This window comes from Pseudomonas marincola (genome assembly GCF_900116605.1).
Lineage (GTDB): Bacteria > Pseudomonadota > Gammaproteobacteria > Pseudomonadales > Pseudomonadaceae > Aquipseudomonas > Aquipseudomonas marincola.
This window is the reverse complement of sequence record NZ_FPBC01000017.1, coordinates 1-99,969: the sequence shown is the minus strand read 5'-3', so window position 1 is coordinate 99,969 and position 99,969 is coordinate 1. Positions and strand designations below refer to the sequence as shown.

Here is a 99,969-nt window from a genome sequence, read left to right as displayed (position 1 = left end):
AGACCTCAAGGGCTGCTGTTTCATTCGGATCAGGGGTCGCAATATGGAAGTCGTCACTTCCGTCAGCGCCTGTGGCGGTACCGCATCAGCCAGAGCATGAGTCGTCGGGGCAATTGCTACGATAACTCGCCGATGGAGCGTGTATTTCGAAGCTTGAAAACCGAGTGGATACCTTCAATGGGTTATATGTCGGTTCAGCAGGCGCAACGGGACATCAGCCATTATTTGATGCATCGCTACAACTGGATACGGCCTCATTCATTCAATGGCGGGCTAGCGCCCGCTCAGGCCGAGCAGAAACTTAACGTCGTGTCCGGGATTAGTTGACCACTACATTGCATTGATCGGGGTAGAGCGAAGCAAGGGCCGTCAGATAGTCCTTGCGACAGCAAGTCATCATACATTGGCTTGGAAGATCGCTGAGCATCTGTCTCTGTTCGATGTGGTGCTGGCCTCTGACGCTGAACGCAATCTATCGGCTGATCGCAAGCGTGATCTGTTAGTCGAGCACTATGGCGAGCACGGCTTTGATTACGTGGGTAATTCACATGACGATCTCCAGGTCTGGGCAGTTGCTCGGCAGGCTTATGTGGTCAATCCGGAATCAGGCGTTGAGCGACTGGCAAGGAAGCAAGGGAATGTTGAGCAGGTAATCCATTCCAATCCATCTGGACTCAAGGACTGGTTGAAGGCACTACGATTGCATCAGTGGATGAAGAATACACTTATCTTCGTGCCATTGTTGGCTGGACATCAAATCACCAATCCCCTGCTCTTCTGGCATGGAGTCCTAGCCTTCTTGTTATTCGGACTGTGTGCTTCCAGCGTTTATTTGTTGAATGATTTGCTGGATCTTGCGGATGATCGCCATCATCACTTCAAGCGGAACCGTCCATTTGCGGCGGGGCGACTGTCAATCAAGTCAGGGTTGGTTGCGGCTCCGATATTACTGATTGCAGCATTTGTAGGGGCAGCTGTATTTCTGTCGTGGGCATTTATGTTGGTGCTGCTTGCCTACTACATTTTGACTCTGGCCTATTCACTGTCGCTGAAGCGCATGATGGCGGTAGATGTGATTGCTCTGGCTATGCTCTACACGTCACGCATCATTGCTGGTACCGCGGCATTTAGTATGGCATTGACCTTCTGGATACTGGCTTTCTCGATGTTCATGTTTCTCAGCTTGGCGCTGGTCAAGCGTTATGCGGAGCTTCGAGATGCGAGGGAGAAGGGGCGCACCGAGAAAGCCCGTGGCCGTGGTTATTACCCCAATGATCTGGAAATGATTTCGTCGCTAGGTGCATCTTCCGGCTACCTTTCAGTGATGGTTTTGGCCCTTTATATTCATGATCAGACTACAAGTGAGCTCTATGCTAATCCGCAAGTGATTTGGCTGGCTTGTCCTCTACTGCTGCTGTGGATTACGCGAATATGGATGATGACTCACCGAGGGCAGATGCATGAAGACCCGGTGGTGTTTGCCATTCGTGACCGATTTAGCTTGGTAGTCGGTGTTATGTTCTGTCTAGTATTCTGGGTCGCGGCATGACTTCAACTCTGCATTCATGGGGGGGGTATCCCGATTTTCCGCAAACTAGTCACATTTGCAGATGGCGCGGCGAAGCCCCCGCTTTGATGGGGCGTGTGTTTGCGTCTTATAACAGCACCCTGCCGTATGGGAGTGGGCGTAGTTATGGAGATAGCTGCTTAGCCGAGAGTAATCAGGTGCTGCACATGCGCGCCATGGATCGCTTTATAGAGGTTGATTGGCAGCAAGGCATTGTGCGCGCTGAGGCAGGTGTTACCTTAGGCGAAATTCTTTCGGTGAGCATTCCGCAGGGTTGGTTTCTTTCTGTCACGCCAGGCACTCAGTTTGTAACCTTGGGGGGCGCCATTGCAAACGATGTGCATGGCAAGAATCATCACTTACGCGGAACCTTTGGTAATCACTTAAGACGCTTTGGTTTGCTCCGCCACGGTCAAAGGCTGCTAACTTGTTCCTTGACCGAAAACACTGAGCTTTATGCCGCGAGCATTGGTGGGTTGGGCCTGACAGGGGTAATTCTTTGGGCTGAAATACAGTTGATGCCTATTCGCTCCGGTCAGATCGACAGCACCGTAGTGCGATTCAGCAATCTTGCGGAGTTCTTTGATCTGTCTGCCGAACTTGATCACCAGCATGAGTACAGCGTTGCCTGGATTGATTGTCTGGCCAAAGGTGCCGACATTGGTCGCGGCGTTTTTATTGTGGGCGACCATGCCCAATATGGTTCCCTGGATAAAGAGGTACGTCCGAAGCTGCAAGTGCCCCTGACCCCGCCAGTTTCCTTGATCAACAACTTTTCTCTGCGTTTTTTCAATGAAGCGTATTGGCGGGTTCACCCTACCAAGCGGACGTTCAAACGTACTAGTTTCGAGCCGTTCTTCTACCCACTCGATCGAATCCTGAACTGGAACCGTATCTATGGGCGCAAGGGCTTTCAACAGTATCAATGTGTGTTACCTGACGCTTCAGCTACGGCGGCCACGAGTGACCTACTGGCAGTAATTGCCGGCTCAGGGCAGGGCTCATTCCTTGCGGTACTCAAGCGCTGTGGCAATATCTCGTCTCCGGGTCTGCTGTCCTTTCCGCTCCCAGGTATCTCGCTGGCCCTAGACTTCCCACAGAAGGCTAATCTGGAACCGCTATTTTCCCGTCTGGATGCTATCGTGCGTTTAGCCGGTGGCCGTCTGTATCCAGCGAAAGATGCGCATATGAGTGGTGCTGATTTTCGTCAGGCTTATCCAGCCTGGGAGCAACTTGAAGCGTTGCGCGATCCCTCCTTGATGTCCCGCTTTTGGAAACGAGTCACTGAATGAAGAAAATTCTGATTATTGGCGCAACCTCAGCTATTGCAACTGCTTGCGCACGACTATGGGCAAGCCAGGGGGCCGAATTCTTTCTGGTGGCCCGAAACGACGAGAGGCTTCAGCAAATAGCTACCGACTTGAAAGCACGAGGCGCCAAAGCTGTAACTCTGCACAACATGGATGTCACTGATTACGATGCCCACCCAGACATGCTGGAAAAGTGCTTGGCTTCCTTGCGGCAAATCGATATCGCCCTGATTGCTCATGGCACACTACCTGATCAACAGACTTGTGAACAGGATGTTGCGGTTGCGCTCCGGGAGTTTGCCAACAACGGTACTTCAGTGATTGCACTTTTGAGTCGATTGGCAAATCAGTTCGAATTTCAACGTTGGGGCACCCTAGCAGTTATCTCTTCGGTAGCGGGTGACCGTGGTCGCCCCTCCAACTATCTGTACGGCACCGCCAAGGCCGCAGTATCGACCTTTTGCGAAGGTCTGCGTGCTCGCTTGTTCAAAGTCGGTGTGCATGTGATCACTATCAAACCGGGCTTTGTCGATACGCCCATGACCAAAGGCCTTATTTTTCCAGCGATGTTGGTAGCTCAGCCAGATCAGGTAGCGAGGCGCATCGTCAAAGGTATTAAGCGAAGTGCGAATATTATATACGCACCAGGCTTCTGGTGGGGGGTGATGTTTATTATAAAAAGTATTCCAGAGTTTGTTTTTAAAAAAATAAATATTTAAATCCTTGATATGAACAGATGGTTTTTTAATAAATATGAAATATTGCGTAATGGGTTTTATATGTTAGGGAGATTTTTTTTTAGCCGTTTGTTTCGAAATCAAATAATACTGATTGCGCTAGTAATTGTTGTTTTACTGAACTTGTACTACCTGAATACATACCCTGTCAATATTGCAGCTTATGATTATCCAAATTATGCAGGCATGATTTATTCAGGTTCATCCAATCTCATACATGCCAGTGGGTACGCATGGATTATGCGCACCTTTTTGGATGTTTTGAATATATCGAATCAGGTAGATAGATTTAGTACTTCGTGGCTTGAAAATATACAGCTCATAAACTTTTCACTTCATCTGATTTTAATTGCTATCTGCTCATTAATATGTAATAAAGTCTTTGGTAGGCTTTCAGCCGCACTAATGTGCCTGGCTTGGGGGGGGAGTCTCTTTTTTATGGGGGGGGTTAACGCCGTATCTCCTGACTGGCTACAAGGCGATTTGCTAGCTAGCGCACTGCTAACAGCACTCTGGGCATTTAACGTAAAAAATCATGCGAAAATAATTCTTTATGTTATTTCTGCGCTTATTCTTACGCTGGCTTACCTTGTAAAATTTAATTCCTTGGTAGTGGCGCCGATTATTGCGCTGCTCGTCTTGTTTGATAGTAAAGATTTTATCTGGAAAGTTACTACGGCTTTAGTCTCTTTCGCGGCTAGCGCAGCATTGATATTTTTATTCATTGAAAATTTTCACTATCCTTCAACTAATACAAGGCAATTGAGTTACGATCACGCTTGGGTTTTGATCGACTCTCTACCCAGTAACTACATCAATCAAGAACCGAGTAAGCTAGGGATCAATAGTTTGAGGTGGCGAGCTCTTGGTGCAATTTTACCGCCTGACTATTTTCGAGCTGCTGCATATCAGGATGTTGATTGGGGGGCGCCAGAAGAAATCAGAGAGCCATATCTTGCGCAGTTTAACTACTTGATGAATGCCTCCCGGCTAGACTTGATTAGTTTTGCAAAAACATACCCTTTGCCTGATGCATATAATGTTGATGTTTCGGCGATTCCTGGTTATTACTACATTGGGCTGCCTCAGATTGACTCCTTAGGGATCGCAGTTTACAAAGAGTCAATAGTCTCAAGCCCATCCGCCTATATAGAGAAGTTTTACAAAGGCATTTTACATTTTTTCTCAGGGCAACCAACTCAGCTGACTCCGCTTAAGTCAAATGGTCTAGGCCTAGTGATGGGCAGCAAAATTGCAGAAGATGGTAGTGTAAAACTAAGTGTGCCCATGGGGCGGATGCCTCAGCATATGATTTACTGGAATCCTGCTGAGAAAGTGAATGTGCACGGTATTACATTTTTTGAATTGATGTATACGCTAACTCCTCCAGCATGGTTCTATGCCATTCTGGCATTTGTATCATGTGTTGTAATTGTTAATACCCAGACGATCAGAAAATCTTTTCAGGCTTGCCTTTTACTATTGTCAACAATATTGCTGATGAGTTCGTCTCTTATGTTGCTCGGTATACGATTCAAGGAAATTCTCGCGCTATTGCCTGTTACTAGTATTTTCCTTGGTTTCGGAGTTTCCAGTCTCATTCTCTACTTTAAAGAGCGATACACAAAAGCGAGCATGCTTAATTTAAATGGAGAGAGCATATGAAGATAATTCTTCCAGGTGGTGCTGGCTTGGTCGGACAGAACTTAGTGGCAAGGCTAAAAATTAAGGGTTTCACTAATATTGTTGTTTTGGATAAGCACATAAAAAATATATCTGTGCTAAAAAAAAATCATCCAGATATTGTTGTTGAATATGCAGATTTGGCCCAGTTAGGCGAGTGGAAGAGACATTTTTGTGGGGCGGATGTAGTTGTTATGTTGCAGGCACAAATTGGTGGAAATGATTATCAAAGTTTTGTGCGAAATAATATAGAGTCCACGCATTTTATTCTCGATCTTATTAAGAAAAATAATATTAAATCTGTTGTTCATGTTAGTTCATCAGTGGTTGTTTCGGCTGCGGATGACTTTTATACAAAAACTAAAATAGCTCAAGAAAGAATGGTTTTAGAAAGTGGGGTTTCTTGCCCGATCCTGCGGCCAACACTGATGTTTGGTTGGTTTGACCGTAAACACCTTGGATGGCTATCGCGGTTTATGAAAAAGGTTCCAGTTTTTCCTATTCCTGGTCATGGGCGCTATATGAGGCAACCTTTGTATGTCGGAGACTTTTGCAATATTATCATCAGTTGCGTCGAAAACCGTGTTGAGAGTGGAGTCTACAATATATCTGGACATGAGAAGATTGACTACATTGACATAATCCGTGAAATAAAAAAGGTCACGCGTACTCGGACTGTCATTGCGTGCATTCCATATAAGTTATTTTATGCATTGATATGGGTCTGGGGGGTTTTTGATAAAAATCCGCCGTTTACTACTCAACAGCTTGCTGCGCTCAGTACTAAGGATGAATTTGAAGTAATTGACTGGCCTGGCATTTTTGACGTGCCTTACACGCCATTCTCAGTAGCTGTTGACGAAACCTTTAATGATCCGCGTTATAGTAAAGTTGTTTTGGAGTTTTAAAATGGGTCAGCGAGTGGCGGTATTAGGTGCTGGTCCAATGGGGCTTGCAGTGGCGTATCAGTTAACACAGGACGGCCATTATCCGGTTGTTTTTGAGGCAGATGACCGTGTAGGCGGTATGACTGCAAGTTTTGATTTCAATGGTCTTGAAATAGAACGCTATTATCACTTCCACTGTATTTCTGACCATGCTTTTTTACAAGCTTTGGGGGAGTTGGGCATTGCTGACAAAATGCGCTGGGTTGAAACCAAGATGGGCTATTGGTATCAGGGGCGATTACAGCCATGGGGTAACCCTGTCGCACTCATGAAGTTTCGTGGTTTAAGTCTGATGGCTAAATTTCGTTATGGACTGCATGCGCTTTTGTGCACAAAACGTAATGACTGGTTACCTCTTGACAGTCTTGATGCAGTCAGTTGGATAAAGCGCTGGGTAGGTAAAGAGGCATATGAAATCTTGTGGCGCCGTTTGTTCGACTATAAATTCTACGATTACTCAGACAATTTGTCGGCAGCTTGGATATGGAGTCGCATTCGTCGAATTGGGCGGTCGCGCTTCAGCTTGAGTCGCGAAAAGCTTGGGTATTTAGAGGGCGGCTCTGAAACTCTATTGCAGGCGTTAAAAGATGCCATTGAAATAGCCGGCGGTGAAATTCGATTGAAGTCTCCCGCCGAGAAGTTAATTATCGAGGGTGGTAAGGTTGTGGGCATTCAGGTTGCGGGGCAGCTTGAGATCTTTGATAGGGTTGTAAGCACTATTCCGTTGCCCTACGTCCCGCAACTTATGCCAGATTTGCCCCAAGACATTTTGTCTCAATTTGCGGCTAAAAAGAATATTGCAGTTGTTTGCGTCATCGCAAAATTGAAGAGGCCGGTAACCGAGAATTTCTGGCTGAATACCAATGATCCTGAAATGGATATCCCTGGCCTGGTGGAGTACAGCAACCTACGTCCATTAGATAAGCATGTAGTGTACGTACCTTTTTATCTGCCTAGCGAGCACCCGATGTTCGCCGAGCCAGATGAGGTTTTTTTGTCAAAAGTGCGCACGTACCTTAAAAAAATTAATCCTCGGTTGTGTGATGAGGACTTTATTGATGTAAGAGCCAGTCGTTACCGCTATGCCCAACCGATCTGTGAACCTCGTTATTTAGATACTTTGCCACCTGTTTCACTACCGGTGAAGGGATTATGGGTAGCGGATACTTCGTACTATTACCCTGAGGACCGGGGAATATCAGAAAGTATTGGTTTTGGCCGCCAGTTGGCGAAGATTGTAGTTATTTGATTGGGAAAATTATGGATACGCGTTCAACGGATTTGCAGCAAGAGTATCAAAAGCGTTTTGAAGGCACGGACCTGTATCGAGATGCAGTATGGAGAATACTATGCGTCGATTTTTTTTCTGAGTACATTAGCCACAATAGCGTGCTTCTTGATTTGGGTGCTGGATGGGGAGAGTTTTCTCGGAACGTTCAAGCAGGAAATAAGTACGCGATGGATTTGAATCCGGATTGCGGAGATCGCGTTACCGGTCACTCAACCTTCCTGCACCAAGATTGTTCAACAACTTGGCCAATCGAAGATGCCGTCTTGGATATCATCTTCACTAGCAATTTTCTCGAGCACCTACCTAGCAAGGATTTGGTTGAGAAAACGCTTCATGAAGCGTTCCGATGTTTGAAGCCGGGTGGCAAGATCATTTGTATGGGGCCAAATATTAAATTCGTACATGGAGCATACTGGGACTACTGGGATCACTTTATTCCATTTACCGAGGATTCAATGGCTGAGGTGCTGTCTCTAAAAGGCTTCAATGTGGTGGAAAAAGTTGATCGCTTTCTTCCTTATACTATGTCAGGGGCAGGGGGCACCCGGGCGCCACTGATTGCGGTAAAACTCTATCTTAAACTGCCCTTTGCGTGGCGGTTTTTCGGAAAGCAATTTTTAGTAATCGCAGAGAAGTCGTAGATGGTCATAAAACAGTTTTCTCTTTTCCTTATAAGTGGAGGGACTGCTGCAGGATTAAATTGGGGATCTCGCTTTCTTTTCTCGGAGTTTTTTTCGTTCGAAGTGGCGGTCGTTTTGGCATTTCTCGTTGGGTTGACCTCTGGATTTGCTCTGATGCGATTTTTTGTTTTTAATGGAGCAGGGAAACCAGTCGGCCCGCAACTTGGGAAATACGTGCTTGTTAATTTTATTGCTCTTTTGCAGACTCTAGCGATTAGTGTTTTGTTGGCTCAGTGGTTGCTCCCCGCTTTGGGTGTCGTTGAGCATGCTGAGGCTTTGGGGCACTTCGTTGGTGTGTTAATGCCTGTGGTCGTGAGTTATTACGGACATAAGCTTTTGACATTTCGGTAAGCATCCATCAAACGTCTGAACTTGGCGCGCCATTTTAGAGTGAGGTCACGTTAAAAATGTGCTCACAAAAAAGCCCAGGGCTGAATCGCGGAGTCCGTTTGCTTAAGGAGAGTGATGATGTGGCTGTCTAAAATAGAAGGGGACGACGTCTTCCGCCTTCAGTAACAATTGGCTTTTGAATCCTTAGTAAATAAAACGGTTTTTAAGGTAAGTTGCTGGCATTGGCGGATGGGTAATCCCCCCTGAAAAAAGTATTCGTCAGAAGTAGAATTTTCTCCTAACCAGATCAAGGAAATTTTGCGTGAAGACATCACGGTTTTCAGACAGTCAAATCATCGCCATCCTCAAGCAGGCTGAAGCTGGCAGCCCTGTTCCTGAGCTGTGTCGTGAGCACGGCATCAGCTCAGCAACCTTCTATGAAGTGGCGTGCTAAATTCGGCGGTATGGATGCGTCATTAATGGCCCGCCTGCGCGAGCTGGAAGATGAAAACCAGCGCCTCAAGAAGATGTATGCCGAAGAACGCCTGAAAGCAGAAATCATCCAGGTAGCGATGGCAAAAAAGGGGTGAAGCCATCTCGGCGACGAGAGATGGCCCAACAAGCAGTTCGCTCTGGGCGAGCCAGCATCCAGCAGGCGTGCTTGGCTTTCAGCGTCAGCGTGACGTGTTATCGCTACGTGCCTCGACTATCCACTGAAAACGCGAAGATCGCCGACCATCTGATCAGGCTTACGCACAACCAGCGCAATTGGGGATTTGGTCTGTGTTTTTTGTAACTGCGCAACGTGAACGGCTACCGATGGAATCACAAACGGGTCTACCGCATCTATCGGGAGCTGGAGCTGAACCTGCGAATCAAGTCGCGTAAACGCATCATACGAGAGAAGCCCGAGCCACTGGCGGTGCCAGAGGCCATTAATCACTGCTGGTCGATGGACTTCATGCACGATCAGTTAGCCGATGGACGCAGCTTTCGGCTGTTCAATCTGATCGACGATTTCAATCGCGAGGCCTTGGCCATGGATATCGACCTGTCTCTGCCTGCAGAGCGCGTGGTACGTGCACTGAATCAAGTGATCGAGTGGCGTGGCAAGCCACAAGCTATTCGCAGTGACAACGGGCCGGAGTACATCAGCAGTAAGCTCGTACTGTGGGCTGAAAAACATGGCATCCGCTTAGAGCATATCCAGCCCGGAAATCCACAGCAGAACGCCTATGTCGAGCGCTACAACCGGACAGTACGGTATGACGGGTTGGGGCATTACCTGTTCGAATCCATTAGCGAAGTTCAAGAGCATGCAACTCGGTGGGTCAGGACATACAATCACGAAAGGCCAAATATGGCCCTGGGAGGCATCCCCCCAAACAGAAATTGGCCCTCACGGCCTGACTTCTATTTCTGGCGAGTACTAAAAATGGAGGGATTACCATTAACTCCATCCGTCTATGCCGAGCAACTGGCCTCAAAAACCGTTACATTTACTCAGGGTTCTAAAGCCAGCTGCTACTGAAGACGGGAGACGTCGCGTGCCGCGCACGGTTTCTGACAATAATGTCAAGTTACCCGCTGGTGACCTTGTCCGCGTGTAATCTCAACTGTTAGGGTTCTTAGCCATATCACTCCCCGATACTTATCCGGAATCCCCGTGAAGCCCGCATCACGCCCCTTACTCCTTGCCGTGCTAATTCTTGCTGCAGTCAACCTGCGCCCTGGTATCACCTCGTTTGCACCTTTGATCGAGCGGATCGCCAATGAGCTTTCGCTGAGTCGTAGCGTCATGAGCTTGAGTACGGCGCTGCCGGTCTTGTGCATGGGCTTGTTGGCGCCATTTGCTCCGCGCCTTGCGCTTCGGTTTGGTCTGGAGCGTACGATTACAGTCTGTTTGGGGCTGATTACCCTGGCGCTGGCTTTGCGCCTTGCGGGTGATTCGAGTGTGCTGCTGATCAGCACGGCTGCCTTGCTGGGGGCGGGGATTGCGGTAGCCGGGCCGCTGCTTTCGGGCTTTATCAAGCGTCATTTCGTCAGTGGAGTGGGTCAGGTTCTCGCGTGGTATTCCTTGAGCATGGCCATTGGCGGTGCGGCAGGGGCGGTGCTGACATTTCCTCTGATGGAGTTGTTTGGGCTCGGCTGGGTGGGGGCTTTAGCGATTTGGGCGGTGCCTGCATTGCTGGGCGTTCTGTTGTGGTTTTTGATTCCAAACATGCCAGAAGTTGCACCGCAAAAAAGCGCCGATGTTGAGTCCGTCGGCCTGCCTTGGAACAAACCCCGGGCCTGGCTGATCAGTGGTTTTTTCGCGATTCAGGCGGGATTGTTTTACACGTTGGCAACGTGGGCGGTTGCCCGTTATCACGAAGCTGGTTTGTCGATGAACCACAGTAATGCGCTGTTCGGCATGATCATGCTGATGGGGTTGCCCAGCGCATTTATCATGCCGTGGCTTGCCCAGCGTTTCGATCAGCGGATACAGCTTTTGATTTTGTGCGGGGTGGTGACGAGCATCAGTCTGGGCATGATCAGCATTATGCCAACGCTTGTACCTGAGGTCTGGGCTGTCGCGCTGGGGCTTTCGTTGAGTGGCTCATTTGCGCTTTCGCTGGTGTTGCCGCTTTACGAGGTCAAGACGCCGTTGGCCGTCAGCCGCTGGACGGCGATGATGCTATTTATGGGCTACAGCGTGGGTTCGGTTACGCCGGTCTTGAGTGGTGTGGCGCGGGATCTTTCCGGCAGTTATCAGCTACCGTTCGTGGTATTAACCAGCCTTGCGGTAGTGATGACAGTTCTTGCAGGGTTAATGATGAGGGGCCGTCAGTCAGCGCCTTAGTTGCTGGCTGGATGAGCTTGGCGCGCGTGGTTTCACTCAAGATCCTCCAGCCATTCTTTCGGCACATCGTGTTTGAGTGCTAACTGGCACTGCTGGCTTTCCGGGTCGAAAACGATAACCGCCTGACCTTTGTCTAGTGCATGACGTACGCGCTGCACGCGTGTTTCCAGCGGGGTTTCATCACCATTGTCGGTGCCGTCACGGGTGACGAAGTCTTCGATGAGGCGGGTGAGGGTGTCGGCGTCAAGCATGTTGGCGGGGATTAGCACGGTGTGTTCTCCAGTGAACTGCCGCGATGCTAATGCGCAGAGGTCGCGCAGTCGAGTTTGTTGTTGGCTAAATCTGACGTGGCAGGCAGCCCGATAACAGGCTGCCGCCTCGCCAGACTATTTGCGTTTTTTCTTAGCGGGCGTCGCCAGCACGCTGTCTACCGATGGTACGCGAGTGTCGCTGGCCATCTGGGTTTGATGCTCGAGTTGATGGCTGAAGCGCTCCAACGTGCCTTCTGCGGGCTGGGCGTCGCTGGCGAATACCGGCGGGCTCAGCAGGTAAGCGCCCAGTAAGCGGCTGAGCGCGGCGAGGCTGTCGATATGCGTGCGTTCATAGCCGTGGGTGGCGTCACAGCCGAACGCCAGCAGCGCGGTGCGAATGTCGTGGCCGGCGGTTACCGCGGATTGCGCATCGCTGTGGTAATAGCGAAACAAATCGCGGCGCACCGGGATTTCGTTTTCTCCTGCCAGGCGCAATAACTGTCGCGACAGGTGATAGTCGTACGGGCCGCCGGAGTCCTGCATGGCCACGCTCACGGTGTGCTCGCTAGACTGCTGGCCTGGCGCTACGGGGGCGATGTCGATACCGACAAACTCACTCACATCCCAGGGCAATGCGGCGGCAGCGCCTGAGCCGACTTCTTCGGTGATGGTGAACAATGGATGGCAGTCGATCGGTGGTTCTATACCGCTGTCCACCACGGCTTTCAGGGCTGCCAGTAGAGCCGCGACGCCTGCTTTGTCATCCAGATGGCGGGCGCTGATGTGCCCGCTTTCGGTGAATTCTGGCAGCGGATCGAAGGCGACAAAATCACCTACCGATACTCCCAAACACTCGCTGTCGGCACGGGTTGTGGTCATCGCGTCGAGGCGTAGTTCGACATGATCCCAGGTCACGGGCATCTGGTCGATTGCGGTATTGAAGGCGTGGCCAGAGGCAAGCAAAGGCAACACGCTGCCGCGCAATACGCCGTTGTCGGTGAACACGCTGACGCGGCTGCCTTCGGCAAAGCGGCTCGACCAATGGCCAATCGGGGCCAGACCCAGGCGGCCATTGTCCTGAATGATGCGGACACTGGCGCCGATGGTGTCGAGGTGGGCTGAGACGGCTCGATCCGGGCTTTGCAGTTTGCCCTTGAGCGTGGCGCGGATGGTGCCGCGGCGGGTCATTTCAAATGGGATGCCAAGCTCATTCAACTGTTCGGCGACGTAACGCACGATGGTGTCGGTGAAGCCTGTCGGGCTGGGAATGGCGAGCATCTCAAGCAGGACTTTTTGCAGGTATTCGAGATCTGGCTGCGGTAGTTGGCTCATAACTCTCCTTGATTCGCTAAGCCGCACTGCGCGCGTTCAGCGCAGCGGCAATGCGGCGGATGGCTGACTAACTCACGACCTGGCTCAGGGGAAAGAGCAGGTCGACAAAGCGTTCAGCTGTCGGTTGCGGTTCGTGATTGGCCAGGCCGGCGCGTTCATTGGCTTCAATGAATACGTATTCCGGTTGGTCGGCAGCAGGCACTAACAGGTCCAGCCCGACCACGGGAATATCCAGCGCGCGGGCGGCGCGTCTTGCAGCGTCTGCGAGCACCGGATGCAGGGTGTCAGTAACATCCTCCAGGCTGCCGCCGGTGTGCAGGTTGGCTGTTTTGCGCACGGCCAAACGCTGGCCGGTCGGCAGCACGCTGTCGTAGTCAAATCCCGCTGATTGCAGCGTGCGCAGGGTTTCTGCATCTTTGGGGATGCGGCTTTCTCCGGCCGTTGCGGCTTGGCGACGGCGGCTTTGTGCATCGATCAAGTCACCGATGCTGTGCAGCCCGTCGCCAATCACCTCGGCAGGGCGGCGAATAGCGGCCGCGACGACTTCAAAGCCGATGACCACGATGCGCAGATCCAGCCCTTCGTGGAAGCTTTCGAGTATCACCCGCTCATCAAAGGGTTTGGCCCGTTCGATGGCGTCGTGCACTTCACCTGGCGTGCGCAGATCCACTGCAACGCCTTGGCCTTGCTCGCCGTCTACCGGCTTGACCACGACGCGACCGTGCTTTTTCAGGAAGGTCGCGTTGTCCTCGGCGCTGGCGGCGAGTCGCTGATCAGGCAGGCATAACCCAGCGCGAGAAAGTGCGCGATGGGTCAGGCGTTTGTCCTGACACAAGGTCATGCTGACGGCGCTGGTCAGGTCGGTCAGTGACTCGCGACAGCGAATCCTCCGGCCGCCATGATTGAGGGTGAACAGGCCAGCCTCGGCATCATCAACCTGCACTTCAATGCCCCGGCGCAATGCTTCATCGACAATAATCCGCGCATACGGATTCATCTCGCTGTGCGGGCCAGGGCCAAGGAACAGGGTCTGATTGATGCCGTTTTTACGCTTGATGCTGAAGGTTTGCAGCTCGCGAAACCCCAGTTTGGCGTACAGACGCTTGGCTTGTTTGTTGTCGTGCAGAACTGATAGGTCCAGATGGCTGAGGCCACGGCTTTGATAGTGTTCAATCAGATGGCGAACCAGCACTTCGCCAACGCCCGGCCGGCTGCATTGTGGGTCTACTGCCAGGCACCACAAGCTGCTGCCGTTTTCGGGGTCGCGGTAAGCTCGCTGGTGATTGAGCCCCATCACGCTGCCGATGATATTGCCGCTGTCTTCATCTTCTGCCAGCCAGTACGTCGGGCCACCTTGCTCATGCGGCGTGAGTTTCTCTGGAACAATCGGCTGCATGCCACGCGCCTGATACAGGCAATTAATCGCCTGCCAGTCGGCGTCATTCTGGGCGCGGCGAATGCGATAACCGCGAAAGCCGCGACGGGCAGGGCGGTAGTCGCTGAACCACAAACGCAGCGTGTCGGAAGGATCGAGAAACAACTGCTGGGGCGCATAGGCGAGCACCTGATGCGGCGCTGAAACATACAGCGCAATATCGCGCTCGCCAGGCTCTTCGCTGATCAGTTCGGTTACAAGCTTCTCTGTATCGGCAAACGTATGGCCGATGAGTAACCGACCCCAGCCGCAATGCACGGCAACCGGCGTGCTGGGTTTGGCATCGCGGTCTTCAGCGAGGCGCGCTTGCAGGCGTTCGTAAGAGGGTGTTTGGCCGCGCAAGAGGCGTTGATTGATGGCAGTAGGTCGCATTGGAGAGTGATCCTTTGCTGTCTGCGACGCCCGGATGGTTTCCGGGTCATTAATATTCGCGTTGTCGACCGGTATTTACTCCGGCTACGCCTGATAAACCAACGCGGAGTGCACATGCACTCCGCTTTTTTTCGTTACAGCCCCTGTTCGTTAAGCCAGAGGTTGAGTGCCGCCATTTGCCATAATTTGGAGCCGCGCAGCGGTGTCAGCTGGCCATGCGGGTCCGACAACAGTTTGTCGATCATCGCCGGGTTGAACAGGCCACGATCCTGGCTCGGATCAACCAGCAAGTCGCGTACCCAGCCCAGTGTTGCGCCTTCAAGGTGCTTCAAACCCGGTACGGGGAAGTAACCCTTCTTGCGGTCAATCACAGCATCCGGAATGACTTTTCGAGCGGCTTCTTTCAAGACGTATTTGCCGCCTTCCGGTAACTTGAATCGACCCGGAATACGTGCCGAGAGTTCCGCAACGCGATAATCGAGGAACGGTGTGCGCGCCTCCAGGCCCCAGGCCATGGTCATGTTGTCGACACGCTTAACCGGGTCATCGACCAGCATTACGGTGCTGTCCAGGCGCAATGCCTTGTCTACCGCCGCACTGGCGCCGGGCTTTGCGAAGTGTTCCCGAACGAACTCACCTGCGTGGTCATCGGTCAGCCAGGCGGGCTGTACGCAGGCTGCATATTCATCATGCTCGCGGTCGAAGAAGGCCTTGCGATAGGCAGCGAATGCATCGTCTGCACCATCCACTTCCGGGTACCAGTGATAGCCTGCAAACAACTCATCGGCACCCTGGCCGCTTTGCACCACTTTGCAGTGTTTGGCGACTTCGCGTGAGAGCAAGTAGAACGCGATGCAGTCATGGCTGACCATCGGCTCGCTCATGGCGCCAAATGCGGCAGGCAACTGGTCAAGAATCTCGCTCTCACCAATGCGCAATTGGTGGTGTTGGGTGTTGAAGCGCTCTGCGATCAGGTCTGAGTACTGGAACTCGTCACCACGTTCGCCACCGGCGTCCTGAAAACCGATCGAGAAGGTCGACAGATTCTCGACGCCCGCTTCACGCAGCAAGCCAACCAGCATGCTCGAATCAACGCCGCCAGAAAGCAGTACACCGACGTCAACGGCGGCGCGTTGGCGAATCGAAACGGCTTCGCGCATGCTGGTGAGCACTTGATCACGCCAGTCTTCGAACTCGAATGCCTGCTCATCGGCTTTAGGGCCGAACTCAAGATGCCACCAGGTCTGTTGCTCGCAGTTGCCCTGTGCGTCAAAGCGCATCCAACTGGCAGGTGCGAGTTTTTCGACACCGGCAAGAATCGTCCGCGGAGCCGGCACGACGGCGTGGAAATTGAGATAATGATTCAGTGCAATCGGGTCGAGTGCTTTGCTGATGTCGCCGCCTTTTACCAAGGCTGGCAGGCTTGACGCGAAGCGCAGGCGCTGGCCGGTACGCGACAGATACAGGGGTTTGACCCCGAGGCGGTCGCGGGCGATGAAGAGCTGCTGGGTATCGCGCTCCCAAACGGCAAAGGCAAACATGCCGTTGAGCTTGGGCAGCAAATCTTTACCCCAAGCGTGATAGCCCTTGAGCAGGACTTCGGTGTCGCCACCCGAGAAGAAGCGATAGCCCAATGCTTTGAGCTCTTCGCGCAATTCAGGGTAGTTGTAGATGGCGCCATTGAAGACCATCGACAAACCCAGATCGCTGTCGATCATGGGTTGGCCGGAAGCTTCCGCCAGATCCATAATTTTCAGGCGTCGGTGGCCGAGGGCTATTGGCCCCTGGCTGTGAAAACCATGGGCATCCGGGCCGCGAGGGGCCAGATGATGGGTGATTCGCTCGACTGCAGCCAGGTCGGCCGGTCGTTGATCAAAACGTAATTCTCCAGCTATTCCGCACATATTTCCTTACCGGTGTTGCCGTTGGGGAGGTGTTCGGATGCACCGAACCTTTTACACGAAAACAAAATAATGCTTTCATGTCAAAGCTTTAATGTCTTATGAAAGGCGAATATGTCTAAAAAAATAGTTTCTACTGAAATGGATTTGTCATCTGTTTTGGCCTTCGAAATGCCGATTTTCAAGGCCTTGCGCCGTTTGCAGCAGGCGGGAGAGGTGCATGCCAAGAGGCTCAGTCGCTTTGGCGGGCTGACGCCGATGCAGTTGATGATATTGCAAGTGTTGGCGGGTGAGGCCCGATTAACGGCAAGTGATTTGAGCGGTCGCGTGAGTCTCACTGCCGCGACGCTGTCGGGCATGATCGACCGGCTTGAAGAGCGCAACCTGTTGCATCGCCAACGTGATGATCAGGACCGTCGGCGCCAATGGCTGTTGATCAGTGATGCCGGGCGGGAATTGCTCAAGCAGGCGCCTTCACTGTTGCCGCCCGAGTTCAATAAACACTTTGCTGAGCTGGCAGAGTGGGAGCGCTATCAGCTGACCGCGACATTGCTGCGCGCGGCAGAGTTGTGTGCCGAAGTCGAGTGAGTCTGAGTGTTTGCTGCAAGTTTGACTCGTCGTTGAGGCAACATTCGTCAGTCTGGGTGTGGCCAATTTTGCTGGCGATTTCGTGCGCAATAGGCGTCGTTAGCGGCTAGCTGGTTCAGCTGCCTGCAAAGAGTTTTTGAGCTGCAAGCGTCAGGCTGACGACGACCAGCATCAGTGCAAATATTCTTTGCAGCAAACGCCCGCCAATGCGTTGGGCCAGAAAGTTGCCGGCCATTACCCCGACAGCGCCGCCCGCAGTTAGCCCTGCGAGTAGCTGTGGCGATGGGCTGGCGTGGCTCAGGTAAAGTAAAAATCCTCCGCCTGATACCAGTGAAATCACCGCCATCGATGTGGCCATGGCCGACAGCAGCGACAGCGGGGTAAACCACAACAGTGCAGGCACTACCAGAAAGCCGCCGCCGACGCCCATCAGTCCCGACAACAGGCCGACGCCAATGCCAATCAGCACCAGTGGCCCGCTGCGTAATGGGCCTTCGCTCGCACGTGGCAAACTGCTGCTGCGCCACATCCGCCACGCGGCCCAAAGCACGAGCAAGCAGAAGGCCACGACCAGGGCTTTTTCTGGTATAAATTGGCCCAGCCATTGGCCCATTGCGTTGCCCGGCAAACCGCTGAGCGTCAGCAGTAGCGCCGGTTTCCATGCAACCATGCCTTGCCGGGCGCGGGGTATGGCGCCGACCAGTGCGGTTAACGCGACAGCGCCCAAGCTCACGCCAATCGCGTCGCGCAGTGGCAAGTGCAGGCTGAGCAGCAAGGGCAGGGCGACTAGCGAGCCGCCTGCGCCCGTAAGCCCCAGCAGCAAGCCGAGAATGCTGCCAACTGCGAGCGACTCGGCCAGCATGTCCATCATTTATTCCACGGCATGCGGGCGAGCAGTAGCGCCATGGCGCAGGTGTTGCTGATGCCGGCGAAGGTCAGGCCGGCTCCCACAAAGGCGCTGAGGCCAAACCAGGCAGGTGACAGAGTTGCGCCCAGTATCACCCCGAGCAGAACCAGCGAACCTGCGGTGATCTGCACCTGGCGTTGAATACTGATGACTGCGGATTCGGCCTTGTTCGTCGCTACGCCGCAAGCTACGCAGGCGTTGGTGCCGCCGTCGATAACCCGAACGCCGGGCAATAATTGCTTTAGCTGTTCAGCAGCCTTGCGTGCGCGCATGCCGCTTTGACAGAGCAGGTACAGCTCATCGCCGCGCTGCAGGCCATCGGCCTTGAGTTGTGCTGCCAACTGCTCGGGTTGCAACTGATCGAGCGGAACATTGCGTGCACCGGCCACGTGTTCGGCACGAAATTCAGCTGGGCTGCGCACATCGAGCAAAAAATGGGTTTGGCCCTGACGCTGCTTGTCGGCGAATGCGCCAGCATCGATTGTCTGGATGTCTGTGGTCATTTGCTTACCCCCACACTGAGATCGGCTTTCAGGTGTATTTGGTGAAAATGGCGCGCACTCGGGCGAGAGTGGCCTGGGCGTCGCCATTTTCGTTGAGCATGGTTTCCTCAAGCAGGCAGGCCAGCATCTCCTGATAGGCTTTATCCAGCGCCTTGCGGGCGGCCGAGAACTGTTGAGCAATCGACTCGCATTCTTCGCCACGGCGAATCATGGCCTGAATGCCGCGAATCTGCCCCTCAACGCGGGCCAGGCGCTTGAGCATGGCGTCCTGTTGGTTAGGTGTTGGTGTCGTCATCGGTTTTCTCTTATACCCCTGGGAGTATATATACAGGGGGGAGTATTGTTGCGTAGGCGCAGTTTTGCAACCGCCACCGATCAAAGGTGTAGGGCGCGTAGGCGCATTTCAGCTAGAGATTGCGAACCAATTTGCGCAGTGCGAAGCGGTTGGGATGGCAGCCCTCTGCTACATCACGTGGCACTGGCAATGGCTCATCATTGAGCCATGCGGCAATCATCTCGCCGCTCAATGGCGCGGTAATCAAACCGCGTGAGCCGTGGCCGCTATTGATATACAAACCCGGGAGCCAGGGGCATTTAATCTCCGGTACCTGACGCGCATCCTTGCTCAGAATCGCATAGGCATCAGCGAAGGCGGGCAGGTCGGCCAGAGGCCCGACGATGGGCAGATAGTCCGGGCTGGTGCAACGAAATGCAGCGCGGCCTTGCAGTGACTCAGCCGGGTATTCGCGTGCGTTGAGTCGTTGGCTTAGGTCGCTGGAGATTGCTTCCAATAACTCGATGTTGCCTGCATGATCGCGCGCGTTAGCCGTTAAATCGTTACTGTTAAAGTCAAAGCTGGCGCCGAGTGTGTGTTCGCCATCGCGGGCTGGAGCCACATAACCTTCGGCACAAATGACGGTATTGAGTTCAGCGCTTTGCACAGTTTCGGGCAGGCGGGTGATTTGCCCGCGAATGCGTTTCAGCGGCAATTCGGCGCTGTACTCATACTGTTTGATATCGGCGGCGCCTGCCAGCACGACAACCTCGGCGCTGGCAAGTAATTGCTCGCCATTGCGGGCTTGCCAAAGTCCGTCTTCTCGCGTGAGTTGCAGGGCGTCCTGATGCAGTTGCAGGGTGATATTGGCATGTGCACCCAGGCTTTGGCACAAGGCCGGAGGATGAACCCAGCCGGCTTGGGGGTAGTACAGACCGCCACTTTCAAGCTTGACCCCGGCAATGGTTTCGGCCTGGCTCTGGCTGATGTTCTGCACCAGGGCTTGCGGGAATGCCTGAGCGATCTTTGCCTGACGCTGCGCCTCCTTGTCGTCAAACGCCAGTTGCAGGACGCCGCAGTTGTCCCAGTCGAGCCCCTTGTTCAGCCGCTCAAGTTGACGGCGGGTGTAGCCGAAACCACTGACAATCAGCCGTGAAAGTGCCGTGCCGTGCGCGGACAGCTTCAGGTACAACACGCCTTGCGGGTTGCCCGACGCCTCCGCAGCAATGCTTGAATGACGCTCCAGTAAGGTCACCTTCCAGCCGCGCTGGGCCAGGCTTGCAGCCGTTGCGCAGCCCGCCAGCCCAGCACCTATAACCAGTGCGTTGCGCTCTTTAACCGGGTTAACCGGGCGCGCAAACCAGGGTTTTTGCACGGCTACCGACTCGCCGGCAAATTCACCTTTGATGAACTCCCATTTCTTGCCAATGCCCGGTACGCGTTTCACCGTAAAGCCCGCTTCTTTAAGCGCGCGGCGTACCACCCCGGCGCTGCTGAATGTGCCAAAACTGGTGCCTGTTACTGAAAGCCTGGCAACTTGCTCGAACAGTTCAGGCGACCACAGTCGCGGGTTTTTCCCAGGTGCAAAGCCATCGAGAAACCAAGCATTCACGCGTGCATCGAGTTGGCTGAACATCTCGACGCCATCACCGACCAGCAGGTCCAGCACAACGCGCCCACCGGCTAGTTTTATGCGTTGAAAGCCTGGATGAATGGCCACGTACTGGCCGAGCAGCGGCTCTGAGAACTCAACCAGTTCTGGCCAGAGTGCCAATGCGCGTTTTAAGTCATCGGGGCTCAGCGGGTATTTCTCCACGCTTATAAAGTGCAGGCGTGCAGAGGCGGGCGCTTGTCGATTAAACAGTTGCCAGGCGCATAAAAAATTCATGCCGGTGCCAAAACCGGTCTCGGCAATCACAAACGTATCGTTGGCTTGCAGCGCCGCAAAGCGTTCGGGCAGGTGGTTGTTTTCGAGAAACACCACGCGGGTTTCCTCGAGGCCGTCATCGCGTGAAAAGTAAATGTCGCCATAGGCACTGGAGAAGGGCAGGCCTTGTTCATCCCATTCGAGCTGAGCGTATTCGATGACTGGTGTTTGCGACATGACGGCTACCTGGCAAATGCAGCGCGCATTTTAACTGATAAAGCCCCGTATCCATGCAATCGCTGAGGCTCGAGCTAAGCGTTTTTCTTGAAAACCCATGCTTATAGCTCAGACAGAACCCCTGATCATCCGCTAGGCTGATGTATGCAAATCAGGGAGTAGCGTATGTTCGAGTCCGCCGAGATTGGCCGCACCATTGATAAAGAAACTTATGATCTGGCAGTTCCAGCGCTGCGTGAAGCATTGCTGGAGGCGCAATACGAATTGAGTCAGCAGGGCCGGTTTGCGGTGCTGATTCTTATCAACGGGATTGAGGGCGCCGGTAAGGGCGAAACCGTCAAACTGTTGAACGAGTGGATGGACCCCCGGTTAATCGAAGTCAGCACCTTTGATGCACCTACCGATGAAGAACTGGCCCGTCCACCGGCCTGGCGCTTTTGGCGCCAGCTCCCACCGAAAGGGCGCATGGGGATTTTCTTTGGCAATTGGTACAGCCAGATCCTTCAGGGGCGCGTGCATGGCCGGTTCAAAGACGCCGTGATGGATCAATCGATAGACACGGCCGAGAGCCTTGAGCGCATGCTCTCGGATGAAGGCACGCTGATCTTCAAATTCTGGTTTCATCTGTCGAAAAAGCAGATGGAAAACCGCCTGAAGTCGCTCAAGGACGACCCGCTGCACAGTTGGCGGATCAGCCCGCTGGACTGGCAACAGTCGAAAACCTACGACAAGTTTGTACGCTACGGAGAGCGCGTGCTGCGCCGCTCCAGCCGAGATTACGCACCTTGGTATGTGGTTGAAGGCTTTGATGAAAACTACCGCAGTCTGACCGTTGGCAAAGTATTGCTCGACGGCTTGCAGGCCGCCCTGAAAGCCCAGGCTGTTCAGCGACCGCATCCGCATTCGGCGCCGCTGACTTCAAGCATCGACAACCGCACGTTGCTCGACAGCCTGGACATGAGCCAGGCGCTTGAGAAGTCGGATTACAAAGAGCAGCTGGTGATCGAGCAGGCGCGGTTATCCGGATTGATGCGCGACAAACGCATGCGCCGGCATTCGCTGGTCACAGTTTTTGAAGGTAACGATGCGGCTGGCAAGGGCGGTGCAATTCGCCGCGTTGCCGCCGCGCTGGACCCGCGCCAATACCGGATTGTGCCAATCGCAGCGCCCACCGAGGAGGCGCTGGCGCAGCCCTACTTGTGGCGTTTCTGGCGGCATATCCCCGCGCGCGGCAAATTCACGGTTTTCGACCGTTCCTGGTATGGCCGTGTATTGGTTGAGCGGGTTGAAGGTTTTTGCAGCCCGAGCGACTGGTTGCGAGCGTATGGCGAGATTAATGATTTTGAAGAGCAGCTGACAGACTCAGGCGTGGTGCTGGTGAAGTTCTGGCTGGCCATCGACAAGCAAACGCAGCTTGAGCGTTTTCAGGCGCGCGAAAAGATCCCGTTCAAACGTTACAAGATTACCGAAGATGACTGGCGCAACCGCGAAAAGTGGGAGGTTTACCGCGATGCAGTGGGCGACATGGTCGACCGCACCAGTACCCGGATTGCCCCGTGGACACTGGTCGAGGCCAACAATAAGTACTTCGCCCGGATCAAAGTACTGCGCACCATCAATGAGGCTTTGGAAGCCGCATTTGCTAAAGACTAGTGCTGTAGCGCGCGGCAGGATGTTCGCGCATACAAGCGATGAATGATCGTCGCGAATCGATATTGAGCGGAATTATCCTAAGTTCATGCCCAACATCATCAACTCCGAGGTGTGTCATGCGTGAAGTAGTGATTGTAGATAGCGTACGAACCGGTCTGGCCAAGTCTTTTCGCGGCCAGTTCAATCTGACCCGTCCAGACGACATGGCAGCGCATTGCGTGAACGCGCTGCTCGAACGTAACAACCTGGACCCTGCTCTGGTTGAAGACTGCGTAGTCGGTGCCGGTTCTAACGAAGGCGCTCAGGGCATGAACATCGGCCGCAACGTGGCCGTGTTGTCTGGCCTCGGTATTCAGGTGCCGGGCATGACGCTCAACCGCTATTGCTCGTCCGGTTTGCAAGCCATCGCCATTGCGGCCAACCAGATCGCCTCGGGTTGCAGTGATGTGATTGTGGCCGGTGGTGTCGAGTCGATCACCATGACCATGAAGAGCATCAATACCGATCACCTCTTCAATCCGATTATCCAGGAAAAAATCCCCGGTATTTACTACCCGATGGGCCGCACTGCCGAGATCGTTGCGCGCCGTTATGGCGTTACGCGTGAGGCGCAGGATGCCTATGCGTTGCAAAGCCAGCAGCGTACTGCAGCAGCCCAGAAAGAGGGTTTGTTTGAAGACGAAATTGTGCCGATGAGCGTCAAGTATCAGGTCGAAGACAAAGCCACAGGCGAGAAGTCGATTCTCGATGGCATTGTTGACCGTGACGATTGCAACCGTCCGAGTACCACCCTGCAGGATTTGGCCGGCTTGAAGCCTGTGTTTGCCGAGGATGGCTCGGTAACCGCCGGTAATGCGTCGCAACTTTCCGATGGTGCTTCCATGACGCTGGTCATGAGCATGGACAAAGCGCTTGAGCTGGGCCTGACCCCGCGGGCGATTTTCCGTGGCTTTACCGTGTCGGGCTGTGAGCCGGATGAGATGGGCATCGGTCCGGTTTTCTCGGTGCCCAAGCTGCTGAAAGCCAAAGGCCTGAGCGTGGCGGATATTGATCTGTGGGAACTCAACGAGGCGTTCGCGTCGCAGTGCCTGTATTGCCGGGATCGCCTGGAAATCGACAACGACAAGTACAACGTCAACGGCGGCTCAATCTCCATCGGTCACCCGTTCGGCATGACTGGCTCGCGTCAGGTCGGCCATCTGGTGCGCGAGTTGCAGCGCCGCAAACTGCGTTATGGCATCGTCACCATGTGTGTGGGCGGCGGTATGGGCGCAACGGGGCTGTTTGAATCGTTGAGCTGATCGAATAACCGCTGGGGTCTGGCAAAGACGCTTTGAGATTTGCCGGGCCTGCGCGGTTAGTGGCTGTTTTTCATTGAGCGATGTTTAGGCAATTGCCGCGCAATGAACATCCGGTTGATGTACGAATCAATCTCTCGCAAGGCATCTACCCGTGTGAAAAACGGGCCTTCCAGCGTGCCTTCCCGCGTTGCAAAAAAATACTGACCGTTTACCGAGCTGATGCGCTCACTGCGATAATGGGTGCCGTGAAGTGGATCGCAATTGCGCTTGCAGAACATAGCAGTTACTCAAAAGTTTTATTTTGATGAGTTTGATTCTAATCAGCGATTGTTGTTTTGCTAAGGCTGCTGACCAGCGGTCGAATCTGCAGGCCCCAGTGGGTAAGGGCTGTGGCTATTCAAGTAGGTTTGCGGCGCGTTGCACCCGTACAGTTTTGCCGGTTATCGCGCTAGCACTGTAGCTGTGCTGGTTACTATGCGCGTCGCTAAAATAGCCCTGCGCGAGACGATACTGCTCAACTTCAGATGCAGTGGGTCTTCGCGAATTTGAGGCTGTCATGCATATCTCTTCTGGTCGCTGGGCATACGGCATGTTCCTGGCGATGGTTACCGCTGTGCTCTGGGGCATTTTGCCGATCAAACTCAAGCAAGTACTGGCCACTCTCGATCCAGTCACTGTTACCTGGTATCGCCTGTTCGTTTCAGGCTCGATTCTGCTGGCGTTTCTGGCCGCCACCCGGCGACTGCCGCGTTTCAATATTCTCGGGAAGAAAGGCATCGGTTTACTCTGCCTGGCCATCCTCGGGCTTACCGGCAATTATGTGCTGTACCTGATGGGATTAAACCTGCTGAGCCCCGGCACGACGCAGCTGGTTATTCAAGTCGCGCCCATTCTGTTGCTGATCAGCAGCATCTTCATCTTTCGTGAGAAATTCAGCGTCGGGCAGGGCGTGGGGCTGGCTATTTTATTGCTCGGCTTTGGCTTGTTCTTCAATCAGCGCCTCGACGAGTTGTTGAGCTCGTTGACCGCCTATACCACCGGCGTGATAACGGTCATGCTGGCCGCACTGGTCTGGACCTTTTACGGGTTGGCGCAAAAGCAACTGCTCAGCTCATGGAATTCGCTGCAGATCATGATGGTGATCTATCTCGCGTGCGCCCTGTTGCTAACGCCGTGGGCCAAGCCGTTAGATGTGCAGCTGTTAACCCCGGTGCAAGGCTGGCTGTTACTGGCTTGCTGCCTGAACACGCTGGTTGCCTATGGCGCTTTTGCCGAGGCGTTGGCGCATTGGCAAGCCTCGCGGGTAAGTGCTGCGCTGGCGATTACGCCGTTGGTGACCTTTGCGTCCGTGGCGCTGGCGGCTGTTTGGTGGCCCGCCTATGTGCAACCTGAACAGGTTAACGGGCTGGCGTACTGTGGTGCGGTTCTGGTGGTGCTGGGGTCTGCACTGACAGCGCTGGCGCCCTCGATAATGGCCAATCTGCGCACTCGCCGAGCTCGCGTGGCGGTCGTTAAGGCCGTTTGAATTAGTAGCCGCGCAGCCTGTTCAGCGCTGCGCAGCTATTGCAGATTGACTGCTGTAATCACCGCGCCCCATTCTGGTTAGCCGGCGCTTGCCTAGTGAGTATGCCCGTTACCGAGCATGCTTTCAGGGCGAACCCATTCTGAAAACTCCTCCTCGGTGACATACCCCAACTGCAACGCTGCTTCACGCAACGTGGTGCCTTGCTGATAAGCCTGTTTGGCGATTTCGGCGGCCTTGTCGTAGCCAATATGTGGATTGAGCGCCGTCACCAGCATCAGGCCGCGCTCCAGATGTTCCGACATCTTTGCCGCGTCGGGCTCCAGTCCGGCAATGCAGTGGGCCTGGAAGTTGCTGCAGCCGTCCGCCAGCAGCCGGATTGACTGCAGCAGACTGTTGATGATCACCGGCTTGAATACATTCAGCTGCAAGTGACCCTGGCTCGCGGCAAAGCTGATGGTTGTATCGTTACCCATCACCTGGCAGGCCAGCATCGACAGCGCCTCGCACTGAGTTGGATTCACCTTGCCCGGCATAATCGAGCTGCCCGGCTCATTGGCGGGCAAGCGAACTTCGGCAAATCCTGCGCGCGGGCCAGAGCCCAGCAAGCGCAAGTCATTGGCGATTTTCATCAGCGTTGCAGCCAGGGTTTTCAGCGCGCCAGACATAATCGTCAGCGGCTCATGCCCAGCCAGTGCGGCAAATTTATTCGGCGCGCTGATCAGCGGCATGCCGGTGAGCGCTGCCAGCTCCCCGGCAATCGCTTCGGCGAAACCTGCTGGTGCATTCAGGCCTGTACCAACAGCAGTTCCGCCTTGAGCCAGCTCGCAAACAGCGGGCAGGGCACTGCGAATGGCGCGTTCGGCATAGTCCAGTTGCGCGACAAATGCCGACAGCTCCTGACCGAAAGTGATCGGCGTGGCATCCATCATATGGGTGCGCCCCGTCTTGATAACGTTGCCGTGGCGCGCGGCTTGCTCGGCCAGCCCGCCAGACAGTTCGGCAATTGCCGGCAGTAATTGGTTGTAGACCGCGCTGGCCGTTGCAATGTGCATGGCGGTCGGGAAGCAATCATTCGAGCTTTGCGAACGGTTGACGTGATCATTCGGGTGCACCGGGCTTTTGCCACCGCGTGCACCGGTCGCCAACTCGTTGGCGCGCCCGGCAATCACCTCGTTAACATTCATGTTGGTCTGCGTGCCGCTGCCGGTCTGCCAGACCACCAATGGGAACTGCTCATCCAGCTGGCCGCCGATAACCTCGTCTGCCGCTTGCTCGATCAAGCGGGCGACATTTTGTGGCAGGCTGCCGTTACGATTATTTACCCGCGCCGCTGCCTTCTTGATGGTCGCCAGCGCATGCACCACCGCGATGGGCATGCGCTCCTGTCCGATCGCAAAGTTGATCAGCGAGCGCTGAGTCTGCGCGCCCCAATAAGCATCTTCCGGGACGTCGATGGCACCAATGCTGTCGGTTTCCTTGCGGCTCATGTGATTCTCCTGATAGGGGTATTTGCAGTTTAGGTCGTGATAACGGCTCGCAGGTTCCGTTGGGTAGATAATTACGCCGTGACGCTGGGCTTACAGTACGGGGCTAACGTTCTGGTGTGTTGCATATCAGGGCGCTGGCGATGGTTGCCGAATGAGTGATGTAAGTCGCGTGAATCAACGCTATGCAAGCCTGCGCGACGAGCGCCTGCTGTAAAATGGTGGGCATTACTTTTGGTGTGGCGAGGCTGATAATGCGCGAGCAGATAGGCGGGCTGTTGGCGTAGGACGCAGTTAAGCCGCTTGAGGTCTGTGTGGCTAAGGCACAAAATACCGTCCGCGCTGTCCTACGGATTCATCTTGCTAATTCTGGAGTATTTAATGCCACGTTTATCTGCTGTTTTTGCAGTTGCCTTGCTGGCTGTGGGGAGCGCGAACGCGTTCGCGGATGCCGCCAGTCACGCGGCCGATGCCGAGCGCTTTTTACTGTTGGCGCGAGCAGACAAGCTGGCGGCTCCTGTTCACGCTCAAGTGCAGCAAATGTTCGCTCAGCGCTTTGCCGAGAGCGGCTCGCCAAAGGGTAAGGAAGCAACTCTTGAGCGTTATCAGGCCAAGGCCAACGCGGCGATCGACAGCGCCGTGGGCTGGGACAAAATCAAGCCCGATATGATCAAACTCTACACCAGCAATTTCAGTGAGCCGGAATTGAAAGAGCTGATCAAGTTCTATCAGTCGCCGCTGGGCAAGAAGTTCATGCAGAAAATGCCCGAACTCACAGCTCGCTCGGCGCAACTGACCCAAGCCAAATTGCAGGTGGCGGTTCCCCAGGTGAACAAAATGCTGCAGGACATGACCGACGAAATCGCCCCTAAAAAACCTTGATTGGAGTCCCTGATGTCGAAGCTTGAACAGATTGAGGTCGCGCTGGCTGCACTCGAACCGCAACACCTGAGCGTGCAGGATGAGAGCCACATGCACAGCCGTGGGCTGGAAACGCATTACAAGGCGGTGATCGTCAGCGAGCAGTTTGCCGGGTTGAATGCGGTTAAGCGTCACCAGAAGGTGTATGCCTGTATGGGCGATCTGATGGGCCAGGTGCATGCATTGGCGCTGCACACGTATACCGCGCAAGAGTGGCAGGCGCAGGGCATCGCCCCCGCGTCGCCAACTTGTCTGGGCGGCAGCAAGCACGACGCGCACTGATCCACACAAGCTCGATTGCAGGGGCAGGGAATGATCCATGTTGACGCATGGGTCAAATCAGCTCTACACCAATTGCTGCAAATTCCGTAAAATCGACAAACGCCAGCAGCGATGCTGGCGTTTTTTATTACCCAGTCCGCCCTTTACGTGGGCGACTACTGCAGGAATATTCTGATGACCGACAAGATTGTCGTTGCCGCGCTATACAAATTCGTCTCGCTACCTGACTTCCACGACCTGCGTGAGCCTTTGCTCAACGCCATGCTCGAGTACGGCATCAAAGGCACATTGCTGCTGGCCGAAGAGGGTATTAACGGCACTGTTTCGGGCAGCCGTGCGGGCATCGATAATCTGCTTGAGTGGTTCCGTCAGGATGCGCGCCTGATTGATATCGACCACAAAGAATCCTATTGCGACGAGCAGCCGTTCTATCGCACCAAGGTCAAACTGAAAAAAGAAATCGTGACCCTTGGGGTTGAGGGTGTAGACCCGAACAAACGTGTCGGCACCTATGTCGAGCCGCAGGACTGGAACGCGCTGATCGCAGACCCGGAAGTTCTGTTGATCGATACGCGCAATGACTACGAAGTGTCGATTGGCACATTCGATGGTGCGATCGACCCGAAGACCAAAACCTTCCGCGAATTCCCCGACTACATCAAAGCCAACTTTGATCCGGCCAAGCACAAGAAAGTCGCCATGTTCTGCACCGGCGGCATTCGCTGCGAAAAGGCCTCGAGCTACATGCTCAATCAAGGCTTCGATGAAGTGTTTCACCTCAAGGGCGGCATTCTCAAATACCTCGAAGAAGTGCCGCAGGAGCAGAGCCGCTGGAAGGGCGACTGCTTCGTGTTCGATAACCGGGTCACCGTGCGCCACGACCTTAGCGAAGGTGAGTATGATCAGTGCCACGCTTGCCGCACGCCGATTTCGACAGAAGACCGCGAGTCCGAGTTTTACACGCCCGGCGTGAGTTGCCCGCATTGCTGGGACTCATTGCCAGAGAAAACCCGTGCCGGTGCCCGTGAGCGCCAGCGTCAGATCGAACTGGCTCAGGCGCGCAATATGCCGCATCCGCTGGGATACAACGCACGCCTCGCGAAAAAGGATTAAGCCATGCAAACCCGCCTGCTGTACGTGATGGACCCGATGTGCTCCTGGTGCTGGGGATTTGCTCCGGTAGCAGAAGCGCTGTCTCAGCAGGCGCAGGCAGCAGGCGTCGACTTGCACTTGATCGCAGGGGGGCTGCGCACGGGCAACAATGCCATCCTCGATCCTTCAACCCGACGCTACATTCTTGAACACTGGCAGGCGGTCGCAAACGCTACCGGCCAGCCATTCAAGTTCGAGGGTGCGCTGCCAGAAGGCTTTGTCTACGACACCGAAACCGTGTGCCGTGCGCTGGTGACTGCGCGCTCGCTTTCGCCGCAGGGCGCCTGGCGCTTGGTTAAGTCAATCCAGCAGGCGTTTTATGTTGAAGGCCGCGATGTAACTCAGGTTCAGGTTCTGCTTGAACTTGCCGAAGCCGCCGGGCTGTCGCGCAGTGCATTCGCCGATGCCTACGACAGTGCGGCGCAGCGTGCGGCCACCACGGAAGATTTCAGCTGGGCGCTGGACTTGGGCATAGCCGGATTCCCGACCCTGCTGGCCCAGCGCGATGGCCAGTTGGCGTTGCTGACCAACGGTTATCAGCCGCTGGAAACCCTTGCGCCACTGCTGGCGCGCTGGCTGGAGCGTTCCGTCAATGCCTGACCGCCTCAGTTGGGCGGAAATTCGGCGTCTGGCCCTGCATCACAAGAAGGCCTTGATACTGGCCAATCTGGTGGCCATATTCGCCACGCTGTGCAGTGTGCCCATTCCGTTGCTGTTGCCCCTGCTGGTCGATGAGGTCCTGCTCAAGGATGGCGACAGCGCGCTCAAGGTGATGAATCACTTCCTGCCCGACAGCTTGCACACGGCTGTCGGCTATATCGGCTTGATGCTGGTAGTTACCTTGATGTTGCGCGGCGGCGCATTGATTTTCAACGTGATCCAGGCGCGCCTGTTCGCGCGCTTATCGAAAGACATCGTCTACCGTATCCGCGTGCGCCTGATCGAGCGCCTTAAGCGTATTTCCCTGAGTGAATACGAAAGCCTTGGCGGCGGTACGGTTACCACGCATCTGGTCACCGACCTCGATACGCTGGACAAATTTGTAGGCGAGACGCTTAGCCGCTTCCTCGTCGCCATGCTCACGCTCGCCGGTACTTCGGCGATTTTGCTGTGGATGCACTGGCAGTTGGCGTTGTTGATTTTGCTGTTCAATCCGCTGGTGATCTACGCCACGGTGTTGCTGGGTAAGCGGGTCAAACACCTGAAGCGGCTCGAAAACGACAGCACTTCGCGTTTCTCCCAAGCCTTGACCGAAACCCTTGAAGCGATTCAGGAGATACGCGCGGGTAACCGTCAGGGTTATTTCTGGGGCCGTCTGAGCGGTCGTGCCCGCGAGGTTCGTGACTTTGCCGTGGCTTCACAGTGGCGTACCGATGCGTCGAATCGCGCCAGTGGCTTGCTGTTTCAGTTCGGTATTGACGTGTTCCGCGCCGCCGCGATGCTCACGGTGCTGTTCTCTGACCTGTCGATTGGCCAGATGCTCGCCGTATTCAGTTACCTGTGGTTCATGATTGGCCCGGTGGAGCAGTTGCTGAGTTTGCAATACGCGTTTTATGCCGCCAGCGGCGCGCTCTCTCGGATCAATGAATTGCTCGCCCGCGCCGATGAGCCGCAATACCCGGGCGGCGTTGATCCGTTCAAGGGCCGCGATACCGTGGGCATCGAGATCAATGACCTGAAGTTCTCGTACAACGATGAGCCGGTGCTCAATAACCTCAATCTGAGTATTGCACCAGGCGAAAAAGTCGCCATCGTCGGTGCCAGTGGTGGCGGCAAAAGCACGCTGGTGCAATTGCTGCTTGGCTTGTATACCCCGCAAGCGGGCACTATCCGCTTTGGCGGCAGCAGTCAGCAGGAAATCGGTCTGGCGACTGTTCGCGATAACGTGGCGGTGGTGCTGCAACATCCCGCCCTGTTCAACGACACCATTCGCGCCAATCTGTGCATGGGCCGTGAGCGCAGCGATGAAGCCTGCTGGCGAGCGCTGGAAATCGCTCAGTTGTCCCACACCATTCGCCAGCTGCCGGCCGGGCTTGAGAGTGTGGTTGGGCGTTCGGGTGTGCGTTTGTCCGGTGGCCAGCGCCAGCGCCTTGCTGTTGCGCGCATGGTCTTGGCCGAACCTAAAGTAGTGGTACTCGACGAGGCAACATCAGCCTTGGATGCGGCGACCGAATACGCCCTGCATCAGGCACTCGCGCAGTTTCTGCAAGGCCGTACCACGCTGATCATTGCGCATCGCCTGTCGGCCGTGAAACAGGCAGACCGCGTGCTGGTATTTGATGGCGGCACCATCGCCGAGGACGGCGGCCATCAGCAACTGATCGCCGAAGGTGGTCTCTACGCTCAGCTTTATGGCCATCTTCAGCATTAATCGGCTGGCTTCTGGCTAATCTCAGCGCGATTGCGTCAAAAAGCCCTACGCTTCGTCTGGTATTTTGCTGTTCACGCCCACGCAACGCGCTATCGTCGTTTAGGCTATGGACGCAAATTTTTTCGCGAGCGGGGTTGCTCCTGCCAGCTAAGGTTGGCGCACGGCCGAGTCCGCATGAAAGCTAAGGATGCCTGACATGAATCGTAAGAAAGTGGAATTTCCCGGCAGCAATGGACAAATGCTCGCCGGCTTGCTCGAACTCCCGGAAAACCACCGCCGTATCGAGTATTACGCGCTGTTCGCCCACTGCTTTACGTGTGGCAAGGATATCGCCGCCGCGACTCGAATCAGCCGTGAGCTGGCCGATAACGGCATTGCGGTCCTGCGCTTCGATTTCACCGGCCTTGGTAACAGTGACGGCGATTTCGCCAACAGCAACTTCACCTCCAATATTGAAGACCTGGTTGCGGCCGCCAACCTGCTGGCGACCGAGTATCAGGCGCCACAACTGATTATCGGCCATAGCCTGGGCGGTGCAGCAGTGCTTGCCGCAGTTGCGCAAATCGAGTCGATCAAGGCCGTTGCGACCATTGCCGCACCTTCGACTGCGCACCACGTGCAGCACCTGTTTGAAACCTCCAAAGAGAAAATCGCCGCCGAAGGGGAGGCGACGGTGAAAATCGGCCTGCGTGAGTTCTCGATCAAGCAGCAACTGATTGAAGACCTTGATCAGTACGTCGATCTGCAGCACATCGCCAAGTTGCGCCGGCCATTGATCGTTTTTCATTCGCCGGTCGACAGCATTGTTCCGGTCGCCGAGGCGGGCGCTATTTTCGGCGCCGCCAAGCACCCCAAGAGTTACGTCTCGCTGGATAAGGCCGATCACCTGTTGAGCAACAAGGCGGACGCTGTCTACGTGGCCAAAACCCTGGCAGCGTGGGCGGCGCGTTATATCGAGGTGCCAACCGAGGAGCATGCAGGCAATCATCTGGATGACGGCCATGTGCTCGTTACCGAACTCGACAAGAAGTTTCTGCGCGGTCTGTACAGCCGCACGCATGCGCTGGTGGCCGATGAGCCGAAGGATTTTGGCGGCTCCGACTTGGGGCCGACACCCTACAACCTGTTGTTGATGGGATTAGGCGCCTGTACCTCGATGACTATTCGCATGTACGCCGCACGCAAGAAGATCCCGCTGGAGGATGTCGATGTGCGTCTGGTGCATGACCGCGTGCATGCCGACGATTGCGATCAGTGCGAAGGGCGTGAGGGCAAGATCGAACGCATCAGCCGGTTCATCCGCTTCGAGGGCGCAGAACTGACCGAGGAGGACAAGCAGAACATGCTCAGAATCGCAGATTTGTGCCCGGTTCATAAAACCCTGGAAAGTGATCCGGTTATTACCACGCAGTTGGAAATACTGACCGGTAATGAATGAATTTTAATGACTGACGCATAAACTAAAACGGCCACTCGAAAGTGGCCGTTTTAGTTTAAGAAGTGGCTATTGGCTATCAGTTAGTTGTAATTAACAAACACTACGTAAGCATCCCGGCTATTGGCTGCCAGGTTGAGTTTATACCGCGCAGAGAAATAACCCTTATCGGTACGCTCGGCTGAGGGCGCTTGCAGGTCTTGCAAGGCCAGCGGGTGAGATGGGCTGGATGTGTCGCGGGTATTGGCTTTGACATTACGCAGGGTTTGAAGCTCGAAGTGGGCGCTATGCGCCGCGTTAGGGCACTTGTCGAAATCGATGTTGGAGTCATTCAAGTTCGCCTGGCAGGTCGGCTCGGTAATCGCTCCTCTGAATGAGATGCTCCCGGCCGATGCCTGGCCCATCAGAGTAGCGCTGGCAAGTAGTATGAAAAATGTATTTCGGACGCTCTTAATTGTATTCACGACTCACCTATTTATTATGCCTGGCTGGCTATCGTTATTACTGTCGGGCTTTAGGGTTGGCGGGTAACTCCGTGCCACTACTTGTCGTCCGATGATGTCCCTACTGCGCCTTGAGTTGTTTATCTCAGGTGTAGCTTTTGTTATCACGCGGTATTGGCCGAAGTTGTGGACTCGGTTCGATTTAGCTTATTTATTTTTCGGCCGCGGGCTTTTTTGAGTGCTGGGTTTCAGTTGCCGGAGGAATTTGCGCGTAGGCGCGAATTGTTTGCGACTGGCAGCTTCCTGAACCGCCCTGTAACGAATTTGTTACGCGCTAGTAGCGTCTATTGCGGTGGTTTTGAGCGGGAGGCGGGGTGTAATGAAATATTTACGCGCGGGCGGCGTAAACCATTGTTTTCGGCGTTTAGGAGCGCTTGTTTGCGCAGGGTTTAGGGAGTGATATGGGCACATTCCCGTTCGCCACAGAACAGCGGCGGGCGACCCTGACAACAATAAAAGGAGGCGAAATGAACGCCGTGAGCAAAATTGCCCAGCACAACCCGATTGGTACCGACGGCTTCGAGTTTGTCGAATACACCGCCCCAACGCCGGAAGGCATTCAGCAGTTGCGTGAACTGTTTGTCGCCATGGGTTTCACTGAAACGGCCAAGCACCGTTCCAAGCAGGTTTTCCTGTTCCAGCAGAACGACATCAATTTCGTCCTTAACGGCAGCCCGACCGGGCATGTGCGCGAATTCGGCCTCAAGCATGGCCCAAGCGCCTGCGCCATGGCATTTCGTGTCGAGAACGCCGCCCAAGCAGCCGCCTATGTAGAAGCGCAAGGCGCGAAACTGGTCGGCAGCCACGCCAACTTCGGCGAACTGAACATTCCGTGTGTTGAAGGGATCGGTGGCTCGTTGCTGTATCTGGTTGACCGTTATGGCGATAAAACCATCTACGACGTTGACTTTGAATACATCGAAGGTCGCTCGCCCAACGACAATGCGGTGGGTCTGCAAACCCTTGATCACCTGACTCATAACGTTAAGCGCGGGCAGATGGATGTCTGGTCCGGCTTTTACGAGCGCATCGCCAACTTCCGTGAAATCCGCTACTTCGACATCGAAGGCAAGCTCACCGGTTTGCTCTCGCGTGCGATGACTGCGCCGTGCGGCAAGATCCGTATCCCGATCAACGAATCGGCGGACGACAAGTCGCAGATCGAAGAATTCATCCGTGAATATCAGGGTGAAGGCATCCAGCACATTGCCCTGAGCACTGAAGATATCTACGCCACCGTGCGCCAATTGCGCGCCAACGGCGTCGATTTCATGCAAACCCCGGGCACTTACTACGACAAGGTTGATACCCGTGTCGCCGGCCACGGTGAGCCAACAGAGGTACTTCGCGAGCTGAACCTGCTGATCGACGGCGCGCCTGGCGATGACGGCATTCTGTTGCAGATTTTCACTAATACCGTGATTGGGCCGATTTTCTTCGAGATCATCCAGCGCAAGGGCAATCAGGGCTTTGGTGAAGGCAACTTCAAGGCGCTGTTCGAATCGATTGAAGAAGATCAACTGCGCCGCGGTGTGATTTCTGCCGATTGAGCCGCTGGCCAATCGCAAGGCTTAACCTGCGGTTTTAGCTGGTTGCTCCGGCAAAACCGCACAAACTTCTTGATAAGGTCGTTTAGATGAAACTTGCCTCTCTGCAACAAGGCCGTGACGGCATTCTGGTAGTGGTTTCGCGGGACCTCACCCGCGCGATAAAAGTGCCTGCCATTGCTCCCACCCTGCAAGCTGCGCTGGATGATTGGGCCAATCTCCGTGCTCCGCTGGATGCGGTGTATCAGCGCCTCAACGATGGCCTTGAGGCGGACGCCTTTGCTTTTGACCAATCGGCGTGCCACAGCCCGTTGCCACGCGCTTTCCATTGGGCCGATGGCAGTGCCTATGTGAATCACGTGGAGCTGGTGCGTAAAGCCCGTGGCGCCGAAATGCCTGAAAGCTTCTGGCACGATCCGCTGATGTATCAAGGTGGCAGCGATGCCTTCATCCCGCCGCACAGCCCGATTCGCATGGCAGATGAAGCCTGGGGTATCGACCTTGAGGCTGAACTCGCGGTGATTACCGATGACGTGCCGATGGGCGTGAACTCGGCCGATGCTGCGGGTCACATCAAGCTGCTGATGCTGGTCAACGATGTTTCGCTGCGCAATCTGATTCCCGGTGAGTTGGCCAAGGGCTTCGGTTTTTATCAGAGCAAGCCGTCATCGAGTTTCTCGCCGGTGGCAATTACCCCTGATGAGCTGGGCGATAGCTGGAAAGACGGCAAGGTGCAGCGGCCATTGGTGTCGCACATCAACGGTCAGTTATTCGGCCAGCCGGATGCCGGCACCGACATGACCTTCAATTTCCCAACGCTGGTGGCGCATGCCGCGAAAAGCCGGCCGCTGGGCAGTGGTACGATCATTGGTTCGGGCACCGTTTCCAACTACGACCGCAGCGCCGGGTCTTCTTGCCTGGCCGAGAAGCGCATGCTTGAAATCATCGAGCAGGGCGAAGCTAAAACACCGTTCCTCAAGTTCGGTGATCGGGTCCGTATCGAAATGTTCGATGCGGCGGGCCACAGTCTGTTTGGCGCTATTGATCAGGCTGTAGAACGCTATGAGCCATGAGCTGACGCTCTATTCCTACTGGCGTTCCAGCGCGGCGTACAGGGTGCGGATTGCGCTTAATCTCAAGGGTTTGGGTTACCGGCAATTGCCGGTTCACCTGGTTCGTGATGGCGGCCAGCAATTAAGCCCCGAGTATCAGGCGCTCAATCCGCAGGCATTGCTGCCGTTGTTGGTCGACGGTGATGTGCGCATCGCGCAGTCGCTGGCTATTCTGGAGTACCTCGAAGAAGTCTATCCGGTGCCGGCCTTGCTGCCCGCCGAGCCTGCTGCGAGGGCACAGGTGCGGGCGCTGGCGCTGCACATCGCCTGCGAGATGCATCCGCTGAACAATCTGCGGGTATTGCGTTATCTGTCTGGCGAGTTGGATGTCAGTGATGAGCAGAAAACCGCGTGGTATCAACATTGGCTGCACACCGGCTTCAAAGCGATCGAGGCGGGGCTCGCGGTCTTTGATGGCAAATTGTCCCTTGGTCAGCGTCCCGGATTTTTCGAAGCCTGTTTGATCCCACAGGTGTACAATGCGCGCCGTTTTAACTGTGACCTCGATGCGTACCCACGCATTCTTGCCATGACGGCGCGTTGTGAAGCTCTCGATGCCTTTAAACAGGCGGCTCCCGAGGTGCAACCCGACGCAGAATAAGGTTTATCCGACCTTGCGGGGCGCCACATGCAAACGTTTAGCAGTCATTGCTGCGCTCCATAGCGCAGCGTGAACGCGCGTTTGTCTGGGCCCTCTACATTCCGTCGCACCACGAGTGCGACGGGTTCGATTCCGTCACAGATAAAAACAACAGGTGACGTATGACCCGAGCTACACCTAAAAACCTCTGGCTCTCACGCTGGGGCTTTATCCTTGCGGCAACTGGCTCTGCGGTAGGGCTGGGTAACATCTGGAAATTCCCCTATATCACAGGCGAGTACGGCGGCGGTGCCTTCGTGCTGATGTACCTTGCCTGTATTCTGGCCATCGGTATTCCGGTCATGATGACCGAGATCGCCATTGGTCGCCGTGGTCGCGGCAGCCCGATTGACGCCATTGGCCGCGTGGTCAAAGAAAACGCCGGTAACCCGTTGTGGAAAGCCGTCGGCGGCATGGCCATGCTCGCAGGCTTCATGATCTTGTGCTTCTACGTGGTCGTCGCGGGCTGGGCGTTTGCCTACACCTGGAAAATGCTCGACGGCTCGCTGGCGGCCACCAGTGTTGAGGCACTCGGCGCTGCATTCGAGGCGCACAACGCCAATCCCTGGCAGTTGGGCGGTTGGAGTGTGCTGGTTGCTTTGCTAACCCTGTGGATCGTCGCCAAGGGCGTGCAGAAGGGCATCGAGAACTCGGTTCGCTGGATGATGCCGGGCCTCGCGGTAATGTTGGTCGCGCTGGTGGGTTATGCCTACAGCAGCGGCAGTTTCTCGGCTGGCTTCGACTTCCTGTTCACCTTTGATGCCTCGAAAATCACCGGTGAAGCTTTGCTGGCGGCATTGGGCCACGCGTTCTTCACCCTGAGCCTGGCCTCGGGTGCGATCCTCACTTATGGCTCCTACATCCCGGATGGTCAGTCCATTGCGCGCACCACGTTCATGGTGGCCATCTGCGACACGGCTGTGGCACTGCTGGCGGGTCTGGCAATTTTCCCGATCATCTTTGCCAACGGCATGAGCCCGAGCGCCGGGCCGGGCCTGATCTTTATGAGCCTGCCGCTGGCCTTCCAGCAAATGCCAATGGGCACCGTGTTCGGCGTTCTGTTTTTTGCCATGGTGTCGATCGCAGCGCTGACTTCAGCCATCTCGATGATCGAAGCAACGGTTGCCTACCTCAACGAGAAGCACGGGGTTAGCCGGATCAAGGCTGCGCTGGTTTCGGGTGCGGTGTTGCTGGTCATCAGCATGCTGGCGATGCTGTCGTTCAACCTCATGGCCGGCTGGACGCCGATGGGCAAGAACTTCTTCGACTGGCTGGACTACCTGACATCTCGCTGGATGATGCCGCTGGGCGGGATCTTCATCGTGTTGCTGGCGGGCTACGCACTGCGTGACGAGATCATGCGTGAAGAGCTCGACTTGCCGCCATTCGGCTACGCGCTGTGGTTGTTCATGGTGCGCTACGTATCGCCGGTGCTGATCATGATCGTGTTCCTCAATGCCCTTGGCTGGCTGGGCTTTGATCCGATAGCCGGCTGGTATTGGATTGCCGGTGCGATTGGCCTGCTGACCATCCTCGGCGAGGTCATGTGGCCGCGCGTGGTGCCTGTTCTGGCAGGTCGTTAAACACCTCCGGTCAGCAAAGAAAAAGCGTACGGTGCGAGCCGTGCGCTTTTTTTATGCCTGCGATTCAAGCGTCAAGGTCGGCATCAATCTGCGGTTGAGTGGCGGGAACCTGCCAAATTCAAGGTTAAGCTCAGCGTGAACTTGCCGATATAACACTTTGGATATAAGACGATCTGCACGCATTGCTGATCAATCTTGCGCGCCAGAGGCGTCGATGATTAGGACAAGGAGTGATGGCATAAGGCTTGCTATCACAGTCGTCCAACAAATACTGCCGCTGGCTCGGGCTGTCGCGAGGCCCGCCGGTGCAGTGAATAACGATAATGGAGTGATTCTATGCTGTTGCCTGTTTCCCGCGTATTTAGCAACTTTGCCGTCGGCAAAAAACTGCTCGGCGGATTTACCGTCGTGTTGCTGTTAACGGCGGCGGTGGCGCTGACGGGCTATTGGGCGGTAGAGGCTGTTGCCGGGCGACATGAGCAGGTCAACCGTTTCAGCGCGATCGACGTGGCAGTGCTCAATGCACTGCGTTTCGAGGGTGATTATGCGCTGAAACAAACCGCCGATACGGCATCGCGGACCCGCGATCAGTTCGACGTGGTCAAGGGTCTGCTGGATGAGCAACTGAGCCGCGACGATGGCCACAACAGCAACCAGTTGGAAGCCATGGGCACTGCTTTAGAGCAGTATCGCCAGCAGTTCGATCAGTTTGTGGCGCTGACCGATAAGGCGCGCCAGGCGCGCGAACAAATGAGCAGTGCGGCGGGCGAGGCGCGTGATCAGTTCGAAATGATCGAGTTCGAAATGTACGACGCCGTGCGTGAACTGCGCCTTGAAGGCGACAAATTAAAAGGCAGTGATCCATTAACGCTGGCGGAGACAGCATCGGGGTTGAGCAAGCGCATGCTCGACCTGCGCAGCAATGAGAACCTGTACATCATTGATGGTTCGGCCGACGCCCTGCGCGACTGGAAGTACACCAATGAAGACCTGGAAACGGTCGCGCGCAACCTGATGATCTGGCTCGATGATGATCAAAAGACTTCGATCGATAAAGCCCTGCAGGCGCTGAAGGTGTATCAGCAGGCCTTCAATAACTACATGCAAGTGGTCAGCGATGGCAATGCAGCCGAGGCCACCATGCTTGAGGCTGCGCATGCAGTGCTGGCGCTGGTTGATCAGGCCAAGGTGGCGGAAGCTGCAAGCATGCAGAGCATTCGCCAACAGGCGTTGCTGGCGTTGATCGGCATGGCCGCCGCTGCGGTGCTGATCGGGGTGATTGCAGCCTTGTTGATCACCCGCTCGATTGTCGCGCCATTGCGCCAGGCCGTCACCTTTGCCGAGCAGATCGCTGCTGGCGACCTGAGCCGTGACATCGTCTGCGAGCGGGCCGATGAGGTCGGACAGTTGATGTCGGCCATGCAGCGCATGACCCTGAGCCTGCGCAATTTGATCGGGCACATTGGCGGTGGTGTCAGCCAGATTGCTGCTGCCGCAGAGCAGCTTTCGACCATTACCGCGCAGACCAGCGTTGGCGTGCAGCAGCAGAAACTTGAAACCGAACAGACGGCAACGGCCATGCACCAGATGGCCGCCACTGTGCAGGAAGTTGCTCAGAACGCCGATCAAGCGTCTCTGGCTGCTCGCGAGGCCGACAGTGAGGCGCAGCAGGGCAATAGCGTGGTGCAGGAGGCGGTTTCGCAAATACACAGCCTGGCAGGCGAAGTTGAGCAGTCGGCACAGGCCATTGAAGCGCTTAATCTTGAGAGCGAGCGCATTGGCAGCGTGCTTGAGGTGATTCGTTCGGTTGCCGAGCAAACCAATCTGCTGGCGCTCAACGCCGCGATTGAGGCGGCGCGGGCAGGTGAGCAAGGCCGTGGTTTTGCAGTAGTGGCAGACGAGGTGCGGGCCTTGGCGCAACGTGCGCGCACTTCAACCGAAGAGATCGAAACCCTGATCGCCGGGCTGCAAGACATGGCCAAAGGCGCTGCAGAGCAGATGGGCAGCAGCTTGAAGCTGACGCGGCGCACGGTTGATCTGGCCCTTGATGCGGGTAATGCGCTGGGCCGCATCACTTTGTCTGTCAGCACCATCGAGCAGATGAATCAGCAGATTGCGGCGGCCGCTGAAGAGCAAAGCAGCGTGGCGGAAAACATCAGCGAAAGCGTGACTCGGGTGCGCGACATTGGCGAGCAGAGCGCCACCGCGAGCGAACAAACCGCAGCCTCCAGCGCCGAGTTGGCGCGTCTTGGGCTTGAATTGCAGAATCTGGTTCGCCAATTCCGGACGGCGTAAATCATTGCGCGCAGGCTAGTCGTTCGAGTCTGCGCGCAAGTCGGCGAGTGGCGGTTGGTTTAGCGGGTTTGACTGATTAACGGCTTGGCCAATTCGCTAGCCCATGCCGCCAAGGGCACCGGCGTATCAGGGTGCCAGATGCGGGTCCAGAGTAGTTTCAGGCGATCCAGATCGCCCCGGGCGACCGGCCAACGCTCAACCGTACTTTGCAATTGCCATTTGCCGTTTTGCCAGTGAGCAAAGTCGAAGCGGAAAGGATGAAACCCGGTCATGCCCAAACGCAAATCAGTGACAATCAAATAGCTTTCAGCCTCTTTCTGCCCATCATCGCTCAGGCCATCAGCCGCTAAGTTGCTATCAGTTCGGGAGTCACCACGCTGGCCGACCATTCGCTGGCCGTCAAGACGGTGGGTGTCACTACGGTGGCCGTCAAGACGGTGGCCGACAATTCGGTCGTAGCGCAACAAACCATCAGTAAACCAGGCCAGTCGCGCATGTGCGGGCGAATCCTTGAGGGCTTCTGCCAGTTGTGTGCCGCGTGAAATCCGCTCGAGTACTGGCGGGCTATGGTCAAACCAGCCGGACAACGCTTCATAGTAGTCATCGCCATCGAGCACCATCACCCGCCAAAGCAGGCTATTGAACGGCGTGGGCGAGCTGAATATCTGCTCAGCATGGATCCCTTGTTTCGCCAGTTGCGCTTCGACCCGGTACTCGGCAACGTTTTTACCCACTACAGTGCTGGCCAGATACGCCGTCGATATTGCCAGCGCGATGGCGGGTGCCTTGGCGAATCTGCCCTTCAGGCCGTAAATCAAGCCAAGCGTCATCGCCGCCAACAATGGCAGGGTGTACAGCGGGTCGATGATGAATATGCTCGACCAGGCAGTGGGCGTCGGCGTCAGCGGCCAGAACAATTGGGTGCCATAACTGGTGAAGCTGTCGAGCAATGGATGGGTGGCGAGCACCAGCCACAGGGTCAACAGCAGGCGTTTACCCGAATAGCCGGGGTTGGGTGCAAAGCGCCGGATCAACAGCGTCAGCACTATTGCCACGGCGCTCAACACCAACAGGGAATGGCTGAAGCCGCGGTGATAAGTCATGTCCGCTACTGCATCGCCGTAATCGATCAGCACGTCCATGTCCGGCAGCGTGCCGAGCAGCCCGCCATAGAGCAGGGCTTTACGACCTTGCCAACGACCGAGCAGGGCGCCCTGAATGCCGGCGCCGAGCACCACTTGAGTCAGTGAGTCCATGATTCAACCTTGCGATGGAGATGAGGCAATTGGCCTAAATTAGCCTAAGCGCCCACGCGGTGGCACGGAAAAAGCGTGATTAAAATTTACCGGGCTCAGGCTTAAACCCAGCCCGGGTGCGACTCGGGTTATGCTTGTGGCTCATTTATAAAGAATTGTGAGCATGCTGGAAGTCTCAAATAGCGTTCATTTGCCAGATGATGAGGTCGAGCTTACGGCTATCCGCGCTCAGGGTGCGGGCGGGCAAAACGTCAATAAGGTGTCGAGCGCCATGCATTTGCGCTTCGATATTCAGGCCTCGTCATTGCCGCCGTTCTACAAGGAGCGCTTGCTGGCGCTGCGCGACAGCCGCATTACTGCGAGCGGTTTGATCATTATCAAGGCGCAGCAATACCGCACGCAGGAACAAAACCGCGCAGATGCACTGGAGCGTCTGCTTGAGTTGATCCGCAGTGCGGCTAAAACTGAAAAAGCCCGGCGCCCGACCAGGCCAACTCTCGGCTCCAAGAAGCGCCGGCTTGAGGGCAAGACCAAGCGCGGTGCGATCAAGGCCGGCCGCGGCAAAGTCGATTTTTAATCACGGCAGAGCACGTTGGTGACCGGCGTTGGCTCTGAGGATTCATGCGTGAACAGAGCTGTTTTGCGCCGTCATTTTTGATTAAAGTTCAGCAATGAAATCGACCCTTGATGAATTGCAAGCCTACGTCGCGGTGATTGACTGCGGCTCTATCAGTGCGGCTGCAGAGTTGCTGGAACAGACTGCATCCGCCGTTAGCCGGGCGCTCAGTCGGCTTGAAGAAAAGCTCGATGTAACCCTGTTGCGGCGCACCACCCGGCGGCTGGAAATCACCGAGGAGGGGCAGGCATTTCTGCTGCAGGCGCGCAAGATCATCGCCTCGGTGGAAGAGGCCGAAGAACAGATGGCCCTGCGCAGGCAAAAGCCGGCCGGACGCCTGCGGGTTAATGCGGCGTCGCCGTTTATGCTGCATGTCGTGGTGCCGCTGGTTGACGGATTCCGGACGTTGTATCCGGATATCGAGTTGGAACTCAATAGCAGCGATCAGATAATCGATCTGCTTGAGCAGCGCACCGATGTGGCGATACGTATTGGCCCGTTGCGTGACTCGACCCTGCACGCCAGGCCGCTTGGCAGCAGCCAGCGGCGCGTGCTGGCAAGTCCTGCATACTTACAGCGGGCCGGCGTGCCCGAAACGGTCGATGCGCTGAGGCAGCATTGCCTGATCGGCTTCACTCAGCCAGAAAGCCTGAACCTGTGGCCGCTGCGCCATGCGCAGGGTGATGGCTGGATGATCAACCCCAGCCTCTATGCCTCAAGTGGCGAGACAATCCGCCAGTTGGGGTTGGCTGGGAACGGCATCGTGTGCCTGTCGGACTTCATGACCGCAGCGGATTGCGCGCTGGGTAATCTTGTGCAGGTTTGCCCGCAGGACACGCTCGAATCGATGCAGCCGATTAATGCCGTGTATTACCGCAACACGGCATTGGCGGCGCGGATCACCTGTTTCATCGATTACCTGAGCAGTCACATGGTCAGGTGATGATCGCGCCGATTCTGCGCCGCTGGTGTCAGGGCGCTCAGTGGCTGTGCGCCTCTGCCTGCAGTTCATCACGAGCCTGGCGGGTGACCTGATACGCGGCGCTGATGGCCAGGCTGGCCATGATGCTGGCAACAATCAGGTCGGGCCAGGCGCTGCCGGTGCCGAATACACCCAGTGCTGCAATCAGAACGGCAATGTTGCCGATGGCATCGTTGCGGGTGCACAGCCAAACGCTGCGCATGTTGCTGTCGCCTTCACGGTAGGCGTAAAGCAGCGCTGCCGTCAGCAGGTTGGCAACTAACGCCAGCGTGCCGATCACGCCCATGGTTTGCGCTTCAGGCACCACGCCATTGACTGCGTGCCACACGGCCACAATCAATACGCCGCAACCGAAGACCAACATCGAGAACGCTTTGAACAGCGAGGCTTTGGCGCGCCACACAACGGCCATGCCGAGTACCCAAAGGCTGATGCCGTAGTTGGCGGCGTCGCCGAGAAAATCCAGTGAGTCAGCCAAAAGCGACACCGAACCGGCCTGGAAACCGCTGGCAATCTCGACCACGAACATGGCGAAGTTGATGATCAATGCCAGCCAGAGGATTTTCCGGTAGCCCTTGTCCGGTGGTGTTTGCGGTGTATGAGCGCAGCAATTTGCAGACATTTTGCTTCTCCTGTCAGGTAATGAGCGCTACGCTAAACCCTGTAGTCACTACGGAGTCAATAGGTGAGTAAGCCATTTACCATCAGCGCGCTGAGCCGCGAAAGTGGCGTAAACCTTGAAACTATCCGCTTCTATGAGCGTAGCGGCCTGTTGCCGGAACCGCACCGCAGCGCTTCCGGTTATCGTCACTACCAGCCGGTCGATGTAGACCGCGTGCGCTTTATTCGCCGTGGTCGTGAGCTGGGATTCAGTCTCGACGAAATTCGCACCTTGCTCGGCTTGGCCAGCCAACCGCATCGCTCATGCGAGGCTGCCGACAAGCTGGTGCGTGAGCACATTGCGGCGATAGATGAACGTGTCCGCGACTTGCAACGTATGCGTGCCGAGTTGGCCAAGCTTGAGGGCTGTGAAAGCCATGAGGCGCAGCATTGCCGACTGCTTGAGGCGCTGGACAATCGCGCCTGCTGTATCGAGCCACTGCAACTGGATAGCTAAGCTTGGTACTTGGGCCTTCACTTGGCGCAGAGGCAAGTGAAGGCCAAATGACCCTGCGGTTTATCGCTGCAAGCGCCAGTCAGCGTGCCGCGCACAGGGCAATGCAGTTATCGAGCATGCGGTTGGAGAACGCCCATTCGTTGTCGTACCAAGCCATTACTTTGAGCAGGTTGCCGCTGACACGCGTGTGGTTGGCGTCGAATATCGACGACAGTGGGTTGTGATTAAAGTCGCATGACACCAACGGCAGGCTGTTATAGCCGAGTACAGATGATTGCTCGCTGGCGGCCAGCATCATCGCATTAACCTCATCACGACTGGTCTGGCGTTGAACATTCAGGGTCAGGTCCACCAGCGACACATTGATCACCGGTACGCGCACCGCCATGCCCGTCAACTTGCCGGCCAGTTCTGGCAGCACCAGGCCGACGGCTTCGGCAGCGCCAGTCTTGCTGGGAATCATCGATTGAGTGGCTGAGCGGGCGCGATAAGGGTCGCGGTGATACACATCGGTCAGGTTCTGGTCGTTGGTGTAGGCGTGAATGGTGGTCATCAAGCCATTTTCGATGCCCAGTTCGCGATGCAGCACTTGCGCGACCGGGGCCAGGCAGTTTGTGGTGCAGGACGCGCTGGAAATAATCTGGTGCTCGGCGCGCAGAATGTCGTGATTCACCCCGAATACCACGGTTGCGTCAGCGCCCTTGGCGGGCGCCGAGATAATCACCTTGTTGGCGCCGGCCTTGAGGTGGGCGGCAGCCTTGCTGCGTTCGGTGAATAATCCGCTGCATTCGAACACCACATCGACCTGTAGTTTTTGCCACGGCAATTGCCCGGGATCGGCAATTGCACTGACAGCGATGCGGTCACCGTTTACGCTAATACTGTGGTCATCGTATTCGATGCTCGCATCGAACAGGCCATGTACGCTGTCGTGCTTGAGCAGGTGGGCATTGATGGCGCTTTCGCCGAGGTCGTTGATGGCAACGACTTGCAGATGCTGGCGGTAATCCTGCGTATACAGCGCGCGCAGGACGTTACGGCCAATTCGACCAAAACCATTGATAGCGATACGCAGCGTCATAAGCTTGTCCGTTTTTGGTTTTGTTGTTGGAAAACTAAAATTACTCCTGTTTAAATAGAAATCAAGGCGTTATTAAACGCATTATTTTGTTAGATGTTACTAATGCGGCTTATCACGAGCCCGGAGTCAATATCATGCATCCCCGTGTTATCGAGGTAACAGACCGTCTGATTGAGCGCAGTCGCGCCACCCGCGAACGCTACATGGCGATGATTGCGGCGGCGGCCAGTGACGGCCCGCAGCGTGGCAAGTTGCAATGCGCCAACTTCGCCCATGGTGTGGCCGGTTGCGGCGCGGAAGACAAGCAGTCGCTGCGCCTGATGAATGCCGCCAACGTGGCGATAATCTCGGCTTACAACGACATGCTTTCGGCGCATCAGCCGTACAAGGATTACCCCGAGCAGATTAAACAGGCGCTGCGCGATGTCGGTTCGGTCGGCCAGTTTGCCGGTGGCGTACCGGCGATGTGTGATGGCGTCACCCAAGGTGAGCCCGGCATGGAGCTGGGCATCGCCAGCCGCGAAGTGATTGCCATGTCGACGGCCGTGGCGCTGTCACACAACATGTTTGATGCCGCGCTGTATCTGGGTATTTGCGACAAGATCGTGCCGGGCCTGATGATGGGCGCGCTGCGTTTCGGTCATCTGCCAACCCTGTTCATTCCCGCTGGCCCGATGCCTTCGGGACTGTCGAACAAGGAAAAAGCCGACGTACGCCAGCGCTATGCCGAGGGCAAAGCCAGCCGTGATGAACTGCTCGAAGCTGAAATGAGTGCTTATCACAGCCCCGGCACGTGCACCTTTTACGGCACGGCCAACACCAATCAATTGCTGATGGAAGTGATGGGGCTGCACTTGCCAGGCGCCTCGTTCATTAATCCGAATACCCCGCTGCGTGATGCGCTTACGGTCGCCGCCACGCGGCAGATAACTCAACTGACCAAACAGGGCGGGCAGTTCACGCCGCTGGCCGAGATTGTTGATGAGCGCTGTCTGGTCAATGCGATTGTGGCCCTCAGCGCGACTGGCGGCTCGACCAATCACACCCTGCATTTACCGGCGATTGCCCGGGCAGCAGGCATACAACTGACATGGCAGGACATGGCCGACTTGTCGGCGGTAGTGCCGACGCTGGCGCATGTTTATCCCAATGGTAAATCCGATATCAATCATTTCCAGGCCGCAGGCGGCATGGCGTTTTTGATTGCTCAATTGCTTGATGCCGGCTTGCTGCATGACAACGTCAACACAGTTGCCGGGCACGGTTTGCGCCGCTATACCCAAGAGCCGTTCCTGCAGGACGGTGAACTGGTGTGGCGTGACGGGCCGGGCAAGAGTTACGACGAAAGCGTGCTGCGGCCGGTAGCTAACCCGTTCTCGCCTGAAGGCGGATTGCGGGTGATGGAGGGCAATCTCGGCCGTGGCGTGATGAAGGTCTCTGCGGTGGCGCTGGAGCATCAGGTTGTCGAGGCGCCGGCCAGGGTGTTTCAGGATCAACAAGCCTTGGCCGATGCGTTCAAGGCCGGTGAGCTGGATTGCGACGTGGTCGCGGTGATGCGCTTTCAGGGCCCGCGCTCGAATGGCATGCCCGAGTTGCACAAGATGACGCCGTTTCTCGGTGTGCTACAAGATCGCGGCTTCAAAGTGGCGCTGGTAACAGACGGGCGTATGTCCGGTGCGTCGGGCAAGATTCCGGCGGCCATTCATGTGTGTCCGGAAGCCTTTGATGGCGGCCCGCTGGCACGTGTGCGCGATGGCGACATTATCCGCCTCAACGGCCTGACCGGAGAGCTGAGCGTGTTGCTTAGCGATGGCGAATGGGCCGCCCGTGAAAATGCGCCGGGCCTGCTGGACAACGGCGTCGGTTGCGGCCGTGAGCTGTTCGCCTTTATGCGTCACTCATTCAGTACCGCCGAGCAGGGCGCCAGCGCCTTCACTCAGAGTCTGGAGTCGCTTAAGTGACAGTGGCAATTGTCGGCGACATTGGCGGTACGCATGCGCGTTTCGCCGTGTGGCGCGACAACGGCCTTGAGCAGATCGAGGTGCTGGCGACAGCGGATTACTCCAGCCCCGAGTCTGCGCTGGCGGCTTACCTTGAGCGAGCCGGTTTGTCTCTGGGTGCGGGCAGTGCCGTGTGCCTGGCTTGCGCCGGGCCGGTAAGTGATGGCGACTTTCAGTTCACCAATAACCACTGGCGAATCCACCGCGATGCATTTTGCCGGGCGCTGCAAATCGAGCGGTTATTGCTGATTAATGACTTCGCCGCCACCGCGCTCGGCGTTATGTTGCTCGAGCCGAATGAGCGGCTGGCGGTGCGCGCTGGTCATCCGCAGGCTGATCGCCCGGTTGTGGTAATGGGTCCGGGTACAGGCTTGGGCGCGGCGAATCTGTTGCCTAATGGCGCAGGCGAGTGGCAGGCGTTGCCGGGTGAGGGCGGGCATGTCGACTTGCCGATTGGCAGTGAGTCCGAGGCTGAGCTTTGGTTGCTGCTGCACCGGCAATTTGGGGCTGTGCAGGCCGAAGATGTATTGAGCGGCGCAGGGTTGCTGGCGCTGTACGCGGCGGTTTGTCAGCGCAATGGTCAGCCGGCGCAGCACGCAAATGCCGCGCAAATCTGTGCAGCGGCGTTGCAGGGCGAATCGCTGGCAGCGAAGGCGCTAGAGCAGTTCTGCGTGTGGCTGGGCCGCGTGGCGGGAAACCATGCGTTGAGCTTGGGCGCGCGCGGTGGCGTGTATATCGTTGGCGGAATGGTGCCGAGATTTGCCGACTTCTTCTTACGCAGCGGCTTTGCGGCTGCCTTCGCCGACAAAGGCGCGATGGGAGATTATCTGGCGGATGTTCCGGTGTGGCTGGTAACCGCGCCATACCCGGGCTTGTTGGGCGCGGGTGTGGCGTTACAGCAGGCCGGTTAGTCGATGTCGCTGTCGACCGGATAACGACTGTCGTTAAGGCTCTCCTTGATCTTGCGCAGGTGCGGCTGGAAATCCACGCCACGGCGTAGGGTTACGCCCGTCGCCAGCACATCAAGAACGGTCAGCTGGATGATGCGCGAGGTCATCGGCATGTAGATGTCGGTGTCTTCCGGCAGGGGAATGTCCACGCTCAGTGAGCTGGCTTTGGCCAGTGGTGAACCGGCTGCGGTAAGCGCCAGTACCGATGCGCCATTTTGACGGGCAATGCGTGCGACTTCGACCAGTTCGCGGGTGCGCCCGGTGTAGGAAATAATCACGAACAGCTCACCGGTGTGCGCGACCGACGCCAGCATGCGCTGCATCAGCACGTCGGCGTGGGCGCTGACTGCCAGATTGAAGCGGAAGAATTTGTGTTGGGCGTCGAGTGCGACAGGCGCCGAGGCGCCGAGGCCGAAAAAGTGAATCTGCCGGGCCTGGATCATCATATCCACCGCGCGGCTGATCAGTTGCGGATCAAGTGATTGGCAGGCGCTGTCGAGTGAGGCGATCGCACTGCCAAAAATCTTGCGGGTGTAGGCATCCGGCCCGTCACTGGCCTCGACTGCACGGCTGACATAAGCCGCGCCGCTGGCGAGGCTTTGGGCCAATTGCATTTTCAGTTCCGGATAGCCGTTAACCCCGAACGAACGGCAGAAGCGATTGACTGTCGGTTCGCTGACCTCAGCGGTTTGCGCCAGCGCAGCTATGCTCAGGCGAGTGGCCTGCTGCGGGTTGCGCAAAATGACTTCGGCGACCTTGCGTTCCGCCTTGCTCAGCGTGTCGAGGCGGCCCTGGATTTGCTCCAGAAGATTACGCGCACGATCCATTTTTATTCCTTATTCGGTCGATAAAGTGCAGGGCTATCGTACTGGCGCCCATGCGTTGCGGCCACATCAACCTAGTGTAGCTGAGATATGTTGTTTTTATTACTACATTAGTCCTTGAAAAAAACAGTCGTAGCGGTTAAATCTAGGTTTCATTGTTAAAAGAACTAACATCATGCCTAGCATTACGGTTGACTGCTGCACCTTCGCGCTGTTTGGTGCGCTGGGTGACCTTGCGCTCCGCAAGCTGTATCCGGCGCTTTACCAGTTGGATCGGGCGGGGTTGCTTAACAGCGACACGCAGATTCTGGCGCTGGCCCGTGATGCCGGAGAACCGCAACATTACCTTGGGCTGATCAGTGATGCGCTGCGCCAATACGTGCCGGCCAATGAGCATGATGATGCGGTAATGGCTCGATTCGAGGCGCGCCTGCGCTATTTGCGCATGGACTTTCTGGTTGAAGACGATTATCGCGCCTTCGCCGATGCTACCCGTGATGCCCGCCAGGTGATTGCCTATTTCGCCACGCCTGCTGCTGTTTACGGCGGCATCTGTGCCAATCTGGCGCGCCTGGGTTTGGCCGGCATTACCCGCGTGGTGCTGGAGAAACCGATTGGCCATGACCTGCAATCATCACGCGCGGTCAACGACGCCGTGGCGCAGTTTTTTGCCGAGACACAGGTTTACCGGATAGACCATTACCTCGGCAAAGAGACCGTGCAAAACCTGATTGCGCTGCGGTTTGCCAATAGCCTGTTCGAGACCCAGTGGAACCAGAATCATATCTCCCACGTGGAAATCACCGTGGCCGAGAAGGTGGGCATCGAAGGGCGTTGGGGTTACTTCGACAAGGCCGGGCAGTTGCGCGACATGATTCAGAATCACCTGCTGCAATTGCTTTGTCTGATCGCCATGGACCCGCCGAGCGACCTCTCGGCAGACAGCATTCGTGACGAGAAGGTCAAGGTGCTCAAAGCGCTCGAATCTATCAGCCCGGAACAGCTGAGCCAGCGCGTGGTCCGTGGCCAATACATTGGCGGAACCTCGGGCAACAAAACCGTGCCCGGCTATCTGGAAGAAGACAACGCCAACGCGCACAGCAACACCGAAACCTTTGTTGCGCTGCGCGCAGATATTCGCAACTGGCGCTGGTCGGGCGTGCCGTTCTACTTGCGTACCGGCAAGCGCATGCAGGAAAAGCTTTCGCAAATTGTCATCCATTTCAAAGAGCCGCCGCACTACATCTTTGCGCCAGAACAGCGTGCACTGATCAGCAACCGGCTGATCATTCGCTTGCAACCGGATGAAGGTATCTCGCTGCAAGTGATGACCAAGGATCAAGGGCTGGATAAGGGCATGCAGTTGCGCAGCGGGCCGCTGCAGTTGAGTTTTTCCGACACCTATCCGAGTGCGCGGATACCGGATGCGTACGAGCGCTTGCTGCTGGAAGTGATGCGCGGCAACCAGAATCTGTTTGTTCGCAAAGACGAAATTGAACATGCCTGGCAATGGTGTGATCAGTTGGTCGCCGGCTGGAACAAGCTCGGTGATACACCCAAACCTTATGCAGCAGGAACCTGGGGGCCAATGGCTTCGATTAATCTGATAGCCCGAGACGGGAGGTCCTGGTATGGCGATCTCTGAGCTGGCGTTGCCTGAAGGCGTGATTGCTCATTGTTTGAAAAAGCCTCAGCAAATGGCAACTTCGCTGGCGCACAGCGTCGCCGATGCGTTGCGCCAGGCAATTGTGGCTCGCGGTGTGGCAACGCTGGTGGTGTCTGGCGGGCGCAGCCCGATTGCCTTCTTTGAAGCACTGGCGACACAACCGCTGGATTGGGCCAAGGTCGTTATCAGTCTGGCGGATGAGCGTTGGGTGGCGGTCACCCATCCGGACAGCAACGAAGGCCTGCTGCGCAAGCATCTGCTTCAGGGTCCATGCGCGGCGGCGCGTTTTGTCGGGCTCTATCATGGCGGAGCCACGTTACAGGCGGCTGCAAAGTTGGCTGATGAGGCGCTGGCCTACTTGCCGCCGATTGATGTGCTGGTGCTGGGCATGGGCGATGACGGCCATTGTGCGTCGCTGTTTGCCGGTAATCCTCAGCTCGATGAAGCCCTGCTGCCAGGCAACACCACGCGCTGCGTGCCGATGCTGGCGCCGGGTGTGCCGCATCAGCGCATCAGCATGACCTATGCATTGCTGGCGTCTGCCAATGCGCAGTTCCTCGCGGTGCAGGGGGCCGGCAAACTCGACACCTTGCAACAGGTCGTCAGTGATCTTGACGCTACTTCTGCCATGCCCGTGCGCGCTTTCATGCGGCCACCACTGCAAATTTACTGGAGCCCGCAGGGCTAAGGATTCGCCTCCATGTCTATGACCGAACAACAGTTACAGCAGCACATGGCTGAAAAGACTGCCCGGCTTGATCGGATCTGCGCGCAGGCGCGGATCATGCCGGTGATCACGATTGCCCGTGAAGCCGATATTCTGCCGCTGGCCGATGCATTGGCCGCAGGCGGTTTGACGGTGCTGGAAGTGACGCTGCGCTCCGAACACGGCCTGGCCGCTATCGAGTTGCTGCGCAAGCAGCGCCCGGAGTTGTGTGTTGGCGCCGGCACGGTGCTGGACGCCGCCACCTTTAGTGCCGCTGAGCAGGCGGGCGCGCAATTTATCGTCACGCCGGGCTCGACTGAAGAGGTGCTCAAGTTCGCGATGCACAGTGCCGTGCCATTGCTGCCAGGCATCGCCACGGCCTCTGAGTTGATGCTCGGCTACGGCCTTGGCTATCGGCGTTTCAAGCTTTTTCCGGCCGAGGTGTGCGGCGGCGTGGCGGCGCTCAAGTCGTTGGGCGGGCCTTTCGCCGCCGCGCGTTTTTGCCCGACAGGGGGCGTGAGCCCGGCCAATGTTCGCAGCTATATCGAGCAGCCAAATGTCATGTGTGTGGGTGGAACCTGGATGCTGAATAAAGAGTGGATAGCGCAGGGCGACTGGGCTCAGGTCAGCCAAAGCAGCGCTGAGGCGTTACGCTTGCTCGACTAGTGAAGTGCAAAGCCACCTTGCAAGTTTGGCGGTTGATTGCAACGGTTTGTTACAGATGTGCCAGCTTTGATTGAGCCGCGTCTCGCAGTAGTGGCATAGTGTTGGCCAGCTGTATCTCACTCATGGAGGATTTATATGCGCTTGATCGTTGCGATGTTGTTACCACTCGTTATGGTTGGTTGTTCATCTGTTCCCGCCGAGAAGGTCAAGCCTATTGCTGAAGATCGCTTCCTCGCGTTTCAGCAGCCGGGGGAGAACACCGGTGAGCTGGTGGTCAATCGGGATTACGGTTTCATGGGCGGTGGCTGCTACATTGCCGTCAAGGTTGACCGCAGCGTCGCCGCGCGCATTGCCGTAGGCGAATCCGCACGGTTCAATGTTTCGCCCGGCAATCACATCCTCGGCATCGCCATCGACGAGCAGGGCGAGTTCCTCTGCAACAACGGCCGTCTTGAGCGCGAACTCAAGGTGCGGGTCGAGAAAGGTCAGTCTCAGGAGTTTCGCATCGTCAGTGAAAACAAAGGCGGGTTCGATATCCGCAAGGTAGAAGTTCAGGCAGAAGCTGAGGCGCCCTGATCGCCCACACTCTGGCCATCTATCTAAAAAACACCCGTGCACTCGCCGGGTGTTTTTTTATGACTAGAATTTTATCCTTGGCTATCAACTCTTCAGTTGCTTTGTGTCATGGGCGGCCCGTGCTGTTGGTAGCAATATCGAATACCCGGATGGAGTTTGATTATGCGCTTTATGGTTATGGTCAAGGCGAGCCCTGAAACCGAGGCGGGCATCATGCCCACTCGCGAGCTTCTCACCGAAATGGGTCGGTATAACGAGGCGTTGGTCGAGGCCGGTGTGCTGGTCTCGGGTGAGGGATTGAAAGCCAGCCGGCATGGTGCCCGTGTGCGTTTCAGTGGTGCTTCCCGTGAGGTGGTCCATGGACCATTCGGCTCGCCAAATGATCTGGTCGCGGGCTTCTGGATTTTTCGCGTCGACTCATTGGATGAGGCGATCGAGTGGGTCAAGCGCTGCCCAAACCCGATGATCAGTGACAGTGACATCGAAATTCGCCAGATCCTTGAAGACGATGATTTCGGCGCGGCTTTCGATGATCCCTTGCGTGAGCAGGAAGCCCAGTTGCGGGCGCGACTGGCAGATTAGGTGAGCGCCTTAATTGGCGGGAGTCGATCATGAAAATAAATCCCTACCTGATGTTTGATGGCCAGGCAGAAGCCGCGTTTCAGTTGTATGCCAAGGTCCTCAAGGGCGAAATCAAGACGCTGATGCGCTACCGCGAAACCCCTGAATGTGCAGAGATGCCCGAGCCGTTTCTGGATCGGGTGATGCATGTCTGCCTTGAGGTTGATGGTCAGCTGCTAATGGCGTCGGATACCGCGTCGGCAGAGCCATTTTCTGGCATGAAAGGCTGCTCGATCACGCTCAATGTCGCGAGCATTAGCGAGGCGCAGCGGGTATTTGATACGTTGTCTGAACAGGGCACGGTGGAAATGCCGCTGGCGCAAACGTTCTGGGCGGTGCGCTTCGGCTCGCTGGTCGATCGCTTCGGTGTTTCCTGGCTGATCAACTGCGAAAAAGATGACGCCTGATTCGCGTCGGGGCTAACCAGCTGATTGCCGTGCAGCCCGCCTGAACGAGCTACACGGCAATTTGGCGGGTCTTACGAGGCCATGCCGATACGCGCCAGTTCGGCGTCTACCGGCTGCTGCGGCTCATCGGCAACCGCTGCGAGGAACTCGTCACCCCAGCGACGAATGTCGTTGTAGCTGACGATATCGAACAGCTCGCGCAGGCGCGCCTGAGCTTCTGTCTTGGGCAGGTTGAGCGCCCAGTAACAGGTTTGTGCCAAATCTTTCGGGTCGTGCGGGTTGGTCAGCAGCGCGCCTTTGAGTTCGGCGGCCGCACCGGCAAACTCCGACAGCACCAACACGCCGCAACCGCCCAGCAAGCCCTGCGCTGCGACAAACTCCTTGGCGACCAGATTCAGCCCGTCGCGCAGTGGGGTAATCCACATCACGTCGGCCATGGCGTACCAGGCGCTGACTTCCTCGAACGGCAAGCTGCGGAAGAAGAACTGCAAAGGGGTCCAGCCGATGCGCGCAAAGCGTCCGTTGATCCGGCCGACGGCTTGCTCGATCTGGGACTGCAACTCATCGTAAATGGTCATTTCCTTGGCTGCCGGCACGCATACCGTGACCAGCGTCACCTTGCCGAGCAGTTCAGGGTTCTCGTCGAGCATGCGCTCATAAGCCTGGAGCTTTTCCAGAATGCCTTTGGTGTAGTCGAGGCGTTCTACCGAGAGGATCAGCTTCACACCCACCAGCTCTTCGCGCAGACGATCCATCATTTCACGAATTTTCGGGCTTTCGAGCGCCGTACGTACCCGGTCGATGTCCAGACCCACCGGATGCGCGCCAAGCTTGACGGTGCGGCTGCCGGTATCCACGGCAGTGGTCATGCGCTCAAGGCCCACGGCGCAACCATAGGTGATGAAGCGCGGCGCACAATTTTGCCGGCTGACGGTCTGCAGCGGCGTTACCCCGCGCGCCACATCAACGAAGTTCTCAACCTGACGCGGAATGTGGAAGCCGATGTAATCGCACTGCAGCAAGCTGCCAATGATTTCGCGGCGCCATGGCAGCACGTTGAACACGTCTGCTGACGGGAAGTAGGTGTGGTGGAAGAAGGCGATGCGCAGGTCGGGGCGCAACTCACGCAAGTAGCCGGGCACCATCCACAAGTTGTAGTCGTGCAGCCACACGGTGGCGCCTTCTGCGGCTTCCAGTGCAGTGCGCTCGGCGAAAGCACGGTTGACCTTGAGGAACACTTCCCAGTCCTCTTCGCGGAACTGTGCGCGCTCCCAGAAGGTGTGCAGCGTCGGCCAGAAGGCTTCCTTGGAGAAGCGCTTGTAGAAGATGTCGACCTCTTCCTTGGTCAGCGCCACACGCGCCGCTTTGAGCTTTGGGTAACGCTCGGCGTCTACGGTGGTGTGGGTCTCAAAGGCGTCTGCTTCATCGCCTTCATGGATGGCCCATGCCACCCAGGAGCCGGGACGACCATCGCCAAAGAAACTCAGCAGGGTCGGGATAATACCGTTAGGTGATGTCGGTCGACGGCGCTGTAACTTGCCATCGGCGCCGCGGTATTCCTCATAAGGCAGGCGGTGATAAACCATGACCATTTCGGCTTTGCCCGGCTGCGCGGCCTGACGGCGCTCGGCGGCAATACCGTGTTCGCCAAGGAAACCGAAGTGGGCAAACGCTTGCAGAATGCCGCCGCAACCGCTGCGGTTGGCGTGCAACGTGCGTGAGTGGTGCGCCGTTGATTCGAGCAGGGCTGATTCGGACTGGCCAACACACACACCCTTGAAACGGGTGCTGAGCATGCTCAGGTCGTTGAGCGTATCGCCAGCGGCGAGTACCTGGTCGTCTTCCAGCTCCAGCCAGTCGGCAAGCGCCTCAAGGCTGGTGCCTTTGTTGACGCCCTTGGGCAGGAAGTCGAGATAGCGTTCGGCGGAGTAGAGCAGGTCGCAACCGAGCTTCTCGGCTACTTCGATCAAGGCTGGATTCGACGCTTCTTCCGGGCTGCAGAAATACGAGCAACGACGCACTTGCGGAACATCCTGACGCTCCAGCGCAAAGCCTTCCACGGCGCTGGCGACCTGACTTTCGCCGGGCCAGAGCGCGTCGATGTTGTTCTGCAGCGGTTGCACCGGTTGCAATGAATCACCGTAAACAATGCTGCCGCCCACATCGGCGATGATATAGTCGGGCATTGGCAGTGTTGGGTCTGCCAGCAGCGGCAGCACCGCTTCAAGGCTGCGGCCGGTAACGTAGGCCAGTTTGATTTCCGGGTGAGCGGCAATGGTCTGGTAAAGGCTCAGACGATCTTCGGGATCGCCAGCGAGAAAGGTTCCATCAAGATCGGTAGCAAGTAGCATGCGCTGTCTCCCTGTCCAGTAAGTGGTGCAGTGACGCGCCGACAATGGCCGACGAGCTAAGTGCTATCGATTCATGTACGGCAGCCGCGCAGGCTGGCGACAGATTCGATAGGCACTGCATTAGGCAGCTGACCATAAGGTGGCTGCCTTGTTGTTATGCAGGCGGGCGTAGCGCCGCGCCTACGGGTGTTGAGGGGCTGGCCCCTCGGATTCGGTTGGCTCATCTTCAGCGGGCGCGTCAGGCATGAGCTCGAGCACGGTGTGACTGGTGCGCAGCATGGGCACAAAGTGCGCCTGATCACCGCTGACCAGTTCACTGACACGACGCAGTCGGTAAAAGGTATAGACGCCAAGCAGGCCAAGGACCACAGCAAAATACAGTGGCAGGGCATGCGCGCCCAAATGCTCCATCAGCACGCCGACCAATAGCGGGCCGCATACCGAGCCAATACCGTTGACCATGAGCAGGCTGCTTGAGCCGGCAAGAATCTCATCACTGTGCAACTGGTCGATCAGCTTGGCTACCGCAATTGGATAGATGGCAAAGGTCAAGCCGCCCCAAATGAAGAACAGGCCCATCAATAGTGGCCCGGCAGTGACCAGGCTCATTGCAAGTGAAATGACCACAGACAACGCCACGATCCAGAACATCACCAGACGTCGGTCATGCTTGTCGGAGTAGCGGCCAATGGGCAGCTGGAGCAGGGCGCCGCCGAGAATCGTGGCACTCATCAGCAAACCGACGCCGCGGGCATCGAAGCCGCTGAGGCTGGCATAAATCGGTGCCATGCCCCAGAAAGCGCCCAGCGCCAGTCCGGACAAGCCCGCTGCGGCAATCGACAGCGGCGCAATGCGGGCGATCTCGCGCAGGTTGGTGTGCAGGGTTTCCGGTACGGTCGGCTGCGATTGGCGGGTCATGGTGATTGGCATCAACGCCGCAATAATCAAAATGGCCGACAACGAGAACAGTACAAATTCGGTCGGGGCGGCTAAGCCTAATAATTGCTGGGCCGCGGCCAGCGCGCCGAGGTTGACCGCCATGTAGATGGCAAACACCAGACCGCGTTTTTCGTTGCTGACTTTAGCGTTGAGCCAGCTTTCGATGATCATGTACAGACTGACCAGCGCCAGACCGTACAGCACCCGCAATGCAAGCCACACCCAAGGGTTGATGATGATGACGTGAACCAGAGCGGAGATCGCGGCGAGGGCGGCGCACAGGGCAAACGCACGAATGTGCCCGACGCGCCTGACCAGCGGAATCGCCAGCCAGGTACCGAGAAGGAAACCGACAAAGTACCCGGACATAATCAGTCCGAGCATTCCGGTGGAGTAGCCTTCGGCCACACCACGCAGCGTCAGTAATGTATTGAGCAGACCATTGCCGAGCAGGAGTAATGCAACCCCACTCAGCAGTGAACTGATTGGGGCAATTAGGGACCACATGGCGAACTACCCTAGGGAACTCTGTGCGTGATAGCAAGCACGAAGCGCGCCAATAGTAATTTATTGTTACTACTAACTATCTGATTTATATGTGTTTTTATCGACATAAATAAATCGATTAATTTTTTATGGCGGCAAAATGCACCAGCGTGGGGCGCAATTGTGTTATCGCGCATCGATCTCCAGAGGTTTCAGTGCCGTTTCATTTTGCAGTGGCGCCGCGTTGAAACGCTGCACGAATGCATTCAGTTCCTGACGGTCGCGTGGGTTGAGCAATTGCGCATCGGCGGTGTCGAGAACACTCTTGGCGTAATCAATAATTTCGTTCTGGTAGCGGGTTTGCGGGCAGGCATACAGCATGTTTTTAAGTGCTTGCAGCAACGTTGTAAGCACGCCCGGATCTGCGCCCCCGTATGTGCGAATAGAGCCCAGAACCAATTGCAGTAATTGCGCGACAGTAAGCTCGCGGATGTAGAGGCGGGGCGGTTCGTCATCCAGCTCAGCTACATCGAAGTCCGGCAACTGCAAGCGTTGAGTGAACAGCACGCTGAGCAGGTCAATGGCCTTGATCGCAGTGCCCGGATCGTTGATGCCGGGGCTAAGCGCCTTGACCGCAATCTCAGAGATTTGCTTGCAGCCGAAAAAGTAATGAATGCTTGCGTACTCCTCGATAAAGAAGTCGAAGCAGTCGAGCAACTGCTGGCAGATTTCTTCATTGCCTGGCCGATTGGTCTTGAACAGCGGGTGGCCAGCACTGACAAAGAAACCGTGATGGACCAGCACGGTCATCTGCAGGTCGTTTTCCTTGAGTATCTGATTGGCGGCGGCGACATTCAGCGCTTTGAAATAGCCACTGCGTTGTGATCGGGTCTGTGCCCAGTTTTGGTCGTTGGGCCATTCAGGTGAGGTTTCCAGTGCCTGCATCTTTTTGATCCGGCCCTGGAGTTTGCAGTGGGTGGTGGTGAACAGATTACTGAGGATGTGCTCGACTTGAATCGACTGCGAAATCGAGCGAATGAAGTGCACGAACAAGCCCAGGCAGCCAATGCCCAGGCCCAGTGAAATCAGCACGCCGAGGCTGGGTACTTTGTCGCTGCCGTTAAGTTCGATGGTGGTAATCAGCAGCAGGGAATAAAGAATGGTGCCGAGGTAGACGCCGAGGGTCTTTTGATGGCTCTTGCTGCTCACCAAGCCGGGAATTACCCGTGGCGAAAGCGCTGCGGCGGCGTTGTTGAGTACCACCATGACCATCGAGAAGCTGAACACCATCAGCGACAGAATGCCGCCAACCAAGGTGCCGAGAATCAGCCGTGCGTTGTCGGCATTTCGCACCAGGCCGATGTCGATTTCCTGCTTGATGCTCATCAGCCACGACTGATATTCAATCGACATGGTCAGTATGCAGAGCAACAAAAAGCCCAGGGCGATTACCGTCGGGTAAAACGCCAGGCTATGAATGGTACGTTGGTAAAGCCGGAACAGAATGTTGGAAGGGCTGGCCACTGTGAGTCGCGCTCATGTGAAAACGAATAGGCCAACTATAGCGAAGTACGCCGCGATGAGCCGAACCTTGCGCGGGTTAATCTGCCCGGCCCTGCGCTAAACACCGCACAAAGCCGGGCACTTAACTGATTTGACCGGTCAAACCTTGCAGACGTCGGCAATCGCCTGCGCCAGTTGATCGACCCGCCGAGCGTCGATTCCAGCCGCATTGGCGCGGCCTGAACCGACCATGTACACGCTGTGGCGTTCGCGCAGGCGCTCGACCTGCTCGCGCGTCAAACCGGTGTACGAGAACATCCCACGCTGGCGTGCGATATGGCCAAAGCGCTCGGCCAGATCATAAGGCTTCAAGGCGTCGACCAGTGCGCAGCGCAAACTGGCAATGCGCTGGCACATGCCTTCAAGCTCGTCCGTCCAGAGTTTACGTAGTGCCTCGTCGTCGAGAATGGTGGCGACCACGGCGGCGCCATGTGCCGGCGGTGTCGACCACAGATTGCGGGCGATGAAGGCCAGTTGGCTGCGCACATCGGTCAGCTTGCTGCTCGAATGGGCGCACACAATCAGCGCACCGGTGCGTTCGCGGTAAAGGCCAAAGTTCTTTGAGCAGGAACTGGTAATCAGCACCTCGGGCAGTGCCTCGCAGAACAGTCTCACCGACCAGGCATCGGCTTCGAGTCCGTCGCCAAAGCCTTGGTAGGCGATGTCGATCAACGGCAGTAAATCGCGCGCTTTAACCAACTCCAGCACCTGAAGCCAATCGGCCTGGCTGAGGTCGAAGCCCGTCGGGTTGTGGCAGCAGGCATGCAGCAGCACCACATCGCCGCGCGGCACGTGGCTCAATGCAGCCAGCATGGCGTCGACATTCAGGCGGTTGTCTGCGTCCACGTAGGGGTAATGATTAACCGCTAGCCCGGCGCTGGCGAAAATGCTCTCGTGAATTGGCCACGTTGGATCACTCAGCCAGATTCCACGCCCTGGCAAGCACTGCTTGATAAAGTCAGCTGCCAGGCGCAAGGCACCGGTGCCACCCGGCGTTTGGGTGGCCGCAACACGTTCATCGGCGAGTACCGGCGACTGATCGCCAAGCACCAGCCGGGTCACGTGCGCGCAGAACAACGCATCGCCATGGCCGCCGATGTAACCCTTGGTGGTTTCAGTTTCGACCAGGCGCTGCTCGGCCAGCTTGACGGCGCTGGGGATCGGGGTTTGACCGTTGGCGTCACGGTAAACGCCAACGCCCAGATCCAACTTGGCAGGATTGCTGTCGAGCTGATAGGCCTCCATCAGGCTCAGAATCGGGTCACCCGGTACGCGCAGGATCGGTGAAAAATGTTTCACTTGCGCCCCTCGGCCGTGCTCGCAACCTCGTCGGTGCGTGCGGCCATGATGAAGTCGTTACGGTGCAGGCCTTTGATCGAATGGCTCCACCAGGTCACGGTTACTTTGCCCCATTCGGTGAGCAGGCCCGGGTGGTGGCCTTCGGCTTCGGAGATTTCGCCTACGGCGTTAGTGAAGGCCAGCGCGTGTTTGAAGTTCTTGAACAGGTACACCTTCTCCAGTTGCATGATCGAGTCACGCACCTCGATGTTCCAGTCGGGAATCAGTTTCAGCAGTTCCGGCAGTTCGGCGTCGGATACTTGCGGTGCGCCGGCGCTGCAGGCTTCACAATGGGCTTGGGTAAGAGCGTTCATGGGTTTCTCCAAAATAGTCTTGGGCAGCGATCTGGCTGCCCCGTTCAAGGTGTACCAAAGCCGCCGTTGTCAGGCCGCTTTCGGTGGAAATTTGGGGCTGTGCAGGCCCAGTTGCATCGCTGTTTTAACCATTGCCATGATGTCCTCATGGGCCAGATCGAACAGGCGCTTGAGGTTGGGCAGGGCGAAATACAGCGGCTGCAGAATGTCGATACGGTAAGGCGTACGCATCGCCTCTAGCGGATCGAAAGCCTGATGCTCGGGCGCATCAGACAAGCAGTAAACGGTTTCTTTGGGTGACGAGAGAATGCCGCCGCCATAGATGCGTCGCCCCTGGCTGGTGTCTACCAGGCCAAACTCAATAGTCATCCAGTATAGGCGGGCCAGATAAACCCGCTCTTCTTTGCTCGCCTGCAAACCCAGCTTGCCATAAGTGTGGGTGAATTCTGCAAACCACGGGTTGGTCAGCAACGGGCAGTGGCCGAACACTTCATGAAAGATGTCCGGCTCTTGCAGGTAGTCGAGTTCTTCCGGGGTGCGGATAAACGTTGCGACCGGAAACTGCTTGCTGGCGAGCAATTCAAAGAAGGTCTGGAAGGGGATCAGCGCAGGCACGCGGGCCACGCTCCAGCCGGTAGTGGCCTGCAGGGTTTTGTTCACTTCAGCCAATTGCGGAATACGCTCGGTCGGCAGTTTCAGCCGCTCGATGCCATCGAAGTATTCCTCGCACGCGCGCCCTTCGATCACGGCCATCTGGCGGGTAATCAGGGTATTCCATACCTGATGCTCAGCTTCGCTGTAGTCAATAAACCCGTTATCGTCGGGCTGCCGAGCCACGTATTGCGTGCTCTTCATGCTTACTGCCTCCTGCTGGGGCTTTGTTGTTTTGTTGCTATAGGGATACCGCAGGTTGCAGGTGCTTGCAGCTAGCGTGACAGGCGCCTGATTGGCGCAATGAGTGAAAGTTTGTAAAGAAATAGTTACGGTATTGGCTGAGGCGCGCGATGCCTTCTTGTGTGAAGGCTAAGCTGTCACATATTCTTGACGAAAATTCTGTCGCAGCCCGCGATTTTTAGTGGCTGCGGCGCATAATAAGACTGTGTAGAGCGCCTTCATGCGAATCAAAGTTCACTGCCAAAATCGAATTGGCATCCTGCGTGACATTCTCAATCTGCTGGTCGAGTACGGCATCAACGTCGCGCGCGGCGAGGTGGGCGGGGAGCAGGGCAATGCCATCTACCTGCATTGCCCTAATCTGATAAACCTGCAGTTTCAGTCCATGCGCCCGAAGTTCGAGGCCATCGGCGGCGTGTTTGGCGTTAAACGCGTGGGCCTGATGCCCAGCGAGCGCCGCCATCTCGAACTCAATGCATTGCTCGCTGCGCTGGAGTTTCCGGTGTTGTCTATCGACATGGGCGGCTCCATCGTCGCGGCGAATCGTGCGGCGGCGCAATTGCTCGGTGTGCGCGTGGATGAAGTGCCGGGTATTCCGTTGTCGCGCTACGCCGAAGACTTCGATCTGCCTGAGTTGGTACGGGCCAATAAGTCGCGAATCAATGGCCTTCGGGTCAAGGTCAAAGGCGATGTATTTCTCGCCGATATCGCTCCGCTGCAATCCGAGCATGATGAAAGTGAGGCGCTGGCGGGCGCGGTGTTGACTCTGCATCGGGCTGACCGGGTCGGTGAGCGCATTTACAACGTGCGTAAGCAAGAGCTGCGCGGCTTTGACAGCATTTTCCAAAGCTCGAAAGTCATGGCTGCGGTGGTGCGTGAGGCGCGGCGGATGGCGCCTTTGGATGCACCGCTATTGATAGAAGGCGAAACCGGTACCGGCAAGGAGCTTTTGGCGCGTGCTTGCCACGTCGCCAGCCCGCGTGGCCAGTCGCCGTTTATGGCGCTCAATTGTGCCGGCTTGCCTGAGTCGATGGCTGAAACCGAGTTGTTTGGTTACGGGCCGGGGGCGTTTGAAGGGGCGCGCCCAGAGGGCAAGTTGGGCCTGCTGGAACTCACTGCAGGCGGCACATTGTTCCTCGATGGCGTCGGTGAAATGAGCCCGCGCCTGCAGGCCAAGTTACTGCGTTTTTTGCAGGATGGCTGCTTTCGCCGAGTCGGCAGTGACGAGGAGGTTTACCTGGATGTGCGGGTGATCTGCGCGACTCAGGTCGACTTGTCCGAGTTGTGCGCTAAGGGCGAGTTTCGTCAGGATCTGTATCACCGTCTCAACGTACTCAGCTTGCACATTCCGCCGTTGCGCGAGTGCCTGGATGGGCTGGTGCCGTTGGTTGAGCACTTTCTCGATCAGGCCAGCCGGCAAATCGGCTGCGCACTGCCTGTGATCGAAGCTCAGGCGCTGGAGCGACTCAAGCATTACCACTGGCCGGGCAATGTGCGGCAGTTGGAGAATGTGTTGTTTCAGGCCGTATCGCTGTGTGACGGCGCCTCGGTCAAGGCCACGCACATACGTTTACCCGACTACGGCGCGCCGCAGCCGATGGGTGATTTCTCACTTGAAGGTGCGCTGGACGATATCGTCGGACGCTTCGAGAAAGCCGTACTTGAGCGCCTGTTCGACGAACACCCGAGCAGTCGACAACTGGGCAAACGCTTGGGCGTTTCGCACACCACCATCGCCAACAAGTTACGTGCCTACAACATTGGTAAAGATGCTCAGCCCTGAAAGCGCAGTAGTCGGAGTAGCGCACACGGTGTATGCGGGCTGAGCTAAAACTGCGGCAGTAGCGTCACGCCGTATTGGCGCCCGCTACTGCCGACGCGTCATGTCAGGGTGAGTCAAGGACGACGCGGTGGCTTGGGCATGCTCTGCAGCTCTTCGAGCGAGAGAACGCCGTCTTTGTTGCTGTCCACATCGCTGAAGTGCTCGGCCAGCGGGCCCTTGACCTCTGACTGCGACAGCTTGCCGTCACCGTTGGCGTCTAGGCGCTCAATCATCGTGGCAGGGTCTGGACGGCCACCGTCTTTGTGCTTGGGGCCTGAGCAGCCCGCCACCAGAACGGTCGCAGCGATTGCAAAAAGAACAGCCAAAGTAGTGCGTTTCATGAGGTTTCCTAAGTGCGTGAATGAGGAAACAGAGTGTGCCAGCGGCGGCGCTCACCGGCTGTCAGGGCAGGGTAAATATCTGTAAAGAAGGTGTAAATGCCCGCGCTAGAGCCATTTCTGCGCTTAATTCGTGCGCGATCTTGACGAAACACGGCCTCGTTGTAAGACCTTGGTGTAATAGTCAGCCCGGACTGGGCGCCGCACACTCGGCCTACCAGATCTTGCGTGGTCCGGTTGTTGAGTCTGTTTACTGCGAGGTGAGCAGATCATGCGTTTATTCCACTCCCATTTTGGGAGCTCCCAAGCGGTCCTTTGGATCGCTTTTTTTTGCCTGGGATTTCACCCGGCAGACTCAGCTGTTTGCCCGCTCTTGATCAGATTGAGGCGCCGCAGTCTCCGGGCGCAATGTTGCGACCAGAGCTCTCACGCTGCCCGGTAAGGCTTCGAGATCGCGTACCAGAATACTCCGCTCACGAATGGCCCATGGCTCGTCCAATTCAATGGTTTCGATTTGCATGGTGCGGCTGTGACGCTGTGCGGCGGACTCCGGGATGATGCCGATGCCAACACCGGCTTCTACCATGCGGCAAATCGCCTCGAAGCTGGAAACCTGTATCCGCAGTGACAGTTTCTTGCCGAGCGTTTCGACCTGCTCACGCAGAAAGCTCAGCAGCGTGCTGCCTTCGCGCAAGCCAATGTGCTGATACTCCAGCGTATCGTTGAGGGTGATTTTTTTACGGCCCGCCAGCGGATGCTGCTCAGGAACCGCCAGTAACAGTCGGTCGGTGCTGAAGTGCAATACCTGCAGACCACTGGCAGCAACCGGTCCGGCAATGATGCCCATGTCGGTCGAGCCATCAAGCACGCCGCGCACAATATCGCGGCTGAGCCTTTCCTGCAGATCAATGGTGACGCCTGGTCGCTCTGCCAAAAAGCCTGCGAGGATTTCGGGCAAAAACTCCGTCACCGCGGTGGTGTTGGCGAATATTCGAATATGCCCTGCCGAGTCGGTGCCGTAATCGGCGAACTCAGTTTTCAGATAGTCGACTTGCCGCATGATAAGGCGAGCATGCTGCAGTAACCGCTGGCCGGCGGGAGTCAGCTCCACACCACGGCTGTCGCGATACAGCAGACGGCTGCCGAGTTGTGCCTCCAGGGCTTTTATTCGGGCACTGGCAGCGGCTGGCGAGAGGAATGCACGGCGGGCACCCTGCGTCAGGCTGGGCGACTCAGCAATATGAATAAACAAGCGCAGGTCGGGTAAGTCGAAGTGCATGGAGGCCTCTGGCGATAGTGGCTTTGAGGGGAATTCATCTGGCTATGGCGTTCATCATAGCCGAACGCTGCTTCATTAAAATGCAAATTCACAGTACGCCGTCCAGCTTGCATGCTTGAGCTACATCAAGAACGCAGCTGGATATAACTCATGACTGACGCCTCACTATCTGCCTGGATCGGCCGCACCGAAGAGGTTCACGATCAATTAAGCCGCAATCTGGTTATGCGCATCGCAGCAACTCTGGCTGAGCCGACGCCTGCTCACGGTGAGCCACTGCCGCCACTGTGGCATTGGGCTTTTTTTCAGGAGCCTGTTGCAGAGGAAGGCTTAGGCGCGGACGGGCACCCGGCCCGAGGCGGGTTTTTACCGCCCGCCGAGAATCGCAATCGCATGTGGGCAGGCGGACGGATCGACTTTCGTAAGCCTTTGCGCGTGGGGCTTGAAGCCAGCCGCGTCTCGACCATCACCCACATCGAAGAGAAGCACGGCAGCACCGGCGCACTGCTGTTTGTCACGGTTCAGCATGACTACCTGCAGGAGGGTGAGCTGATGATTCGTGAAGAACAGGACATCGTCTATCGCGAGCCAAACCCGGCAAAAACCGCGAGCAGCCAACCCCTGATTGCAGGTCAGTGGCGGGAAGTCGTTACGCCAACACCCACCCTGTTATTTCGCTACAGCGCCGTGACATTCAATGGCCACCGTATTCATTACGACTGGCCCTATGTCACCGAGACGGAAGGTTATGCCGGGCTGGTGGTGCATGGCCCGCTGATCGCAACCCTGACTTTGCGCGCATTTTGCCGGGCTAACCCTGATGTGCAAGTGCGCCGCTTCTCTTATCGAGGCTTACGGCCTTTAGTCGCACCGCAGGCGTTTGAGGTGGGAGGGCAAAACTCTGCTGCCGGCACCGCTCAACTCTGGGCCGGCAATGAGTCGGGTTTAGCCCAGCGCAGCGAAGTTCACTTTGATTGATAACTCTGGCCAATACGAGATACCGATGATGAATCCTAATAATAACTCTGAATTCAATGCCATCCGTGAAGGTGTACAAGCCTTGTGCGCCGAGTTTGATGCTGCGTACTGGCGCAAGGTTGATGAAGAAAAAGGCTTCCCCGAGGCCTTCGTTAAAGCACTGACGGATGCCGGTTGGTTAGCGGCAATGATTCCAACCGAATACGGCGGCTCAGGGTTGGGTTTAGCAGAAGCGTCGATCATCCTCGAAGAAGTAAACCGCTGCGGGGGCAACTCAGGCACGGTTCACGGGCAGATGTACAACATGTTCACCTTGCTGCGTCATGGTAGCGAGGAGCAGAAAAGCTTCTATCTGCCGAAAATTGCGGCGGGCGAACTGCGCCTGCAATCGATGGCCGTCACCGAACCCACCACGGGCACCGACACCACCAAGATCAAAACCACTGCGGTTAAGCAGGGCGACAAGTATGTGATCAACGGCCAGAAGGTCTGGATCTCGCGTGTGCAGCACTCAGATCTGATGATCTTGCTGGCGCGCACCACTGCGCTAGCCGAGGTTAAGCGCAAGTCGGAAGGCATGTCGATTTTCCTGGTAGACCTGCGTGAGGCGATTGGCAACGGTCTGACAGTTCAGCCGATAGCCAACATGGTTAACCATGAAACCAACGAGCTGTTCTTTGACAACCTAGAGCTGCCGGCAAGCAGCCTGATTGGGGAAGAGGGCAAGGGCTTCAAATACATCCTCGATGGCTTGAATGCTGAGCGCACATTGATCGCTGCCGAATGTATTGGGGATGGCCGTTGGTTCATCGAAAAGGCCAGCCAATATGCCCGTGAACGCGAGGTGTTTGGTCGGCCAATCGGCCAGAACCAAGGTGTGCAGTTCCCGATCGCTGAGGCCCATATTGAGGTTGAAGCGGCGGATCTGATGCGCTGGCGCGCTTGCGAGGAATATGACTCAGGCATCAATGCCGGCGCTAGCGCCAATATGGCGAAATATCTTGCGGCCAAGGCATCTTGGGAAGCCGCCAACGCCTGTATGCAAACCCACGGCGGGTTTGGTTTCGCCTGTGAATACGACATTGAACGCAAGTTCCGCGAGACTCGCTTGTACCAGGTTGCACCGATCTCAACCAACTTGATTCTGTCGTACGTGTCCGAGCACTTGCTCGACTTGCCGCGTTCATTCTGAGGCCCGGACCATGACTCACACTGAGCAGCTTGCTGGGTTCCTGGCTGATTTGCGTTATGAGCACTTGAGCGATGCCGTAGTGTCGCGCACCCAGGAGTTATTTCTGGACTGGTTGGGTTCGGCGCTTGCCAGTCAGGGCAGTCACCCGATTCCGTTGTTTGAGCGCTACGCCGAACTCATGGGGCCGACAACCGGTCCAGCCAGAATCATCGTTAATGGCCGCTCTACAAGCGCTTATTTCGCGGCCTTGGTCAACGGCGCGTCTTCGCATTTGGTCGAGCAAGATGATCTGCACAACAGCTCGGTATTGCACCCGGCAACGGTGGTGTTTCCGGCCGCTTTGGCCGCCGCACAAGATCTGGGTTGCACAGGGCGCGAGTTGTTGCTGGCAGCCGTCGCAGGGTATGAAGCGGGAATTCGCATTGGCGAGTTTCTTGGGCGTTCGCACTACCGGGTTTTCCACACCACGGCCACCGTCGGGACGCTCGCAGCTGCTGTGGCGGTCGGTAAATTGCGTAATTTTGATGCGGCGCAATTTATTAACGTGCTGGGTTCGGCTGGCACGCAGGCGGCTGGTTTGTGGGAGTTCTTGCGTGACGCCACCGACTCCAAACAACTGCATACCGCTAAGGCCGCAGCGGATGGATTGCTGGCAGCCTACCTAACTGCCGATGGCCTGACCGGCGCGCGCAATATCCTTGAGGGCGAGCAGGGCATGGCTGCCGGCATGTCGAGTGATGCTCAACCGCATAAGTTGTCCGATCGACTTGGCAGCCGCTGGGCGCTGCTTGAAACATCGTTCAAGTTCCACGCCTCCTGCCGCCACACCCATCCGGCAGCGGATGCATTGCTGGGACTGATGCAGCGCGAAGGGCTCAGCCACGAGCACATCGAACGCGTCACCACCCATGTGCATCAGGGCGCCATTGATGTGCTGGGACGCGTAGATGTGCCGCAGAGCGTGCATCAGGCCAAGTTCTCGATGGGCACCGTGCTGGGTTTGATTGCCGTGCACGGTAAGGCCGGGCTGCCTGAGTTTGAGCAGTTCGCGCTGGATGATGCGCGTGTAGCGCGTTTTCGCGACAAGGTGCAGATGCAGCTGGATGCGCAGGTAGACGCTGCTTATCCGCAGCGCTGGCTGGGCCGGGTTGAGGTGCTCACAGTCGATGGCCGCCGGTTGCAGGGCGCTATCGATGAGCCCAAGGGTGATCCGGGCAATACCTTGTCTCGCCCTGAGCTGGAAGACAAGTTCCGGAGCCTGCTGGCGTTCTCGGGCGCGCTTGAGGGGGCGCCGGTTGATGCGTTGATTTCGCAGGTGTGGCAACTGCATCAGCGCCCTGATGTGCACAGCCTTATCTAACCGGATGACGGCGACTGCGCTTCTCTGGCGCTCGCCAACTGACATGAGAGTTATGCAATGAATACATCGAATAACGCGCCACGTCCGTTAGACGGCATCACCGTTGTGAGCCTTGAGCATGCAATTGCCGCCCCGTTTTGTACGCGTCAACTGGCGGATCTTGGGGCTCGGGTTATCAAGGTCGAGCGCCCGCAAACCGGCGATTTTGCGCGCAACTACGACGAGCGCGTAGGTGGCCTGGCCTCGCATTTTGTGTGGACCAATCGCTCCAAAGAAAGCCTGACCCTGGACCTGAAACAACAGCGTGCCAGCGAGGTGCTCGAGGCGTTACTGGCCACGGCTGATGTGCTGGTACAAAACCTCGCGCCGGGCGCTGCGGCGCGTATGGGCTTGTCGTTCGAGGCGTTGCATGAGCGGTTTCCGCAGTTGATCGTGTGTGACATTTCAGGCTACGGCGAAGGCGGCCCGTATGAGCAAAAGAAAGCCTACGACCTGCTGATTCAGAGCGAGGGCGGTTTTCTTTCTGTAACCGGGGATGCGGGCGAAGAGCAGATGGCCAAGGCCGGCTGCTCGATTGCCGACATTGCGGCCGGTATGTATGCCTATACCGGTGTGCTGTCGGCGCTGATGCTGCGCGGCAAAACCGGGGTTGGCAGCCGGGTGGATGTGTCGATGTTAGAAAGCCTGGTCGAGTGGATGGGCTATCCCATGTATTACGCCTACGAAGGCGCTGCGCCGCCGCCACGCGCCGGTGCCGCGCACTCAACCATTTACCCGTATGGCCCTTTTCCCGCGGGCGATGGCGGCACCGTGATGCTGGGCTTGCAGAACGAACGTGAGTGGCGGGCGTTTTGCGACAAGGTGCTGTTGCAACCCGAACTGGCGGACGACGCGCGATTTTCAGCGAACTTTAAGCGCTCCGAGAACCGCGCTGAATTGCGCGCAATCATTGTTGAAAGCTTCGCGGCACTCAGCGCTGAGCAAGTGATTGAGCGGCTCGACAGCGCGCAAATTGCCAATGCGCATGTCAACGACATGGCTGGTGTCTGGCAGCACCCGCAACTCAAGGCCCGGGAGCGCTGGACGCAGGTGGAAAGCCCCGCTGGCCTGTTACCAGCCTTGCTCCCGCCCGGCCGCAACAACGCCTTCTCGCCACGTATGGATGGCGTGCCTGGACTCGGCCAACACACCGACAGCGTGCTTGCAGAGCTGGGCCTGAACCCGGCCGCCATTGAACAACTGCGTGAGCAGGGTGCGGTTTGACCTGCGCTTGAGCGATAGAAAGGATAGAAAACCATGAGCCTGCGTACTGTTCGCACAGCCTTATTTGTACCCGCTTCGCGTCCGGAGCGTATTCCCAAAGCGCTTGCGGTTGGCGCTGACGCGGTAATTGTCGACCTTGAAGATGCGGTAGAGGAAAGTCTCAAGGAGCAAGCGCGGGAAAACCTGAGTGCGTTTTTGAGCAGCCAGCCTGATGCACGAGTGCTGGTGCGTATCAATGCGCCGAACCATTGCGCTCATGCGGCGGATATAGCCATTTGCGCACGGCATGATGGCGTCATCGGTGTGCTGCTGCCCAAGGTTGAAAGCGCAGACCAAGTTGCTCGTGTGCAGGCGTGCAATAAACCAGTCTGGCCGATTATTGAAAGCGCTGCAGGCTTATATGCACTGCCAGAAATCGCCCGTGCACACGGCGTTGAGCGCTTGTCGTTTGGTGGTCTGGATTTGGGACTCGACCTGGGTTTGGACTCTGCAACTGCCGCCGCAGGCAGAATTTTTGACCAGGCGCGCTATGCAATTTTATTGCACTCACGCCTTGCGCAGTTGGCGCCACCGCTGGATACCGTGTTCCCGGCCATTAATGACCAAGCAGGCTTGGCTCGCGTTGCTCGCGACGCCAGCGATATGGGCTTTGGTGGCGTGTTGTGCATTCACCCCACACAAGTGGCGGTAGTGCACCAGGCACTCATGCCGGATGCCGATGCGCTGGCTTGGGCGCAGCGCGTCATGAGTGGCGCAGAGCAGGGCGCAGGTGTGTTTGTGGTCGATGGCCAGATGGTCGATGCACCTGTTCTGGGTCATGCCAGGCGGTTGCTTGAGCGCGCCGGTATCAAAAACTAACCCCTGAAAATTTATCGTGCCCAAGCGTTGCTGGCCTGGGTTCTGTCTCAGCGACTAATCGTATTCGGCGACTGAGGCAACGGTTTCTTCCATGACAAAAATAAGAGGCAAAACCATGTATAAATTTCCTGCTAAGGCGCTGCTATGCGCTGTTTCATTGTCGGCATCGGTCGTCATGTCTGGGCTTGCTCAGGCGGCTGACCCGATCATTATCAAATTCTCCCATGTCGTGGCGGACAGTACGCCAAAGGGGCAGGGCGCTTTGCTGTTCAAAAAGCTGGTGGAAGAGCGCCTGCCGGGCAAAGTCCAGGTTCAGGTTTATCCAAACTCGTCCTTGTACGGCGACGGTAAAGAGATGGAGGCGCTCTTATTGGGCGATGTGCAAATGCTGGCGCCATCTCTGGCCAAATTCGAGCAGTACTCCAAGCCCATTCAAATTTTTGATTTACCCTTTCTGTTCGACAACCTGGCTGCCGCCGATCGCTTTCAAAGCAGCCCGGAAGGTAAAGGCCTGCTGAAGTCGATGGAAAGCAAGAACATTACCGGTTTGGCCTATTGGCACAACGGCACCAAGCAACTCTCGGCCAATAAACCGCTGCGTGTGCCCGGTGATGCACGCGGGCTGAAGTTCCGCGTGCAAGCATCCGCTGTGCTTGAAGAGCAGTTCAAGGCGATCAGAGCCAACCCTCGCAAGATGAGTTTTGCTGAGGTTTATCAAGGCCTGCAAACCGGTGTAGTCAACGGCACAGAAAACACCTGGTCCAATTACACCAGTCAGAAGGTCAACGAAGTACAGAAATACATGACCGAGTCGGATCACGGTCTGATCGATTATATGGTGATCACTAACACCAAATTCTGGAACGATTTGCCTGCTGATATTCGTACCCAGCTCGATGAAATCATGGGGGAAGTGACCGTAGCAGTGAACAAACAAGCCAGTGATTTGAATGAGCGCGCCAAGCAGGAAATTATCGACTCTGGCAGCACTGAGGTCATCACCCTGACGCCTGAGCAACGGGCCGAATGGCGAGTGGCGATGAAGCCGGTGTGGCAGAAGTTTGAAGGCCAGATTGGTGCCGACTTGATTCAAGCGGCTGAGGCTTCAAACGGGCAGTAAGGATTTCGCCCAAACATTAAAAAGGCTGGCAGATCTCCTCTGCCAGCCTTTTTAATGCGTATGAAACGCAGCGCCTGGATAGTTGTGTGCGTGTTAAATCCGAACTGTAAATCACCCAAGGCGCCAACACCTGCAAAGGACTGTTGCCCGGCCGGTCACTATCACCGCCTGCACAGTAAACGGCGCGCCAACACGGGCTCGGTTGGCGCTTTGCAGTATTGCGTTAGCAAGTGCCTTACTTAGCTGGCGCTTTCCATCCACTTCGGCTTGGGATAGCGGCGGTCAGATTTTCCGGCTTTAAGGATCGCGCCGGGCACATCGTGGCCCAGTAATTCCGGCAGGGAGGCTGCGGCGGCGAGCAGGGCGTCGAGGTCGACACCGGTATCGAAACCCATGCGCTGGAACATGTGCACCAGATCTTCCGTACAAATATTGCCGCTGGCGCCTGGCGCGTAGGGGCAGCCGCCGAGGCCGCCGAGCGAGGCGTCGAAGCGGTCTACGCCGGCATTCAGTGCCGCGATTGCGTTGGCCAGGCCCATGCCCCGGGTGTTGTGGAAGTGCAGGGTGAAAACGGTTTCTGGCCAGCGGGACAATGCTTCCCGGCTGATGCGCTCAACTTGCGCCGGGTCGGCTATGCCGGTGGTGTCGCACAGCGTGACGCCCTGCACGCCGATGTCGGTGAGCTTTTGTATCAGCTCATACACCCGCGACTCGGCTACATCGCCCTCAAACGGGCAGCCGAATGTGGTCGACAGCGAGGCATTGATGAACACGCCGCTGCCACGCGTGACTTCGATGATTTCCTTGAACTGTTGCAATGACTGCTCGGGCGTCATGCGCAGGTTTGCCAGGCCGTGGGTGTTGCTGGCGGACATGACCAGATTGATTTCATCAACCTGACACGACAGCGCGCGCTCGCACCCCCGCACGTTCGGCACCAATACCGTGTATTCCACGCCCGGCACGCGTTGAATGCCGCGCATCACTTCTTCGGCATCACGCAGGTTGGGAATCGCCTTGGGCGAGGTGAATGAGGTGACTTCAACCTTGGCCAGGCCGGTGTGCGAGAGATAATCGATCAGCGCGATCTTGTCTTCGGTGGCAACAAAATTGGGTTCAATCTGGAAGCCATCACGGGTGGCTACATCCTGGATATACAGACGCTTAGTCATCACGATTCCTTAAATAATGCCGCGTTCGCGCAAGCCCTGACGCTGCTCATCGGTCAGGCCCAGGCCTGCCAATACATCATCGGTATGCTCGCCAAGTGCCGGACCGCCAGTGCCGATGCGGCCCGGTGTGCGGCTTAATTTGGGTAATACGCCAGGGACCTTCAACGGGCCAGCGGCGGTTTGCACGGTCTCGATCATGTTGCGCGCGAGATAGTGCGGGTCGCTGACGATGTCGGCAGCGGTGTATGGGAAACCGGCCGGAACGCGGGCCTCATTGAGTGCATCGAGCACTTGCTGGCGGCTGCGCTGGGAGGTCCATTGAGCAATCGCCTCGTCGATCATGGCGGCGTGTTCGCTGCGTCCGTCGTTATGCTCAAGGCGCGGATCATTGGCGAGGTCGGCACGCTCAATCAGCAGCATCAAGCGCTTGTAGATGCTGTCGCCGTTGCCTGCGATCAGCACATAACTGCCGTCGTTGCACGGGTAGGAGTTGGATGGCGTGATGCCGGGCAGGGCGCTGCCGGCGGGTTCGCGTACATAGCCAAAGGCGTCGTATTCGGGAATCAGGCTTTCCATCATGGCGAACACCGACTCGTACAGCGCCACATCAATGTATTGGCCCAGACCGCTGCGTTGACGCTCTTGCAGCGCCAGCAAAATACCGATAACGCCATACAGCGATGACAGCGAATCGCCGATGCTGATGCCGACGCGCACTGGCGCTTGCCCCGGATAACCCGACAAATGCCGCAGCCCGCCCATGGCTTCGCCGATAACGCCAAAGCCTGGCAAGTCGCGGTATGGGCCGGTCTGGCCGTAACCTGAAATGCGCAGCATGATCAGTTTGGGGTTGATGGCCGAAAGCTGCTCCCAGCCAAGGCCCCAGCCTTCAAGTGCGCCGGGGCGGAAGTTCTCAATCAGAATATCCGCCTCGCTGATCAGCTTGCGTACGATGTCCTGACCTTCCGGCTCTTTAAGGTTGAGCGTGAGCGACTGTTTGTTGCGTGACTGCACGTGCCACCAGAGTGAGGTGCCGTCTTTGATTTTGCGCCACTTGCGCAGTGGGTCGCCGACCTTAGGCGGTTCGATCTTGATCACTTGTGCGCCAAACTCGCCGAGGAGTTTGCTGGCGAATGGGCCGGCGATCAGCTGCCCCATCTCAACCACTTTCAAACCTTGCAGCGCCATCGGACTCACATTCAATTCTGTCATGGGGTGCCTCAACCGAGTTGCCTTATCGTTATGGCTGCAGAATTACTCAGCTCCGGGCTTCGAACAATTGATTAATCAACAAGCCTGACTTCGTATCCCGCGAAGTGCTTTTGTGAGAGCCTTGTCCCGATCAGACCAGCATGTTTGCCCGCATGCCGTTGTCGAACCACGCACAAGGAGGGCCGTTGCCATGCGCCGTATCGACTTTGTAACGCTGAAAATCTTTATTGCGATTGCCGATGAGCGCAGCCTGACCAAGGCCGCCGAGCGTGAGCATCTGGCCCTGGCTGCTGTGAGTAAGCGCGTCAGCGACCTCGAAAGCCAGCTGGGTATCACTTTGCTCTATCGACAGCCCAAGGGCGTTGAACTGACGCCCGCCGGGCATGCGCTGCTGCACCATGCGCGCAATGTGATGGACAACATCGAGCAAATGAATGCCGACCTCAGCGAGTTCAGTGACGGGGTCAAAGGGCATGTGCGAATTCACGCTAACACCTCGGCCGTGATTGAGTTCCTGCCCGAAGACTTGAGCACGTTCACCCACTTGCATCCGCAGGTGAAAATCGACCTTGAGGAACGCGTCAGCAGCGAAACCATTCGCGCCGTGCGTGAGGGTCTGACCGACATCGGCATCTTCGCAGGGCACGTGCCGGCCGAGGATTTACAGGTTTTCAGCTATCGCCATGATCAGCTGGTGCTGGTCACGCCGCGCGATCATCCACTGGCTTCGCGCGGTTGCGTCGCTCTGCGCGATGCGGTCGGTTATGACTTTATTGGCTTGCAGCAAGACGCCTCCCTGCACAGTTTGCTGCAACACTCGGTGCACCACCTTGGGGTGTCGCTGCGCTTGCGTATTCAGGTGCGCAGCTTTGAGGCGATCTGCAGGATGATCCACACCGGTATGGGCATTGGTGTGTTGCCAGAGATTGCCGTGCGCACCTATTTGCCTGCGCTCAATGTGCAGGTGGTGAACCTCAGTGATGACTGGGCGCGGCGTGAGATGAAGATTGCCGTGCGCAGTGTTGATGCGCTCTCTGTCACGGCCAGGCAGATGCTCGAACACCTGAGCAGCAGTGAGGCACGCGCTGGCGAATTGGCTTTGCCTTCGTCAATGCCGAAGGCTTGATTCCTCAAATGCGAATTTCAGTTGTGCTACCGGCGCGTTAGAGTCCAGCCGTCGATGAAGCGCTGAGTTCCTGTTACTGGGTGTTCGCCGTTTCAACGCTCAGACAAAAATAATAGGAGCTCCCCATGAAGTATCCGTCTGTCCGTCGCGCCTTACTCAGTCTTGCCACCGGTATCGCCCTGTTTGGCGCAGTGGCTGCTCAGGCCGCAGACCCAATCCTGATCAAATTTTCCCACATCACTGCTGATAACACGCCGAAAGGCCAAGGCGCGCTGCTATTCAAGAAGCTCGTCGACGAGCGCCTGTCCGGCAAAGTTGAGGTTCAGGTTTACGCCAACTCTTCGCTGTACGGTGACGGCAAGGAAATGGAAGCGCTGATGCTCAACGAGGTGCAAATGCTCGCGCCGGCGCCGTCCAAGCTTGAGCAGTACACCAAGCAACTGCAGTTGTTCGACATGATGTTCCTGTTCAACGACATGGCAGCAGCGCAACGCTTCCAGAACTCCGACAAGGGCAAGGCGATGCTCAAGTCGATGGAAGACAAAGGCATTACCGGTCTGGCCTTCTGGCTCAACGGCATGCGCCAATTGACCGCCAATAAACCGCTGATCAAGCCCAGCGATGCGCGTGGTTTGAAGTTCCGCGTACAGCCTTCGGATTTGCAAGCCGCGCAATACAGCGCCTTGCGTGCAGTGCCGCGCAAGATGTCTTTCGCTGAGATTTATCAGGGCCTGCAGACCGGTGTGGTCAACGCCCAGGACAACCCCTGGTCGAATATTTACAGCCAGAAGTTCTTTGAAGTGCAGAAGTACATGATCGAATCCGATCACGCCATCGGCAACTATGTACTGATCACCAATACCAAGTTCTGGAACAGCTTGCCTGCAGATATTCGCAGCCAGCTGGAAGAGATTGTTGCCGAGGTCACCACTGAGGTGAACAAGCAGGCGGCCGACGTTAACGAGAAAGCCAAACAAGCGATCATTGCTTCCGGCAAGGTCGAGATGATCAAACTGACCCCAGAGCAACGCGATGCGTGGCGTGATGCCGTGCGCCCGGCGTGGAAGAAGTTTGAGGCTGATATCGGCGCTGACGTGATCGAGGCTGCTCAGGCCGCGAACCAGGCGCAATAAACGCACCTTCACGGCCGTTGCTGCGGCAGCGGTCGTCTTCCTGTTTACAGGCGCCGACCCATAGCAGGCTATTGATGGCCCCACGCAGGCTGCTCAATAAGCTGTGTTTATGGTCGGGGCCTGCTTTATTCGCTGCTTGTGCCTGCTTTGCCAGGCCCAAAAACACTCATTAGGCAGTGACGAATCCGGCATTTATCAATGGTGAATGTCGCGGCCTTGAGTGCTGGGTTAGAGTCCCAGCGCTTCCAAGGTTTAAACCAATAACAAGATAATCAGGAGATCGGCCCGTGAGCTTTATGCTGCGTGCATGGAATCATTTCGAGGAAGGTTTTATCGCCTTTCTGTTGGGTGCCATGACTCTGGTCACGTTTACCTACGTGATCCTCAATAACCTCTACACCTTGTTCTACAGCTGGGCAGACCACTGGCAAGGTGCAAGTGAGAGCCTGTTTTCGATTGGCGATCATATTCTCGGCATGGCCCAGGCCATGACCTGGAGCATTGCGCTGACCAAAGCGCTGTTTGCCTGGCTGATCTTTTTTGGTCTGGCTTACGGTGTGCGCACCGCAGGCCATATCGGCGTCGATGCGCTGGTAAAACTGGCGCCGCGGCCCATTCAGCGTTGCATTGGAATCATTGCCTGCATCGCCTGCCTGACCTACGCCGGCATGATCGCAGCCGGCAGCTTTGACTGGGTCGAAGCCTTGTTCACAGCCGGTATTGGTGCAGAAGACCTCGGTCACTACGGCATCAAACAGTGGCACATCGCGGCCATCGTACCGTTTGGCTACGCGATGGTATTTATCCGTTTCTTCGAAATCTTCGTGCGAATTCTGCGTAACGAGCAGACCGGCCTCGGCCTGGCTGATGAAGCCGCCGATGCGCTGAAACTGAAAGAACACGAGGCGCAAAAATAATGACCATTCTGTTTCTGTTTGCCGCGCTGTTCGTGCTGATGTTCATCGGCGTGCCGATTGCGGTTTCGCTGGGCCTCGCCGGTTCGGTGACGATTATGTTGTTCAGCCCGGACTCGGTCCGTTCGCTGGCCATCAAGCTGTTTGAAACCTCCGAGCACTACACGCTGCTGGCGATTCCGTTCTTCCTGCTCTCCGGCGCATTCATGACCACCGGCGGCGTGGCCAAGCGCCTGATCGACTTTGCCAACGCCTGCGTCGGCCACATCCGTGGCGGTCTGGCTATTTCGGCCGTTATGGCGTGCATGCTGTTCGCCGCGTTGTCTGGTTCATCGCCTGCCACCGTTGCGGCAGTTGGTTCGATTGCGATTGCCGGCATGGTGCGCTCGGGTTATCCACAGGCGTTCGGCGCCGGTATCGTGTGTAACGCCGGTACGCTGGGCATTCTGATTCCGCCGTCGATCGTGATGGTGGTCTACGCCGCTGCAACCGAGCAATCGGTCGGCAAGCTGTTCATGGCCGGGGTTATTCCGGGTCTGTTGCTGGGGCTTGCGTTGATGCTGGCGATTTACATTGTCGCGCGCAAAATGAATCTGCCTGCACAGCCGCGTGCCACCGTACGCGAGTTCCTCACGGCTGCGCGCAAGGCCATCTGGGGCTTGCTTTTGATGGTAGTGATTCTCGGCGGGATCTACTCGGGCATGTTCACCCCGACCGAGGCTGCCGCCGTAGCCGCGGTGTACGCAGGCTTTGTCGCGCTGTTTGTCTATAAAGACCTGACCTTCCGCGAATGCCCGAAAGTGCTGCTCGACTCCGGCAAGCTGACCATCATGCTGATGTTCATCATTGCCAACGCCATGCTGTTTGCTCACGTACTGACCACCGAGCAAATCCCGCAGACCATCACCGCGTGGGTGATCGAAGCCGGCCTGCAGCCGTGGCAGTTCCTGCTGGTGGTGAACATCGTGCTGTTGATAGCCGGTGCGTTCATGGAGCCTTCGGCGATCATCCTGATCCTGGCGCCGATCCTGTTTCCGATTGCGGTGGAGCTGGGCATCGACCCGATCCATCTGGGCATCATCATGGTGGTGAATATGGAGATCGGTTTGATAACCCCGCCGGTGGGCCTGAACCTGTTCGTGACCTCGGCGGTGACCGGCATGCCGCTGACTCAGGTTATCCGCGCTGCCTGGCCGTGGCTGATGCTGCTGCTCGGCTTCCTGATGGTGATTACCTATATTCCGGCTGTTTCAATGGCGCTGCCTAACTGGCTGGGCATGAACTGACCGCTTGAATAGCAACTTGCAAAAATGACAACGCGGGCAGGCTAAACCATGCCCGCGTTGTCATTTTTGCTTGTGCGAGTGGCGCGCCCTGCGTTACAAAAAATTTCTGATGGTTAAACCTCTGGCGCGACCATGGTCTAAGTCCGTTAAGACCATGGTCGAATGGCCTGCCGTGTGGCTGTTGGTCACACAATGGGGCATATAAAAATAACTAATCCATTCTCAGATTGAGGTGATTTTGATGAGCGCTGCGTCTTTATATCCTGTTCGTCCGGAAGTGGCGGAAAACACGCTGACTGATGAAGCAACCTATAAGGCCATGTACCAGCAGTCGGTGATCAACCCGGACGGTTTCTGGCGTGAGCAGGCCCAACGCATCGAATGGATCAAGCCATTCACCAAGGTCAAACAGACTTCATTCGACGATCACCACGTGGACATCAAGTGGTTCGCTGATGGCACGCTGAACGTGTCCGCCAACTGCCTGGACCGCCATCTTGAAGAGCGTGGCGATCAGGTCGCAATCATCTGGGAAGGGGACGATCCTTCCGAACAACGCAACATTACCTACCGCGAGCTGCACGAGCAGGTCTGCAAATTTGCCAACGCCTTGCGCGGTCAGGACATCCATCGCGGCGATGTTGTGACTATCTATATGCCGATGATTCCGGAAGCGGTCGTGGCCATGCTGGCCTGTACCCGCATCGGCGCGGTGCACTCCGTGGTTTTCGGTGGCTTCTCGCCGGAAGCACTGGCCGGTCGCATTATCGACTGCAAGTCCAAGGTGGTAATCACCGCCGACGAAGGCCTGCGCGGCGGCAAGCGTGTAGCGCTGAAAGCCAACGTCGACGATGCACTGACCAATCCTGAAACCTCCAGCGTGCAGAAGATCATTGTCTGCAAGCGCACGGGCGGCAACATCAAGTGGAACCAGCATCGCGACGTCTGGTACGAAGACCTGATGAAGGTTGCCGGTAACTACTGCGCGCCAAAAGAGATGGGCGCCGAAGAGCCGCTGTTCATTCTTTACACCTCGGGTTCTACCGGTAAGCCGAAAGGCGTGCAGCACACCACGGGCGGCTATCTGGTGTATGCGGCGCTGACCCATGAGCGTGTATTCGATTACAAGCCGGGTGATATTTACTGGTGCACCGCCGATGTGGGCTGGGTCACTGGTCACAGCTATATCGTCTATGGCCCGCTGGCCAATGGCGCGACCACGCTGCTGTTTGAAGGTGTGCCGAACTATCCGGACATCACCCGCATGGCGAAAATCATCGACAAGCACAAGGTCAATATCCTCTACACCGCGCCGACCGCTATCCGCGCGATGATGGCCGAAGGCCCGGCCGCGGTAGAAGGTGCTGACGGTTCGAGCCTGCGCCTGCTGGGCTCGGTCGGTGAGCCGATCAATCCGGAAGCCTGGAACTGGTACCACACCACTGTCGGTAAAGAGCGTTGCCCGATTGTTGATACCTGGTGGCAGACCGAAACCGGCGGCATTCTGATCAGCCCGTTGCCGGGTGCTACTGCGCTGAAGCCGGGTTCGGCAACGCGTCCGTTCTTTGGCGTGCAGCCGGCACTGGTCGACAACCTGGGCAACCTGCTGGACGGCGCGACCGAGGGCAATCTGGTCATCATCGATTCGTGGCCGGGTCAGGCCCGCACCTTGTACGGTGACCATGATCGTTTCGTGGATACCTACTTCAAGACCTTCCGTGGCATGTACTTCACCGGTGACGGTGCGCGTCGCGACGAAGACGGTTACTACTGGATTACCGGTCGCGTGGATGATGTTCTCAACGTTTCCGGCCACCGCATGGGCACCGCCGAAATCGAAAGCGCGATGGTTGCGCACCCGAAAGTGGCCGAGGCTGCCGTGGTTGGCGTGCCGCACGACATCAAGGGGCAGGGCATCTACGTTTACGTAACGCTCAACGGCGGCGAAGAAACCACCGAGCAATTGCGTCAGGAACTGAAGAACTGGGTGCGTAAGGAGATTGGTCCGATTGCCTCGCCAGACGTTATTCAGTGGGCGCCAGGCCTGCCGAAAACGCGTTCCGGCAAGATCATGCGACGCATCCTGCGCAAAATCGCCACCGGTGAGTACGACGCACTGGGCGATATCTCGACCCTTGCCGATCCGGGTGTTGTTCAGCACCTGATCGACACTCACAAGGAAATGACCAGCGCCTGCGCCTGATCACATCCTGATTAAACCAACGCCCGGCTCTTGAGTCGGGCGTTGTTGTTTCCGGGGTTGCCTGGCTCGGACTGAGCTCGTGCGGTTAGGCGGCTGTTAGGTAACAAAGGCCTGAAACGGGTGGGCCAAAATGGAACACTTTGCCCCGGCTTGCGACAATATGGGGCGTGCTCTAAAATGATTTTGCAGGCATAGGCCGCATCATTACTGCGGTCTGTGAATGTTGGCGTGATAGTTGCCTTGTTAATAGGTTATGCTTGATGTTTCTGGAAGCACGTTCGCCTGCTTCTGTCAATAAGCCCTCGCGGGCGCCTAGACCCTTTTGTAATTACTTGTCGCATTGAGGAAATATCGACTTTCGGCCTGCCGATAGAATGCCGCTCACCCAGCTTGAGCCGTTTATGGCCTGCGCAATGCGCACAGGCGTCGCGACTCTCTACAATTCATGCATGGCTGGATGCAGATAAACAAGCCACATATTCACTGCCAAACGAAGCCCCCCATACGAAGGAGTCACAAGATGAAGAAGATTGCACTTCTCGGCGCATTGGCGCTATCCGTGTTGTCGTCAATGGCCATGGCCGAAGACGCCAAAACCCTGCGCATTGGTATTGAAGCGGCTTACCCTCCGTTTGCGTTCAAAACTCCGGAAGGCAACATCACCGGTTTTGACTACGACATCGGCAATGCCCTGTGTGAAGAGATGCAGGTCAAGTGTAAGTGGATCGAGCAAGAGTTCGACGGCCTGATCCCGGCTTTGAAAGTTCGCAAGTTCGACGCTGTACTGTCTTCGATGACCATCACCGAAGACCGCCTGAAGTCGGTCGACTTCTCGAAAAAGTACTATCACACCCCAGCCAAGCTGGCGATGAAAGCGGGCACCGAGATCAAAGATCCGTTGACTGATCTCAAAGGCAAGAAAGTCGGCGTACAGCGCGCCTCGATCTATGACCGTTACGCAACTGACGTACTGGCCCCGGCCGGTGTTGAAGTGGTTCGTTACAGCTCGCAGAACGAAATCTTCCTTGACCTGACTGCAGGCCGCCTGGATGCCACGCTGGCTGACGCTGTCAACATCGACGACGGCTTCCTCAAGACCGACGCCGGTAAAGGCTTCGCGCTGGTAGGTCCGGACTTCAACGAGAAGAAGTACTTCGGTGAAGGCGCAGGCATTGCAGTACGCAAGGGCGATACCGCTCTGGCCGACAAGATTACTGCTGCAATCGCTGGCATTCGCGCCAACGGTAAGTACAAAGAAGTGCAGGACAAGTACTTCGATTTCGACGTTTACGGCGAGTAAGCGTTACGCATGAGTGGGCTCAGTGTTTGCACGCGCAGCCCATTCAATGCGGTGCCGTCAGGCCGGCATTTTCCAGCACTGCGTGGCAATTGCAGTGTTTGCCGGCTGACTTCTACCCACCCGAATTTTGTTTGATTGGCCTCTCTGCCAGTCAATCCGACCGTTCTCTGGCGCCGTCTGGCGCTTGCTTGAGGTAATCAGAGCATGCTGAATGGCTATGGTTCGACCATTCTCGATGGAGCTTGGCTCACCCTGGTGTTGGCGCTGACTTCAATGGCAGTCGCAACGTTTCTGGGGCTGGTGGGCGCAGCCTTTCGGTTATCGCCCATCAAGTGGCTGGCATTCCTCGGCGAAACCTACGCGACAGTTGTGCGCGGGATTCCTGATCTGGTTTTGATTCTGCTGATCTTTTACGGCGGCCAGGACATGGTCAACCGTCTGGCCCCAATGTTTGGCTATGAGGATTACATCGACATCAATCCGTTCATGGCCGGCGTCTTCACCATGGGCTTCATCTTCGGGGCTTATCTGTCCGAGACCTTTCGCGGTGCATTCATGGCGATCCCCAAGGGCCAGTCCGAGGCGGGCATGGCGTATGGCATGAGTTCGGCCAAGGTGTTTTTCAGAATCCTCGTGCCGCAGATGATCCGCTTTGCAATCCCCGGTTTCACCAATAACTGGCTGGTATTGACCAAGGCAACTGCGCTGATTTCTGTGGTTGGCCTGCAAGACATGATGTTCAAGGCCAAGAGTGCTGCTGACGCCACGCGTGAGCCATTCACCTTTTACCTGGCCGTTGCCGGGCTGTATCTGGTGCTCACGAGTGTGTCGCTGTTAGCGCTGCGCTTCCTCGAAAAACGCTACTCGGTCGGCACCAAAGCCGCTGATCTGTGAGCCGGAGGATCGACTGATGATTTTCGATTACAACGTCATTATCGACAGTTTGCCGCTGTACTTCGGCGGTGTACTGGTCACCATCAAGCTGCTGCTGATCTCGCTGGCGCTGGGTTTGGCGATGGCCATTCCGCTGGGCTTGATGCGCGTCTCCAAGGCGGTCTGGCTGAATTTCCCGGCCTGGCTGTATACCTACGTGATTCGCGGCACGCCGATGCTGGTGCAACTGTTCCTGATCTATTACGGGCTGGCGCAGTTCGAGTCGGTGCGTGAATCCGCACTCTGGCCGTATCTGTCGAACGCCACGTTCTGTGCTTGCCTGGCCTTTGCCATCAACACCAGCGCCTACACCGCCGAGATTCTGGCGGGCAGCCTCAAGGCCACGCCGCACGGTGAAATTGAAGCGGCCAAAGCCATGGGCATGTCGCGGTTCAAGCTGTACAAGCGCATCTTGCTGCCTTCGGCATTGCGCCGGGCGCTGCCGCAGTACAGCAACGAAGTGATCATGATGCTGCACACCACCAGCCTGGCGTCGATCGTGACCCTGATTGATATCACCGGTGCAGCGCGCACGGTCAGCTCGCAGTATTACCTGCCGTTCGAGGCGTTTATCACGGCAGGTGTTTTCTACCTCTGCCTGACCTTCATTCTGGTGCGCCTGTTCAAGCGCGCCGAATTGCGCTGGCTGGCCTACATGGCCCCGCGCAAGTCCTGAGGAGTAACGCATGCAGCGTATTGATCATGTATTGCCGTGGAGTACGCCCGGCACGGAGCGCCGCCTGACGGTACTGCGTTATGGCAGTGGCGAGCGCAAGGCTTACATTCAAGCCTCGTTGCACGCCGATGAGTTGCCGGGCATGCGGGTCGCGGTCGAGTTGCGTCGCCGCCTGCGTGAGCTTGAAGAGCAGGGGCGCTTGCTTGGCGTCATCGAACTGGTGCCGGTGGCCAATCCCATCGGCCTGGAGCAGATGGTTCAGGGCCAGCATCAAGGCCGTTTCGAACTGTCGAGCGGTAAGAACTTCAACCGTGACTTTGCCGATCTGGCCGAGTTGATCGGGCCGGCGTTGCAGGGTCATGTGGGCAGCGATGAAGCGGCCAACACGGCGCTAATCCGTAGCAGCATGCGCGCTGTTCTGGATGCGCTGGAACCCGCCGCATCAGCGCTGGAAGGCATGCAGCGGCTGTTGTTGCGCCACGCCTGCGACGCCGATGTGATGCTCGATCTGCATTGCGACTTTGAAGCTGCAGTACACCTTTACGGGATTCCGCAGCAGTGGCCGGCGCTACGCTCTCTGGCCGCGCGGCTTGAGGCGGGTACGGTGTTGCTGGCGGAGGATTCCGGCGGCTCATCGTTCGATGAAGCCTGCTCGGCGCCTTGGTTGCGACTGGCGCAGCGCTTCCCGGAGGCGGCCATTGCGCCGGCATGCCTGTCGACCACCGTCGAGCTGGGCGGCATGGACAACACCGATGCGCACAAAGCGCGTGAATACGCTGAGGCGATTCTGGCGTTCCTGGCCGAGCAGGGCCTGATCAGTGGTGAATGGCCTCAAGCGCCGCAAGCGTGCTGCGATGCAGTGCCTTTCAGCGGCACTGAGCTGCTGTTTGCGCCGCACTGTGGCGTGGTCAGCTTCTTTCACAAGGCCGGCGAATACGTCGAAGCCGGTACACCGATATTCGAAGTTCTGGACCCGCTGGATGACAACGGCACGATTGTTTGTGCTGGCACATCCGGGGTTTTGTTTGCGATAGAGCGCATGCGTTTTGCGCAGCCTGGACGCTGGTTGGCCAAGGTGGCCGGACATCAATCTATCCGTCAGGGCCGCTTGCTCAACGACTGATTCACTGCATTCGAGAGTCGACACCATGTACAAACTGGAAGTCCAAGATCTGCACAAACGCTACGGCAGCCATGAAGTGCTCAAGGGCGTTTCGCTCGCGGCAAAGGCAGGCGACGTCATTAGCATCATCGGTTCCAGCGGTTCCGGTAAGAGTACGTTCCTGCGTTGCATCAACATGCTTGAGCAGCCGTATGGCGGTAAAATCCTGCTCAACAATGAAGAGCTGAAACTGGTTCCCAGCAAAGACGGTGCACTCAAGGCGGCTGATCCCAAGCAGTTGCAGCGCATGCGTTCACGTCTGGCGATGGTGTTTCAGCACTTCAACCTGTGGTCGCACATGAGCGCGCTGGAAAACGTTATCGAAGCGCCGGTTCACGTACTGGGCATGGCAAAGAAAGAGGCGCTGGAAAAGGCCGAGCATTACCTCAATAAAGTGGGCGTGGCGCACCGCAAAGACGCTTACCCGGCGCACATGTCCGGCGGCGAGCAGCAGCGTGTTGCGATTGCCCGTGCGTTGGCGATGGAGCCTGAGGTTATGCTGTTCGATGAGCCAACCTCGGCACTCGATCCGGAGCTGGTTGGCGAAGTGCTCAAGGTCATGCAAGACCTCGCGCAGGAAGGTCGCACCATGGTGGTGGTGACTCACGAAATGGGCTTCGCCCGTGAAGTTTCCAATCAGCTGGTGTTCCTGCACAAGGGCGTCGTTGAGGAGCGGGGTGATCCGCGTGAAGTATTGGTTAATCCGCAGTCTGAGCGGCTCCAGCAGTTTCTTTCCGGTAGCCTTAAATAAGTGGCATCAGGGAGACAGCCGACTCGCACGGAGCGCTTAGGATTGAACAGACCCGGCAGGCTTTTGCGCCCTAACATGGTGCGAAATCAATGCCTTAAGGTTTTGTAACGCAGTACTATGCAACTCATCAGTTTGCCTGTGCAGGTTTGGCTGAGTTTTCCGGGCGTCGCCAAGGCGGCGCTTTTCCCTGATTAAGAGCACGAACTGCCCCAAATGAATGCCTATCGAATTGGCTTCCTGATCTGGCCCAGCACCAAAGCGCTGACCTTGGCACTGGCCGAGGAGGCTCTGCTGGTGGCCCAGCGCGTTCACCCTGAGGTTGTCTACGAACTGTGCTTTTTGCAGGCAGAACCGCCGGCCGAGAACAGTTGGAAAATGCCGGGTGAACCCTGGCAGGGCAAACTTGAAGGCTGCCAGCGGCTGTTTCTGCTGGCCGACGAGCCGCCTGCCAACATGCACATGACGCTCTCCACTGCACTCAAACAACAGGTGCGTGCGGGGTGTCTGGTTGGCGGTATCGCGGCCGGGGTTTATCCGTTGGCGCAATTGGGCTTGCTTGATGGCTATCGCGCTTCGGTGCATTGGCGCTGGCAGGATGATTTTTCCGAGCGCTATCCCAAGGTCATCGCCACCAGCCATTTGTTTGACTGGGATCGTGATCGCATGACGGCATGCGGCGGTCTGGCCGTGCTTGACCTGATGCTGGCCTTGCTGGCGCGCGATCACGGCGCCGAACTTGCCGGTGCAGTAAGCGAAGAGTTGGTGGTGGAGCGTATCCGTGAAGGCGGCGAGCGCCAACGCATTCCGCTGCAAAATCGCCTTGGCTCAAGCCATCCCAAGCTCACTCAGGCAGTTTTGTTGATGGAGGCGAACATTGAAGAGCCGCTGACCACCGACGAAATTGCCCAGCACGTTTGCGTCTCAAGGCGTCAGTTGGAGCGGATTTTCAAGCAGTACCTCAACCGCGTTCCCAGCCAGTATTACCTTGAGCTGCGCCTGAACAAGGCGCGCCAGCTGCTGATGCAGACCAGCAAGTCGATCATTCAGATTGGCCTGTCGTGTGGCTTCTCGTCCGGCCCGCATTTCTCCAGCGCCTACCGCAATTTCTTCGGTGCAACGCCGCGTGAAGATCGCAACCAGCGGCGCAACAACAGCCCATTCGAGCTGACTTCAACGTCCAACGAGCGCAGCTGATTTACAGCAGCTGCACGCCGTTTGCTCAAGCCGGGCCTTGCTCTGCTGCAGATGGCGGGCTGGCGCCGGGCTGATCTGCCTCACGCGGGTAGAGCGGGTTGCCGCAGCGATTGCAGAAGGCCGCATTTGGCTCATGGCTGGGTTTCTTGCAGCTAGGGCATTCGCGCTCAAGGCCTTCACCACCATTCATTGCGGTGGCCAGTTCGGCGGTAAATATGCCGGTCGGCACGGCGATAATCGAATAACCGGTAATCATCACCAGCGTCGAGAGAAACTGGCCCAGCGCGGTTTTCGGCACGATGTCGCCAAAGCCCACCGTGGTCAGGGTTACGACCGCCCAGTAAATCCCTTTGGGGATGCTGGTGAAGCCATGCTCCGGGCCTTCAATTACGTACATCAGCGTTCCGAACACCGTCACCAGCACGGCAATGCAGGAGAAGAACACGATGATCTTCTGGCGGCTGCCGCGCAGGGCGGTCATCAAAAAATTGGCCTGGCGCAGGTAGGGGCTGAGCTTGAGTACGCGAAACACCCGCATCATCCGGATAACCCGCACGATGAGCAGGTATTGGGCGCTCGGGAACAGCAGAATCAGCAGGCCGGGCAAAATCGCCAGTAAATCGATCAGGCCATAGAAGCTGAAAATGTAGCGCAGCGGCTTTGGCGAGCAGTAGATGCGCACCAGATATTCGGCGGCGAACAGGGCGGTAAACATCCACTCAAGCCCGGACATCAACGACTTGTATTGGCTGTGTACGCCTTGGATGCTGTCGAGCATCACCACCACAAGGCTGGCCAGAATGGTCACCAGCAAAATATTGTCGAAGCGCTGGCCGGCGGGGGTGTCGGTGAAAAAGATGATCCGGTAAATCCGGCGGCGCAAACTCAAATGGTTATCCATGTGCTGCTAGCGTGCTCCCTGTTGTCCGCGCTTAGATCAAGGCGGGTGAATCGGCGATTAGCCTAGGGAGTTTAGCCTGAGTGGCGACCTTGTTGCGCGCCGCACTTATTTAATCGGAGCGCAGTCGTTGGCACTTTGCTTGAGCAGTCGCTGGCTGGCCTTGAGCAACCAGCAGGCGAGAATGAACGGCATGGTCAGCGCCGGCAGCCCCAGACTGCTGAATCCCGGTTGCAGCAGCAACGCCAGAACGATACCGATCACCGGCAGGCACGCACCGCGATTAACCTGACTCACGGCTATGGCGGTTAACACTGCGTTGTAGCCGAATAGCCCGGCCAGCGCACTGTGCTGCTCCCAGCCTTGCAACAGGGCGAACGCCAGCCCCGCGCTGGTGCCGATAAGCGCCCACAATGCCGCACGCCGGTCGGCAATCAGCAGGCCCAATAGCAGGCAAATCCCGGCCAGTGGGCGGTCGATAAAAATCACCTGGCCCAATCCGCGCGCCACGGCGGACAACGCTGTTGGCCAATTGAGCTGATGCGTCAAGCCGGCTGCGTTGGCCGTGGCTTCAAGTTGCAGAGGGCCAGCCAACTGCAGGACCAGCCAGCCTAGCAGGACAAACGGGCAGGTGAAGGCGGGGAGCCATTGGCGTTTGCGCATGCGCGCCATCCACGGCGCGAGCAGCAGGCTTGATGCCCCTGCGCTGAACATAATCAGCAGCGGGTTGAGTGGCGACCAGTTGAATTGGCTGGTGATCAGAATTCCCAGCAGGATGCCGTTGTAGCCATACAAACCCTGGCTGATGTCCGTCGCCGGGTAGCCTCGGCGTTGCGCGGTGAGCATGCTGCAAAGCCCGCCAAGCAGTGCGCCGCCGAGCAAGTCGGGGGCGCCGGTGCACAGGGCCAACAGCACCAACAGGCCGCAGCGCGGATTGGCCTGCAGGAATATCTGGCTGAAACCGTTGAGCAGTGCGCGAAATCCGCTGAGGGTATGTTCGGTAATGGGCTGCATCGAATGACTCGGCAACAGACTCAATAAAAAACAGCGCCGACCGCAGATGCAGAAGGCGCCATAAAGATGCAGTCGCTGTTCGTGGAGCGATTGCCCGGGTTACGCCAAACGCCGATGCGTTTGGCGCATTCGTGCGCACGGTTAGTGCAAGGTTTCGATGCGCAGGCTGTTGGTGCTGCCCGGCTGACCAAAAGGCTCGCCGGCGGTAATGACCACGGTGTCGCCACGTTTGGCCATGCCTTGCGCCTGAGCGATTTCCAGCGCGGTGGCGGTGACTTCCTCGACCTTGTGCAGGCGTTCGTTAACCACCGAATAAATGCCCCATGCCACTGTCAGGCGGCGCGCGGTGTGTAGGTTTGGGGTGAGACTGAGGATTGGCGCCTTGGGCCGTTCACGTGAGGCACGCAGGCTGGATGCGCCGGACTCGGTGTAGTTGACCAGCGCCGCCACCGGCAAAATTCCGCTGATGCGGCGGATGGCGCAGCTGATGGCATCCGAGCTGGTGGCCTCGGCTTGTGGGCGGCTGACGTCCAGCTGCGCCTGAAAATCCGGGCCGCTTTCAACCTGACGGATGATTTTGCTCATCATGCCCACAGCTTCCAGCGGGTACTCGCCGGAGGCGGTCTCTGCCGACAACATCACCGCGTCTGCGCCTTCGGCCACGGCATTGGCAACGTCGGTGACTTCGGCGCGGGTCGGCGCCGGGGAGAAACGCATCGACTCCAGCATCTGCGTGGCGACAACTACCGGGCGGCCCAGTTGGCGGCAGGTGCGGATGATGTCTTTCTGAATGCGCGGCACGTTCTCGGCCGGCACTTCAACACCCAGATCGCCACGGGCGACCATGATTGCATCGCACAGCGTGGCGATTTCTTCGAGGTGGGTCACCGCCGATGGCTTCTCTATCTTGGCCATCAGAAACGCCTTGCCCTGAATCAGCTCGCGCGCCTCGATGATGTCTTGCGGGCGTTGCACAAACGACAGCGCCACCCAGTCCACACCCAATTCCAGACCGAAGCTCAGGTCGCGGCGATCCTTCTCGGTTAGCGGGCTGAGTTGCAGCACGGCCTCGGGCACGTTAACGCCTTTGCGGTCCGACAACTCGCCGCCGGCAATCACCTCGGTATCAACCGCATCGCTGTGTTTGGCGGTCACTTGCAGGCGCAGGCGACCATCGTCCAACAGCAGGCTCATGCCCGGCTGCAGGGCTTCGATGATTTCCGGATGCGGCAGGTTTACGCGCTGGGCGTTACCCGGGGTTTTATCCAGATCCAGGCGCAAGCTGTCGCCGCGTTGCAGCATGACCTTGCCGTCCGCGAAGCGGCCAACGCGCAGTTTCGGGCCTTGCAGGTCCATCAGGATGCCGATGGGCTGGTTCAGCTGGCGCTCGACTTCACGCACCCAGTTGTAACGCTCGGCGTGATCGGCATGTTCGCCGTGGCTGAAGTTGAGGCGGAAAATGTTCACCCCGGCTTCGACCAGCTGGCGGATGTCGTCGATGGTTTTGATCGCCGGGCCCAGCGTGGCGAGGATTTTTACTTTCTTGTCAGCCGTCATGATGATGCTCTTGAAGTGATGGAATTCGGTGTGTGTGCCGCGCAGTTACTGCGCTTCGTTGCCGAGTATCAGCAGCGCACGGAAGTCGTTGACGTTGGTGCACGTCGGGCCGGTAACGATCAGCTCATCGAGTGCGGCGAAGTAGCCATAGCCGTTGTTGTTGTCCAGCTCATCACGCGCGCTGAGGTTCTGCAGGCCAGCCCGCGCATAGCTGAATGGCGTCATGATCGCGCCCGCGTTGTCTTCGGAGCCGTCGATGCCATCGGTATCACCGGCAATGGCGTACACGCCGTCCAGCCCCTTGAGGCTTTCGGTGAGGCTCAGCAGGAACTCGGCATTACGCCCGCCACGGCCATTGCCGCGCACGGTCACCGTGGTTTCGCCGCCAGAGAGAATCACGCAGGGTGCCTTGATTGGCTGACCGTGCAGCACGACTTGACGCGCAATACCGGCATGAACTTTGGCCACGTCACGCGCTTCGCCCTCAAGGTCGCCGAGAATCAGTACCGGCAGGCCGGCGGCTTGGACTTTTGCGGCGGCCGCCTCCAGCGATTGTTGCGGGGTCGCGATCAGCTGGAAGTGGCTACGCGCCAGGCACGGGTCGCCGGGTTTGACCGTTTCTGAGCGCGGGTCTTGCAGCCATTTGCGCACGTTGGCCGTGATTTCGATGTTGTAGCGCGCCAATATCGCCAGCGCCTCAACCGAGGTGCTCGGGTCGGCAACAGTTGGGCCGGAGGCAATCACCGTGGCCTCATCGCCAGGCACATCGGAAATGGCGTAGGTGTAAACCGTGGCGGGCCAACTGGCCTTGGCCAGACGGCCACCCTTGATCGCCGAGAGGTGTTTACGCACACAGTTCATTTCAGCGATGGTCGCGCCGGATTTCAGCAATGCTTTGTTGATCGCCTGCTTGTCTTGCAGGGTAATGCCTTCGGCGGGCAGGGCGAGCAGGGAAGAGCCGCCACCGGACAACAGGAAGATGACCCGGTCGCTTTCGCTCAGGTTGCTGACCAGCGCCAGTACGCGTTTGGCCACGCGCTCACCGGCGTCATCAGGCACCGGATGAGCCGCTTCCACCACCTCGATCTTGCGGCAATCTGCGCCATGACCATAACGGGTCACCACTAGTCCGCTGACCTCGCCTTGCCATTCGCGCTCAATGACTTCAGCCATGGCGGCGGCGGCCTTGCCCGCGCCAATCACAATGACCCGGCCGCTGCGATCCGCCGGTAAATGATCGGCGAGAACGTGGCGTGGGTGCGCGGCATCAATGGCGGTATTGAACAGGTCGCGGAGCAGGGTTTGCGGGTCGAAGGACATGGCAGGCTCTCTTGTTGTTGGCTGCGGCCGCAGGGCATTGCAAGGCAGCAAGGCGGTGGTGCAGGGCCGATTACAGTCCACAATTGCCGGTCTCGGCCGCTCTGGACTGGAATCGACCAACCCGTCAGACAGGCCGTGACACCGGCTGCCGGGAGGTCGAAAGGGGTATCAGATGGCGAGCCCAACCTACCTTGGGCACACCACCTGATGTGTTGCTCTTGGCGTTACCGCGAGCGGGCCTTGCGGCTCGCCTGGCGGTACGCGCCGGTCTCAGTCCTTGCGGATCGAGAAATTGGCCATGTGCTCAAGGCCTTTAACCAGTGCCGAGTGGTCCCAGTTGCTGCCACCGATAGCGGCGCAGGTGCTGAACACTTGCTGGGCATTGGCGGTGTTCGGCAGGTTCAGGCCCAACTCGCGTGCGCCAGCCAGAGCCAGGTTGAGGTCTTTCTGGTGCAGGCTGATGCGGAAGCCCGGATCGAAGGTGCCCTTGATCATGCGCTCGCCGTGAACTTCGAGAATCTTCGAGCCGGCAAAACCACCCATCAGTGCTTCACGCACCTTGGCCGGATCTGCGCCGTTCTTGGCGGCAAACAGCAGGGCTTCAGCGACGGCCTGAATGTTCAGGGCGACGATGATCTGGTTAGCCACTTTGGCTGTTTGGCCGTCGCCGTTGCCGCCAACGCGGGTAATGTTCTTACCCATCGACTGGAACAGCGGCAGGGCGCGTTCAAAGGCGTTCGGGCAACCCCCGACCATGATCGACAGGGTTGCTGCCTTGGCGCCCACTTCGCCGCCGGAAACCGGTGCGTCGAGGTAAGCCGCGCCAGTGGCCTTGATCTTGTCAGCGAAGGTTTTGGTCGCGCTTGGCGAGATCGAGCTCATGTCGATCACCACCTTGTTCGGGCCTACACCTTCGGCAACGCCTTCGCTGCGGAACAGCACGTCTTCTACGTGCGGGGTATCCGGCACCATGACGATAATGAATTCGGCTTCCTGCGCGACTTCCTTCGGGTTGGCCAGCGCGATGGCGCCTGCTGCGACCAGATCATCTGGTGCGGCGTCGTGGTGGGTGGAGAGAAACAGTTGATGACCTGCTTTTTGCAGGTTCTCGGCCATAGGTTTGCCCATGATGCCGGTGCCGATAAAACCAATCTTAGCCATGTTAATGCTCCTTAAATCGCGTTGTGCGCTTTCATCCAGCCGAGGCCGGCAGCGGTGGTGGTGGCAGGCTTGTATTCGCAGCCAATCCAGCCCTGGTAGCCAATGCGGTCCAGGTGTTCGAACATGAAGCGGTAGTTGATCTCGCCAGTGCCCGGCTCGTTGCGGCCCGGGTTGTCGGCGAGTTGTACGTGGTTGATCACAGCCAGGTTGTCCGCCACGGTACGGGCCAGATCACCTTCCATGATTTGCATGTGATAGATGTCGTATTGCAGGTACAGATTGCTGCTTGCGACCTTGTCGCGAATCGCCAGCGCCTGCGCTGTGGTGTTCAGGTAGAAGCCTGGAATATCGCGGGTGTTGATCATTTCCATGACCAGCTTGATCCCGGCCGCTTCGAGTTTTTCTGCGGCAAACTTCAGGTTGTCGACGAAGGTTTTCTCGATGGTTGCGCAGTCATAGCCCTGCGGGCGTATACCGGCCAGGCAGTTGATCTGGGTATTGCCCAGAACCTTGGCGTAGGCGATTGCGCTGTCGACACCGGCGCGGAATTCTTCAACCCGGTCCGGGTGGCAGGCGATGCCGCGAGAGCCGCTGGCCCAGTCGCCGGCAGGCAGGTTGAACAGCACTTGCTCAAGCTTGTTGCTGTCGAGTTGTGCTTTGATTTCGGTGGCTGGGAAGTCGTAAGGAAACAGGTATTCAACACCGCTGAAACCTGCGTCGGCAGCAGCGGCGAAGCGATCCATGAAGTCCACTTCGGTGAACAGCATGGACAAGTTGGCAGCGAAACGAGGCATAAAATGCTCCTTGAAAGTGGGGTGGATAGCGCAAAGCACAGTCAACACAGGTGGCATTGAGCGCTTTACGGTTGCACCCGGCGGCCGCCCCCGGAAGGACGGCCAGCCAGCGTTGAATCAATCCAGCAAAGCGATGGCAGACGGGGCATCGGCGCCGCGTGCAGCGAGTTCTTCAAACTCGTTGATGGCGTTGATTTCAGTGCCCATGGAGATGTTGGTGACACGCTCCAGAATCACTTCAACCACAACCGGTACGCGGTGCTCTTCCATCAAGGCCTTGGCTTTGGCGAACGCAGCTTGCAAATCGTTCGGCTCGAACACGCGGATGGCTTTACAGCCCAGGCCTTCAACCACAGCAACGTGATCCACGCCGTAGCCGTTCAGCTCAGGTGCGTTGATGTTCTCGAACGCCAACTGCACGCAGTAATCCATCTCAAAACCGCGCTGCGCCTGACGGATCAGGCCCAGGTAGGAGTTGTTCACCACGACGTGGATGTAAGGCAGATTGAACTGCGCGCCTACGGCCAACTCTTCGATCATGAACTGGAAGTCATAGTCGCCAGACAACGCGACGATGTTGCGGCTCGGGTCGGCCTTGGCCACGCCCAATGCTGCAGGCACTGTCCAGCCCAGCGGGCCGGCCTGACCACAGTTGATCCAGTGGCGCGGCTTGTAGACGTGGAGGAACTGCGCACCGGCAATCTGTGACAGGCCGATTGTGGTCACGTAGCAGGTGTCTTTGCCGAAGAACTCGTTCATTTCTTCGTATACGCGCTGTGGTTTCACCGGCACGTTGTCGAAGTGAGTCTTGCGCTGCAGCGTACGCTTGCGCTCGCGGCAGGCTTCAACCCAGCTGCTGCGGTCTTTCAACTTGCCAGCGTCTTTCCACTCGCGGGCAACAGCCAGGAACGCATCCAGTGCGGCGCCTGCGTCGGAAACAATGCCCAGATCCGGGTTGAATACACGGCCGATTTGCGTCGGTTCAATATCCACGTGGATGAACTCGCGACCTTCGGTGTACACCTCAACGGTGCCGGTGTGGCGGTTAGCCCAGCGATTGCCGATGCCAAATACCAGATCGGATTCCAGCAGGGTGGCGTTGCCGTAACGGTGTGAAGTCTGCAGGCCAACCATGCCGACCATCAGTTTGTGGTCGTCCGGAATCGAACCCCAGCCCATCAGGGTCGGCACAACCGGCACGCCAGTCAGTTCGGCGAACTCAACCAGTTTGGCCGCTGCATCGGCGTTGAAAATACCGCCGCCGGCAACCAGCAATGGGCGCTCGGCTTCGTTGAGCATGGCAATGGCTTTTTCAGCCTGTACGCGAGTGGCGGCAGGTTTGGCCAGCGGCAACGGCTCGTAGGCGTCGATATCGAATTCGATTTCGGCCATCTGTACATCGAATGGCAGGTCGATCAGCACCGGGCCAGGACGACCGGAACGCATCTCGTAGAAGGCTTTCTGGAAGGCGCGCGGCACTTGGCCCGGCTCCATCACAGTGGTTGCCCACTTGGTTACAGGTTTGACGATGCTGGTGATATCGACAGCCTGAAAGTCTTCTTTGTGCATGCGCGCACGCGGCGCCTGGCCGGTGATGCACAGAATCGGGATGGAGTCAGCGCTGGCAGAGTAGAGGCCGGTGACCATGTCGGTGCCCGCCGGCCCGGATGTGCCGATACACACGCCGATGTTGCCGGCGTTGGTGCGGGTGTAACCCTCGGCCATGTGCGAGGCGCCTTCAACGTGACGGGCCAAGACGTGGTCGATGCCGCCCACTTTATTCAGTGCCGCGTACAGCGGGTTGATTGCGGCGCCGGGAATGCCGAACGCAGTTTCAACGCCTTCGCGGCGCATCACCAGTACGGCAGCCTCGATTGATCTCATTTTGGCCATAATCTTGTGCCTCTTTTATTGTTAAATTGTATACATGTTGCTTGGTGCTGATTCTATTCAGAGCTTGAGTTTGCGGTCAACAATTTTTCGCGCTTACCTGACTGCACGGTCCGATTCTTTTTAAACGCCTGTTTGACGCGGTTTGAGCAGGAATAGCGCGTTCTTTGAATGTTGCCAAGCTAACTAATGTATACAATCACAAATAATATTGTGTTCTTGCTGTTGAGTTTTTTGCTCATGATGAGGATAGTGATGCCAGCTTTGAAAGCGCACCCAACTCGGTAGCTGCCGCCGGGTGCGTGTTGATTTATTAACTTGAGGAAGGTGAATCGATGAATACGCTCACTCTGGAAATGGCAACGCGTATTACCCAGTGCGCAATGGCGGTAGGGGCCGAGATCAAATCTGCACCGCTGACCGTCGCGGTGCTCGATGCAGGTGGCCACTTGATCAGCTTGCAACGTCAGGACGGCGCCAGCTTGCTGCGCCCGCAAATTGCCATTGGCAAGGCTTGGGGTGCGGTGGCGTTAGGCAAGGGCTCGCGTTTTATCGCCGCTGATGCACAAAAGCGTCCGGCGTTTATCGGGGCGGTGAACAACCTGGCCGACGGCAATCTGGTTCCGGCGCCAGGTGGTGTGCTGATCCGTGATGCGCAAGGTGAGGTGATTGGCGCGGTCGGGATTACCGGCGATACCTCGGATATCGACGAGCAATGCGCAATCAGCGCGATTGAGTCCATTGGCTTTAAAGCCGATGCGGGCGTGGCGGCCTGAGGTTGGCGGGCGCGACGGCGTTCTGCGTCGCGCTATGCCTTGGGCGTTATGCAGGCGAGGCGGGTTTTTTCAGCCCACTTGTTCGGAGGCGACAGGCGCGTGCTCGGCGATTTCGCAACCTTTGAGAACCAGCCGGGTAATGGTTTGCGTGGCCGCTTCATAGTCGGCGTCTTCGAGTTTGGCTTTACCGGTGACGGTAGAAATCTGCCAGTCGAAGTCGGCGTAGGTCTGCGTCGCAGCCCAGATGCTGAACATCAGGTGATGCGGATCAACCTCGGCCATCAAGCCCTGATCAATCCAGCGGCGAATGCAGGAAATATTGTGCTTGGCCTGGGCGTTGAGTTGCTCGGTTTGCTCGGGCGACAAGTGCGGCGCACCGTGCATGATCTCGCTGGCGAATACCTTGGAGGCAAAGGGAAGGTCACGGGAAATACGGATTTTCGAGCGAATGTAGCCACTCAAGACATCGGCCGGTAATCCCGGTTGATTGAAGATCGAGGAGGCTGCTTGCAAGGGCTCGATAATGCTTTCGAGTACCTCGCGGTAGAGGTTTTCTTTCGACTTGAAGTAGTAGTAGACGTTAGGTTTTGGCAGGCCGGCTTTGGCAGCGATGTCGCTGGTTTTAGTGGCGGCGAAGCCCTTGTCTGCAAACTCTTCACTGGCCGCACGCAAGATCAGTTCTTTGTTGCGCTCGCGAATGCTGGTCATATGCCCTTTGATGTCCCTTGAATCGCTCGAATAAAGCGGCGGTCGGGCATGTTATCACCCTGCTTACATGAGTCTCAAGCCAGCCTCCGGGCACGTTGTGCGCACTATCCTGACTTTTGAGTCAATAAATCGTGTACACAAAATGCTTTTTCTGTTTCTATTCATCTGTCTGCGGACTCCAACAACAAATAACCGGCTCCCAGAATCCGGAGACCTGATTTGCTTAATGCCCAACCTGCACAACTAGTCGACCCGTTCGGGCGGCGCATCACCTACTTGCGCTTGTCTGTCACTGACCGCTGTGATTTTCGCTGCACCTACTGCATGGGCGAAGACATGGTGTTCGCCCCACGTGAGCAAATTCTCAGCCTGGAAGAACTCTACGCCGTGGCCGATGCCTTCATCGGTTTGGGGGTTAAGCGCATTCGCATCACCGGCGGCGAACCGCTGGTGCGCAAGAATCTTGTGTCTTTGCTCAGGCGACTGGGCGCGCGCGCCGAGCTTGAGGATCTGGCGATTACCACCAATGGCTCGCAACTGGCCGCCATGGCCGGGCAACTCTTTGAAGCGGGTGTAAATCGGCTCAATGTCAGCCTCGATTCGCTCAAGCGCGAGCGGTTTGCAGCGCTTACCCGGCGCGACATGCTGGATCAGGTGATCGGCGGAATCGATGCCGCCCGCCAGTTGGGTTTCAGCAAGATCAAACTTAATAGCGTGATCCAGAAAGGCCACAACGATGATGAGGTTCTCGACCTGGTCGAGTTTGCCGTGGGTCACGGTCTCGACATCAGCTTTATCGAAGAGATGCCGTTGGGCAGCGTGACCAGCCATCAGCGGCAACTGACCTTTTGCTCAAGCAGCGAGGTGCGCGAACGTATCGAACAGCGCTACAGCCTGCAAGCCAGCAGCAAGCTTACCGGCGGGCCATCGCGTTATTGGCAAGTGACAGGAACTGACACGCAGGTGGGTTTCATCTCCCCGCACAGCAACAATTTTTGCGGTGCCTGCAACCGGGTTCGGGTGACCGCTGAAGGCAAGTTGGTGTTGTGTCTGGGCCACGATAATGCACTGGATCTCAAGCAATTGGTGCGTGCACATCCGGGGGATACCCAGCGTTTGCAGGCGGCATTATGTGATGCCTTGCAGCTCAAGCCTGAGCGTCACCATTTTGCCAACGACGAGCAGGTGCAAGTCATTCGCTTCATGAGCATGACCGGTGGCTAGCCAGATGCTTCGCTAGCAGCCTGATCCCGCCAGATAATTCATCGCGCCCGCTAATGCGGGCTTCTTCGGTGGTGCTGTATGCAGCGCCAGTAACAGCGATTGGCTCTACTCCTTAATCCAACAATAATCGGGAGATCAATGTGCATCCGAGTTACCTATGCGGCATTTGCATCGCAGTATTTGCCGGCAATGCAGCCGCGCAGAGCTATGTTGTGGGCGTTGAAGCCGTTGCATTTGCGCCACACTATTCAGTCGATAAACACGGTCAGTTCCGCGGTTTCGCCCGCGAGCTATTCGATGGATTTGCAGCGGACAGCGGGGTTGAGCTGATCTACAAACCGTTGCCGGTCGAGCAACTGTTACCGGCCTTGCTCAGTGGCGAGGTCGACTTCAAATACCCGGACAATCCAACATGGTCGGCGTCCGCCAAGGCGGGCAGCGCACTGGTGTACAGCGCTGACATCGTTGAGTCGGTCGATGGCGTGCTGGTCGCGCCTGGCCGGGTTGGCAGGCCGCTGCAACAGTTACAGCGTCTGGCCATCGTCAACGGCTGGACGCCGCAGGGCTTCGCCGCGCAGCCGGTGGACTGGGTGGCCAATGATGACTTGCGTTCGATGATCAATCAGGCGCTGAAAAAAGACACCGATGGTGCGTATTACAACGTGGTGGTGGCCACGCATTATCTCGACACCATCAGTACCCGCCCGGGCGCGCTGGTGTTCGATCCTTCGCTGCCATACTCGCGCATTCAGTACCAGCTCTCGACCCGCAAACAGCCGCAGGTAATTGCCAGCTTTGACCGCTATCTGAGCGCGCACGCCAGCGAGGTCGCCGCCCTGAAAAGCAAGTACCGGGTCGAGGCTAATCTGGATTCAGAATACTTGGGGATGGAGCAGTGGAAGGTCGACTTTCTAAAGCGGCAAAAAGCCCGGGCCGAAACAGCGCAGCAGTCAACCAGCCCTGAGTAAACCATCGGTCGTGCGCAGGCTGCGCTGGGCACGACCGAACTTCATCGTCATAAAGCGCGAATTAACATAATGCTTGTGGGGCTTAGGGAAACTCTGAAGAAGACTTCCTTATTTTGGCAAAATGCCCGGACTCCACCCGCCGAGTTTTCCGATGAAGCAGATGACCTTCGCCGACG

Annotated in this window: 89 protein-coding genes and 3 pseudogenes; 59 read left to right on the top strand and 33 right to left on the bottom strand. The window is 57.0% G+C overall.

Features of this window, described 5'->3' with window-relative positions; translation table 11 throughout:
- From BM395_RS20840 to BM395_RS20790, 11 genes and pseudogenes are all read left to right on the top strand, one after another.
- Positions 1–327 (top strand): integrase core domain-containing protein (locus BM395_RS20840; protein WP_141124117.1); only part of this gene is annotated, 327 nt, incomplete at its 5' end.
- 7 nt (positions 328–334) lie between these two features.
- Positions 335–1,549, top strand: a pseudogene (locus tag BM395_RS20835) (UbiA family prenyltransferase); the annotation flags it as partial.
- Complete coding sequence (locus BM395_RS20830; protein ID WP_090515371.1) at positions 1,546–2,859, top strand: FAD-binding oxidoreductase; 1,314 nt, start codon at positions 1,546–1,548, stop codon at positions 2,857–2,859. The pseudogene BM395_RS20835 and the gene BM395_RS20830, both read left to right, overlap by 4 nt.
- Complete coding sequence (locus BM395_RS20825) at positions 2,856–3,596, top strand: SDR family oxidoreductase (RefSeq protein ID WP_090515369.1); 741 nt, start codon at positions 2,856–2,858, stop codon at positions 3,594–3,596. Before BM395_RS20830 ends, BM395_RS20825 begins: the two co-directional genes overlap by 4 nt.
- A 60-nt stretch (positions 3,597–3,656) precedes the next feature.
- Positions 3,657–5,279, top strand: coding sequence for a hypothetical protein (locus BM395_RS20820; protein ID WP_141124116.1), 1,623 nt, complete (start codon positions 3,657–3,659; stop codon positions 5,277–5,279).
- Entirely contained in the window at positions 5,276–6,205 is a 930-nt protein-coding gene (locus BM395_RS20815; RefSeq protein ID WP_090515364.1) for an NAD-dependent epimerase/dehydratase family protein, read from the top strand. Before BM395_RS20820 ends, BM395_RS20815 begins: the two co-directional genes overlap by 4 nt.
- 1 nt (position 6,206) lies before the next feature.
- The gene (locus BM395_RS20810) at positions 6,207–7,493 is read left to right on the top strand and encodes an NAD(P)/FAD-dependent oxidoreductase (protein WP_090515362.1); all 1,287 of its coding nucleotides are present in this window, start codon (positions 6,207–6,209) and stop codon (positions 7,491–7,493) included.
- Positions 7,494–7,504: 11 nt separating this feature from the next.
- Positions 7,505–8,176: a class I SAM-dependent methyltransferase gene (locus tag BM395_RS20805; RefSeq protein ID WP_090515360.1), complete on the top strand. Its 672-nt coding sequence runs from the start codon at positions 7,505–7,507 to the stop codon at positions 8,174–8,176.
- A complete protein-coding gene (locus tag BM395_RS20800) occupies positions 8,177–8,566 on the top strand; it encodes a GtrA family protein (RefSeq protein ID WP_090515359.1) in 390 nt (129 codons plus the stop codon).
- Between the two features lie 301 nt (positions 8,567–8,867).
- Positions 8,868–9,929 (top strand): annotated as a pseudogene (locus tag BM395_RS20795) (IS3 family transposase); the annotation flags it as partial.
- Positions 9,930–10,211: 282 nt separating this feature from the next.
- The gene (locus tag BM395_RS20790) at positions 10,212–11,387 is read left to right on the top strand and encodes an MFS transporter (protein WP_090515357.1); all 1,176 of its coding nucleotides are present in this window, start codon (positions 10,212–10,214) and stop codon (positions 11,385–11,387) included.
- A gap of 32 nt (positions 11,388–11,419) precedes the next feature.
- On the opposite strand, the gene BM395_RS20785 is transcribed toward BM395_RS20790, so the two are convergent.
- The 4 genes from BM395_RS20785 to BM395_RS20770 form a co-directional block, all read right to left on the bottom strand.
- Positions 11,420–11,656 carry a YheU family protein gene (locus BM395_RS20785; RefSeq protein ID WP_069900481.1) on the bottom strand — a complete coding sequence of 79 codons (237 nt, stop codon included), beginning with the start codon at positions 11,654–11,656 and terminating at the stop codon, positions 11,420–11,422.
- A 117-nt stretch (positions 11,657–11,773) separates the two neighbouring features.
- Entirely contained in the window at positions 11,774–12,970 is a 1,197-nt protein-coding gene (locus BM395_RS20780; protein WP_069900480.1) for an osmoprotectant NAGGN system M42 family peptidase, read from the bottom strand.
- A 67-nt stretch (positions 12,971–13,037) separates the two neighbouring features.
- Complete coding sequence (gene ngg, locus BM395_RS20775) at positions 13,038–14,777, bottom strand: N-acetylglutaminylglutamine synthetase (protein WP_090515355.1); 1,740 nt, start codon at positions 14,775–14,777, stop codon at positions 13,038–13,040.
- 134 nt (positions 14,778–14,911) lie between these two features.
- The gene (locus BM395_RS20770) at positions 14,912–16,681 is read right to left on the bottom strand and encodes an N-acetylglutaminylglutamine amidotransferase (protein WP_090515353.1); all 1,770 of its coding nucleotides are present in this window, start codon (positions 16,679–16,681) and stop codon (positions 14,912–14,914) included.
- A 111-nt stretch (positions 16,682–16,792) separates the two neighbouring features.
- On the opposite strand from BM395_RS20770, the gene BM395_RS20765 reads away from it, so the two are divergent.
- Positions 16,793–17,266, top strand: coding sequence for a MarR family winged helix-turn-helix transcriptional regulator (locus BM395_RS20765; RefSeq protein WP_090515351.1), 474 nt, complete (start codon positions 16,793–16,795; stop codon positions 17,264–17,266).
- A 115-nt stretch (positions 17,267–17,381) separates the two neighbouring features.
- Here BM395_RS20765 and BM395_RS20760 read toward each other — a convergent pair whose 3' ends face one another.
- The 4 genes from BM395_RS20760 to mnmC form a co-directional block, all read right to left on the bottom strand.
- Positions 17,382–18,137, bottom strand: coding sequence for a sulfite exporter TauE/SafE family protein (locus BM395_RS20760; RefSeq protein WP_090515349.1), 756 nt, complete (start codon positions 18,135–18,137; stop codon positions 17,382–17,384).
- Complete coding sequence (locus BM395_RS20755; RefSeq protein ID WP_090515347.1) at positions 18,134–18,676, bottom strand: rhodanese-like domain-containing protein; 543 nt, start codon at positions 18,674–18,676, stop codon at positions 18,134–18,136. The genes BM395_RS20760 and BM395_RS20755 overlap by 4 nt, the downstream gene beginning before the upstream one ends.
- A gap of 28 nt (positions 18,677–18,704) precedes the next feature.
- Positions 18,705–18,971, bottom strand: a complete 267-nt coding sequence (locus tag BM395_RS20750; protein ID WP_069900475.1) for a metal-sensing transcriptional repressor — start codon at positions 18,969–18,971, stop codon at positions 18,705–18,707.
- A 112-nt stretch (positions 18,972–19,083) separates the two neighbouring features.
- Positions 19,084–21,054 carry a bifunctional tRNA (5-methylaminomethyl-2-thiouridine)(34)-methyltransferase MnmC2/FAD-dependent 5-carboxymethylaminomethyl-2-thiouridine(34) oxidoreductase MnmC1 gene (mnmC, locus tag BM395_RS20745; protein WP_090515345.1) on the bottom strand — a complete coding sequence of 657 codons (1,971 nt, stop codon included), beginning with the start codon at positions 21,052–21,054 and terminating at the stop codon, positions 19,084–19,086.
- Between the two features lie 165 nt (positions 21,055–21,219).
- Between mnmC and pap the strand changes: the two genes are divergently transcribed.
- Positions 21,220–22,707, top strand: a complete 1,488-nt coding sequence (gene pap / locus BM395_RS20740) for a polyphosphate:AMP phosphotransferase (protein ID WP_090515343.1) — start codon at positions 21,220–21,222, stop codon at positions 22,705–22,707.
- A 116-nt stretch (positions 22,708–22,823) separates the two neighbouring features.
- Entirely contained in the window at positions 22,824–24,008 is a 1,185-nt protein-coding gene (locus tag BM395_RS20735; protein ID WP_069900472.1) for a thiolase family protein, read from the top strand.
- A gap of 56 nt (positions 24,009–24,064) precedes the next feature.
- Here BM395_RS20735 and BM395_RS20730 read toward each other — a convergent pair whose 3' ends face one another.
- Positions 24,065–24,286: a DUF6316 family protein gene (locus BM395_RS20730; protein ID WP_090515340.1), complete on the bottom strand. Its 222-nt coding sequence runs from the start codon at positions 24,284–24,286 to the stop codon at positions 24,065–24,067.
- Positions 24,287–24,564: 278 nt separating this feature from the next.
- Between BM395_RS20730 and BM395_RS20725 the strand changes: the two genes are divergently transcribed.
- Positions 24,565–25,533, top strand: a complete 969-nt coding sequence (locus BM395_RS20725; protein WP_090515338.1) for a DMT family transporter — start codon at positions 24,565–24,567, stop codon at positions 25,531–25,533.
- A gap of 92 nt (positions 25,534–25,625) precedes the next feature.
- Here the strand turns inward: BM395_RS20725 and BM395_RS20720 are convergent, their stop codons facing one another.
- Positions 25,626–27,020, bottom strand: a complete 1,395-nt coding sequence (locus BM395_RS20720; RefSeq protein WP_090515336.1) for a class II fumarate hydratase — start codon at positions 27,018–27,020, stop codon at positions 25,626–25,628.
- Between the two features lie 378 nt (positions 27,021–27,398).
- Between BM395_RS20720 and BM395_RS20715 the strand changes: the two genes are divergently transcribed.
- From BM395_RS20715 to BM395_RS20690, 6 genes are all read left to right on the top strand, one after another.
- On the top strand, positions 27,399–27,899 hold the full coding sequence (locus tag BM395_RS20715; RefSeq protein WP_090515334.1) for a DUF2059 domain-containing protein: 501 nt from the start codon (positions 27,399–27,401) through the stop codon (positions 27,897–27,899).
- A gap of 12 nt (positions 27,900–27,911) precedes the next feature.
- Positions 27,912–28,220 (top strand): BolA family protein, encoded by a 309-nt coding sequence (locus tag BM395_RS20710; RefSeq protein WP_090515332.1) that lies wholly within the window; start codon positions 27,912–27,914, stop codon positions 28,218–28,220.
- Positions 28,221–28,394: 174 nt separating this feature from the next.
- A complete protein-coding gene (gene trhO / locus BM395_RS20705) occupies positions 28,395–29,333 on the top strand; it encodes an oxygen-dependent tRNA uridine(34) hydroxylase TrhO (RefSeq protein WP_090515330.1) in 939 nt (312 codons plus the stop codon).
- A gap of 3 nt (positions 29,334–29,336) precedes the next feature.
- A complete protein-coding gene (locus tag BM395_RS20700) occupies positions 29,337–29,972 on the top strand; it encodes a DsbA family protein (RefSeq protein ID WP_090515328.1) in 636 nt (211 codons plus the stop codon).
- A complete protein-coding gene (locus BM395_RS20695; protein WP_090515327.1) occupies positions 29,965–31,743 on the top strand; it encodes an ABC transporter ATP-binding protein in 1,779 nt (592 codons plus the stop codon). The genes BM395_RS20700 and BM395_RS20695 overlap by 8 nt, the downstream gene beginning before the upstream one ends.
- Before the next feature lie 196 nt (positions 31,744–31,939).
- On the top strand, positions 31,940–33,181 hold the full coding sequence (locus BM395_RS20690; RefSeq protein WP_090515325.1) for a bifunctional alpha/beta hydrolase/OsmC family protein: 1,242 nt from the start codon (positions 31,940–31,942) through the stop codon (positions 33,179–33,181).
- A gap of 80 nt (positions 33,182–33,261) precedes the next feature.
- Here the strand turns inward: BM395_RS20690 and BM395_RS20685 are convergent, their stop codons facing one another.
- The gene (locus tag BM395_RS20685) at positions 33,262–33,513 is read right to left on the bottom strand and encodes a hypothetical protein (RefSeq protein ID WP_141124115.1); all 252 of its coding nucleotides are present in this window, start codon (positions 33,511–33,513) and stop codon (positions 33,262–33,264) included.
- Positions 33,514–34,148: 635 nt separating this feature from the next.
- On the opposite strand from BM395_RS20685, the gene hppD reads away from it, so the two are divergent.
- The 6 genes and pseudogenes from hppD (at position 34,149) to BM395_RS23900 (ending at position 40,858) form a co-directional block, all read left to right on the top strand.
- On the top strand, positions 34,149–35,231 hold the full coding sequence (gene hppD, locus BM395_RS20680; protein WP_069900461.1) for a 4-hydroxyphenylpyruvate dioxygenase: 1,083 nt from the start codon (positions 34,149–34,151) through the stop codon (positions 35,229–35,231).
- Positions 35,232–35,317: 86 nt separating this feature from the next.
- Positions 35,318–36,301 carry a fumarylacetoacetate hydrolase family protein gene (locus tag BM395_RS20675; protein ID WP_090515321.1) on the top strand — a complete coding sequence of 328 codons (984 nt, stop codon included), beginning with the start codon at positions 35,318–35,320 and terminating at the stop codon, positions 36,299–36,301.
- A complete protein-coding gene (maiA, locus tag BM395_RS20670; protein ID WP_090515319.1) occupies positions 36,291–36,941 on the top strand; it encodes a maleylacetoacetate isomerase in 651 nt (216 codons plus the stop codon). The genes BM395_RS20675 and maiA overlap by 11 nt, the downstream gene beginning before the upstream one ends.
- A gap of 161 nt (positions 36,942–37,102) precedes the next feature.
- Positions 37,103–38,563: a sodium-dependent transporter gene (locus tag BM395_RS20665; RefSeq protein ID WP_090515317.1), complete on the top strand. Its 1,461-nt coding sequence runs from the start codon at positions 37,103–37,105 to the stop codon at positions 38,561–38,563.
- A gap of 336 nt (positions 38,564–38,899) precedes the next feature.
- Positions 38,900–39,997 (top strand): annotated as a pseudogene (locus tag BM395_RS23905) (HAMP domain-containing protein); the annotation flags it as partial.
- On the top strand, positions 39,974–40,858 hold the full coding sequence (locus BM395_RS23900; protein WP_371850770.1) for a methyl-accepting chemotaxis protein: 885 nt from the start codon (positions 39,974–39,976) through the stop codon (positions 40,856–40,858). The pseudogene BM395_RS23905 and the gene BM395_RS23900, both read left to right, overlap by 24 nt.
- A gap of 59 nt (positions 40,859–40,917) precedes the next feature.
- Here BM395_RS23900 and BM395_RS20650 read toward each other — a convergent pair whose 3' ends face one another.
- On the bottom strand, positions 40,918–42,114 hold the full coding sequence (locus tag BM395_RS20650; protein ID WP_244529024.1) for a metal-dependent hydrolase: 1,197 nt from the start codon (positions 42,112–42,114) through the stop codon (positions 40,918–40,920).
- Between the two features lie 163 nt (positions 42,115–42,277).
- On the opposite strand from BM395_RS20650, the gene arfB reads away from it, so the two are divergent.
- Both arfB and BM395_RS20640 read left to right on the top strand, forming a co-directional pair.
- A complete protein-coding gene (gene arfB, locus BM395_RS20645; RefSeq protein WP_090515313.1) occupies positions 42,278–42,691 on the top strand; it encodes an alternative ribosome rescue aminoacyl-tRNA hydrolase ArfB in 414 nt (137 codons plus the stop codon).
- A 94-nt stretch (positions 42,692–42,785) separates the two neighbouring features.
- Complete coding sequence (locus BM395_RS20640; protein ID WP_090515311.1) at positions 42,786–43,673, top strand: LysR family transcriptional regulator; 888 nt, start codon at positions 42,786–42,788, stop codon at positions 43,671–43,673.
- A 37-nt stretch (positions 43,674–43,710) separates the two neighbouring features.
- Here the strand turns inward: BM395_RS20640 and BM395_RS20635 are convergent, their stop codons facing one another.
- On the bottom strand, positions 43,711–44,334 hold the full coding sequence (locus BM395_RS20635) for a cation efflux transmembrane domain-containing protein (protein ID WP_069900453.1): 624 nt from the start codon (positions 44,332–44,334) through the stop codon (positions 43,711–43,713).
- A gap of 63 nt (positions 44,335–44,397) precedes the next feature.
- Here BM395_RS20635 and BM395_RS20630 point away from each other — a divergent pair, with 63 nt between their 5' ends.
- On the top strand, positions 44,398–44,829 hold the full coding sequence (locus BM395_RS20630) for a MerR family transcriptional regulator (protein WP_069900452.1): 432 nt from the start codon (positions 44,398–44,400) through the stop codon (positions 44,827–44,829).
- A gap of 79 nt (positions 44,830–44,908) precedes the next feature.
- Here BM395_RS20630 and gap read toward each other — a convergent pair whose 3' ends face one another.
- The gene (gap, locus tag BM395_RS20625; protein ID WP_069900451.1) at positions 44,909–45,910 is read right to left on the bottom strand and encodes a type I glyceraldehyde-3-phosphate dehydrogenase; all 1,002 of its coding nucleotides are present in this window, start codon (positions 45,908–45,910) and stop codon (positions 44,909–44,911) included.
- 134 nt (positions 45,911–46,044) lie between these two features.
- Between gap and edd the strand changes: the two genes are divergently transcribed.
- Positions 46,045–47,871: a phosphogluconate dehydratase gene (gene edd / locus BM395_RS20620; protein ID WP_090515309.1), complete on the top strand. Its 1,827-nt coding sequence runs from the start codon at positions 46,045–46,047 to the stop codon at positions 47,869–47,871.
- On the top strand, positions 47,868–48,821 hold the full coding sequence (locus BM395_RS20615) for a glucokinase (protein WP_090515307.1): 954 nt from the start codon (positions 47,868–47,870) through the stop codon (positions 48,819–48,821). The genes edd and BM395_RS20615 overlap by 4 nt, the downstream gene beginning before the upstream one ends.
- Here the strand turns inward: BM395_RS20615 and BM395_RS20610 are convergent.
- On the bottom strand, positions 48,818–49,687 hold the full coding sequence (locus tag BM395_RS20610; protein ID WP_069900448.1) for a MurR/RpiR family transcriptional regulator: 870 nt from the start codon (positions 49,685–49,687) through the stop codon (positions 48,818–48,820). The genes BM395_RS20615 and BM395_RS20610 overlap by 4 nt on opposite strands.
- 172 nt (positions 49,688–49,859) lie before the next feature.
- On the opposite strand from BM395_RS20610, the gene zwf reads away from it, so the two are divergent.
- The 6 genes from zwf (at position 49,860) to BM395_RS20580 (ending at position 54,326) form a co-directional block, all read left to right on the top strand.
- Complete coding sequence (gene zwf / locus BM395_RS20605; RefSeq protein WP_090515305.1) at positions 49,860–51,329, top strand: glucose-6-phosphate dehydrogenase; 1,470 nt, start codon at positions 49,860–49,862, stop codon at positions 51,327–51,329.
- Positions 51,316–52,038, top strand: coding sequence for a 6-phosphogluconolactonase (gene pgl, locus BM395_RS20600; protein ID WP_090515303.1), 723 nt, complete (start codon positions 51,316–51,318; stop codon positions 52,036–52,038). Before zwf ends, pgl begins: the two co-directional genes overlap by 14 nt.
- Before the next feature lie 12 nt (positions 52,039–52,050).
- Positions 52,051–52,722 (top strand): bifunctional 4-hydroxy-2-oxoglutarate aldolase/2-dehydro-3-deoxy-phosphogluconate aldolase, encoded by a 672-nt coding sequence (locus BM395_RS20595; protein WP_244529023.1) that lies wholly within the window; start codon positions 52,051–52,053, stop codon positions 52,720–52,722.
- A 135-nt stretch (positions 52,723–52,857) separates the two neighbouring features.
- Positions 52,858–53,298 (top strand): 3-isopropylmalate dehydratase, encoded by a 441-nt coding sequence (locus tag BM395_RS20590; RefSeq protein WP_090515302.1) that lies wholly within the window; start codon positions 52,858–52,860, stop codon positions 53,296–53,298.
- Positions 53,299–53,460: 162 nt separating this feature from the next.
- A complete protein-coding gene (locus tag BM395_RS20585; RefSeq protein WP_090515300.1) occupies positions 53,461–53,880 on the top strand; it encodes a YciI family protein in 420 nt (139 codons plus the stop codon).
- 29 nt (positions 53,881–53,909) lie between these two features.
- Positions 53,910–54,326 carry a VOC family protein gene (locus BM395_RS20580; RefSeq protein WP_090515298.1) on the top strand — a complete coding sequence of 139 codons (417 nt, stop codon included), beginning with the start codon at positions 53,910–53,912 and terminating at the stop codon, positions 54,324–54,326.
- A 71-nt stretch (positions 54,327–54,397) separates the two neighbouring features.
- On the opposite strand, the gene ggpS is transcribed toward BM395_RS20580, so the two are convergent.
- The 6 genes from ggpS to phhA all read right to left on the bottom strand — a co-directional run bounded on the left by ggpS (position 54,398) and on the right by phhA (position 62,226).
- A complete protein-coding gene (gene ggpS, locus BM395_RS20575) occupies positions 54,398–56,677 on the bottom strand; it encodes a glucosylglycerol-phosphate synthase (protein ID WP_090515296.1) in 2,280 nt (759 codons plus the stop codon).
- A gap of 180 nt (positions 56,678–56,857) precedes the next feature.
- Positions 56,858–58,123 carry an MFS transporter gene (locus BM395_RS20570; RefSeq protein WP_069900440.1) on the bottom strand — a complete coding sequence of 422 codons (1,266 nt, stop codon included), beginning with the start codon at positions 58,121–58,123 and terminating at the stop codon, positions 56,858–56,860.
- A 165-nt stretch (positions 58,124–58,288) separates the two neighbouring features.
- On the bottom strand, positions 58,289–59,626 hold the full coding sequence (locus BM395_RS20565) for a DUF2254 domain-containing protein (protein ID WP_090515294.1): 1,338 nt from the start codon (positions 59,624–59,626) through the stop codon (positions 58,289–58,291).
- Positions 59,627–59,764: 138 nt separating this feature from the next.
- Positions 59,765–60,964: an amino acid aminotransferase gene (locus BM395_RS20560; RefSeq protein WP_090515292.1), complete on the bottom strand. Its 1,200-nt coding sequence runs from the start codon at positions 60,962–60,964 to the stop codon at positions 59,765–59,767.
- On the bottom strand, positions 60,961–61,317 hold the full coding sequence (locus tag BM395_RS20555) for a 4a-hydroxytetrahydrobiopterin dehydratase (protein ID WP_069900437.1): 357 nt from the start codon (positions 61,315–61,317) through the stop codon (positions 60,961–60,963). The genes BM395_RS20560 and BM395_RS20555 overlap by 4 nt, the downstream gene beginning before the upstream one ends.
- Positions 61,318–61,386: 69 nt before the next feature.
- Positions 61,387–62,226, bottom strand: coding sequence for a phenylalanine 4-monooxygenase (gene phhA / locus BM395_RS20550; protein ID WP_280142254.1), 840 nt, complete (start codon positions 62,224–62,226; stop codon positions 61,387–61,389).
- Between the two features lie 205 nt (positions 62,227–62,431).
- Here phhA and BM395_RS20545 point away from each other — a divergent pair, with 205 nt between their 5' ends.
- Positions 62,432–63,994 carry a sigma-54-dependent transcriptional regulator gene (locus BM395_RS20545; RefSeq protein ID WP_090515287.1) on the top strand — a complete coding sequence of 521 codons (1,563 nt, stop codon included), beginning with the start codon at positions 62,432–62,434 and terminating at the stop codon, positions 63,992–63,994.
- A gap of 113 nt (positions 63,995–64,107) precedes the next feature.
- On the opposite strand, the gene BM395_RS20540 is transcribed toward BM395_RS20545, so the two are convergent.
- Entirely contained in the window at positions 64,108–64,374 is a 267-nt protein-coding gene (locus BM395_RS20540) for an EF-hand domain-containing protein (RefSeq protein ID WP_090515285.1), read from the bottom strand.
- Positions 64,375–64,726: 352 nt separating this feature from the next.
- Positions 64,727–65,650 (bottom strand): LysR family transcriptional regulator, encoded by a 924-nt coding sequence (locus tag BM395_RS20535; RefSeq protein WP_090515283.1) that lies wholly within the window; start codon positions 65,648–65,650, stop codon positions 64,727–64,729.
- Positions 65,651–65,800: 150 nt separating this feature from the next.
- On the opposite strand from BM395_RS20535, the gene BM395_RS20530 reads away from it, so the two are divergent.
- The 6 genes from BM395_RS20530 to BM395_RS20505 all read left to right on the top strand — a co-directional run bounded on the left by BM395_RS20530 (position 65,801) and on the right by BM395_RS20505 (position 72,421).
- Positions 65,801–66,628, top strand: coding sequence for an HTD2 family dehydratase (locus BM395_RS20530; RefSeq protein WP_090515281.1), 828 nt, complete (start codon positions 65,801–65,803; stop codon positions 66,626–66,628).
- A 28-nt stretch (positions 66,629–66,656) separates the two neighbouring features.
- A complete protein-coding gene (locus tag BM395_RS20525; protein WP_069900495.1) occupies positions 66,657–67,820 on the top strand; it encodes an acyl-CoA dehydrogenase family protein in 1,164 nt (387 codons plus the stop codon).
- A gap of 10 nt (positions 67,821–67,830) precedes the next feature.
- Positions 67,831–69,180 (top strand): MmgE/PrpD family protein, encoded by a 1,350-nt coding sequence (locus BM395_RS20520; protein WP_090515279.1) that lies wholly within the window; start codon positions 67,831–67,833, stop codon positions 69,178–69,180.
- Positions 69,181–69,237: 57 nt separating this feature from the next.
- The gene (locus BM395_RS20515) at positions 69,238–70,443 is read left to right on the top strand and encodes a CaiB/BaiF CoA transferase family protein (protein ID WP_090515277.1); all 1,206 of its coding nucleotides are present in this window, start codon (positions 69,238–69,240) and stop codon (positions 70,441–70,443) included.
- Positions 70,444–70,476: 33 nt separating this feature from the next.
- Entirely contained in the window at positions 70,477–71,301 is an 825-nt protein-coding gene (locus tag BM395_RS20510; protein ID WP_090515275.1) for an HpcH/HpaI aldolase/citrate lyase family protein, read from the top strand.
- Positions 71,302–71,416: 115 nt separating this feature from the next.
- Complete coding sequence (locus BM395_RS20505) at positions 71,417–72,421, top strand: TRAP transporter substrate-binding protein (RefSeq protein WP_090515273.1); 1,005 nt, start codon at positions 71,417–71,419, stop codon at positions 72,419–72,421.
- 239 nt (positions 72,422–72,660) lie between these two features.
- On the opposite strand, the gene BM395_RS20500 is transcribed toward BM395_RS20505, so the two are convergent.
- Positions 72,661–73,593 (bottom strand): hydroxymethylglutaryl-CoA lyase, encoded by a 933-nt coding sequence (locus BM395_RS20500; RefSeq protein ID WP_090515271.1) that lies wholly within the window; start codon positions 73,591–73,593, stop codon positions 72,661–72,663.
- A 9-nt stretch (positions 73,594–73,602) separates the two neighbouring features.
- Positions 73,603–74,805: a CaiB/BaiF CoA transferase family protein gene (locus BM395_RS20495; protein WP_090515269.1), complete on the bottom strand. Its 1,203-nt coding sequence runs from the start codon at positions 74,803–74,805 to the stop codon at positions 73,603–73,605.
- A 190-nt stretch (positions 74,806–74,995) separates the two neighbouring features.
- Between BM395_RS20495 and BM395_RS20490 the strand changes: the two genes are divergently transcribed.
- From BM395_RS20490 to BM395_RS20440, 11 genes are all read left to right on the top strand, one after another.
- Positions 74,996–75,931 carry a LysR family transcriptional regulator gene (locus BM395_RS20490; protein WP_069900425.1) on the top strand — a complete coding sequence of 312 codons (936 nt, stop codon included), beginning with the start codon at positions 74,996–74,998 and terminating at the stop codon, positions 75,929–75,931.
- A gap of 125 nt (positions 75,932–76,056) precedes the next feature.
- Complete coding sequence (locus BM395_RS20485) at positions 76,057–77,064, top strand: DctP family TRAP transporter solute-binding subunit (RefSeq protein ID WP_090515267.1); 1,008 nt, start codon at positions 76,057–76,059, stop codon at positions 77,062–77,064.
- Positions 77,065–77,360: 296 nt separating this feature from the next.
- The gene (locus BM395_RS20480; RefSeq protein ID WP_212633037.1) at positions 77,361–77,981 is read left to right on the top strand and encodes a TRAP transporter small permease; all 621 of its coding nucleotides are present in this window, start codon (positions 77,361–77,363) and stop codon (positions 77,979–77,981) included.
- Positions 77,981–79,264: a C4-dicarboxylate TRAP transporter large permease protein DctM gene (dctM, locus tag BM395_RS20475; RefSeq protein WP_090515263.1), complete on the top strand. Its 1,284-nt coding sequence runs from the start codon at positions 77,981–77,983 to the stop codon at positions 79,262–79,264. Before BM395_RS20480 ends, dctM begins: the two co-directional genes overlap by 1 nt.
- A gap of 241 nt (positions 79,265–79,505) precedes the next feature.
- A complete protein-coding gene (gene acs, locus BM395_RS20470) occupies positions 79,506–81,467 on the top strand; it encodes an acetate--CoA ligase (RefSeq protein WP_069900535.1) in 1,962 nt (653 codons plus the stop codon).
- Between the two features lie 520 nt (positions 81,468–81,987).
- Positions 81,988–82,767 (top strand): ABC transporter substrate-binding protein, encoded by a 780-nt coding sequence (locus tag BM395_RS20465; RefSeq protein ID WP_090515260.1) that lies wholly within the window; start codon positions 81,988–81,990, stop codon positions 82,765–82,767.
- Positions 82,768–82,971: 204 nt separating this feature from the next.
- A complete protein-coding gene (locus BM395_RS20460; RefSeq protein WP_069900533.1) occupies positions 82,972–83,661 on the top strand; it encodes an ABC transporter permease in 690 nt (229 codons plus the stop codon).
- Between the two features lie 16 nt (positions 83,662–83,677).
- Complete coding sequence (locus tag BM395_RS20455) at positions 83,678–84,376, top strand: ABC transporter permease (protein WP_069900532.1); 699 nt, start codon at positions 83,678–83,680, stop codon at positions 84,374–84,376.
- Between the two features lie 10 nt (positions 84,377–84,386).
- Entirely contained in the window at positions 84,387–85,499 is a 1,113-nt protein-coding gene (locus tag BM395_RS20450) for a succinylglutamate desuccinylase/aspartoacylase family protein (RefSeq protein ID WP_090515258.1), read from the top strand.
- A gap of 25 nt (positions 85,500–85,524) precedes the next feature.
- Positions 85,525–86,289, top strand: coding sequence for an ABC transporter ATP-binding protein (locus BM395_RS20445; RefSeq protein ID WP_069900530.1), 765 nt, complete (start codon positions 85,525–85,527; stop codon positions 86,287–86,289).
- A gap of 213 nt (positions 86,290–86,502) precedes the next feature.
- On the top strand, positions 86,503–87,483 hold the full coding sequence (locus tag BM395_RS20440; protein ID WP_090515256.1) for a GlxA family transcriptional regulator: 981 nt from the start codon (positions 86,503–86,505) through the stop codon (positions 87,481–87,483).
- A 25-nt stretch (positions 87,484–87,508) separates the two neighbouring features.
- Here the strand turns inward: BM395_RS20440 and BM395_RS20435 are convergent, their stop codons facing one another.
- From BM395_RS20435 to gcl, 7 genes are all read right to left on the bottom strand, one after another.
- Positions 87,509–88,384, bottom strand: a complete 876-nt coding sequence (locus tag BM395_RS20435; RefSeq protein ID WP_090515254.1) for an ion transporter — start codon at positions 88,382–88,384, stop codon at positions 87,509–87,511.
- 105 nt (positions 88,385–88,489) lie between these two features.
- Positions 88,490–89,395, bottom strand: coding sequence for an urea transporter (locus BM395_RS20430; RefSeq protein WP_090515252.1), 906 nt, complete (start codon positions 89,393–89,395; stop codon positions 88,490–88,492).
- A 141-nt stretch (positions 89,396–89,536) separates the two neighbouring features.
- Positions 89,537–90,952: a pyruvate kinase gene (gene pyk / locus BM395_RS20425; RefSeq protein ID WP_090515250.1), complete on the bottom strand. Its 1,416-nt coding sequence runs from the start codon at positions 90,950–90,952 to the stop codon at positions 89,537–89,539.
- 45 nt (positions 90,953–90,997) lie between these two features.
- A complete protein-coding gene (locus BM395_RS20420; RefSeq protein ID WP_090515248.1) occupies positions 90,998–92,272 on the bottom strand; it encodes a glycerate kinase type-2 family protein in 1,275 nt (424 codons plus the stop codon).
- 270 nt (positions 92,273–92,542) lie between these two features.
- Positions 92,543–93,433 (bottom strand): 2-hydroxy-3-oxopropionate reductase, encoded by an 891-nt coding sequence (locus tag BM395_RS20415; protein ID WP_090515245.1) that lies wholly within the window; start codon positions 93,431–93,433, stop codon positions 92,543–92,545.
- Positions 93,434–93,444: 11 nt separating this feature from the next.
- Positions 93,445–94,227 carry a hydroxypyruvate isomerase gene (gene hyi / locus BM395_RS20410; RefSeq protein ID WP_090515243.1) on the bottom strand — a complete coding sequence of 261 codons (783 nt, stop codon included), beginning with the start codon at positions 94,225–94,227 and terminating at the stop codon, positions 93,445–93,447.
- Between the two features lie 117 nt (positions 94,228–94,344).
- The gene (gcl, locus tag BM395_RS20405) at positions 94,345–96,120 is read right to left on the bottom strand and encodes a glyoxylate carboligase (RefSeq protein ID WP_090515241.1); all 1,776 of its coding nucleotides are present in this window, start codon (positions 96,118–96,120) and stop codon (positions 94,345–94,347) included.
- 332 nt (positions 96,121–96,452) lie between these two features.
- Here gcl and BM395_RS20400 point away from each other — a divergent pair, with 332 nt between their 5' ends.
- Positions 96,453–96,893: a GlcG/HbpS family heme-binding protein gene (locus BM395_RS20400; RefSeq protein WP_069900521.1), complete on the top strand. Its 441-nt coding sequence runs from the start codon at positions 96,453–96,455 to the stop codon at positions 96,891–96,893.
- 69 nt (positions 96,894–96,962) lie between these two features.
- On the opposite strand, the gene BM395_RS20395 is transcribed toward BM395_RS20400, so the two are convergent.
- The gene (locus BM395_RS20395; RefSeq protein WP_069900520.1) at positions 96,963–97,601 is read right to left on the bottom strand and encodes a TetR/AcrR family transcriptional regulator; all 639 of its coding nucleotides are present in this window, start codon (positions 97,599–97,601) and stop codon (positions 96,963–96,965) included.
- Between the two features lie 219 nt (positions 97,602–97,820).
- Here BM395_RS20395 and moaA point away from each other — a divergent pair, with 219 nt between their 5' ends.
- Together moaA and BM395_RS20385 are read left to right on the top strand one after the other, a co-directional pair.
- Positions 97,821–98,825, top strand: coding sequence for a GTP 3',8-cyclase MoaA (gene moaA, locus BM395_RS20390; protein WP_090515238.1), 1,005 nt, complete (start codon positions 97,821–97,823; stop codon positions 98,823–98,825).
- Positions 98,826–98,965: 140 nt separating this feature from the next.
- On the top strand, positions 98,966–99,793 hold the full coding sequence (locus BM395_RS20385) for a substrate-binding periplasmic protein (RefSeq protein ID WP_090515236.1): 828 nt from the start codon (positions 98,966–98,968) through the stop codon (positions 99,791–99,793).
- The last annotated feature ends 176 nt before the right edge of the window (positions 99,794–99,969 follow it).

What these genes read in the sequence shown, in the direction of transcription:
- BM395_RS20435 (WP_090515254.1), bottom strand. Translation starts at nt 88,384, where the DNA reads ATGGATAACCATTTGAGTTTGCGCCGCCGGATTTACCGGATCATCTTT.
- BM395_RS20810 (WP_090515362.1), top strand. Translation starts at nt 6,207, where the DNA reads ATGGGTCAGCGAGTGGCGGTATTAGGTGCTGGTCCAATGGGGCTTGCA.
- maiA (WP_090515319.1), top strand. Translation starts at nt 36,291, where the DNA reads ATGAGCCATGAGCTGACGCTCTATTCCTACTGGCGTTCCAGCGCGGCG.
- hppD (WP_069900461.1), top strand. Translation starts at nt 34,149, where the DNA reads ATGAACGCCGTGAGCAAAATTGCCCAGCACAACCCGATTGGTACCGAC.
- BM395_RS20525 (WP_069900495.1), top strand. Translation starts at nt 66,657, where the DNA reads ATGAATCCTAATAATAACTCTGAATTCAATGCCATCCGTGAAGGTGTA.
- BM395_RS20485 (WP_090515267.1), top strand. Translation starts at nt 76,057, where the DNA reads ATGAAGTATCCGTCTGTCCGTCGCGCCTTACTCAGTCTTGCCACCGGT.
- BM395_RS20555 (WP_069900437.1), bottom strand. Translation starts at nt 61,317, where the DNA reads ATGAACGCTCTTACCCAAGCCCATTGTGAAGCCTGCAGCGCCGGCGCA.
- BM395_RS20450 (WP_090515258.1), top strand. Translation starts at nt 84,387, where the DNA reads ATGCAGCGTATTGATCATGTATTGCCGTGGAGTACGCCCGGCACGGAG.
- BM395_RS20495 (WP_090515269.1), bottom strand. Translation starts at nt 74,805, where the DNA reads ATGACAGAATTGAATGTGAGTCCGATGGCGCTGCAAGGTTTGAAAGTG.
- BM395_RS20595 (WP_244529023.1), top strand. Translation starts at nt 52,051, where the DNA reads ATGTCTATGACCGAACAACAGTTACAGCAGCACATGGCTGAAAAGACT.
- BM395_RS20760 (WP_090515349.1), bottom strand. Translation starts at nt 18,137, where the DNA reads ATGATGGACATGCTGGCCGAGTCGCTCGCAGTTGGCAGCATTCTCGGC.
- BM395_RS20755 (WP_090515347.1), bottom strand. Translation starts at nt 18,676, where the DNA reads ATGACCACAGACATCCAGACAATCGATGCTGGCGCATTCGCCGACAAG.
- BM395_RS20610 (WP_069900448.1), bottom strand. Translation starts at nt 49,687, where the DNA reads ATGGATCGTGCGCGTAATCTTCTGGAGCAAATCCAGGGCCGCCTCGAC.
- BM395_RS20695 (WP_090515327.1), top strand. Translation starts at nt 29,965, where the DNA reads ATGCCTGACCGCCTCAGTTGGGCGGAAATTCGGCGTCTGGCCCTGCAT.
- BM395_RS20440 (WP_090515256.1), top strand. Translation starts at nt 86,503, where the DNA reads ATGAATGCCTATCGAATTGGCTTCCTGATCTGGCCCAGCACCAAAGCG.
- BM395_RS20665 (WP_090515317.1), top strand. Translation starts at nt 37,103, where the DNA reads ATGACCCGAGCTACACCTAAAAACCTCTGGCTCTCACGCTGGGGCTTT.
- BM395_RS20535 (WP_090515283.1), bottom strand. Translation starts at nt 65,650, where the DNA reads ATGCACTTCGACTTACCCGACCTGCGCTTGTTTATTCATATTGCTGAG.
- BM395_RS20465 (WP_090515260.1), top strand. Translation starts at nt 81,988, where the DNA reads ATGAAGAAGATTGCACTTCTCGGCGCATTGGCGCTATCCGTGTTGTCG.
- BM395_RS20765 (WP_090515351.1), top strand. Translation starts at nt 16,793, where the DNA reads ATGTCTAAAAAAATAGTTTCTACTGAAATGGATTTGTCATCTGTTTTG.
- pap (WP_090515343.1), top strand. Translation starts at nt 21,220, where the DNA reads ATGTTCGAGTCCGCCGAGATTGGCCGCACCATTGATAAAGAAACTTAT.
- BM395_RS20500 (WP_090515271.1), bottom strand. Translation starts at nt 73,593, where the DNA reads ATGACTAAGCGTCTGTATATCCAGGATGTAGCCACCCGTGATGGCTTC.
- BM395_RS20710 (WP_090515332.1), top strand. Translation starts at nt 27,912, where the DNA reads ATGTCGAAGCTTGAACAGATTGAGGTCGCGCTGGCTGCACTCGAACCG.
- pyk (WP_090515250.1), bottom strand. Translation starts at nt 90,952, where the DNA reads ATGACGGCTGACAAGAAAGTAAAAATCCTCGCCACGCTGGGCCCGGCG.
- zwf (WP_090515305.1), top strand. Translation starts at nt 49,860, where the DNA reads ATGCCTAGCATTACGGTTGACTGCTGCACCTTCGCGCTGTTTGGTGCG.
- BM395_RS20520 (WP_090515279.1), top strand. Translation starts at nt 67,831, where the DNA reads ATGACTCACACTGAGCAGCTTGCTGGGTTCCTGGCTGATTTGCGTTAT.
- BM395_RS20505 (WP_090515273.1), top strand. Translation starts at nt 71,417, where the DNA reads ATGTATAAATTTCCTGCTAAGGCGCTGCTATGCGCTGTTTCATTGTCG.
- BM395_RS23900 (WP_371850770.1), top strand. Translation starts at nt 39,974, where the DNA reads ATGTCGGCCATGCAGCGCATGACCCTGAGCCTGCGCAATTTGATCGGG.
- BM395_RS20430 (WP_090515252.1), bottom strand. Translation starts at nt 89,395, where the DNA reads ATGCAGCCCATTACCGAACATACCCTCAGCGGATTTCGCGCACTGCTC.
- BM395_RS20455 (WP_069900532.1), top strand. Translation starts at nt 83,678, where the DNA reads ATGATTTTCGATTACAACGTCATTATCGACAGTTTGCCGCTGTACTTC.
- BM395_RS20675 (WP_090515321.1), top strand. Translation starts at nt 35,318, where the DNA reads ATGAAACTTGCCTCTCTGCAACAAGGCCGTGACGGCATTCTGGTAGTG.
- trhO (WP_090515330.1), top strand. Translation starts at nt 28,395, where the DNA reads ATGACCGACAAGATTGTCGTTGCCGCGCTATACAAATTCGTCTCGCTA.
- BM395_RS20805 (WP_090515360.1), top strand. Translation starts at nt 7,505, where the DNA reads ATGGATACGCGTTCAACGGATTTGCAGCAAGAGTATCAAAAGCGTTTT.
- BM395_RS20515 (WP_090515277.1), top strand. Translation starts at nt 69,238, where the DNA reads ATGAATACATCGAATAACGCGCCACGTCCGTTAGACGGCATCACCGTT.
- BM395_RS20545 (WP_090515287.1), top strand. Translation starts at nt 62,432, where the DNA reads ATGCGAATCAAAGTTCACTGCCAAAATCGAATTGGCATCCTGCGTGAC.
- arfB (WP_090515313.1), top strand. Translation starts at nt 42,278, where the DNA reads ATGCTGGAAGTCTCAAATAGCGTTCATTTGCCAGATGATGAGGTCGAG.
- BM395_RS20690 (WP_090515325.1), top strand. Translation starts at nt 31,940, where the DNA reads ATGAATCGTAAGAAAGTGGAATTTCCCGGCAGCAATGGACAAATGCTC.
- BM395_RS20750 (WP_069900475.1), bottom strand. Translation starts at nt 18,971, where the DNA reads ATGACGACACCAACACCTAACCAACAGGACGCCATGCTCAAGCGCCTG.
- BM395_RS20490 (WP_069900425.1), top strand. Translation starts at nt 74,996, where the DNA reads ATGCGCCGTATCGACTTTGTAACGCTGAAAATCTTTATTGCGATTGCC.
- pgl (WP_090515303.1), top strand. Translation starts at nt 51,316, where the DNA reads ATGGCGATCTCTGAGCTGGCGTTGCCTGAAGGCGTGATTGCTCATTGT.
- BM395_RS20570 (WP_069900440.1), bottom strand. Translation starts at nt 58,123, where the DNA reads ATGTGGTCCCTAATTGCCCCAATCAGTTCACTGCTGAGTGGGGTTGCA.
- BM395_RS20580 (WP_090515298.1), top strand. Translation starts at nt 53,910, where the DNA reads ATGAAAATAAATCCCTACCTGATGTTTGATGGCCAGGCAGAAGCCGCG.
- BM395_RS20635 (WP_069900453.1), bottom strand. Translation starts at nt 44,334, where the DNA reads ATGTCTGCAAATTGCTGCGCTCATACACCGCAAACACCACCGGACAAG.
- BM395_RS20715 (WP_090515334.1), top strand. Translation starts at nt 27,399, where the DNA reads ATGCCACGTTTATCTGCTGTTTTTGCAGTTGCCTTGCTGGCTGTGGGG.
- BM395_RS20815 (WP_090515364.1), top strand. Translation starts at nt 5,276, where the DNA reads ATGAAGATAATTCTTCCAGGTGGTGCTGGCTTGGTCGGACAGAACTTA.
- BM395_RS20640 (WP_090515311.1), top strand. Translation starts at nt 42,786, where the DNA reads ATGAAATCGACCCTTGATGAATTGCAAGCCTACGTCGCGGTGATTGAC.
- BM395_RS20395 (WP_069900520.1), bottom strand. Translation starts at nt 97,601, where the DNA reads ATGACCAGCATTCGCGAGCGCAACAAAGAACTGATCTTGCGTGCGGCC.
- gcl (WP_090515241.1), bottom strand. Translation starts at nt 96,120, where the DNA reads ATGGCCAAAATGAGATCAATCGAGGCTGCCGTACTGGTGATGCGCCGC.
- BM395_RS20730 (WP_090515340.1), bottom strand. Translation starts at nt 24,286, where the DNA reads ATGTTCTGCAAGCGCAATTGCGATCCACTTCACGGCACCCATTATCGC.
- BM395_RS20415 (WP_090515245.1), bottom strand. Translation starts at nt 93,433, where the DNA reads ATGGCTAAGATTGGTTTTATCGGCACCGGCATCATGGGCAAACCTATG.
- BM395_RS20445 (WP_069900530.1), top strand. Translation starts at nt 85,525, where the DNA reads ATGTACAAACTGGAAGTCCAAGATCTGCACAAACGCTACGGCAGCCAT.
- BM395_RS20650 (WP_244529024.1), bottom strand. Translation starts at nt 42,114, where the DNA reads ATGGACTCACTGACTCAAGTGGTGCTCGGCGCCGGCATTCAGGGCGCC.
- BM395_RS20800 (WP_090515359.1), top strand. Translation starts at nt 8,177, where the DNA reads ATGGTCATAAAACAGTTTTCTCTTTTCCTTATAAGTGGAGGGACTGCT.
- gap (WP_069900451.1), bottom strand. Translation starts at nt 45,910, where the DNA reads ATGACGCTGCGTATCGCTATCAATGGTTTTGGTCGAATTGGCCGTAAC.
- BM395_RS20725 (WP_090515338.1), top strand. Translation starts at nt 24,565, where the DNA reads ATGCATATCTCTTCTGGTCGCTGGGCATACGGCATGTTCCTGGCGATG.
- hyi (WP_090515243.1), bottom strand. Translation starts at nt 94,227, where the DNA reads ATGCCTCGTTTCGCTGCCAACTTGTCCATGCTGTTCACCGAAGTGGAC.
- edd (WP_090515309.1), top strand. Translation starts at nt 46,045, where the DNA reads ATGCATCCCCGTGTTATCGAGGTAACAGACCGTCTGATTGAGCGCAGT.
- BM395_RS20770 (WP_090515353.1), bottom strand. Translation starts at nt 16,681, where the DNA reads ATGTGCGGAATAGCTGGAGAATTACGTTTTGATCAACGACCGGCCGAC.
- mnmC (WP_090515345.1), bottom strand. Translation starts at nt 21,054, where the DNA reads ATGTCGCAAACACCAGTCATCGAATACGCTCAGCTCGAATGGGATGAA.
- BM395_RS20735 (WP_069900472.1), top strand. Translation starts at nt 22,824, where the DNA reads ATGCGTGAAGTAGTGATTGTAGATAGCGTACGAACCGGTCTGGCCAAG.
- BM395_RS20720 (WP_090515336.1), bottom strand. Translation starts at nt 27,020, where the DNA reads ATGAGCCGCAAGGAAACCGACAGCATTGGTGCCATCGACGTCCCGGAA.
- BM395_RS20420 (WP_090515248.1), bottom strand. Translation starts at nt 92,272, where the DNA reads ATGTCCTTCGACCCGCAAACCCTGCTCCGCGACCTGTTCAATACCGCC.
- BM395_RS20400 (WP_069900521.1), top strand. Translation starts at nt 96,453, where the DNA reads ATGAATACGCTCACTCTGGAAATGGCAACGCGTATTACCCAGTGCGCA.
- BM395_RS20780 (WP_069900480.1), bottom strand. Translation starts at nt 12,970, where the DNA reads ATGAGCCAACTACCGCAGCCAGATCTCGAATACCTGCAAAAAGTCCTG.
- BM395_RS20585 (WP_090515300.1), top strand. Translation starts at nt 53,461, where the DNA reads ATGCGCTTTATGGTTATGGTCAAGGCGAGCCCTGAAACCGAGGCGGGC.
- dctM (WP_090515263.1), top strand. Translation starts at nt 77,981, where the DNA reads ATGACCATTCTGTTTCTGTTTGCCGCGCTGTTCGTGCTGATGTTCATC.
- ggpS (WP_090515296.1), bottom strand. Translation starts at nt 56,677, where the DNA reads ATGCTACTTGCTACCGATCTTGATGGAACCTTTCTCGCTGGCGATCCC.
- ngg (WP_090515355.1), bottom strand. Translation starts at nt 14,777, where the DNA reads ATGCGACCTACTGCCATCAATCAACGCCTCTTGCGCGGCCAAACACCC.
- BM395_RS20460 (WP_069900533.1), top strand. Translation starts at nt 82,972, where the DNA reads ATGCTGAATGGCTATGGTTCGACCATTCTCGATGGAGCTTGGCTCACC.
- BM395_RS20820 (WP_141124116.1), top strand. Translation starts at nt 3,657, where the DNA reads ATGTTAGGGAGATTTTTTTTTAGCCGTTTGTTTCGAAATCAAATAATA.
- BM395_RS20825 (WP_090515369.1), top strand. Translation starts at nt 2,856, where the DNA reads ATGAAGAAAATTCTGATTATTGGCGCAACCTCAGCTATTGCAACTGCT.
- BM395_RS20590 (WP_090515302.1), top strand. Translation starts at nt 52,858, where the DNA reads ATGCGCTTGATCGTTGCGATGTTGTTACCACTCGTTATGGTTGGTTGT.
- BM395_RS20830 (WP_090515371.1), top strand. Translation starts at nt 1,546, where the DNA reads ATGACTTCAACTCTGCATTCATGGGGGGGGTATCCCGATTTTCCGCAA.
- BM395_RS20510 (WP_090515275.1), top strand. Translation starts at nt 70,477, where the DNA reads ATGAGCCTGCGTACTGTTCGCACAGCCTTATTTGTACCCGCTTCGCGT.
- BM395_RS20700 (WP_090515328.1), top strand. Translation starts at nt 29,337, where the DNA reads ATGCAAACCCGCCTGCTGTACGTGATGGACCCGATGTGCTCCTGGTGC.
- acs (WP_069900535.1), top strand. Translation starts at nt 79,506, where the DNA reads ATGAGCGCTGCGTCTTTATATCCTGTTCGTCCGGAAGTGGCGGAAAAC.
- BM395_RS20480 (WP_212633037.1), top strand. Translation starts at nt 77,361, where the DNA reads ATGCTGCGTGCATGGAATCATTTCGAGGAAGGTTTTATCGCCTTTCTG.
- BM395_RS20540 (WP_090515285.1), bottom strand. Translation starts at nt 64,374, where the DNA reads ATGAAACGCACTACTTTGGCTGTTCTTTTTGCAATCGCTGCGACCGTT.
- BM395_RS20530 (WP_090515281.1), top strand. Translation starts at nt 65,801, where the DNA reads ATGACTGACGCCTCACTATCTGCCTGGATCGGCCGCACCGAAGAGGTT.